The organism is Pseudomonas sp. Marseille-Q8238, assembly GCF_965111915.1.
In genome coordinates this window covers 1,257,907-1,369,201 of sequence record NZ_CBCOPI010000001.1, presented here as the reverse complement: position 1 = coordinate 1,369,201, position 111,295 = coordinate 1,257,907, and the positions used below count along the sequence as shown (strand labels likewise).

115 protein-coding genes (2 of these 115 running past the window's edge) are annotated in these 111,295 nt (G+C 61.5%); 64 read left to right on the top strand and 51 right to left on the bottom strand.

Translation table 11 applies throughout. The annotated features are described in order from the left end of the window. On the top strand, positions 1 to 1,402 hold the 3' portion of the coding sequence (locus tag ACWPW0_RS06235) for a PilZ domain-containing protein (protein WP_454254761.1). The gene continues 8 nt to the left of window position 1, outside the view; only the last 1,402 of its 1,410 coding nucleotides appear in the window; its start codon lies off the left edge, out of view; its stop codon occupies positions 1,400 to 1,402. Between the two features lie 108 nt (positions 1,403 to 1,510). Next, positions 1,511 to 1,903 carry a hypothetical protein gene (locus tag ACWPW0_RS06230; RefSeq protein WP_454254760.1) on the top strand — a complete coding sequence of 131 codons (393 nt, stop codon included), beginning with the start codon at positions 1,511 to 1,513 and terminating at the stop codon, positions 1,901 to 1,903. A 413-nt stretch (positions 1,904 to 2,316) separates the two neighbouring features. Here the strand turns inward: ACWPW0_RS06230 and ACWPW0_RS06225 are convergent, their stop codons facing one another. Beyond that, a complete protein-coding gene (locus tag ACWPW0_RS06225; protein ID WP_454254759.1) occupies positions 2,317 to 3,537 on the bottom strand; it encodes a YihY family inner membrane protein in 1,221 nt (406 codons plus the stop codon). A 92-nt stretch (positions 3,538 to 3,629) separates the two neighbouring features. Between ACWPW0_RS06225 and arsC the strand changes: the two genes are divergently transcribed. Genes arsC through ACWPW0_RS06205 form a run of 4 tightly spaced genes read left to right on the top strand, consistent with a single transcriptional unit; the run spans position 3,630 to position 5,698 of the window. Then, positions 3,630 to 3,983 (top strand): arsenate reductase (glutaredoxin), encoded by a 354-nt coding sequence (gene arsC / locus ACWPW0_RS06220; protein ID WP_447590008.1) that lies wholly within the window; start codon positions 3,630 to 3,632, stop codon positions 3,981 to 3,983. Next, positions 3,980 to 4,594: an NAD(P)H:quinone oxidoreductase gene (wrbA, locus tag ACWPW0_RS06215; RefSeq protein ID WP_447590006.1), complete on the top strand. Its 615-nt coding sequence runs from the start codon at positions 3,980 to 3,982 to the stop codon at positions 4,592 to 4,594. Before arsC ends, wrbA begins: the two co-directional genes overlap by 4 nt. After that, a complete protein-coding gene (locus ACWPW0_RS06210) occupies positions 4,587 to 4,997 on the top strand; it encodes a DUF2069 domain-containing protein (protein ID WP_454254758.1) in 411 nt (136 codons plus the stop codon). The genes wrbA and ACWPW0_RS06210 overlap by 8 nt, the downstream gene beginning before the upstream one ends. Then, positions 4,997 to 5,698, top strand: a complete 702-nt coding sequence (locus ACWPW0_RS06205; RefSeq protein ID WP_454254757.1) for an alpha/beta fold hydrolase — start codon at positions 4,997 to 4,999, stop codon at positions 5,696 to 5,698. Before ACWPW0_RS06210 ends, ACWPW0_RS06205 begins: the two co-directional genes overlap by 1 nt. Positions 5,699 to 5,709: 11 nt before the next feature. Here ACWPW0_RS06205 and hda read toward each other — a convergent pair whose 3' ends face one another. After that, complete coding sequence (hda, locus tag ACWPW0_RS06200) at positions 5,710 to 6,414, bottom strand: DnaA regulatory inactivator Hda (protein ID WP_447590000.1); 705 nt, start codon at positions 6,412 to 6,414, stop codon at positions 5,710 to 5,712. Between the two features lie 703 nt (positions 6,415 to 7,117). On the opposite strand from hda, the gene ACWPW0_RS06195 reads away from it, so the two are divergent. From ACWPW0_RS06195 to ACWPW0_RS06165, 7 genes are all read left to right on the top strand, one after another. Next, positions 7,118 to 7,354: a type II toxin-antitoxin system ParD family antitoxin gene (locus ACWPW0_RS06195; RefSeq protein ID WP_454254756.1), complete on the top strand. Its 237-nt coding sequence runs from the start codon at positions 7,118 to 7,120 to the stop codon at positions 7,352 to 7,354. Then, positions 7,351 to 7,698 (top strand): type II toxin-antitoxin system RelE/ParE family toxin, encoded by a 348-nt coding sequence (locus ACWPW0_RS06190; protein ID WP_454254755.1) that lies wholly within the window; start codon positions 7,351 to 7,353, stop codon positions 7,696 to 7,698. The genes ACWPW0_RS06195 and ACWPW0_RS06190 overlap by 4 nt, the downstream gene beginning before the upstream one ends. 221 nt (positions 7,699 to 7,919) lie before the next feature. After that, positions 7,920 to 8,558 (top strand): hypothetical protein, encoded by a 639-nt coding sequence (locus tag ACWPW0_RS06185; RefSeq protein WP_454254754.1) that lies wholly within the window; start codon positions 7,920 to 7,922, stop codon positions 8,556 to 8,558. A 179-nt stretch (positions 8,559 to 8,737) separates the two neighbouring features. Beyond that, entirely contained in the window at positions 8,738 to 9,181 is a 444-nt protein-coding gene (locus ACWPW0_RS06180; RefSeq protein ID WP_454254753.1) for a hypothetical protein, read from the top strand. 101 nt (positions 9,182 to 9,282) lie between these two features. Next, positions 9,283 to 10,044 (top strand): GIY-YIG nuclease family protein, encoded by a 762-nt coding sequence (locus ACWPW0_RS06175; RefSeq protein ID WP_454254752.1) that lies wholly within the window; start codon positions 9,283 to 9,285, stop codon positions 10,042 to 10,044. A gap of 200 nt (positions 10,045 to 10,244) precedes the next feature. Next, complete coding sequence (locus tag ACWPW0_RS06170; RefSeq protein ID WP_454254751.1) at positions 10,245 to 10,799, top strand: hypothetical protein; 555 nt, start codon at positions 10,245 to 10,247, stop codon at positions 10,797 to 10,799. Between the two features lie 76 nt (positions 10,800 to 10,875). Continuing rightward, positions 10,876 to 11,424 carry a hypothetical protein gene (locus tag ACWPW0_RS06165; RefSeq protein ID WP_454254750.1) on the top strand — a complete coding sequence of 183 codons (549 nt, stop codon included), beginning with the start codon at positions 10,876 to 10,878 and terminating at the stop codon, positions 11,422 to 11,424. A gap of 685 nt (positions 11,425 to 12,109) precedes the next feature. Here ACWPW0_RS06165 and ACWPW0_RS06160 read toward each other — a convergent pair. The 3 genes from ACWPW0_RS06160 to ACWPW0_RS06150 form a co-directional block, all read right to left on the bottom strand. Further along, the gene (locus ACWPW0_RS06160; RefSeq protein ID WP_454254749.1) at positions 12,110 to 13,180 is read right to left on the bottom strand and encodes an AI-2E family transporter; all 1,071 of its coding nucleotides are present in this window, start codon (positions 13,178 to 13,180) and stop codon (positions 12,110 to 12,112) included. 1 nt (position 13,181) lies between these two features. Beyond that, a complete protein-coding gene (locus ACWPW0_RS06155) occupies positions 13,182 to 13,730 on the bottom strand; it encodes a CDP-alcohol phosphatidyltransferase family protein (RefSeq protein WP_454254748.1) in 549 nt (182 codons plus the stop codon). 101 nt (positions 13,731 to 13,831) lie between these two features. Beyond that, entirely contained in the window at positions 13,832 to 14,857 is a 1,026-nt protein-coding gene (locus ACWPW0_RS06150) for a DUF2066 domain-containing protein (protein WP_454254747.1), read from the bottom strand. A 207-nt stretch (positions 14,858 to 15,064) separates the two neighbouring features. Between ACWPW0_RS06150 and purM the strand changes: the two genes are divergently transcribed. From purM to ACWPW0_RS06130, 4 genes are all read left to right on the top strand, one after another. Continuing rightward, positions 15,065 to 16,123, top strand: a complete 1,059-nt coding sequence (gene purM / locus ACWPW0_RS06145; RefSeq protein WP_447589972.1) for a phosphoribosylformylglycinamidine cyclo-ligase — start codon at positions 15,065 to 15,067, stop codon at positions 16,121 to 16,123. After that, positions 16,123 to 16,770 (top strand): phosphoribosylglycinamide formyltransferase, encoded by a 648-nt coding sequence (gene purN, locus ACWPW0_RS06140; RefSeq protein WP_447589970.1) that lies wholly within the window; start codon positions 16,123 to 16,125, stop codon positions 16,768 to 16,770. Before purM ends, purN begins: the two co-directional genes overlap by 1 nt. Before the next feature lie 25 nt (positions 16,771 to 16,795). Continuing rightward, entirely contained in the window at positions 16,796 to 17,512 is a 717-nt protein-coding gene (locus tag ACWPW0_RS06135; RefSeq protein ID WP_447589968.1) for a DUF3108 domain-containing protein, read from the top strand. 173 nt (positions 17,513 to 17,685) lie between these two features. After that, entirely contained in the window at positions 17,686 to 17,967 is a 282-nt protein-coding gene (locus ACWPW0_RS06130) for a Rho-binding antiterminator (RefSeq protein WP_454254746.1), read from the top strand. Between the two features lie 27 nt (positions 17,968 to 17,994). Here the strand turns inward: ACWPW0_RS06130 and ACWPW0_RS06125 are convergent, their stop codons facing one another. Then, complete coding sequence (locus ACWPW0_RS06125) at positions 17,995 to 18,534, bottom strand: DUF2058 domain-containing protein (protein ID WP_447589964.1); 540 nt, start codon at positions 18,532 to 18,534, stop codon at positions 17,995 to 17,997. Positions 18,535 to 18,682: 148 nt separating this feature from the next. Between ACWPW0_RS06125 and ACWPW0_RS06120 the strand changes: the two genes are divergently transcribed. Then, on the top strand, positions 18,683 to 19,618 hold the full coding sequence (locus ACWPW0_RS06120; protein ID WP_454254745.1) for an aspartyl/asparaginyl beta-hydroxylase domain-containing protein: 936 nt from the start codon (positions 18,683 to 18,685) through the stop codon (positions 19,616 to 19,618). Positions 19,619 to 19,709: 91 nt separating this feature from the next. Here ACWPW0_RS06120 and ACWPW0_RS06115 read toward each other — a convergent pair whose 3' ends face one another. The 5 genes from ACWPW0_RS06115 to cysM form a co-directional block, all read right to left on the bottom strand. Beyond that, the gene (locus tag ACWPW0_RS06115) at positions 19,710 to 20,603 is read right to left on the bottom strand and encodes a class I SAM-dependent methyltransferase (protein ID WP_454254744.1); all 894 of its coding nucleotides are present in this window, start codon (positions 20,601 to 20,603) and stop codon (positions 19,710 to 19,712) included. Between the two features lie 165 nt (positions 20,604 to 20,768). Next, on the bottom strand, positions 20,769 to 21,614 hold the full coding sequence (gene mazG, locus ACWPW0_RS06110; RefSeq protein ID WP_447589959.1) for a nucleoside triphosphate pyrophosphohydrolase: 846 nt from the start codon (positions 21,612 to 21,614) through the stop codon (positions 20,769 to 20,771). Between the two features lie 2 nt (positions 21,615 to 21,616). After that, complete coding sequence (gene relA, locus ACWPW0_RS06105) at positions 21,617 to 23,866, bottom strand: GTP diphosphokinase (protein ID WP_447589958.1); 2,250 nt, start codon at positions 23,864 to 23,866, stop codon at positions 21,617 to 21,619. An 83-nt stretch (positions 23,867 to 23,949) separates the two neighbouring features. Beyond that, positions 23,950 to 25,302 carry a 23S rRNA (uracil(1939)-C(5))-methyltransferase RlmD gene (gene rlmD, locus ACWPW0_RS06100; protein WP_454254743.1) on the bottom strand — a complete coding sequence of 451 codons (1,353 nt, stop codon included), beginning with the start codon at positions 25,300 to 25,302 and terminating at the stop codon, positions 23,950 to 23,952. 69 nt (positions 25,303 to 25,371) lie between these two features. Further along, positions 25,372 to 26,265: a cysteine synthase CysM gene (cysM, locus tag ACWPW0_RS06095; protein WP_454254742.1), complete on the bottom strand. Its 894-nt coding sequence runs from the start codon at positions 26,263 to 26,265 to the stop codon at positions 25,372 to 25,374. 271 nt (positions 26,266 to 26,536) lie between these two features. On the opposite strand from cysM, the gene ACWPW0_RS06090 reads away from it, so the two are divergent. The 3 genes from ACWPW0_RS06090 (at position 26,537) to ACWPW0_RS06080 (ending at position 29,159) form a co-directional block, all read left to right on the top strand. Next, a complete protein-coding gene (locus ACWPW0_RS06090) occupies positions 26,537 to 26,836 on the top strand; it encodes an ArsR/SmtB family transcription factor (RefSeq protein WP_447589952.1) in 300 nt (99 codons plus the stop codon). Positions 26,837 to 26,921: 85 nt separating this feature from the next. Next, the gene (locus ACWPW0_RS06085; RefSeq protein WP_447589950.1) at positions 26,922 to 28,088 is read left to right on the top strand and encodes an MFS transporter; all 1,167 of its coding nucleotides are present in this window, start codon (positions 26,922 to 26,924) and stop codon (positions 28,086 to 28,088) included. Between the two features lie 21 nt (positions 28,089 to 28,109). After that, positions 28,110 to 29,159, top strand: a complete 1,050-nt coding sequence (locus ACWPW0_RS06080) for an alkene reductase (RefSeq protein WP_454254741.1) — start codon at positions 28,110 to 28,112, stop codon at positions 29,157 to 29,159. Positions 29,160 to 29,476: 317 nt separating this feature from the next. Here the strand turns inward: ACWPW0_RS06080 and ACWPW0_RS06075 are convergent, their stop codons facing one another. Continuing rightward, a complete protein-coding gene (locus ACWPW0_RS06075; protein WP_447589947.1) occupies positions 29,477 to 30,310 on the bottom strand; it encodes an ATPase in 834 nt (277 codons plus the stop codon). A 263-nt stretch (positions 30,311 to 30,573) separates the two neighbouring features. Between ACWPW0_RS06075 and ACWPW0_RS06070 the strand changes: the two genes are divergently transcribed. Beyond that, on the top strand, positions 30,574 to 30,912 hold the full coding sequence (locus tag ACWPW0_RS06070; protein WP_447589945.1) for a hypothetical protein: 339 nt from the start codon (positions 30,574 to 30,576) through the stop codon (positions 30,910 to 30,912). Positions 30,913 to 31,071: 159 nt separating this feature from the next. Continuing rightward, positions 31,072 to 31,872 carry a SirB1 family protein gene (locus tag ACWPW0_RS06065; protein WP_447589943.1) on the top strand — a complete coding sequence of 267 codons (801 nt, stop codon included), beginning with the start codon at positions 31,072 to 31,074 and terminating at the stop codon, positions 31,870 to 31,872. Positions 31,873 to 31,954: 82 nt separating this feature from the next. Here ACWPW0_RS06065 and ACWPW0_RS06060 read toward each other — a convergent pair whose 3' ends face one another. The 6 genes from ACWPW0_RS06060 to ACWPW0_RS06035 all read right to left on the bottom strand — a co-directional run bounded on the left by ACWPW0_RS06060 (position 31,955) and on the right by ACWPW0_RS06035 (position 36,544). Next, positions 31,955 to 32,866 carry an SDR family oxidoreductase gene (locus ACWPW0_RS06060; protein ID WP_447589941.1) on the bottom strand — a complete coding sequence of 304 codons (912 nt, stop codon included), beginning with the start codon at positions 32,864 to 32,866 and terminating at the stop codon, positions 31,955 to 31,957. A gap of 351 nt (positions 32,867 to 33,217) precedes the next feature. After that, entirely contained in the window at positions 33,218 to 33,553 is a 336-nt protein-coding gene (locus tag ACWPW0_RS06055) for a hypothetical protein (protein WP_454254740.1), read from the bottom strand. Positions 33,554 to 33,622: 69 nt separating this feature from the next. After that, complete coding sequence (locus ACWPW0_RS06050) at positions 33,623 to 34,171, bottom strand: hypothetical protein (protein WP_454254739.1); 549 nt, start codon at positions 34,169 to 34,171, stop codon at positions 33,623 to 33,625. A 116-nt stretch (positions 34,172 to 34,287) separates the two neighbouring features. Continuing rightward, a complete protein-coding gene (locus ACWPW0_RS06045; RefSeq protein ID WP_454254738.1) occupies positions 34,288 to 35,190 on the bottom strand; it encodes an alpha/beta fold hydrolase in 903 nt (300 codons plus the stop codon). After that, complete coding sequence (locus ACWPW0_RS06040) at positions 35,190 to 35,972, bottom strand: class II aldolase/adducin family protein (RefSeq protein WP_447589933.1); 783 nt, start codon at positions 35,970 to 35,972, stop codon at positions 35,190 to 35,192. The genes ACWPW0_RS06045 and ACWPW0_RS06040 overlap by 1 nt, the downstream gene beginning before the upstream one ends. Positions 35,973 to 36,094: 122 nt before the next feature. Further along, on the bottom strand, positions 36,095 to 36,544 hold the full coding sequence (locus ACWPW0_RS06035; protein ID WP_454254737.1) for a flavodoxin: 450 nt from the start codon (positions 36,542 to 36,544) through the stop codon (positions 36,095 to 36,097). A 106-nt stretch (positions 36,545 to 36,650) separates the two neighbouring features. On the opposite strand from ACWPW0_RS06035, the gene ACWPW0_RS06030 reads away from it, so the two are divergent. From ACWPW0_RS06030 to ahpF, 4 genes are all read left to right on the top strand, one after another. Then, positions 36,651 to 37,103, top strand: a complete 453-nt coding sequence (locus ACWPW0_RS06030) for a PAS domain-containing protein (protein ID WP_454254736.1) — start codon at positions 36,651 to 36,653, stop codon at positions 37,101 to 37,103. Between the two features lie 69 nt (positions 37,104 to 37,172). Continuing rightward, complete coding sequence (locus tag ACWPW0_RS06025) at positions 37,173 to 37,781, top strand: hypothetical protein (RefSeq protein ID WP_447589928.1); 609 nt, start codon at positions 37,173 to 37,175, stop codon at positions 37,779 to 37,781. Positions 37,782 to 38,000: 219 nt separating this feature from the next. Next, positions 38,001 to 38,564 carry an alkyl hydroperoxide reductase subunit C gene (ahpC, locus tag ACWPW0_RS06020; protein ID WP_447589926.1) on the top strand — a complete coding sequence of 188 codons (564 nt, stop codon included), beginning with the start codon at positions 38,001 to 38,003 and terminating at the stop codon, positions 38,562 to 38,564. 145 nt (positions 38,565 to 38,709) lie between these two features. Then, complete coding sequence (ahpF, locus tag ACWPW0_RS06015) at positions 38,710 to 40,266, top strand: alkyl hydroperoxide reductase subunit F (protein ID WP_454254735.1); 1,557 nt, start codon at positions 38,710 to 38,712, stop codon at positions 40,264 to 40,266. Between the two features lie 102 nt (positions 40,267 to 40,368). Here ahpF and dgt read toward each other — a convergent pair whose 3' ends face one another. Both dgt and ACWPW0_RS06005 read right to left on the bottom strand, forming a co-directional pair. After that, positions 40,369 to 41,835 carry a dGTPase gene (dgt, locus tag ACWPW0_RS06010; RefSeq protein ID WP_447589923.1) on the bottom strand — a complete coding sequence of 489 codons (1,467 nt, stop codon included), beginning with the start codon at positions 41,833 to 41,835 and terminating at the stop codon, positions 40,369 to 40,371. A 54-nt stretch (positions 41,836 to 41,889) separates the two neighbouring features. Then, positions 41,890 to 42,774, bottom strand: coding sequence for an EamA family transporter (locus ACWPW0_RS06005; RefSeq protein WP_454254734.1), 885 nt, complete (start codon positions 42,772 to 42,774; stop codon positions 41,890 to 41,892). Positions 42,775 to 42,916: 142 nt separating this feature from the next. Here ACWPW0_RS06005 and ACWPW0_RS06000 point away from each other — a divergent pair, with 142 nt between their 5' ends. The 8 genes from ACWPW0_RS06000 (at position 42,917) to ACWPW0_RS05965 (ending at position 50,725) form a co-directional block, all read left to right on the top strand. After that, positions 42,917 to 43,138 (top strand): DUF3820 family protein, encoded by a 222-nt coding sequence (locus tag ACWPW0_RS06000; protein ID WP_447589919.1) that lies wholly within the window; start codon positions 42,917 to 42,919, stop codon positions 43,136 to 43,138. Positions 43,139 to 43,231: 93 nt separating this feature from the next. Then, on the top strand, positions 43,232 to 43,666 hold the full coding sequence (locus ACWPW0_RS05995) for a MarR family winged helix-turn-helix transcriptional regulator (protein ID WP_447589917.1): 435 nt from the start codon (positions 43,232 to 43,234) through the stop codon (positions 43,664 to 43,666). A gap of 8 nt (positions 43,667 to 43,674) precedes the next feature. Next, positions 43,675 to 45,738: an FUSC family protein gene (locus ACWPW0_RS05990; protein ID WP_454254733.1), complete on the top strand. Its 2,064-nt coding sequence runs from the start codon at positions 43,675 to 43,677 to the stop codon at positions 45,736 to 45,738. Then, a complete protein-coding gene (locus tag ACWPW0_RS05985) occupies positions 45,735 to 45,947 on the top strand; it encodes a DUF1656 domain-containing protein (RefSeq protein WP_447589914.1) in 213 nt (70 codons plus the stop codon). Before ACWPW0_RS05990 ends, ACWPW0_RS05985 begins: the two co-directional genes overlap by 4 nt. After that, on the top strand, positions 45,944 to 46,822 hold the full coding sequence (locus tag ACWPW0_RS05980; RefSeq protein ID WP_454254732.1) for an efflux RND transporter periplasmic adaptor subunit: 879 nt from the start codon (positions 45,944 to 45,946) through the stop codon (positions 46,820 to 46,822). The genes ACWPW0_RS05985 and ACWPW0_RS05980 overlap by 4 nt, the downstream gene beginning before the upstream one ends. Further along, entirely contained in the window at positions 46,819 to 48,273 is a 1,455-nt protein-coding gene (locus ACWPW0_RS05975) for an efflux transporter outer membrane subunit (RefSeq protein ID WP_447589910.1), read from the top strand. The genes ACWPW0_RS05980 and ACWPW0_RS05975 overlap by 4 nt, the downstream gene beginning before the upstream one ends. Positions 48,274 to 48,364: 91 nt before the next feature. After that, a complete protein-coding gene (locus ACWPW0_RS05970; protein ID WP_454254731.1) occupies positions 48,365 to 49,135 on the top strand; it encodes an SDR family oxidoreductase in 771 nt (256 codons plus the stop codon). A gap of 690 nt (positions 49,136 to 49,825) precedes the next feature. Further along, entirely contained in the window at positions 49,826 to 50,725 is a 900-nt protein-coding gene (locus tag ACWPW0_RS05965; protein ID WP_454254730.1) for a hypothetical protein, read from the top strand. Positions 50,726 to 51,004: 279 nt separating this feature from the next. On the opposite strand, the gene ACWPW0_RS05960 is transcribed toward ACWPW0_RS05965, so the two are convergent. From ACWPW0_RS05960 to ACWPW0_RS05945, 4 genes are read right to left on the bottom strand one after another with little or no spacing between them, the layout of a single operon-like run. Continuing rightward, a complete protein-coding gene (locus tag ACWPW0_RS05960) occupies positions 51,005 to 51,364 on the bottom strand; it encodes a hypothetical protein (protein ID WP_454254729.1) in 360 nt (119 codons plus the stop codon). Positions 51,365 to 51,400: 36 nt separating this feature from the next. Then, on the bottom strand, positions 51,401 to 52,081 hold the full coding sequence (locus ACWPW0_RS05955; protein WP_447589902.1) for a dual specificity protein phosphatase family protein: 681 nt from the start codon (positions 52,079 to 52,081) through the stop codon (positions 51,401 to 51,403). Further along, the gene (locus ACWPW0_RS05950; RefSeq protein ID WP_454254728.1) at positions 52,081 to 52,830 is read right to left on the bottom strand and encodes a phosphatase PAP2 family protein; all 750 of its coding nucleotides are present in this window, start codon (positions 52,828 to 52,830) and stop codon (positions 52,081 to 52,083) included. The genes ACWPW0_RS05955 and ACWPW0_RS05950 overlap by 1 nt, the downstream gene beginning before the upstream one ends. 48 nt (positions 52,831 to 52,878) lie before the next feature. After that, positions 52,879 to 54,843 (bottom strand): LTA synthase family protein, encoded by a 1,965-nt coding sequence (locus ACWPW0_RS05945; RefSeq protein WP_454254727.1) that lies wholly within the window; start codon positions 54,841 to 54,843, stop codon positions 52,879 to 52,881. A gap of 106 nt (positions 54,844 to 54,949) precedes the next feature. On the opposite strand from ACWPW0_RS05945, the gene ACWPW0_RS05940 reads away from it, so the two are divergent. The 4 genes from ACWPW0_RS05940 (at position 54,950) to ACWPW0_RS05925 (ending at position 58,378) form a co-directional block, all read left to right on the top strand. Further along, positions 54,950 to 55,633: a response regulator transcription factor gene (locus tag ACWPW0_RS05940; protein WP_447589897.1), complete on the top strand. Its 684-nt coding sequence runs from the start codon at positions 54,950 to 54,952 to the stop codon at positions 55,631 to 55,633. Beyond that, positions 55,623 to 56,891, top strand: coding sequence for a sensor histidine kinase (locus ACWPW0_RS05935; RefSeq protein ID WP_454254726.1), 1,269 nt, complete (start codon positions 55,623 to 55,625; stop codon positions 56,889 to 56,891). Before ACWPW0_RS05940 ends, ACWPW0_RS05935 begins: the two co-directional genes overlap by 11 nt. Before the next feature lie 81 nt (positions 56,892 to 56,972). Next, positions 56,973 to 57,665 carry a class I SAM-dependent methyltransferase gene (locus ACWPW0_RS05930; RefSeq protein WP_454254725.1) on the top strand — a complete coding sequence of 231 codons (693 nt, stop codon included), beginning with the start codon at positions 56,973 to 56,975 and terminating at the stop codon, positions 57,663 to 57,665. Positions 57,666 to 57,667: 2 nt separating this feature from the next. After that, on the top strand, positions 57,668 to 58,378 hold the full coding sequence (locus ACWPW0_RS05925; protein WP_447589891.1) for a lipopolysaccharide kinase InaA family protein: 711 nt from the start codon (positions 57,668 to 57,670) through the stop codon (positions 58,376 to 58,378). Positions 58,379 to 58,446: 68 nt separating this feature from the next. On the opposite strand, the gene ACWPW0_RS05920 is transcribed toward ACWPW0_RS05925, so the two are convergent. Then, complete coding sequence (locus ACWPW0_RS05920; RefSeq protein ID WP_447589889.1) at positions 58,447 to 58,977, bottom strand: hypothetical protein; 531 nt, start codon at positions 58,975 to 58,977, stop codon at positions 58,447 to 58,449. Positions 58,978 to 59,171: 194 nt separating this feature from the next. Here ACWPW0_RS05920 and ACWPW0_RS05915 point away from each other — a divergent pair, with 194 nt between their 5' ends. Then, complete coding sequence (locus ACWPW0_RS05915; protein ID WP_454254724.1) at positions 59,172 to 60,071, top strand: DMT family transporter; 900 nt, start codon at positions 59,172 to 59,174, stop codon at positions 60,069 to 60,071. A 163-nt stretch (positions 60,072 to 60,234) separates the two neighbouring features. Here the strand turns inward: ACWPW0_RS05915 and ACWPW0_RS05910 are convergent, their stop codons facing one another. From ACWPW0_RS05910 to ACWPW0_RS05900, 3 genes are all read right to left on the bottom strand, one after another. Next, positions 60,235 to 61,548, bottom strand: coding sequence for an NAD(P)/FAD-dependent oxidoreductase (locus ACWPW0_RS05910; RefSeq protein ID WP_447589886.1), 1,314 nt, complete (start codon positions 61,546 to 61,548; stop codon positions 60,235 to 60,237). A 93-nt stretch (positions 61,549 to 61,641) separates the two neighbouring features. Next, positions 61,642 to 63,027, bottom strand: a complete 1,386-nt coding sequence (locus ACWPW0_RS05905; RefSeq protein WP_454254723.1) for a glutamine synthetase family protein — start codon at positions 63,025 to 63,027, stop codon at positions 61,642 to 61,644. A 371-nt stretch (positions 63,028 to 63,398) separates the two neighbouring features. Further along, entirely contained in the window at positions 63,399 to 63,809 is a 411-nt protein-coding gene (locus ACWPW0_RS05900) for a MerR family transcriptional regulator (RefSeq protein WP_447589882.1), read from the bottom strand. 80 nt (positions 63,810 to 63,889) lie between these two features. Between ACWPW0_RS05900 and ACWPW0_RS05895 the strand changes: the two genes are divergently transcribed. Further along, positions 63,890 to 65,119: an NADH:flavin oxidoreductase/NADH oxidase family protein gene (locus ACWPW0_RS05895; RefSeq protein WP_454254722.1), complete on the top strand. Its 1,230-nt coding sequence runs from the start codon at positions 63,890 to 63,892 to the stop codon at positions 65,117 to 65,119. A 375-nt stretch (positions 65,120 to 65,494) separates the two neighbouring features. Here the strand turns inward: ACWPW0_RS05895 and ACWPW0_RS05890 are convergent, their stop codons facing one another. Next, complete coding sequence (locus ACWPW0_RS05890; RefSeq protein ID WP_454254721.1) at positions 65,495 to 66,424, bottom strand: LysR family transcriptional regulator; 930 nt, start codon at positions 66,422 to 66,424, stop codon at positions 65,495 to 65,497. A 115-nt stretch (positions 66,425 to 66,539) separates the two neighbouring features. Between ACWPW0_RS05890 and ACWPW0_RS05885 the strand changes: the two genes are divergently transcribed. Beyond that, positions 66,540 to 67,139, top strand: a complete 600-nt coding sequence (locus ACWPW0_RS05885; RefSeq protein ID WP_454254720.1) for a short chain dehydrogenase — start codon at positions 66,540 to 66,542, stop codon at positions 67,137 to 67,139. 51 nt (positions 67,140 to 67,190) lie between these two features. Here the strand turns inward: ACWPW0_RS05885 and ACWPW0_RS05880 are convergent, their stop codons facing one another. Beyond that, entirely contained in the window at positions 67,191 to 67,343 is a 153-nt protein-coding gene (locus tag ACWPW0_RS05880) for a hypothetical protein (RefSeq protein ID WP_447722245.1), read from the bottom strand. On the opposite strand from ACWPW0_RS05880, the gene ACWPW0_RS05875 reads away from it, so the two are divergent. Together ACWPW0_RS05875 and ACWPW0_RS05870 are read left to right on the top strand one after the other, a co-directional pair. Beyond that, on the top strand, positions 67,342 to 67,710 hold the full coding sequence (locus tag ACWPW0_RS05875; RefSeq protein WP_454254719.1) for an I78 family peptidase inhibitor: 369 nt from the start codon (positions 67,342 to 67,344) through the stop codon (positions 67,708 to 67,710). The two genes, ACWPW0_RS05880 and ACWPW0_RS05875, sit on opposite strands and share 2 nt — an antisense overlap. Continuing rightward, entirely contained in the window at positions 67,703 to 68,167 is a 465-nt protein-coding gene (locus ACWPW0_RS05870) for a hypothetical protein (RefSeq protein WP_454254718.1), read from the top strand. The genes ACWPW0_RS05875 and ACWPW0_RS05870 overlap by 8 nt, the downstream gene beginning before the upstream one ends. Here ACWPW0_RS05870 and ACWPW0_RS05865 read toward each other — a convergent pair. Then, the gene (locus ACWPW0_RS05865) at positions 68,143 to 68,463 is read right to left on the bottom strand and encodes a putative quinol monooxygenase (protein ID WP_454254717.1); all 321 of its coding nucleotides are present in this window, start codon (positions 68,461 to 68,463) and stop codon (positions 68,143 to 68,145) included. The genes ACWPW0_RS05870 and ACWPW0_RS05865 overlap by 25 nt on opposite strands. A 590-nt stretch (positions 68,464 to 69,053) precedes the next feature. Here ACWPW0_RS05865 and ACWPW0_RS05860 point away from each other — a divergent pair. Then, entirely contained in the window at positions 69,054 to 69,971 is a 918-nt protein-coding gene (locus tag ACWPW0_RS05860) for an AraC family transcriptional regulator N-terminal domain-containing protein (RefSeq protein ID WP_454254716.1), read from the top strand. Here ACWPW0_RS05860 and ACWPW0_RS05855 read toward each other — a convergent pair. From ACWPW0_RS05855 to ACWPW0_RS05835, 5 genes are all read right to left on the bottom strand, one after another. After that, on the bottom strand, positions 69,968 to 70,624 hold the full coding sequence (locus ACWPW0_RS05855; protein ID WP_454254715.1) for a DNA-3-methyladenine glycosylase family protein: 657 nt from the start codon (positions 70,622 to 70,624) through the stop codon (positions 69,968 to 69,970). The genes ACWPW0_RS05860 and ACWPW0_RS05855 overlap by 4 nt on opposite strands. Positions 70,625 to 70,734: 110 nt before the next feature. Then, complete coding sequence (gene glyA, locus ACWPW0_RS05850; RefSeq protein WP_454254714.1) at positions 70,735 to 72,021, bottom strand: serine hydroxymethyltransferase; 1,287 nt, start codon at positions 72,019 to 72,021, stop codon at positions 70,735 to 70,737. Positions 72,022 to 72,081: 60 nt separating this feature from the next. Then, entirely contained in the window at positions 72,082 to 73,266 is a 1,185-nt protein-coding gene (locus tag ACWPW0_RS05845; protein ID WP_454254713.1) for an acetylornithine/succinylornithine family transaminase, read from the bottom strand. 43 nt (positions 73,267 to 73,309) lie between these two features. Continuing rightward, on the bottom strand, positions 73,310 to 74,110 hold the full coding sequence (locus ACWPW0_RS05840) for a YggS family pyridoxal phosphate-dependent enzyme (RefSeq protein ID WP_454254712.1): 801 nt from the start codon (positions 74,108 to 74,110) through the stop codon (positions 73,310 to 73,312). Beyond that, a complete protein-coding gene (locus ACWPW0_RS05835; protein WP_454256697.1) occupies positions 74,110 to 75,366 on the bottom strand; it encodes a benzoate/H(+) symporter BenE family transporter in 1,257 nt (418 codons plus the stop codon). Before ACWPW0_RS05835 ends, ACWPW0_RS05840 begins: the two co-directional genes overlap by 1 nt. A 109-nt stretch (positions 75,367 to 75,475) precedes the next feature. Between ACWPW0_RS05835 and pdxR the strand changes: the two genes are divergently transcribed. After that, positions 75,476 to 76,960, top strand: a complete 1,485-nt coding sequence (gene pdxR / locus ACWPW0_RS05830) for a MocR-like pyridoxine biosynthesis transcription factor PdxR (RefSeq protein WP_454254711.1) — start codon at positions 75,476 to 75,478, stop codon at positions 76,958 to 76,960. Between the two features lie 318 nt (positions 76,961 to 77,278). On the opposite strand, the gene ACWPW0_RS05825 is transcribed toward pdxR, so the two are convergent. Continuing rightward, positions 77,279 to 78,163: a pseudouridine synthase gene (locus ACWPW0_RS05825; protein ID WP_454254710.1), complete on the bottom strand. Its 885-nt coding sequence runs from the start codon at positions 78,161 to 78,163 to the stop codon at positions 77,279 to 77,281. 153 nt (positions 78,164 to 78,316) lie between these two features. On the opposite strand from ACWPW0_RS05825, the gene ACWPW0_RS05820 reads away from it, so the two are divergent. Further along, complete coding sequence (locus tag ACWPW0_RS05820) at positions 78,317 to 79,015, top strand: aspartate/glutamate racemase family protein (RefSeq protein ID WP_454254709.1); 699 nt, start codon at positions 78,317 to 78,319, stop codon at positions 79,013 to 79,015. On the opposite strand, the gene ACWPW0_RS05815 is transcribed toward ACWPW0_RS05820, so the two are convergent. Next, positions 79,012 to 80,568, bottom strand: a complete 1,557-nt coding sequence (locus ACWPW0_RS05815) for a sensor domain-containing diguanylate cyclase (RefSeq protein WP_454254708.1) — start codon at positions 80,566 to 80,568, stop codon at positions 79,012 to 79,014. The two genes, ACWPW0_RS05820 and ACWPW0_RS05815, sit on opposite strands and share 4 nt — an antisense overlap. 214 nt (positions 80,569 to 80,782) lie before the next feature. On the opposite strand from ACWPW0_RS05815, the gene rloA3 reads away from it, so the two are divergent. The 4 genes from rloA3 to ACWPW0_RS05795 all read left to right on the top strand — a co-directional run bounded on the left by rloA3 (position 80,783) and on the right by ACWPW0_RS05795 (position 84,779). Next, positions 80,783 to 81,313 carry a retropepsin-like aspartic peptidase RloA3 gene (rloA3, locus tag ACWPW0_RS05810; protein ID WP_454254707.1) on the top strand — a complete coding sequence of 177 codons (531 nt, stop codon included), beginning with the start codon at positions 80,783 to 80,785 and terminating at the stop codon, positions 81,311 to 81,313. A gap of 181 nt (positions 81,314 to 81,494) precedes the next feature. Then, the gene (locus ACWPW0_RS05805) at positions 81,495 to 82,751 is read left to right on the top strand and encodes an NAD(P)/FAD-dependent oxidoreductase (RefSeq protein WP_454254706.1); all 1,257 of its coding nucleotides are present in this window, start codon (positions 81,495 to 81,497) and stop codon (positions 82,749 to 82,751) included. 263 nt (positions 82,752 to 83,014) lie between these two features. After that, positions 83,015 to 83,209, top strand: coding sequence for a hypothetical protein (locus ACWPW0_RS05800; RefSeq protein WP_447595556.1), 195 nt, complete (start codon positions 83,015 to 83,017; stop codon positions 83,207 to 83,209). Between the two features lie 97 nt (positions 83,210 to 83,306). Then, positions 83,307 to 84,779: an inorganic phosphate transporter gene (locus ACWPW0_RS05795; protein WP_447589849.1), complete on the top strand. Its 1,473-nt coding sequence runs from the start codon at positions 83,307 to 83,309 to the stop codon at positions 84,777 to 84,779. Positions 84,780 to 84,835: 56 nt separating this feature from the next. Here the strand turns inward: ACWPW0_RS05795 and ACWPW0_RS05790 are convergent, their stop codons facing one another. The 3 genes from ACWPW0_RS05790 to purU form a co-directional block, all read right to left on the bottom strand. Further along, positions 84,836 to 86,317 (bottom strand): helicase HerA-like domain-containing protein, encoded by a 1,482-nt coding sequence (locus ACWPW0_RS05790; protein ID WP_454254705.1) that lies wholly within the window; start codon positions 86,315 to 86,317, stop codon positions 84,836 to 84,838. A 316-nt stretch (positions 86,318 to 86,633) separates the two neighbouring features. Further along, the gene (locus ACWPW0_RS05785) at positions 86,634 to 86,819 is read right to left on the bottom strand and encodes a hypothetical protein (protein WP_454254704.1); all 186 of its coding nucleotides are present in this window, start codon (positions 86,817 to 86,819) and stop codon (positions 86,634 to 86,636) included. Positions 86,820 to 87,040: 221 nt separating this feature from the next. Further along, positions 87,041 to 87,892, bottom strand: a complete 852-nt coding sequence (gene purU / locus ACWPW0_RS05780) for a formyltetrahydrofolate deformylase (protein WP_447589843.1) — start codon at positions 87,890 to 87,892, stop codon at positions 87,041 to 87,043. Between the two features lie 325 nt (positions 87,893 to 88,217). On the opposite strand from purU, the gene mvaT reads away from it, so the two are divergent. Beyond that, a complete protein-coding gene (mvaT, locus tag ACWPW0_RS05775; protein ID WP_447589841.1) occupies positions 88,218 to 88,592 on the top strand; it encodes a histone-like nucleoid-structuring protein MvaT in 375 nt (124 codons plus the stop codon). A 67-nt stretch (positions 88,593 to 88,659) separates the two neighbouring features. On the opposite strand, the gene sbcB is transcribed toward mvaT, so the two are convergent. Continuing rightward, a complete protein-coding gene (gene sbcB, locus ACWPW0_RS05770) occupies positions 88,660 to 90,093 on the bottom strand; it encodes an exodeoxyribonuclease I (RefSeq protein WP_454254703.1) in 1,434 nt (477 codons plus the stop codon). Positions 90,094 to 90,324: 231 nt separating this feature from the next. On the opposite strand from sbcB, the gene ACWPW0_RS05765 reads away from it, so the two are divergent. From ACWPW0_RS05765 to ACWPW0_RS05735, 7 genes are all read left to right on the top strand, one after another. Then, the gene (locus ACWPW0_RS05765) at positions 90,325 to 91,089 is read left to right on the top strand and encodes a hypothetical protein (RefSeq protein ID WP_454254702.1); all 765 of its coding nucleotides are present in this window, start codon (positions 90,325 to 90,327) and stop codon (positions 91,087 to 91,089) included. 111 nt (positions 91,090 to 91,200) lie between these two features. Next, complete coding sequence (locus tag ACWPW0_RS05760; RefSeq protein ID WP_454254701.1) at positions 91,201 to 91,911, top strand: RDD family protein; 711 nt, start codon at positions 91,201 to 91,203, stop codon at positions 91,909 to 91,911. Further along, positions 91,908 to 92,888 carry a stage II sporulation protein M gene (locus ACWPW0_RS05755; RefSeq protein ID WP_454254700.1) on the top strand — a complete coding sequence of 327 codons (981 nt, stop codon included), beginning with the start codon at positions 91,908 to 91,910 and terminating at the stop codon, positions 92,886 to 92,888. The genes ACWPW0_RS05760 and ACWPW0_RS05755 overlap by 4 nt, the downstream gene beginning before the upstream one ends. Then, a complete protein-coding gene (locus ACWPW0_RS05750) occupies positions 92,875 to 94,464 on the top strand; it encodes a DUF4129 domain-containing protein (RefSeq protein ID WP_447589831.1) in 1,590 nt (529 codons plus the stop codon). The genes ACWPW0_RS05755 and ACWPW0_RS05750 overlap by 14 nt, the downstream gene beginning before the upstream one ends. Continuing rightward, complete coding sequence (locus tag ACWPW0_RS05745; protein ID WP_454254699.1) at positions 94,461 to 95,711, top strand: DUF4350 domain-containing protein; 1,251 nt, start codon at positions 94,461 to 94,463, stop codon at positions 95,709 to 95,711. Before ACWPW0_RS05750 ends, ACWPW0_RS05745 begins: the two co-directional genes overlap by 4 nt. Beyond that, the gene (locus tag ACWPW0_RS05740; RefSeq protein ID WP_447589828.1) at positions 95,708 to 96,799 is read left to right on the top strand and encodes an AAA family ATPase; all 1,092 of its coding nucleotides are present in this window, start codon (positions 95,708 to 95,710) and stop codon (positions 96,797 to 96,799) included. Before ACWPW0_RS05745 ends, ACWPW0_RS05740 begins: the two co-directional genes overlap by 4 nt. 37 nt (positions 96,800 to 96,836) lie before the next feature. Then, positions 96,837 to 98,168 (top strand): DUF58 domain-containing protein, encoded by a 1,332-nt coding sequence (locus tag ACWPW0_RS05735; protein WP_454254698.1) that lies wholly within the window; start codon positions 96,837 to 96,839, stop codon positions 98,166 to 98,168. Between the two features lie 185 nt (positions 98,169 to 98,353). Here the strand turns inward: ACWPW0_RS05735 and ACWPW0_RS05730 are convergent, their stop codons facing one another. Together ACWPW0_RS05730 and erdR are read right to left on the bottom strand one after the other, a co-directional pair. Next, positions 98,354 to 98,719 (bottom strand): diacylglycerol kinase, encoded by a 366-nt coding sequence (locus tag ACWPW0_RS05730; RefSeq protein ID WP_447589824.1) that lies wholly within the window; start codon positions 98,717 to 98,719, stop codon positions 98,354 to 98,356. Positions 98,720 to 98,785: 66 nt separating this feature from the next. Beyond that, on the bottom strand, positions 98,786 to 99,433 hold the full coding sequence (gene erdR, locus ACWPW0_RS05725) for a response regulator transcription factor ErdR (protein WP_447589822.1): 648 nt from the start codon (positions 99,431 to 99,433) through the stop codon (positions 98,786 to 98,788). 151 nt (positions 99,434 to 99,584) lie between these two features. Here erdR and ACWPW0_RS05720 point away from each other — a divergent pair, with 151 nt between their 5' ends. Further along, the gene (locus ACWPW0_RS05720) at positions 99,585 to 100,478 is read left to right on the top strand and encodes a DMT family transporter (protein ID WP_447589820.1); all 894 of its coding nucleotides are present in this window, start codon (positions 99,585 to 99,587) and stop codon (positions 100,476 to 100,478) included. A 19-nt stretch (positions 100,479 to 100,497) separates the two neighbouring features. Here the strand turns inward: ACWPW0_RS05720 and ACWPW0_RS05715 are convergent, their stop codons facing one another. Beyond that, the gene (locus tag ACWPW0_RS05715; protein WP_447589818.1) at positions 100,498 to 101,211 is read right to left on the bottom strand and encodes a tRNA-uridine aminocarboxypropyltransferase; all 714 of its coding nucleotides are present in this window, start codon (positions 101,209 to 101,211) and stop codon (positions 100,498 to 100,500) included. Positions 101,212 to 101,328: 117 nt separating this feature from the next. Here ACWPW0_RS05715 and ACWPW0_RS05710 point away from each other — a divergent pair, with 117 nt between their 5' ends. Together ACWPW0_RS05710 and ACWPW0_RS05705 are read left to right on the top strand one after the other, a co-directional pair. Continuing rightward, a complete protein-coding gene (locus ACWPW0_RS05710; protein ID WP_454254697.1) occupies positions 101,329 to 101,727 on the top strand; it encodes a quorum-sensing-regulated virulence factor family protein in 399 nt (132 codons plus the stop codon). 181 nt (positions 101,728 to 101,908) lie between these two features. Next, positions 101,909 to 102,988: an LOG family protein gene (locus tag ACWPW0_RS05705; RefSeq protein ID WP_454254696.1), complete on the top strand. Its 1,080-nt coding sequence runs from the start codon at positions 101,909 to 101,911 to the stop codon at positions 102,986 to 102,988. A 61-nt stretch (positions 102,989 to 103,049) separates the two neighbouring features. Here ACWPW0_RS05705 and recX read toward each other — a convergent pair whose 3' ends face one another. The 3 genes from recX to ACWPW0_RS05690 all read right to left on the bottom strand — a co-directional run bounded on the left by recX (position 103,050) and on the right by ACWPW0_RS05690 (position 105,165). Next, a complete protein-coding gene (recX, locus tag ACWPW0_RS05700; protein WP_454254695.1) occupies positions 103,050 to 103,511 on the bottom strand; it encodes a recombination regulator RecX in 462 nt (153 codons plus the stop codon). An 18-nt stretch (positions 103,512 to 103,529) separates the two neighbouring features. Then, positions 103,530 to 104,579, bottom strand: a complete 1,050-nt coding sequence (gene recA, locus ACWPW0_RS05695) for a recombinase RecA (protein WP_447589810.1) — start codon at positions 104,577 to 104,579, stop codon at positions 103,530 to 103,532. 91 nt (positions 104,580 to 104,670) lie between these two features. Beyond that, positions 104,671 to 105,165 carry a CinA family protein gene (locus ACWPW0_RS05690; protein ID WP_447589808.1) on the bottom strand — a complete coding sequence of 165 codons (495 nt, stop codon included), beginning with the start codon at positions 105,163 to 105,165 and terminating at the stop codon, positions 104,671 to 104,673. A 78-nt stretch (positions 105,166 to 105,243) separates the two neighbouring features. On the opposite strand from ACWPW0_RS05690, the gene mutS reads away from it, so the two are divergent. Together mutS and fdxA are read left to right on the top strand one after the other, a co-directional pair. Then, complete coding sequence (mutS, locus tag ACWPW0_RS05685) at positions 105,244 to 107,811, top strand: DNA mismatch repair protein MutS (RefSeq protein WP_454254694.1); 2,568 nt, start codon at positions 105,244 to 105,246, stop codon at positions 107,809 to 107,811. Positions 107,812 to 107,949: 138 nt separating this feature from the next. Then, positions 107,950 to 108,273 (top strand): ferredoxin FdxA, encoded by a 324-nt coding sequence (gene fdxA, locus ACWPW0_RS05680; protein ID WP_447589805.1) that lies wholly within the window; start codon positions 107,950 to 107,952, stop codon positions 108,271 to 108,273. Between the two features lie 441 nt (positions 108,274 to 108,714). Here fdxA and rpoS read toward each other — a convergent pair whose 3' ends face one another. From rpoS to ACWPW0_RS05665, 3 genes are all read right to left on the bottom strand, one after another. After that, positions 108,715 to 109,722 carry an RNA polymerase sigma factor RpoS gene (rpoS, locus tag ACWPW0_RS05675; RefSeq protein ID WP_454254693.1) on the bottom strand — a complete coding sequence of 336 codons (1,008 nt, stop codon included), beginning with the start codon at positions 109,720 to 109,722 and terminating at the stop codon, positions 108,715 to 108,717. Between the two features lie 196 nt (positions 109,723 to 109,918). Next, positions 109,919 to 110,767 carry a peptidoglycan DD-metalloendopeptidase family protein gene (locus ACWPW0_RS05670; RefSeq protein WP_454256696.1) on the bottom strand — a complete coding sequence of 283 codons (849 nt, stop codon included), beginning with the start codon at positions 110,765 to 110,767 and terminating at the stop codon, positions 109,919 to 109,921. Between the two features lie 152 nt (positions 110,768 to 110,919). Continuing rightward, positions 110,920 to 111,295, bottom strand: the 3' portion of a protein-coding gene (locus ACWPW0_RS05665) for a protein-L-isoaspartate(D-aspartate) O-methyltransferase (protein WP_454256695.1). The gene runs 260 nt beyond the window's last position; only the last 376 of its 636 coding nucleotides appear in the window; its start codon lies beyond the right edge, outside the window; it ends in the stop codon at positions 110,920 to 110,922.

Here is a 111,295-nt window from a genome sequence, read left to right as displayed (position 1 = left end):
GGATGCCCTGCGCCTGGAAGTACCAGATATCCACGATGGCGAGACGGCATCGCTTGTCGGGCTGAACGAACAACTGGCAAGTGCTCGCTCTCAATCGACGGATAACGCACTGCAACAAGTGCTAAGCCTGCTTTTTCACTTCAACCGAAGCGCCATGACCTTACTGGAAAGGCAGCGCGCTCTGCAAAGTTTCAGCGAAGAATACCGCCATTATGCAGTGACCTATCAGGAACACAGGGCGCCCTCGCCCCTGTTTCTGCACCTGTGCGCCGAATTGGCCGCCGGTTTCAAGCGCCTGCTCCTGCAGATACTTCAAGGCCACCAGCCTTCACGTCCACATTTGGCGTGGTGCCTGTACATGGCCGAGCACTTCGTTGCGCAAACCCTGATGCGTCACTACCAGACCTACCAGGAACCTCCACCTGGGCTTTGGCGAGACAGTCACTTGCTGTACTGGCTGGGCGAGCACCAGAACTGCCTTGATGAACACGTGGCAGCTGCTTTCCAGCCTGCACCGGCCAGCACCCTTCGCGGCTTGTATCAACAGACCCTGCTGCTGGCGATGAGCAACCCCTTCCACCTTGCCGACGGTGAGTGTCCACGCCTGTTCAGCGCGCTGACCCCGCTCGCGGAACTGGCACGCCTGATCCCCTGGGATGCAGAGGAAGACAACGAAAGCCCGATCATCGACCTCAGCCAGCCCCTGCCCTGCCTGCCGTATGAGCAAGCCGTCACCAGCGACCCCGACTGCCTGCGCCGCCTTGAGCTCGGCGCGCTGTTGATTGCCATGGATGACCCCGCGCCTTTGCAACGCGCAGAAGAACGCGAGCTGCTCGAGCGCGTCCAGCAGCACTGGCTCGGCAGACAGCAACGCCGCCATCCACGCGCAGACTTCAGCGCCGACTGCAATGTCGTGATCGGCTTGCCAACCATTCATGCCCAGCTATTGGAAAAACGCCCTTCGACCTGCTCAGCCCAGATGCTGGATGCCAGTCCTGGGGGAGCACGCCTACTGTGTAACGCTGATCAGGGCCATCAGTTGCCCGTTGGCCAACTGCTCCTGGTCTTGACCAGCAAAGGCACACCCAGCCTTGCACTAGTACGCTGGCGACACCTGAACAGCAATGGGCTTCACTTGGGCGTACGCTACCTGAAAGGCCTGCCACGGCCGGTCTGGTTACGGCGCGCACCCAGCTCACAGACACATCCCGCCGTCCTGCAAAGCACGCCGGAACCAGGCAACGGTTGGCACCACGGCCTTTGGCTGCCCTGCGGACAATTTGTCGAAGGGGAAAATCTCTGGCTTCAATTGGCCAACATCAATAACCAGGCGGTGCTGCCCCTGCCGGCAGCCAACCTCAGCACCTCGACCGTGGTAAGGCATCCTTTGCGCCTGGCCTGAATTTGCGAGCACGATCACGACCGATGGCGTCTGAACGCACAGTTTTCCCCGTACCTGCCACTTATGATGAGCAGCCAACACATTCACTAGAAAAACCGGAGCCCCTGCATGTCCCAAACAGCTGACAAGCTGATCGGCCCAGTCCCCTCCAGCATCGTCAACAGCGCCCGTTCCAGCGTCACTGCCTACGAAGGGCGCGTGGTCGAGTTCAATGTCGCCGCCTGGCTGCACTTGCCAGGGTTGGCCAACCTGCCTGTCTCGCTACTGGTCAGCTATCGGGATGGTGCCCAGCAACGGGAAGCGGCTGTCGACCATGGCAAGGTCAATGCCCACCATAAGGTCATGCTGTCCGGTATTGCCCGCCTGCCCATGAAGCTCAAGATCGAAGACATGCAAATACGTCTGCGCTCGGCTGTAGAGACCAAGACAGTCATCGTGGAAGAGTTGTTTGTTCAGGCCGTCGAGCAACAGAATAGTGACAGCCGCCAAGCGAGTGCCTGATTGCTCAACGAGGCTCCCAAACCGCGCTTAAAGCGCGGTTTTGCGTTAGGGCTTCAGGCCGTCTCGGCATCCGACTCAAGCGCGTCGGGACACTGCATAGCAAGGCTTTGTTCTCCAGCGCCTTCAGGCTGTGGCACCAGAGACTCCGGCCAACGCGCAAACGTCAGCCCTGTTATGCGATTCAGGCGCGCCAATGCATCCTCGGCATCGCGCTCGAGCAGGTGAATGACCTTACGCTCCCTACTGCTCATGACATCCTCGGAAAAATACTGGCACTCTGCCAGCTCAATTACCAAGAGATAGCCAAAAGCATGCCAGCTTGCCGAGGCTGAGAAATAAGGTCGTGAGAAGCGCGTCGAGGCAAAGCCTACCTGTTCAACGCCCTAATCTGACCTTTTTTGTCACCTAAGTGGTCAACTATTGCCGCGTAGCCAGTGGGCGAGGCTGCCGTCGAACAAGACCGCCTGTTCATCATTGAGCGCATTCAACGCCTGACGTAATCCGGGGTACCAGGCTTCATCGAGCTGCTCTGGCAATTGGCTCAGCCGAGGCAATGGCCAAGGGCTGCGACTGAGCAATTGATACAGGCTGAAATGTTCCAGATCACGACACAGCACCCAGCCTGCACCACCACTGACCCGACAGACCAGGTGCTCACGCTCAAGAAACTCGAGCACTTCCTCCCACTCATGCTCTTCCAGCGGCCAGCCTTCACGTTGCGCATCCACGTGACGAACCGCTAGCCCCTTTTGCTGCCGCCGGTGAAAGACCCGCAACACACCCAGCATGATCAGGACCTTGGGCAACGCTCGGCGACGCCATTGGCGTGAAGATGACAGGTTGCACACCAGTTCCGCGCCAAACAGCACGATCAGCCAGGAGACATAAATCCACAGGAGAAACAGCGGCACGGTGGCGAACGCGCCGTAGATCAGTTGATAGCCAGGGAACAGCCGGACGAACACACCAAACAGCGCCTTGGCTATCTCGAACAAGACCGCACCGAACAAACCGCCAATCAGAGCATGGCGTAAGGGCACGCGGGTATTCGGTACCGTGGCGTAGATCAGGGTGAAAGCCGCGACGCTGGACAGCAATGGTGCAAAACCGAGCAATGTCTTGGCGCCGATCAGTGCATTCGGGCCGGCAAGCAATGCCAGCGACGTGATGTATGTGCTCACCGCAAATCCAACGCCCAGCAGCAATGGCCCAAGACTGAGAATTGCCCAATACAGCAGGAACCTCTGAACCCCACGACGCGGCTGGCGTACTCGCCAGATCGTATTGAATGCCTTCTCGATGTTCAGCAGCATCATGAACGCCGTCACCGCCAGCAGCACCACGCCAACCCAGGTCAGCTTGCGCGCCTGCACAGTGAAGTCCCGCAGATACTCCTGCACCGTAGCGCCAGATGAAGGGACAAAGTTGCGGAAGATAAAACCTTGAATGTCTTCACCCATCCCCTGGAAGGCAGGAATCGCCGAGAGAATGACAAACGTCACTGTCATCATCGGCACCACCGCGAATAGGGTGGTATAGGTCAGCGCCCCCGCACTCTGCATGGCCCGATCAGCAAAGAAACGCTGCAGCAGAAAGCGCCAAAACTCCATAACGTCGACAAACCGCTGCCGCATGCCCTCTCCTTGAAGCTATGCAATACCTGCTGCGCCCGCAGGCGCCAAGGCGGGTAGAATAGCGCCCACCCTAGGCAAGATGCGACCCATCCATGACCGACCTGACTCTCTATCACAACCCTCGCTGCTCGAAGTCCCGCGGCGCTCTGGAGCTTCTTGAAACACGTGGCCTGCAGCCGCACGTGGTGCGCTATCTGGAAACCCCACCAACGGCCAGCGAACTGAGCAGCCTGCTTGGCAAACTCGGCATCCCTGCCCGCCAGCTGCTGCGCACCGGTGAAGACGACTATCGGGTGCTGAACCTGGCCGATAGCAGCCTCACCGAGGCACAACTCATTGATGCCATGGCCGCTCATCCCAAGCTGATCGAACGACCGATACTGATCGCAGGCGACAAGGCCGTGATAGGTCGTCCACCTGAGAAAGTCCTGGAGCTGCTGGCATGAGCACACCCTATATCCTGGTGCTCTATTACAGCCGCCACGGCTCCACCGCAGAAATGGCCAGGCAGATCGCCCGCGGTGTCGAACTGAGCGGCATGGAGGCGCGCCTGCGTACGGTCCCAGCCATCTCTGCAGAATGCGAAGCAGTGGCCCCGGCGGTGCCTGCCGAAGGCGCCCTCTACGCCAGCATCGAGGACCTGAAGAACTGTGCCGGCCTGGCACTTGGCAGCCCTACCCGCTTCGGCAACATGGCTGCACCCATGAAGTATTTCATCGATGGCACCAGCAGCCTGTGGCTCACTGGCGAACTGGTCGGCAAACCCGCAGGCGTGTTCACTGCCACGTCTAGCTTGCACGGCGGACAGGAAAGCACCTTGCTATCAATGATGCTGCCACTGCTGCACCACGGCATGCTCATCTGCGGCCTGCCCTACAGCGAAGGTGCCCTGCTGGAAACCCGTGGCGGTGGCACCCCCTATGGCCCGAGCCATCACGCCGGGGCCGACGGCAAGCGGGCGCTGGATGAACATGAAATCAGCCTATGCCGTGCACTGGGTCAGCGCCTGGCCAAGACTGCCCTGCAACTGACGCCCCCGGAGAACACGCGTGGCTAAGCAAGCAAAACCTCTTCCTTCACTCGACTGGCTACAGCCGCGCCTCAAGCTCAGTCGAGCACTCAGTCTGTTCAGTTTCATTGCTCTGATCATTCTTCTGCTGGTCTGGAATCTCGGTTTTGCCGACCTGCACGGTGCACGCACCTGGGTAGTGCTGTGCATCCAACTCGTTCCGCTGGCCCTGCTCGCACCCGGTCTCGTAATCGGCAGCGCCAGAGCCCATGCCTGGACCTGCTTCGTGATGAATATCTACTTCATCCAGGGGATTCTTGCCGCCATCGACCCCAGCCGCGCGCTGTTCGGCGCCCTGGAGACAGTCATCAGCTTCAGCCTGTTCTGCAGCGCCCTGGTCTATACACGCTGGCGCTTCCAGTACGACCGCAAGCTGCTCGGCGAAGCCTGATGCGCCTGGTCCTGCTGCCAGGCCTGAATGGCAGCGACCGACTGTTTGCCCCATTGCTGCCTTGCCTGGATAGTTTGCACATCGAATACTGCAGCCTCCCCGAGCAAGGTCAGCAAACCTACGCAGCGCTGACTGAAGCCCTGCTGCCGAAGCTGGGCAGCAGCCCCTATGTCCTTTTAGGGGAATCCTTTTCCGGACCATTGGCATACGCCATCGCACAGCACCAACCCCCAGGTCTGCGCGGCGTGATCCTGGCTGCCTCGTTTCTGCAACGACCGCATCCCCTGCTGGCATTAACGCCCTATCTACCGCTGCCGCGAAATCTTCTGCGTGCAGGACCACTACTCAGGCTGCTCTGCGTAAACGGTCAGGCCTCCCCAGAACTGCTCGCACTGCTGCGCGGGGAAATCAGTCAATTGCCGACTGCACTGATACGCCAACGCCTGCTGACGTTAAACCAGCTGCAAGCACCCAAGCAGCCGCTCACGCTGCCGGTACTGCATCTGCATGCGCGCCAGGACCGACTGATCACACGAAAAGCCGCTGCCAGCGTGCAACAGCATTGCCAGGACCTACGCCAGATCGACATCGATGGGCCACACTTCCTCCTGCAAAGCCAGCCTCAGGCAAGTGCAAAAGCGATCAGGGCGTTCATCGAGGAGCTGATTCAACAGGACTCTGCTGTGACTGAGCACGGCTAAACGGCACGCCACTACCAGCCGAGAGTCTCTTTCAGAAAGGGAATGGTCAGTTTACGCTGAGCTTGCAACGAAGCCTGATCGAGGCGCTCAAGCAACTCGAACAAGGCGCTCATGCTGCGTTCACCCCGGGTTAGGATAAATCGACCGACCTCATCGGTCAGGTGCAAGCCCCGACGTGAGGCCCGCAACTGCAGGGCGCGCAGCTTTTCCTCGTCCGACAAGGCATGCAGCTGGAAGACCAGCGCCAAGGTCAAGCGCGACTGCAGATCCGCCAGGCCCACCGGCAACTCACGCGGGGCAGCTGCGGCGGCCAGCAACAGACAACGGCCCGCATCACGCAAGCGATTGAACAGGTGGAAAAGTGCCTCTTCCCACTCCGCCCGACCGACCACCGCATCCAGATCATCGAGGCAAACCAGGCCGCACTGTTCCAGATTGTCGAGCAACGCCGGGCCATAATCGGCGACCTCCGCCAACGGCAGGTAAACCGCCGACTCACCACGCTGCTCGAACCGCAGGCACGCCGCCTGTAGCAGATGACTACGCCCAACGCCCTCGATGCCCCATAGATAGATCAGGTTTTCCGCCCACCCGGCATCCGCCTCACACATACGCTCGACATAGCCGAGTGCTGCTGCGTTGGCACCTGGATAATAGTTGGCGAAGGTGGCGTCATCGCGCAGACGCACACCAAGGGGCAGTTGAATCGGGATCATGCTGAGCTGAGCGGCTCGTCAAAGCCGGCTCCGGGTAGCTATAAAGGCTGGAAAGTTTATAGTCTTGGGCGCCGGGTGTCATTGAATGCTTAATCGTTCCATTTCAGTGACTTAGAGCCAGCCCGGCTCAACACCAACAATGTTACGCCGCGGCGGAATACCCGATCAGCATTCCATGCTCGACCTTGAGTAGATGCCCGTTGACGTTAAGAGTGAGGGGCGCTCGACTGACGATTTTCGCGCCACCGAGTAGTAGATGATCGATATGAGCGCGTAAGGCTACGAATTTCCGCTGTTCCTTCATCGGAAAGCTCTCCTAATTGAATGCGAGGCAAATGCTAACAAAAACAAATGGCATTTTGACACTATTCATTCGTAGAAGGCCGTAAAAAACCTCCCCATATCCGCTCATCGACTAGACGCGTTGCATCAAAGGCTCATCTACGAGGCGAGCCTACTCATGCTCTCTGAATAACTTCACTCTGGCGGAGAAGCAGCGCCATAGGTGTCTGATTGCTTGTAACCTTCGCAGGCACACGCCATTGTTGGACAACGCCCGTCTTTACTGGGCAGAGAAGCCCTTGGCAGCTCTGGTTCCGGGCTTTTTCGGCTAATGCTGGCCAGTAATTTCGACACTTGGTCGACACCCGGCATCAAGGGCCGTGCTAGGATATTTGGCAAAATTTGGCAAAGGTGGCACCCCATGAGCACCATGAACATCTCATTGCCTGATGCGCTCAAGACCTTCGTCGACGATCAGGTCAGCACACGCGGCTATGGCACCAGTAGCGAATATGTCCGGGAACTGATCCGCAAAGATCAGGATCGCCAGCACCTGCGTGGCCTTCTGCTGGCCGGTGCCGAGTCTGCGCCAACCGCTCCGGCTGATGCCGATTACTTCGAATCGCTCCGCTCGCAGGTGCGGAACACTCAAGGATGAAGCAAAAGCCAGTCATACCCCGAGCGCTGGCCACTCAAGATGTAGACGACGCCATTGCCTACTATCTGGACGAACAAGCCGACAAGGCAGCCTTGGGCTTTATCGACTCCCTGGAACGAGCCTACAAACAGATTGGCCGCCACCCCACCAGCGGATCGCCCCGCTACGCCCATGAGCTGGACCTGCCTCAACTACGCTCCTGGCCACTCCAGCGTTACCCCTACCTCGTCTTCTATGTCGAACACGCCGAACACATCGATGTATGGCGCATGCTGCATACCACGAGAGATATTCCCGCGTGGCTCCTAGGCACACCGGCCACTGACAGCATCAAAACCCTGTAAAAGCAAATTGACATCAGGCCGTTGCCTTAGCTTCTCCCTGTGATTACTCTCGGGGCAGCCAGCTCAACTGGCAAAGGGAATTGCGGTCTGGTGCATAAACTTCTGCCTCTTATGGCGACCCTGCTTTAGAGCCTTTGCTGCGCTCCGCAAAGAGTTTTATCCACCAGTCCCGCTCAGCAGGTTATACACCATTTGGTGTCTATTTATAGTTAGAGGCAAACATGCTCCGCAGCATACTAATCGCCCCCCTAATGCTCCTTGCAGCATCATTTACTTTCGCAGGGCTGGACTATATTCCCGACGTGACCCAAGAGAAATTTGAGGCTACGAATGGAGTTATAAACCATCTTATCCCATCCTCCGTAACCAACGGGCACACGTATTACCTAGCCGAATTTACTGCATACAACTCATTTCTAAATTCTTGGGCTTGGCGCATTTACAAAAATGACAAAAGCGCCACCTACATACTTAGAAGCTGGGAAATACACAAATCTCAAGACAGAAAAACAAAAACAGAAGAAAACGTCCTAGAGCGTGAGGTAACAGAAGATCTAGCCCAGAAAATTTACACGCTATGGACAAATTCAATACTTGACTCAAAATATACATTGGTTATGTATAGGGGGCTTGATGGGGCAACCTATAATTTCTCGACTTACCTCAGATCCATAGGGTGGATAGCTGGGGAAACCTGGAGCCCCTCGGAGGAGCTTCCTCCACGCTGGCTAGTTGAAATCGGAATAAACATCTACGAAGAGTCGCGCAAAGACACAGCCACTCCACTTAAAGTAACAGACAGCATAAACGAACTAAGCTCCAAACTGTCGCTATATAAATCATCAAACAGTAGACTCTAACAATGCGCTCAACTGTCGCTCACTTCGCTCGCTGGACAGCCAAAAGCTACGCTTTTGTCTGCCCGTTAGCTTAATCGTTATGCAAACCAAGCGAGGTCTTATCCAGATTGAGAGAGGGAGTTTTAAAGAAAGTTTTCCTTAGGGGCCAAACGGACACCTCCATATGTAAATGGCTCGCCATGCTTCCCTTGGAATTATATGTAGGAGAACATTTAGTTGAAATGCTGGCAAATACAGCATCATATAATCACGAAACAAACCAGCCTAGAATCGGAAGCGAAACAAACGGGTGGCGGAAACCTCTTTCAGATTTCATTCCTGCAACCTTGTTTAACAAATTTGCCAAAGCCGAAATACTTGAACTCTTGGAGGAAAAGTATTTAAAGCATTACGAACTAATAAAACAAAGCGCTCCTTATGCAGAGGGCGCACCTATAAAAGAACGCTTCGAACTCAATCACGGAAAGCTCTACTTGCTAACCGAGTTGAAACTTTCTTACAACACTATCTGGGTTATTCTAAATCTCACAATCGACCTAACTGTATATTTTATTACAAATGACATCGCTACAACTTTGCTTGCTGGCGCCTTAGTCGAGCTCTTACGTAGACTTAAATTATGAGACGCATAACAAGCGGTTCAAGTCGCTCGCTTCGCTCACTGGGACGGGCTAAAGCCCGCCCCTTAACCAAACGTTAGGCCACAATACGGACACCCACCTTCATGCTAACTCCCTCTCGTTATTGGCGTGTGGCCAAGTCTCTCAACGAACTTCAGAGCCCGCCCCAAACCGAGTTTGAGCTTCCATCCACTCTTACCGAACAGACTGCGCCTCCGAGGGTCCGGGACGGGTTGCTTTTAGCGGACTATGAATCAACAACCCAGACTGGACTTGTCCGATACTTGGGAATTATCCGTAGTTGCTCCAGTCGACGTATCCAGGTCGATTGGCTACCAACGCACACAGAGATATGGGTAGACACGCCAGCTGGCCGCGGTAACTGGAGTACGAAGCAAGGCTTTAAGTTCGCAGCGACAAAGGTTGCTGGCTACGGGCTACATCAACTCTTCGCGGATACATTCCCGGATCTTGAACCGCAGGAAAATTTGCCGAATGGAGCAGAGGCAATCTCAACCATTCGTCCACCCAGACAGCAGAAGGGTTCGGTAGCACGCGAACGATTAGACCCTATGGAGATCGTTGGAGAGCCGACTAGCTCACCGCGTGGAGGGTACATATACGTCCTTCAATCGGCTTACGGGTTCAAGGTCGGTCGAACGCGGAACATGCCTAGTCGGATGCGAGCATTCGGGGTCAAACTGCCGATTATGTACACGATCCCGCTTTGTGCTTGGTTCGACGACCACATCGAAGCCGAATCCGCCTATCACCGCATCTTTGCGGACAAGCACGTAAACGGCGAATGGTTCAATCTTGAAGAGCAGGATTTGTCCATAATTCGGAATCGTGAGTATCACATGTGAATTGTGCGCAGGTGAGTAAAAATTATTGGTGATGGAAAGGCCTAACGACTGCGTCAACCAGACCGTCTGCAAGCTGCACTTGCAGGGGCGCTCCGTACTGCGCTCTCCGCTGAGGCCTAACAACTGGTTCAAACCGTTCGCTTCGCTCACTGGGACGGGCTAAAGCCCGCCAAACGCTGGGCCCAAAGGGAGATTTTTCAGTGGGAAACATCTCATTTTTAACCGGATCTTCGTCCAATTCTCCTTCGTCTATTGGAGAATCCATTTATCAGCTTGAAAACTGCTCGGTACTGTTTTTGGCTGCATGGCAGAAGACTCCTCCGGATCTCGTGCGAGCTGCGCGCGTTAGTTCAGAAGCGATGGCGCATCTAGACCACATTGTTAACGTAATACTCAGAGCTAGAGATGATTCCAAAGCAGCAAGCACATATGCCGGGTCGCAGCTTGAAGCAGCCTTAAGGGGCCAGTGTGGTTTGTCGGTTGCACCTGTCACTAGGTCGCAGCAGCAAGCGCTTCCAGCTTCAGGTGCAGGCAATGGAATAATTCCGGGCGTTGGAGTTGCGTTAACTCTTGAGAAGCTACTGAACAAGATCAAGCACCGCCGGCCCAACGATGCAAACTTTCGCGTGGACCAAACTGGTCAGCACATTTTTGTAGTGGCAGTCGATAAGCCAAATCAGCAGCCAGATTCTATAGTTGAATTTACGGTCAAGCACTTCTGCGTTCAATGCTCCAACATTACTCAGTACATATGAGCATCCCGGCCCAACAAGGCGCTCCAGCGGACAGCTACGCCGCCGCTGAGCTTGGGCGTTAGGCCCAGGAGATAGAATGCCGTTAAATCACTCTTCTCAGTATGCAGAGCTCACCGACGAGCATTTCCAAGCTATCGGAAAGCTCACAGTTGAGTGGTCGAATATTGAATTTCTACTTGGAGAGTTACTTTCTCGTCTATTGGTTACACCGGCTTTCTTAGCACGCACCTACACTGATCATATATCCGGAGCAAAGCGTCAAGAAGCCATCAGAGAAGCTTACGAAATACATAGATATCGGTATGGGTATAAGCTGGTAAGCGAAGAGCAGATAAAACAAATCCAAACAATAAACAACCAGATAACACCTCTTAGATCCACCAGAAATAAATTCGCTCATTTCTGCTGGTCACGGAGCAATGACGAAGAGATTTTTGGCACAAATTTCTGTGGCGGCATTCCCGAAGGGAGCAAGCATAGAAAAAGCTTTGTTTCTTTCACAGTTACCGAACTAGCCGAATTCCACAAAAAAGCATATGCAATTGTAGATCTACTAACAGAAGCAGTCCAAAATCTCCCTGAAATGCAAGAGGAAGGTTTAACTAGCAAAGTCACCAAGCGTTAATTCGTCGGTGCAGCCCGAGCCTAACAAATGGTTCAAGTCGTTCGCTTCACTCACTCGGGAGGGGCTAAAGCCCGCCCCTTAACCAAACGTTAGGCATCTTGTTTAGTATCTTGTACGCAAAGGAAGGCAATGCTCAACTTCAGTAAATGGCTCCCTGTTTTTACAGTTTTCATTTCCGGTCTGTGCTTGGCAGGTTACATATCCATTGATACGTTAAATCTCAATGTACATCTGCTTGTCGTGCTTTTCTGGTTCGCATTTTTTGCTTATTCACAACTCTGTTTTTAGTTCGTAAAAATCGGTTGTGGCCAGCACTCGCATCATTTTGTACATTGGGCCTTCTGTGGCCAACAGCAGAGTCTGTAATGGCTTGGTCAGCATGGTGGTTCAATGGTTTTGGCCCGTAATCCGCGCCTAACAATTGGTTCAAAACGCTCGCTTCGCTCACTGGGACCGGCTAAAGCCCGCCATCTAACCAAACGTTACTCCTATCAGGCATCCGGTTCAGTGCACCTTGCGCGGTGGCTGAGCCAGCGTTCTGCCGCTTTTCTTGTGAGTGTTATCCCGCGCTTGGTGCTGCCAAGTTTGCATTCCCCGGATCACTTGCGCGACGCTGTGCGATTCAACCCGCAGGATGCTGTCGACACTTCATCGACACCAAGCCGGAAAATAAAAACCTCACAAATCAATCAGGTGGACTGGATGCACCGTAAGCGTCTGATTGTTTGTAAAAGTCATGCGCATGACGCAGCAACACCATGATGATTGCCGCGACCGGTAGTGCCAGCAGAATGCCGGTGAAACCAAACAGTTGGCCGCCGGCCAGGATCGCGAAGATCACGGCTACAGGGTGCAAGCCGATACGGTCACCAACCAGCAACGGCGTCAGCAACATACCTTCGAGCAACTGGCCGATTCCAAATACCACGGCAATACCCAACAGCGGATAAAGATCGACGCCGCCGTGCTGGAACAAGGCTGCAATCACTGCGGCGCCAAAGCCGACGATAAAGCCCATGTACGGCACGATGCTCGCCAGCCCGGCGAGCAGGCCAATCAGTAATCCCAGCTCAAGCCCTACCAACATCAAACCGCTGGAATAGATACCCGCCAGCGCCAGCATCACCAGCAACTGCCCACGAATAAACGCGCCAAGCACTTCGTGGCATTCGCTGACCAACTGCACTACCGCCCCTTCGCGACTACGCGGCAACAAACCACGCAGCTTGGCCATGATCAGGTCCCAATCACGCAGCAGGTAGAAGCTCACCACGGGGATCAACAGAAGGTTACCGACCCAGGCCACCAGCGCCAGGCTCGACGCCGTAGCTTGAGCAAGAACAACACCCACGATATTGGTGGTCTTACCCAGGTGTTCACTGAGCGCCGTCTTGATTTGGTCAAAACGCCAGAAGTCCTCACTCAGACCAAATTGGGCCTGCGCCCATGGCAGGGCCTGCAGTTGTGCCCAGTCGAGCATTTGCGGCAGCAATTGATAGAGGTGCACCAACTGCCGCCCCAGCATCGGGATAAGGATCAACAGCAAGATCAACAGCAGCAGGCTGAACAGCGCAAATACCAGCACGACGCCCCACGTACGCGACATCCAGCGCTCCAGACGATCGACCAGCGGATCCCCCAGGTAGGCCAGCAACATCGCGATCAGAAAGGGGGACAGGATCGGGGTCAGCAAATACAGCAGCCAACCGCCCAGAACCACACCTGCCAGCCACAGCCAGTGCCTCGAATCACTCATGTCAGGCGCTCCGCCTCTGTTCATTGAATTTACCCACCCACACCCACGCATAGTGCCCCGCGCTGGCCAACGCCAGGAGCAGAACGCCATAGATCAACAGCCAACGCACATCGGCAACGCCAGGCAGGATACTCAGTTCCAACAGTACCGCCAGCACCAGAACGATCTGCATCACCGTCGACAGTTTGCCCAACCCGCTTGGCTGGAACTGCAACGGGCCGAGTAGAAGACGATACAAGCCAGCACCGCTCACGATCAGCGCATCACGCAGCAATACGATCAGCGTCAGCCAGGCCGGCAGCACCTGAGTTGCCGTCAGGCACACATAGCTGGTGACCAGCAGCAACTTGTCGGCCAGGGGATCGAGAAGAGAGCCCAGTCGGCTGACCCAACCGAAACGACGTGCGATAAAGCCATCCAAAGCATCGGAAAAGCCTGCCACGGCGAACAGACAGAGCGCCTGCGCATGCCGCTCTGCCAGCAATAACAAAGCAATCGGCACAGTCAAAGCGAGACGCATCAGGGTCAAAGCGTTAGGTAAATGGTGCATGGCATTCCTTTGTCACGCGGCGCGGTCATCGATGATGAACGACCTGCTGCTCTATAGCCCTTCAGGCCCATGTCCCAGACGTGAAGGGAAAGAAACAGTCCTTACCAGCTAAAACGCAGCAGATTGTCTGGCATCGCTGGTGCGGAGTCCGGAGTGGGTGCGGCGGCATCCAACGGCGCCGCATTGGCAGGAATTTCACGCAGACCCGCCAGCCCCAATTGGGCGCGTAACTGCTCTGCGCTGGCATTGACCTGCCAGGTGACCTGGTCACCCTTGACCTGGCTCAGGCGTGCAGAAAAAGGCTCGAGAAGGCGCTCAAGCTCGGCATAACGCGCCAGATTGGCGCCCTGGACCTGCACCAGCAGGGCACTGGCCGCACCCGGCTTGACGACAAAACGAGGGGCCAGGCGCTGGCTCACCGCCAGCAGCACGGCATCGGCTGTGGCCTGCTCACTGTCGCCACTGCTCGTACCTTGCTCGCGGCTGTCACCCAGCCACAGGCGCCATTGGGCCTTCCACTTGCCATCCTCTTCATGGGCCTGCACCGCCAGGAGAGCATCCGCGGCATAGCGCTCGGAAGCCGCTCGCAAGTCATCCGGCTCGTTTTCAGACAGGTGTTCCGGGGTCGCGACCAATTGTTCTTGCAGGTCGGCCAGCGGCAGGCGCAGGGGCAAACCACGGTTCTGCGCCGCCTGCCACAACGGCGCGGCAGCCTCTTGTGCGTCGCCCAGCAGGCTGTTGCCCTCATTGTTGCTCTTCAACCACCAGACCAGAATCGACGGGCGATTGGCGCTCCACAAGGCCAGCCCCGCCCCGCGCAATTTGTTATCCGTGGTCAAGGGATCGAAATCGACCACCAGCGTATCGCCCTCATAGACGTACTGACTGACCAATTGCTGTGGGTCCTTGCGCACGCCTTCCAGGCCCGACGCCTGGATCGCCTTGCTGTCACCAGTCAGACGCAGCACCAGTGTTTCCAGCGCTTTACCCAAGGCCGTGCCACGCTCATCGGGTTGCTGGCTGGTCACAGGTTCACGCACTTGATAGAGGCCACTGACCGGTTCGGCAAGGGACGGCAGGCTGAGCAGCGCGCAACACAGGGCAAGCAGAGGGGCGGAAAGGCGCATGGTGGCTCTCGACAGCTGGGATGGCATGCGGGAAACCGCACGAGAAGGGTATACCTTAAACAGCCGCCGACCACCCGGCAACCGTCGCGGCCGGTGGCCGCTGGCGGGCAAGCCTGATAAAATCGCGCGCCTTCGCAGACCGGCACGTGCATGGACATTCGCCATGCCCGGTCGACCACCGCATTTCCCCCTTAAAGGCCTGAATCCATGAGCAAGCAACCCTCCATCAGCTACAAGGACGCCGGTGTAGACATCGACGCCGGTGAAGCCCTGGTCGAACGCATCAAAGGCGTAGCCAAGCGCACCGCACGTCCGGAAGTCATGGGCGGGCTGGGCGGATTCGGCGCGCTCTGCGAGATTCCGGCCGGTTACAAACAGCCCGTGCTGGTTTCCGGTACTGATGGCGTCGGCACGAAGCTGCGCCTGGCACTGAACCTCAACCAGCACGACAGCATCGGCCAGGACCTGGTCGCCATGTGCGTCAACGACCTGGTGGTATGCGGTGCCGAGCCGCTGTTCTTCCTCGATTACTACGCCACCGGCAAGCTCAATGTCGACGTGGCCGCCACCGTGGTCACCGGCATCGGTGCCGGTTGCGAACTGGCCGGCTGCGCGCTGGTCGGTGGTGAGACCGCCGAGATGCCGGGCATGTACGAAGGCGAAGACTACGACCTGGCCGGGTTCTGCGTCGGCGTGGTGGAAAAGGCCGAGATCATCGACGGTTCCAAGGTCGCTGCCGGTGATGCCCTGATCGCCCTGCCCTCCTCCGGCCCGCACTCCAATGGTTACTCGCTGATCCGCAAGATCATCGAAGTGGCCGGTGCCGACATCGAGAGCATCCAGCTCGATGGCAAACCGCTGAAAGACCTGCTGATGGCACCGACGCGCATCTACGTCAAACCGCTGCTCAAGCTGATCAAGGACACCGGCGCAGTCAAGGCCATGGCCCACATCACCGGCGGCGGCCTGCTCGACAACATCCCGCGCGTACTGCCGGAAGGCGCTCAGGCCGTGGTCGACGTGGCCAGTTGGACCCGCCCGGTCGTATTCGACTGGCTGCAGCAACAAGGTAATGTCGACGAGCACGAGATGCACCGCGTTCTCAACTGTGGCGTCGGCATGGTCATCTGCGTCGCCCAGGATCAAGTCGAAGCGACCCTGAGCAACCTCAAGGCCAGCGGCGAACAGCCCTGGGTGATCGGCCAGATCGGCGTCGCCGCCGAAGGCGCTGCCCAGGTCGTGCTGAACAACCTGAAAGCCCATTGATGGCTGACTGCAATGTCGTGGTGTTGATCTCCGGGTCTGGCAGCAATCTGCAGGCCCTGATCGACAGCAGCACCGCAGCGGACAACCCGACACGTATCCGCGCGGTGTTCTCCAACCGTGCTGACGCGTATGGCCTGCAGCGCGCACAGGCTGCCGGTATCGCCACCGAAGTGCTGGACCACAAACAGTTCGATGGACGCGAGTCCTTCGATGCAGCCCTGATCGACGCCATCGACGCCTACCAGCCCGACCTCGTGGTGCTGGCTGGCTTCATGCGCATCCTCACGCCAGGCTTCGTACGCCATTACGCGGGCCGCCTGCTGAACATTCATCCCTCGCTGCTGCCCAAGTACAAGGGCTTGCACACCCACCAGCGTGCGCTGGAGGCTGGCGATGACGAGCACGGCTGCAGCGTGCACTTCGTCACCGAGGAACTGGATGGCGGACCCCTGGCCGTACAGGCGGTGATCCCGGTACAGTCCACCGATACCCCGGACAGCCTGGCCCAGCGCGTGCACGAACAGGAACACCGGATCTACCCCTTGGCCGTGCGCTGGTTTGCCGAAGGCCGCTTGCGTCTGGGCGACAAGGGTGCGGAGCTGGACGGGCAACCCCTGCCGCCCACCGGGCAGCTGTTACGGAATTAGCACCTTACCTTTAGGAGATGTACCAATGCGTCGCGCCTTGTTGTTGCTCCTCGCTCTGTTCACCCTGCCACTCCAGGCGGCCGATCTCGCGCCTTTCTCGGCCAGCTACACCGCCGACTGGAAACAGCTGCCCATCAGTGGCACCGCCGGGCGCAGCCTCAAACAACTGGATAATGGGCGCTGGGAGCTGACCTTCGAAGCCGCCATGCTGGTGGCAAGCCTGAGCGAAGTCAGTACCTTCCGCGTCGAGAACGGCACTTTCCTGCCGCTGACCTATCGCTTCGACCGCAGCGGTCTGGGCAAGGCCAAGCAAATCGAGCAGGACTTCGACTGGACCGAGAAACAGGTATTGGGCAGTGACCGCGGCGAGCCGATCAGCCTGGTGCTCAACCGCGGCGTGCAGGACAAGTCGACCTACCAGCTGGTGCTGCAACACGACGTCGCCGCCGGCAAGAAAAGCATGAGCTATCAGGTCGTCGACGGTAACGAGATCGAAGTCTATGACTTTCGCGTGCTCGGCGAAGAACGCGTACGGACCCGCGCCGGCCTGATCGACGCGATCAAGGTCGAGCGCGTACGCGACCCAACGCAAAGCAGTCGCAAAACCATCCTGTGGTTCGCCAAAGACTGGGACTACTTGCTGGTCGCCCTGCATCAGGTGGAGAAAGACGGCAAGGAATACCAGATCATGCTGAAAAACGGCACGGTCAATGGTCGCACCGTCGAAGGCATCAAGGAGTAAGTGCTCCTGAATGAAGAAGCCGGGCATCGCCCGGCTTTTTTGTGTCCGGTTGAGTTTGAATGTCGGTCCGAGAGATGAAACTGCCCCGGACAGACCACAAGAGTATGCCGTGGTGTGCACAGCACAGCCTACTTGATGGTTCTGCAGCCGCTGAAAACTGGAGGTTCGAATACATGAACGAGCGCTATCAACCGCTGGCCTGCTCGCTCTATGACCACCTGGAGGTAGCCTGCCTGTATGGCTACCAACTGCGGGTGGAACTGCGCGATGGCAGCGAACTACAGGCTCAGGCGATTACCACCCGCAGCGTGAATAAGGAGGAGTTTCTGTTGTTACGCAATGCCTCGGGTGAACATCTGCTGCGCCTGGACCAGTTCTTGGCGATCACACCCCTGAACGAAGGCGCGCAATACGGCCGAATCGAACTGTCCTCATCCCCTCAGCAACCGTCATAAAAAAGCCGGGCAGCGCCCGGCTTTTTTTCACCACATCAGATCATCAGGGATCTGGTAGGCCGCATACGGATCATCGGCATCGGGTGCTTCCGTCTGCACATTGAGCTGCACCACGCGCTGCGGGTCGCGCTCCTGGATCTTCAATGCCGCTTCGCGCGGAATCACCTCGTAGCTGCCACCATGGCGAACGATGGCCAGCGAGCCGCGGCTGAGCTTGTCACGCATCAGGCTATTGACCGACAAGCGCTTGACCTTCTTGTCGTCGACGAAGTTGTAGTAGTCCTCGGTGGTCAGTTTGGGCAGGCGCGACGTCTCGATCAGTTGCTTGATCTGTGCTGATCGGGCCTTCTGCTCGGCCTTTTCCTGCTGCTGACGATTCAACTCCTGATCGCGCGCCAGCTTTTCAGCCTGGGCCTGCAAGGCGGCCTGACGCTGCGAGTCGTCGACTTCGACCTGGTTCTTCTTCTCCAGACGCTGCTGCTTCTGTTGCTGCTTGCTGGCCTGTTTGACCTGCTTTTCATTGACCAGGCCGGCTTTCAGCAACTGGTCACGCAATGACATGCTCATCGTTAACGAATCATCCGACATTCGAGGTGAGAGGTTCGTCGAAACGTGTTCGCCGAAGGTCGTCTATCCTCCGTTTTGCGTCACCAATACGCAAGACCCATGCCCCGAACGGAGCGCCAACGCTCCCTTCCATGCCAAGGAAGGCTCAATGACCGCAACATTCACCCTCAAGCTACTCGTCGTTTCCCTGTTCATCGGCAGCGTTATGTACATCCACCTGCGTGGACGTGCCCGCCTCCCCTTCCTGCGCCAACTGGTGAATTACTCGGCACTGTTCGCCCCCTACAACGCCTTGATGTACCTGTGTTCTGCGACACCATCGCGCCCCTATCTGGAACGTCATGAGTTTCCGCAACTGAACCTGCTACGCGACAACTGGCAAACCATTCGCGACGAAGCCATGCAGCTGTTCGACGAGGGCTACATTCGCGCGGCGCTGCATGATAACGAAGCCGGTTTCGGCTCGTTCTTCAAGAAAGGCTGGAAGCGCTTCTACCTGACCTGGTACGACGGCACGCTGCCTTCAGCCGAACGCCTATGTCCGAAAACGGTGGCCCTGCTGAAACAGGTGGACTGTGTGAAAGGTGCCATGTTCACCCTGCTTCCCGGCCCCGGCCACTTGAATCCGCACCGCGACCCGTTTGCCGGCTCACTGCGCTATCACCTGGGGCTCGTCACGCCCAACTCCGACGCCTGCCGCATTTATGTCGATGGACAACCCTACGCCTGGCGCGACGGCGAGGACGTGATGTTCGACGAAACCTACGTGCACTGGGTAAAGAACGAGACCGAGGTCACGCGGATAATCCTGTTCTGCGACGTAGAGCGTCCATTGCCCGAGCCGGTGCGTACGCTCAATCGCTGGATCAGCGGCGTGCTCGGCCGCGCGACCGCGCCACAGAACGTCGAAGGTGAGCGCGTAGGCGCCATCAACCGCGCCTATGGCGGCTTCAAGCGGCTCGGCAACGTCATGGGCGGGCAGGTAAAACGCTTGAAGCGGCATTCGCCACGGACCTACAAGGTCCTCAAACCGATTCTGGCCATCGCCTTGCTCGCTCTGCTCATCAGCTGGGTTGCTCTCTGAGAAGGCTCATTCACGCCTGACCATCGCAGCCAGGTCGGGTGCTCATCGACAGTTCATGAACCCGGGTGCGCACCCAGCCTGTCATCAAATGCTACTGGGTGCGCTCGGCCAGAAAGAAACGGAACGGACAGCCCGTTTCCTCTTCCCTCACCGTGAAGCCGACCTCGGCCAGCAACGCAGTGAAATCCTGGCGATGCCAGGCATCAGCAAAAGGCTCATGGGCACGCTGAGCCAAGGCGCGAAAATACAGACCGCGCCAACCGTAATGGCGCCAGAGCCAGCGATAGCCTTGCTGCCACTGCACCGGCGATGGCTCCAGTACAGCTAGACGGGCCCCGGGCCGGGTGATGCGGGCCAATTCCAGCAGAGCACGACGCAGATAATGCGGCGGGATTTCATGGAAGACGAAACACACGGCAACTGCATCGAACTGCCCATCGGCCAGCCCCGTGTTCTCAGCCACGCCCTGAATCCAGTTGATCCGCTCATGGGCGCGCGCTGCGTACTGCAGCAGATAGGGGGAAGGGTCGAGCCCCCACACGTCAGCAACTCCCGCATCACGCAGTGCAGCCGCCTGGCGGCCGGCACCGCAGCCCAGATCCAGGGCACACTGTGCACCGCGCAGCGCTGCCGCCACGCGCTGGCGCCCTTGAGTCAGGCTACCCAACATCACACGATCGAAGCCCTGCGCGTAGCCACGGCTGAACGATTTGGAATAGTTGCCATTGGGCAGGTTGTGGAACTCCTGCAATACATACTTGGGAATTAGCTCGCGCCCTGGCAGGTCTGCCGGTAGTTGCACAGGACGATGGGCACGGCCGAGCAGCGTGCGGGCCACGCGCTTCAGGTCGGGTAGATGGGTCCAGTCGATCCGGTCAGCCCAGGCGTCGGGCAACGCAACGGTCGCCCAATCGATCCCGCTGGACTCCCTGTGTGGATCGACCTGCGGTTCATCCTGGAACCGCAAGGATTGAGCAGTAGCCATTGTCGTATTCATTGCAGCCTGCAAATCGGTGTGCTCAGCCGGCAGCTCATAGCGCAGCCCGCCAGGACGCAACCTGCTTCCAGGCTCCGCCACTCCCCATGCACATAAAGATGAATGCTTGTGCGGCGTAAGAACCTACTCACGCTTTCGCGAAGAGGCTCTGAATCAACCGCTGCAGCCGGATGCCTGTTTTTCCTGCTTTTTGGCTTCACCCCAGAGGGCGTCCAACTGCTCCAACGTGCAATTCTCGATGGGCTTGCCTGCTGCACGCAAGGTTTGTTCGATGAAACGGAAGCGCCGTTCGAATTTTCCGTTGGCGCCGCGCAACGCGGCTTCGGCATCCACGTTGAGATGGCGCGCCAGATTGGTGACGACGAACAGCAGGTCGCCGATCTCTTCGGCGATTGCCTGCGGGTCGTTTTCGCTCATGGCCTCGAGGACCTCATCGAGTTCCTCGCGAACCTTGTCCACCACCGGCAGAGCTTCCGGCCAGTCGAAGCCAACCTGTGCCGCCCGCTTCTGCAGTTTGCCGGCACGGCTCAATGCTGGCAGAGCGCTCGGCACATCATCGAGCAACGATAACTGGTGAGGCTCCTCTGCCTGTTCGGCACGCTCCTCGGCCTTGATCGCCTCCCAACGCTGCTTGATCGCGCGCTCTTCGAGCCGAGGCATATCCACTGCGCCATACAGGTCGCCGTCCGGGAACACATGTGGATGACGGCGTACCAGTTTGCGGGTGATGCCATCGACCACCTCGGCGAACTCGAAGCGCCCTTCCTCCCTGGCCAACTGGCTGTAGTACACCACCTGGAACAACAGGTCCCCCAGCTCTCCCGGCAGGTGCGCGAAGTCCGCACGCTCGATGGCATCAGCGACCTCGTAGGCTTCCTCCAGGGTATGCGGCACGATGCTCGCATAGTCCTGCTGGAGATCCCATGGGCAGCCGTGCACGGGGTCACGCAGGCGCGCCATCAGGTGCAGCAGGTCGTCCAGCGAATAGCGCTCGGCCATCGTCAGTTGCCACCGCGGCTGCGGCGGGCCTCGATGATGTTCGGCAACTGGCTGATCCGCCCGAGCAAGCGACCCAACGCGTCCAGCCCCGGAATCTCGATGGTCAGCGACATCGACGCCGTGTTGTCTTCCTTGTTCGAACGGGTATTCACCGCCAGTACGTTGAGCCGCTCATTGAGCAGCAACTGCGACACATCGCGCAGTAGGCCGGAGCGGTCGTAGGCGCGAATGACGATGTCCACCGGGTAGGTTTGTACCGGCACCGGCCCCCAGCTGACCTGGATGATCCGCTCGGGCTCGCGCCCGGCCAGTTGCAGCACCGACGCGCAATCCTGGCGGTGAATGCTGACGCCGCGGCCCAGGGTGATGTAGCCAACGATCGGATCGCCCGGCAACGGCTGACAGCAGCCGGCCATCTGCGTGAGCAGGTTACCGACGCCCTGGATCTGGATATCGCCACGCTTGCCCGGCTTGTAGCCACTGCCGGCACGCCGGGGAATCAGTTCCAGCTGTTCGCTACCGCGCTCCGGCTCGACCAGTTGCTGGGCATGGTTGACCACATGGGCCAGGCGCAGGTCACCAGCGCCCAGTGCCGCGTGCATGTCTTCGGCAGTGCGCAGGTTGCACTTCTCGGCGAGCTTCTCGAAGTCCACCGCCGGCAATGCCAGGCGGTTGAGCTCGCGCTCAAGCATGGCCTTGCCGGCCGCGACGTTCTGGTCGCGCGCCTGCAACTTGAACCAGTGCACGATCTTCGCCCGCGCCCGCGAGGTGGTGATGTAGCCCAGGTTCTGGTTCAGCCAGTCGCGGCTCGGCGCGCCCTGCTTGGAGGTGATGATCTCCACCTGCTCGCCGGTCTGCAGGCTGTAGTTGAGCGGCACGATGCGCCCGTTGATCTTGGCGCCACGGCAGTTGTGGCCGATCTCGGTGTGCACGCGGTAGGCGAAGTCCAGCGGTGTGGAGCCCTTCGGCAGGTCGACGGCGTGACCATCCGGGGTGAACACGTAGACCCGGTCCGGCTCGATATCAACGCGCAATTGCTCGGCCAAACCACCGATGTCGCCCAGTTCCTCGTGCCACTCGAGCACCTGACGCAACCAGGAGATCTTCTCCTCGTAGTGATCGGAGTTGCCCTTGACGTCGGTGCCCTTGTACTTCCAGTGCGCACAGACGCCCAACTCGGCTTCTTCGTGCATGGCCTGGGTGCGGATCTGCACCTCCAGTACCTTGCCGTCCGGGCCGAGCACGGCGGTGTGCAGCGAGCGGTAGCCGTTTTCCTTGGGGTTGGCGATGTAGTCGTCAAATTCCTTGGGAATGTGCCGCCACAGGGTATGCACGATGCCCAGCGCGGTGTAGCAGTCGCGCATCTCCGGCACCAGCACACGCACTGCGCGCACATCATAGATCTGGCTGAACTGCAGGCCCTTGCGCTGCATCTTCCGCCAGATCGAATAGATGTGCTTGGCCCGGCCACTGAGGTCGGCCTTGATCCCGGTGGCCTCCAGTTCGGTACGCAACTGCTGCATCACATCGGCAATGTACTGCTCACGATCGAGGCGCCGCTCATGCAGCAGCTTGGCGATCTGCTTGTACTGCTCGGGCTCCAGGTAGCGGAAGGACAAATCCTCCAGCTCCCATTTGATATGACCGATGCCCAGGCGGTGAGCCAGCGGCGCATAGATGTCGAACACCTCGCGGGCCACACGGTGGCGTTTCTCGTCGTCGGCGTTCTTCACCGCGCGAATGGCGCAGGTTCGCTCGGCCAGCTTGATCAGTGCCACACGCACATCATCGACCATGGCCACCAGCATCTTGCGCAGGTTTTCCACCTGCGCTTGCGAGCCGAGCACTAGGGAGTCGCGCGGGTTCAAAGAAGCACTGATCGCCGCCATGCGCAGCACGCCCTCGATCAGTTTGGCCACCACCGGACCGAAGCGCTCCTGCACCGCCTTGAGGGTGGTCTTGCCCTCACGCACGGCACGGTAGATCACCGCCGCAACCAGTGAATCCTGGTCGAGCTTGAGCGCTGCGAGAATTTCTGCGATTTCCAGACCGGTCTGGAAGCTGGAGTTGCCTTCCGCCCACAGATTCTGCGCGGCGTTGGCCTGTTGCTCGGCATCGCGAGCGAACTCGCAGGCGGCTTTCAGCGCCTCGCGATCCAGGGCCGGGTCGACACTCAGGGCATGATCGAGCCATGCCTCCAGGTTGATGCTGCCATCAAGATTGATGGGCTGGTGCGCTCTCACCTGTACCATCTCTTCTACCTTTCCTGCGACACGAACAGGTCGTGCCGAATGATCGCCTGCCTTCTCCGGACAGGTCGGATTACGCGGGCTTCCTAGCCCGCCTCGAATAACGCCATCGCCTCGACATGCGCGGTCTGCGGAAACATGTCGAGAATTCCGGCCCGTTTCAGCCGGTAGCCCTGCCGTGCCAGCTCGGCCGCATCGCGCGCCAGGGTTGCCGGATTGCAGGACACATAAAGCAGCCGTCGGGCGCCCAGCACACCGACCTGCCGGACCACCTCGAACGCCCCGTCACGCGGGGGATCGAGCAGCACCGCATCGAATGCCTGCGCCGCCCAGCCTGCCTTGGCCAGCGGCTTCGACAGGTCTGCGTGGAAAAAGTGCAGATTGCCCAGTGCATTGTGCCGGGCGTTGTCTCGCGCCCGTTCGACCATCGCCTGCACGCCTTCCACCGCTACTACTTCGCGTACTACCTGGGCCAACGGCAGGGCAAAGTTGCCCAGGCCGCAAAACAGGTCCAGCACGCGTTCGTCAGTGTGCGGTGCCAGCCACTGCAATGCCTGTGCGACCATCGCCTCATTGACCCCGCCATTGACCTGGACGAAGTCACCGGGCCGGTACTGCAACTCCAGCCCCCAGTGCTCCAGGCGGTAGCCCAAGGGCTGCTCTGCCTGATCGGCCTGCGGCTCACCCGCCCCCTGCAGCCAGAGTTGCGCGGCATGGGTCGCGCAGAAACTGCGCAGCCGGGCCAGGTCAGCTTCGCTCAAGGGTGTGGTATGCCGTAACAACAGTGCGCTTTGCGTGCCGTGGAACAACTCGACATGCCCGACGGCCTGTGGTTTGTCCAGGCCACTCAGCAATGCCGGTAACGCCCGCAGCAACGGTTGCAAGGGCTGTACCAGCACCGGGCAATCATCGATGGCAACGATGTCCTGGCTGGACATAGCACGGAAACCCACCTCCAGGCGCTGCCCCTTGGCATCCCAGCGCACGGCGATACGGGCGCGGCGGCGATAGCCGAGTTCGGGGCCGACCAGGGGAGGTGCCCACTCCTCGGGCTCTAGGCTGGCAAAGCGCTGCAACTGATCGGCCAGCGTGCGCTGTTTCAGGGCAAGTTGTTCGTCGTGAGGCAGGTGTTGCAGGGAACAGCCACCACAGCGGCCGGCATGCGCGCAGGGCGCGGCACGGCGCAGTGCGGCAGCGGTAAAGATACGTTCCGTGCGGGCCTCGACCACCTGGCTGCGTGCACCCAGCACACGCACCTCGACGTCTTCGCCCGGCAAGGCGCCGGCCACGAACCAGCTGCGCCCGTCGAGAAAGGCAATGCCCCGGCCATCGTGGGCCAGACGCTCGATCACGAGCCTCTGCTTCTTGCCCACTGGCACCTGTGCCTTGCGCTCACCACCACTGGGTTGAAAGCGCAGGCCAGGACTGCGTTTGGCCATTATCGATACCTGCCCATCGTAAAAAATATCGGCGCCGCACTGCCGCGCCGTGAATACCGCACCGCCGTATCAGCGGGGCTCGTCGTAGATCCCGGTAGAAAGGTAGCGGTCACCACGGTCGCAGATGATAGCGACCATCACCGCGTTCTCAACCTCTTGCGACAAACGCAGCATGGCGGCCACCGAACCACCGGACGAAACACCACAGAAGATGCCTTCCTCACGTGCCAGGCGCCGCATCACCCGTTCGGCCTCCTCCTGGCTCATATCGACCACGCGATCAACGCGGCTTGAGTCGAAGATCTTCGGCAGGTATTCCTCTGGCCAGCGGCGGATACCAGGAATGGCCGCGCCTTCCATCGGTTGCAGGCCAATGATCTGCACCGCCGGATTCTGCTCCTTGAGATAGCGCGACATGCCCATGATGGTGCCGGTGGTGCCCATGGAGCTGACCAGGTGCGTGACCTGGCCCTGAGTCTGGCGCCAGATTTCCGGGCCGGTTCCCACGTAATGCGCTTCGGGGTTGTCACCATTGGCGAACTGGTCCAGCACTTTGCCCTGCCCATCGGCCTGCATCTGCAGCGCCAGGTCACGGGCGCCTTCCATGGTGTCCACCAGAATCAGCTCGGCGCCATAGGCCGTCATCGCCGCCTTGCGCTCGGCCGTGGAGTTGTCCGGCATGATCAGGACCATCTTGTAGCCCTTGATCGCCGCCGCCATGGCCAGGGCGATTCCGGTATTGCCGGAGGTTGCCTCGATCAACACATCACCGGGCTGTATGTCCCCACGCAATTCGGCACGGGTGATCATCGACAGCGCTGGCCGATCCTTCACCGAGCCAGCCGGGTTGTTACCTTCCAGCTTGACCAGCAACGTATTGGACGTATTGCCAGGCAAGCGTTGCAGGCGGACCAGCGGGGTGTTGCCGATGCAGTCGGCGATAGTGGGGTATTGCACGCTCATGGCACTTCGCAATCCGGGCTCTGAAGGGGGCGCTTATGATACCGACAAACCGGCATCCACCATATCGCGTCAGCGACTCAGCTTATGCCTTAAAGCTATATGTATAGCGTGGTCGGTTTTATTGAACCCAAGCACCGAGGCGCCGTCTTGGCACACGAATAGAACCGCCTGATCGAGTTCGACAAAAGGACTTGGGCGACGCTTGTATATCGCAAAAACACAATATATAGTTCGCCCCATCGCGATATACAGTTGCACCGAGTTTACTGCCATGACTGTCGACATCGACGAAATCCTCAAGGCACTGGCCCATCCGGTCAGGCGCGAAATGCTCACCTGGCTGAAGGAGCCGGAGCAGCATTTCGCCGCGCAGGAACACCCGCTGGAATTCGGCGTGTGCGCCGGCATGTTCGAACGCTGTGGTCTTTCCCAGTCGAGCGTGTCGGCCCACCTTGCCAACCTGCAGCGAGCTGGGCTGATCAGCAGTCGCAAGATCGGCCAATGGAGCTTTTTCAAGCGTAACGATGAGGTCATCCAGGCCTTCATCGACCAGCTCGGCGAAAAAATCTAAGAACTCATCCAGATGCCACTGCCTCCAACCTCACATGAGGGGAGGCATGGGCAACCCAGAACCGTATTTCCCAAGGAGCAGGCGCATGCCTCTGTCGCTTCTCGTACTCGCTTTGTCCGCGTTTGCCATCGGCACCACGGAATTCGTCATCATGGGTCTGCTGCCAGATGTCGCCAACGACCTCGGCGTCAGCATTCCCGGTGCCGGCTGGCTGGTGACCGGTTACGCACTGGGCGTCGCCATTGGCGCCCCCTTCATGGCCATGGCGACCTCCAACTGGCCACGCAAGGCCGCCCTCCTCGCCCTGATGAGCATTTTCATTCTTGGCAACCTGTTGTGCGCACTGGCCACCGACTATGAACTGCTGATGGTCGCCCGCGTGGTCACCGCACTCTGCCACGGTGCCTTCTTCGGTATCGGTTCGGTGGTTGCCGCCAGCCTGGTCCCGGAGAATCGACGCGCCTCGGCCGTCGCCCTGATGTTCACCGGCCTGACCCTGGCCAACGTGCTTGGCGTGCCGGCTGGCACGGCCCTCGGCCAGTACGCCGGCTGGCGCTCGACCTTCTGGGCCGTGACCGTGATCGGTGTGATTGCGCTGATCGGCCTGTGGCGCGTTCTGCCCAAAGACACCAACCAGCCCAAGGCCAACCTGCGCAAAGAGCTGGCAGCCCTGCGTGGCATCGGTTTCTGGCTGGCACTGAGCACAACGGTGCTGTTCGCCGCCTCGATGTTCACCCTGTTCACCTACATTGCCCCGCTGCTGGGTGACATCACCGGCGTATCGCCGCGTGGCGTGACCTGGACCCTGCTGCTGATCGGTCTCGGCCTGACCGTCGGCAACATCCTCGGCGGCAAACTGGCCGACTGGCGCCTGACAACAACACTGGCCGGCGTTTTCGCCAGTCTGGCCGTGCTCAGCACGCTGTTCAGCTGGACCAGTCAGTCACTGATCCCGGCAGAAGTCACCCTGTTCCTCTGGGCCATCGCCGCCTTCGCCGCCGTGCCTGCCCTGCAGATCAATGTGATGAGCTTCGGCCAGGGCGCCCCGAACCTGGTATCGACCCTGAACATCGGTGCCTTCAACCTCGGCAACGCCATTGGCGCTTGGGTAGGGGGCGTGGTCATCAGCCAGGGCCTGGGCCTGACCCGTGTTCCGCTGGCCGCTGCGGTGATCGCCGTACTGGCCCTGATCGCAACCTTTTTGACCGTTTCCCTGACCCGTGGCAGCGCACCTGTCGCCGCCCTCGACTGATTTCCCACCGGAGGTTTCACCATGCCTACGCTTTTCGACCCCATCAAGATCGGTGACCTGGACCTGCCAAACCGGATCATCATGGCCCCGCTGACCCGCTGCCGTGCCGAACCTGGCCGGGTTCCCGGCGCCCTGATCGCCGAATACTACGTACAGCGCGCCTCTGCCGGGCTGATCATCAGCGAAGCCACATCGGTCACGCCGATGGGCGTTGGTTATCCTGACACGCCCGGTATCTGGTCCGAAGACCAGGTGCGTGGCTGGCTCAACGTGACCCGCGCCGTGCATGCCAACGGCGGACGTATCGTCCTGCAGCTCTGGCATGTGGGGCGCATCTCCGACCCGCTGTACCTCGACGGAGAAACCCCGGTCGCACCGAGCGCCATCAAGCCAGCCGGACACGTCAGCCTGGTGCGGCCGCTGAAGGACTTCGAAACGCCGCGCGCCCTGGAAACCGAAGAGATCGCCGACATCATCGAGGCCTACCGCCACGGCGCGGAAAACGCCAAGGCCGCCGGTTTCGATGGCGTGGAACTGCACGCTGCCAATGGCTACCTGATCGACCAGTTCCTGCAGGACAGCACCAACCAGCGCACCGATCAATACGGTGGTTCCCTGGAGAACCGTGCTCGACTGCTGCTGGAAGTGACCGACGTACTGATCGACGTCTGGGGTGCGGGCCGTGTTGGCGTACACCTGGCGCCACGTGCCGATGCTCATGACATGGGTGATTCGGACCGCGCCACTACCTTCGGTTACGTTGCCCGCGAGCTGGGCAAGCGCGGTATCGCCTTTATCTGCGCCCGAGAAAAAAGCGCGGATGACAGCCTGACGCCGCAACTGAAGCAGGAGTTTGGCGGCGTATTCATCGCCAACGAACGCTTCACCAAGGAGCAGGCCAACGAATGGCTGGCCGAGGGCAAGGCCGATGCCGTGGCCTTCGGTATTCCGTTTATTGCCAACCCGGACCTGCCGCAACGGCTGGCCAGCGATGCCCCGCTCAATGAACCACGCCCCGAGCTGTTCTATGGCAAGGGCCCGGTCGGTTACATCGACTACCCGCGCCTGTAATGAGGCCGTTACGGATGTTCGACGTTTGCGTTTCATGACGCGCCGATTGGTGGGCTGAAGCCCACCCTACGTAGGGTTTAGGCCCTGTAGGGTGGGCCGGGCGGCGCTCCGCTTCAGCCCACCAGCGGCGGTGTCCGCAACTGCCTCGATCCAGCCCTCCCTGTCGAAACGTCGACAGGCCAAGAAAAACGCCGCGACTCCCATTGGGATCGCGGCGTTTTTGCCTTGTCTGGCCCTAATCCAGAAGATCGTGAACAGGTTCTTAAATGAACAGCATTAGCGCACGAGCGGGGCGTTCTTTTTGCCGTGCCGACTGATCAGCGGGCGTTGAGCTGCTGCTGCAGATTCTGCACCTGGGCTTGTAATGCGCTGATGTTGCGCGTGACCTGCCCACGGAATGCATCGAACTCGCTGTTGTTCTGCGCCGCTGCGGGAGCCGGACGGTTATCCAGCTCGCTGCGCAGCACCAGCAGGTCCTGCTCGAGGCGGCTGATGGCCTGACTCGGGTTGCCCTGCTTCTTCAGCGCAGCGATATCGCTACCCAGGGTTTTCAACTGTTCCTCGAACTTGCCGGTAGCCGTTTGCGCTGCTTTCTGCTCGCTGGCCAATTTATCCAGCTTGCCATCGAACTGGCTGGTGGCGCCCTGCTGGGTTTTCAGGTCAGCAGCCAGTTGCTCGATCCGTTTATCTTGAGTGCTCTGGGCAACGGCAGCGCCTTGCTGCTGCTTGCTCAGCCCAGCCAGTTTGTCCTCCAGTTGTTTGACACGCAGCTTCAACTGCTCGCTGCCGCTGGTAACACTGGACTCGGTGGCCACCACCTTGCCGGAGATATCCTGAATGCGGCCTGCGGCCTCTTCGCTGATGCGCGCGAAACTCTCCTGAGTGGCAACCAGTTGCTGCTCCATCAGGGAAATCTGCTGGAAACTCCACCAGCCCACCCCACCCAACGCGATGGTCAGTGCCCCGACCAGCGCCCACAACGCCCCCGTGCTGCCACCCGAGCGAGGCGCGGGTGCCGGCACAGCAGTGCCACGCCCTGCATAGGCTGGCGCATAGTCGGGAGATGGAGGCACGGCGAAGTCATCACGGTCGCGCGCGTCCGTGGTCATGCTGGGAATATGGTCCAATTCGTCGCGAGCATCGTTACGCATGGGTCGACCTTCAGGGAAAACACGAAAACGGGAACAGTCTGGAATCTGGTGCGGCAGTATACCTACTTACACCGCCGACCTTCAGCGCCGCGCCAGACAGGTGCAAGACGCACCAGCACCGCGCAGGCCTGCCCTCATTGACCGGAGAAGCGCCGCACAGTTCGCGGCCTGCAGCTCTTGGTACGCCGATTGCTAAATCCCTCATGACGCGCTGTCAGTGGGGTACTGCAGAGCGACCTTGCATCAGCAAAGGGGGGAAGCACATGGAACTGAACAAAGCCGTACTGGATTGCATGCAGGCGCTACGCCGTCGTCTACGGGAGGAGTTTTCCGTGGACATTCGCCTCAGCCAACCGGACGCCGTGGAAGCCATGCTACTGGCCTGCATGCGCTCCAGCGACAAGGACACCCGCCAACTGGGCATCCAGCTCGCCGAGTTGAGCGATGTCGAGAACGACGCGGCACCGGGCACGCCCCGCCAGCAATACCGCGGGCATGTTCTAGCCAATGAAAGTGTCGTGCCCCTGGTGACCACCCGTACTACCGAGGAACCGCGAGGCACCGTGGTACGCATGTATCGGGGCCAGCGTGTCTATGCCTGAACCGGCATGACCAGCCGGCCGTCGAACATGTAGGCGAGACAGGCAAAGCTGTTTTCACCAAGCATTGCCAATACAGGTCGTTTTCCAACGGCCTGCTAGACGTGGCTGACGGGGCGCGCTAAAAGCTAGGCAGACAGCTCGTCGCCACCGGAGACGCCCATGACGTCACGCCCAGCCTGGCTGGTCAGCCTGGAGAGTTCGCCACCTGCCCTGTTCGAAGCAGCGTTATGGGTTGCCCACGAGCATGACCCTCAGTTGCAGCCCGCGGCGGTCCTGCGCGATGTGGCCAACCTGCGCCAGCAGGTAGCCGCCGGCCTGCCCGCGATGCCGCCTGCTGAGTTGGCCCAGCCCCTGTTGCGCCGCCTCAACGATCTGGACTTCCATCAGGACGACGACCTGCCCCTGCGTCCACAGGCCGCCCTGCTGCACAAGGTGATGCAACGACGCCGCGGGCAGCCCCTGTCGCTGGCCCTGATCGCCCTGGAGCTGGCCCGGCAACTGGGCATTCCGCTGCAGGCGGTGAATTTCCCCGGCCACCTGCTGCTGCGGGTGCCAGGTGCCGATCACCTGCTCGACCCCTGCAGTGGCCGCCGCCTGTACACCCGTGACTGCCGCGAGTTGCTCAATCGAGTGACCGGCAACAGCGAGCTGAATGCCAACCACCTGCAAACCTGTGACGCCCGCGCGCTGCTACTTCGACTCTCGCGCAACCTCTGCCACCTGCATGGCGGTGCCGGCGATGCACTGGCCGCCCTCAAGGACGCCGAGCGCATCGTGCAGCTGGCGACGCCGAATGTCGCCGATCACCTATTGCGCGCCGACCTATACCGCCAGCTGGATTGCCCACAGGCCGAGCGTTTCGATCTGGAGCGGGCACTGCTGCTGTGCGATGACGAAGCACAGCGCATGCAACTGAGTCAGCGCCTGCACGAACTCGGCAAAGCGCCTGCACTGCACTGAACAACCGATGCATCCAAGACCGCCCTGCTAATCGCAGGCATGAAAAAGGCCGACGAATCGGCCTTTTTCATGAAGGGCTGAATCAGCCCGTGTACTTCTGCAGGTTGGCCATCATTTCACGCAGGGCCGTGACGTTGTCATCCGGGTGCACCGCGCCGTCGAAATCGCCGATCTGCTTCCAGTTGGCCGCCACATCTTCCGGGCTGAAGCCGGCACGCGGATCGAATCCGGCACCCAGGCTGCGCTCCCAACGCACTTTGCCAACCCAGCCACCCCCTACTTCATACAGACCGGAGGTGTCTTTGCACTGCTCGCTACCCAGGTAAACCACCAGCGGGCTCACCAACTCGGGCTTGAGCTGCTCGAATACTTGCGGCGGGATCAGGCCTTCGGTCATGCGTGTACCACCAGTGGGGGCGATGGCGTTGACCAGGATGTTGTTCTTGCGCCCTTCGATAGCCAGGGTACGGGTCAGGCCGTACAGACCAAGCTTGGCCATGCCGTAGTTGCTCTGGCCGAAGTTGCCGTAGATACCCGATGTGGAGGCAGTGAAGATCACCCGGCCATAGCTCTGCTCGCGCAGGTGTTCCCAGGCGGCACGGGTCACCTTGTAGGCGCCCTCGACGTGGACCTTGTAGACCAGGTCCCAGTCAGCGTCTTCCATCTTGTGGAAGGACTTGTCCCGCAGAATGCCGGCATTGTTGACCACGACGTCGATGCGACCGAAAGCGTCCAGCGCGTTCTGTACGATCTTGTCACCGTCGGTCACCGAATCATGGTTGGCCACCGCGGTACCACCAGCCGCCTGGATTTCGGCAACCACCTTGTCGGCCGCCGACGCATTGGCGCCCTCACCGTGAGTACTGCCGCCCAGATCGTTGACGATAACGCGCGCGCCATGTTTGGCGAACAGCAGCGCGTGAGCTCGGCCAAGACCACCACCAGCACCGGTGACGATGACCACTTTGTCTTCGAAACGAACGGCATCACTCATGGGTCGGGCTCCTTGATCAATAAGGGAAAGTCGCGAGTTTCCGGCAGACAGCCGCCATTAACAAGAAATCGTGGCAGGCTGAATGTCACGCAATAAGACGACGGGATGGTCAGATTACGACGCTCTGTTCCATTACCGCCATCCTGCCTTTAGAACCTGTTTCGGGTCTCGCGAGCTAGAGCAAAACAAGGGCTAGGCGCCCCCGCGAAAACAGCTGAGGAACGCACTGGGCCCGCATTCGGGTTTACAGGCTGTCAATGAGCATTCCGTCGGGGACGCCCAGTCCGGGCAGGCGATCCAGGACGTTTTCAACCCAGTTCGGCCGACGCGCAGCAGATCCGAGACAGGTTCTTACGGGTTGCTACCAGCCCCGCCACTGCCACCCGGCAGCGCAGAAGGGCCATTGTTCGGCCTTGGCGTCATGACGCCCCCGTTGGGTCGATCGCGATTGTCATAGGTGCCGCGATCCTCACCCGTGCCCCTGTCGGAATCATTCGGGTTCGGCGTGGGCGTGCCTGGCGAATAGGTGCCGTTGGCGTCGCCCGGCTCGTTGCCATTGGTCGACGGCATACTCGGCGGTGTAGGGGATGTCGGACCGGTCGAGCCATCGCCGGCCGCCATGAGCGCAGAGGAGAAGCTGGCCAGCAGGCCACTGAGTAACAGCGCAGGAATCGTCTTGTTGTTCATGGGAAATGACCTCCATAGGGTTACCCAACAGACGACTGCCCGCCTTATCCCCCCGTTCGACTCAATGGATCAACGGTCTGCTGCCTGCCCGGGACAAATGCCTGGAACTGCAGCAGGTGCCTGCAGCGGTGAAAACCGGTAGGTGCGGTCGCGATCCGGAGCGCCACTGGCAATGATCAGAAACATGCCGAAACTGGTGGAGTGTTCATCGACGTGCAGCATGCCATGCGGGTCCGGGCGCAACTGAAGCGCGCGCCGCTGGGTGCCCCACACCAGCGGTGGCAGCCCATCGAAGGTGCTCTGCTTGTTGTGGAAACGCTGCCCATCCCAACTGCCGTCCAGCGACAGGTGCTGCACGCATCGACCAGCCTGGTAGAGGCTGGCCTGCATCTGGTGTTCGTCCACGACCTGCAGATGCACCGCATCGCCGACCTCGCCCGCGATACCGATCGGCATCAGCAATTGCCACAACGATTGCGGGTAGTCAGCCTGTTGCGCATCGACCTGATACCAGCCGTCGAATAGCGCTGCCGAGCCCGCAGTGCGTTCATCGATGGTGCCGCAACCGCCCACGAGAGACACGGCCAGGCCAAGAACAAGAGAAAGGAATATGCGCATGACGGTCCCTGTGCCGAATCACCTGCGCAGGGTACGCCGCGCGCCACAAAGGCGTACAGGCTCACGTCGGCGGATACACGGCCTCTGGCGGCACGAAACCGCCAGAGCCAGCGACCTCAACCGTTCGCGACGTTACGTGGACTGAGCGCCTGACGAAACGCCAGGTAGTGGGCCAGCACCTGGTCAGGTGCCTCGGTCTGTGGATAGTGGCCGATGCCTTCGAGCAGCACCGTATCCGGGTTGGCGATCAGCTCGCGATAACGCGTCACCATGTGCGCGCCGGAAATCGGGTCGACCGCGCCATCGATCACTCGAAGCGGGACACCGCCTTTCTGCATGGCTGTCACCCAACGCTCACGCTGCTCGCGTCGTTCGGGCATGTAGCGAATCAGGCGATGCATCACCGCAGGGCCCTGGTTATGCGCCATGAGGGTCCAGAAAGCATCCACTTCGCTGTCACTGGCGCGTGTATTGGCGCCAAATACCTTGTCCAGATTGGCCTTGAGCTTGGCGCGCGAGAACAGCCGCCCCAGCAATGGCCCGACAGGGCTCAGCAACAACTTCTGCATCAGTACCGGGTGGTGGGTTTCCGGGAACAACCCACCATTGAGGAACACGCAACTGGCCAGGTGGATGCGTCCCTCATGGTGCCTGGCCAGCAGTTCCTGGGCCACGCTGTCGCCATAATCGTGGGCCAGCACATGCACCGGTCCTTCGACCCGCAAATGGGTCAGCAGCGCCTGCTGCAGATCCGCCTGCTCCAGCAGGCTGTAGGCATGTCCGCGCGGCTTGGCGGAAAAGCCGAAGCCGAGCATGTCGCAGGCGATCACCCGGTACCGCTGGGCCAACGGCTGCCACAGGTAATGCCAGTCCCAGCTCGCCGTCGGGAAACCATGCAGCAATAGCAGCGGCTCGGCATCCACCGCACCCGCCGTCCAGTAGCGAATGGCATGGCCATTGAACGTGAAGCCCTTGCCCTGCGCCCGCCAATCGGCCAGGGAGATACCCGCGAGCGCCATTAGTTGGCGTAGCCTGGCATCTGCTGGTCGAGCTTGCGCAGCAGGGCCGGCCACGGCAGCGCGCCCCCCATGCCCTGCGGGCTGCGCATGACACCGGCAATCATGGCCTTGGCACCGTCGAGAACCTGCTGCGGAATGTGGATCAGCTCACCGCCGCCACTCTGGGCCATGATCTGTATCTCGCAGGCACGCTGCAGGATGAACATCATCAGGAAGGCATCGGCGATGCTGCCACCCGCAGTGAGCAGGCCGTGGTTGGGCAGGATCATGAAATTCTTGTCACCCAGGTCGGCCTGCAGCCGGGCTTTTTCATCATGATTCAGGGCTACCCCCTCGTAACCGTGATAGGCCAGGCTGGACAGCACGAACAGCGACTGCTGGGACAACGGCAGCAGCCCCTGCTTCTGCGCCGCCACGGCGATACCGGCGGTGGTGTGGATGTGCAGCACGCAGGCTGCATCGTGACGTACTTCGTGCACGGCGCTGTGGATGGTGTAGCCAGCCGGGTTGATATCGAACGGGCTGTCCATCAGCTTCTTGCCGGCCAGGTCGATCTTCACCAGGCTCGAGGCCGTGATCTCGTGGAACATCAGGCCATACGGATTGATCAGGAACTCATCGGTGCCGGGAATCTTCGCCGAGATATGGGTGAAGATCAGGTCATCCCAACCGTACAGGGCGATCAGGCGATAGCAGGCGGCCAGGTCGACGCGGGTCTGCCATTCGGCAGCGGAAACCTGATCGCGCACGTTGATTTCGGGAAAGGCTTGAGCAGCGGTCATGACGAAATCCTCGGTTTGTTGTTATGCCCCGCAGCATAGCGGGCACCACGGCACAGACCAGTCGCCTTGCGAGCCAGCTTAGTGACCGTGCCGGTCACCTCCGCTTGCCCTTCCCTTCAGGGTTAACAACGCAGTGCAGTAATCAGCTCCGCCAACCACGGCTGGGCATCATCTTCCGGGGTCACGCTTTCGCTGGCGTCCAGGCGCAGCATCGGCAACGCCTCGCGCATGCCCAATTCGGCGAACAGCTCGTGCATCAGTTCGCCACCACCACAGAATGTGTCATAGCTGGAGTCCCCCAGGGCGATGACCGCCGAAGGCAGGCCGCTCCAGGCGGGAAACCGGTCACGAAGCTGGTAGTAGAGGTCCTGCAGATTGCCCGGCAGCTCTCCCATGCCAGTGGTCGAGGTAATGGCCAGCACGGCCTGTGGCTCGAACGCCAGCACCTCTTCAAGGCTGGCGCCAGCCTTGTGCCAGGCCTCGAAACCAGCCGATTCGAGCAGTTGTGCAGCGCCGTGGGCGACCTCTTCGGCAGCGCCGTAGACCGAGCCGGACAGGATGGCGACTTTCATACAGGAACTCCGCAACACATTGAAAATGGCTCTCATTATGCAGCAAGTGGACAGCCCTTCGGGATGACATAGAATGCAACGAGTCCACGCTCGCAGAAGCCGAACCATGATCAATGCCACATTGCTGCAACTGGTGATCGACGCCTCCAATGACGGCATCGTGGTCGCCGAACAGGAAGGCGACGACAACATCCTGATTTATGCCAACGCGGCCTTCGAGCAGCTGACCGGTTATACCAGCGATGAAATCCTCTATCAGGATTGCCGCTTCCTCCAGGGTGATGACCGCAACCAGCCCGCGCTGCAAGTCATTCGCGATGCCGTGCGCAACCAGCGCCCCTGCCGACAGGTCATCCGCAATTACCGCAAAGATGGCAGCGCGTTCTGGAATGAGCTGTCGATTACCCCGGTGTTCAATGAAGGCGACCAGCTCACCTACTTCATCGGCATCCAGAAGGATGTCAGTGAGGAAGTAGCCGCCAAGCAACGGGTAACGGAACTTGAAGGTGAAGTTAACCGTCTGATAGCTGAACTCGCAGCTTTGAAGTCGGCCCACTGACCTCCAACCCCGCGTCAAGACGCACTTATCGCTTGCGACACTCCACACCCCCGACTGAGGGCGGTTCCCATGTCCGAGCACTCAGCTCTTTCCAGCGAAGAACTGGATTTCATCCAGCGTGTTTTCAACACGCCTACGCCAGGCAAGCGCCTGCAGACACCGACCTTTAGGGTCGATGGCGGTGCTCGCGCCAACACGATGCTCAGTGACCTTGGCGAAAATGCCCAACTCAGCCTGGAAGCGCACTTCGACGGTTACTGGATGAGCTTCCCCCTGCAACTCGTGGAAGACGAGATGCACAACCTGCAGATGGAACTGGGCGCACCGAGTATCTACGAAGAAGGCGACGTGCTACGCCCATTGCGCCTGCATCTGGATGAGTCGATGCCGCTGCTCGACGAAGAAGGCATCCCGAGCGGCCTGCACGTCGAAGAGGTTTCTCCGGGCGGCCTGCTGGTAACCGGTAACACCGCCATGCCGCGCCGCTTTGAGCTCTGGCTGCCATTGCCCGGTCACAAGCCGATGGCCATCAAGGGACGCCTGCTGCGCATGGTGGGTAAACGCCGAGCCGTCTATGCCCTGAAACTGCGCCACCCCGAGCATGCCGAACGGCTACGGCAGTTCATCTTCGACCAGTACCGCCAGCAGCATCCACAACTGCACCTGGGCAACGACTGAATTACCGTCACATCTGGCAGACACCCTCCCCAGATAGTCTGGAAGGGTTAGACTTGTCCATTCGAGGGCGCCCGCCAGGCTCAAGCATCGGCTCTAGCGTCACTCGCCGAGCATAGGCCAAAGCAATCACAGCCATGCCCTCAATCAATTAAGAAAATTGAGCGCATGCCGTTAGTATGGCCCCTATCGAATTTTCAACCCACGTGAAGGAGTTCACTGATGTCTCTAATCAACACTCAAGTCCAGCCGTTCAAAGCCAACGCTTTCCACAACGGCAAGTTCATCGAAGTCACCGAAGAAAGCCTGAAAGGCAAGTGGTCGGTCCTGATCTTCATGCCGGCAGCCTTCACTTTCAACTGCCCGACCGAGATCGAAGACGCGGCCAACAACTACGCCGAGTTCCAGAAAGCCGGTGCTGAAGTGTACATCGTCACTACCGACACCCACTTCTCGCACAAGGTCTGGCACGAGACTTCCCCGGCTGTCGGCAAGGCTCAGTTCCCGCTGATCGGTGACCCGACTCACCAACTGACCAACGCCTTCGGCGTGCACATCCCGGAAGAAGGCCTGGCGCTGCGCGGCACGTTCGTGATCAACCCGGAAGGCCTGATCAAGACCGTGGAAATCCACTCCAACGAAATCGCTCGCGACGTCTCCGAGACCCTGCGCAAGCTGAAAGCGGCTCAGTACACCGCCGCTCACCCGGGCGAAGTCTGCCCGGCCAAGTGGAAAGAAGGCGAGAAGACTCTGGCTCCGTCCCTGGACCTGGTCGGCAAGATCTAAAAATGGCTACGGGGTTGCTGCACTAGGCCCCTCCTCCATTTTCGCCTGCCGGAGTCTTACCAGACTTCCAAAGGTGCCCGAACGCCCGGGCGCGATCCGCCCGGGCGTTTTTTCATCCGAATTTTCGTAAAAGGAATCCGCCGTCATGTTGGACGCCAATCTGAAAACCCAGTTGAAGGCCTACCTCGAGAAGGTCACCCAGCCGTTCGAGATCGTCGCGTCCCTCGATGACAGCGCGAAATCCGAAGAGCTGCTTGGTCTGCTCAACGATATCGTCAGCCTGAGCGACAAAATCGCTCTGCGTACCGATGGCAACGATGGCCGCAAGCCATCGTTTGCCCTCAATCGCCCGAACGGGAATATCAGCCTGCGTTTCGCCGGCCTCCCGATGGGACACGAATTCACTTCGCTGGTGCTGGCCCTGCTGCAGGTCGGCGGTCACCCATCGAAAGCCGCCGCCGATGTGATCGAGCAGATCAAGAACATCGAGGGCGAATTCAACTTCGAGACCTACTTCTCGCTGTCCTGCCAGAACTGCCCGGACGTGGTCCAGGCGCTGAACCTGATGGCCGTGCTCAACCCGAACATCCGCCACGTCGCCATCGACGGCGCGCTGTTCCAGGATGAAGTCGAGCAGCGCCAGATCATGTCGGTGCCGAGCATCTACCTCAACGGTGAACTGTTCGGCCAGGGCCGCATGGACGTCGAGCAGATTCTCGCCAAGATCGATACCGGCGCCGCGGCCCGCGACGCCGAGAAGCTCAATGCCAAGGACGCCTTCGACGTGCTGGTCATCGGCGGCGGCCCGGCCGGTGCTGCTGCCGCCATCTACGCGGCCCGCAAAGGCATTCGCACGGGTGTCGCCGCCGAGCGCTTCGGCGGGCAGGTATTGGACACCATGGCCATCGAGAACTTCATCTCGGTGCAGGAAACCGAAGGCCCGAAACTGGCCCGCGCGCTCGAAGAGCACGTCCGTCAGTACGAGGTCGACATCATGAACCTGCAACGCGCCAGCGCGCTGATCCCGGCCAGTGCCGTCGGCGGCCTGCACGAAGTCAAGTTCGAGAGCGGTGCCAGCCTCAAGGCCAAGACCGTGATTCTTTCCACCGGCGCACGCTGGAGAGAGATGAACGTGCCGGGCGAGCAGGAATACCGCAACAAGGGCGTGGCCTACTGCCCGCACTGCGATGGTCCGCTGTTCAAGGGCAAGCGTGTGGCGGTGATCGGCGGCGGCAACTCCGGCGTGGAAGCAGCCATCGACCTGGCCGGCATCGTCAGCCATGTCACCCTGCTGGAGTTCGACAGCAAGCTGCGCGCCGACGCGGTGCTGCAGAAGAAGCTGCACAGCCTGCCGAACGTCACCGTGATCACCAGCGCGCTGACCAGCGAGGTCAAGGGCGATGGGCAGAAGGTCAATGGCCTGGTCTACAAGGACCGCACCAACGACGCCTTCGTCAACCTGGAACTGGAAGGCATTTTCGTGCAAATCGGCCTGCTGCCCAACTCCGACTGGCTCAAAGGCAGCGTGGAGCTGTCGGACCGAGGCGAGATCATCGTCGATGCGCGTGGCGAGACTTCGCTGCCGGGCATCTTCGCTGCGGGCGACGTGACCACCGTGCCGTACAAGCAGATCGTCATCGCTGTCGGCGAAGGTGCCAAGGCCTCGCTGAGCGCCTTCGATCACCTGATCCGTCACAACTGATCGATACGCCGTAACGAAAAAGCCGGGCTCGCAAGAGACCCGGCTTTTTCATGCCTGCATGCAGGGTGCGCCGCGCGCCCGATACACCTGCATGCCCGCATCTTATTGAGCAGTCAGCACCCGGTACTCGTCCTCGGCCAACTGGTCGGTCAGGCCGCTGACGAAGTCCAGCAGCAACCGCGTGCGGTGGTAGAACTCCCATGACTCGGCGTGTTCGCCTTCGTCACGCTTGCACGCCTGCTCATAGGCAGCCAGCAAGTGCGTAGGCAGGCGCCGGGCCAGCATCCGTAGGTCGGCCCGCCCCCGCCCCTTCAATACCGCTGCGAAGTCATCGTCGCTCAGTTCGAGCAGCGCACCATAGGCCTCCAGCAATCCCTGCAGGATACGCAGGCCTCGCAATTGGAGAGTTTCCACCTCGCGATGGCAGTACACGTGCTCGGCGCCCACCGTCTTGAAGGTCTGCACCACCGCGCAAGCCGGGCTGTCGTCCTCCAGCAATGCACGGTCAAGGGTGCCGGCGTGCACGGCATCGAGCTGCTCGACGAATTGCCGTGCGGCATGCCGGACCAGTGGATGAATCAGGTTCACCCGCAAGCGAATGAAGAACTGGCCGACTTTATCCACCGGCTCGTCACGTGCCCGCTGCTGGGCATCCTCGAGCAGTTCATCGAAACTGCGCTGCCGGTGGTCGATCACCGTATCCAGGGGTTTGAAACGGCAGAAGGTGTCACGCAGCAGCGTGACCAACTGTTCCAGATCGAGGATGCCCTTGACCACCGCGTCTTCCAGATCAGCCAGGCAGTAGGAAATGTCGTCCGCTGCCTCCATCACATAGACCAGCGGATAACGGGTCTGCGGCTGCATGCCCACGGCCTGCCACAGCTCGTGAACGAAACCTTCCTCGCTCAGGTAGAAGCCGGGTTTCTTGCGCAGATAAGCGCCCGTGCTGCCCTTGAGCGGACGCGGCTGATACGCCGCACGCACGTACTTGAGCATGCACGCGGTCTGGCTGTAGGTCAGGTTCATGTCGTGCAGGCGATGCACCAGGCGAATGGCCTGGGCGTTGCCCTCGAAGGTCTTGAGGTCAGCGAGCATGCGCTGGCGCAGCTCGCCATCACCGTGCGGCACCGCGCCATCGAACAGCCGGTCGAGGTGGCGGGCGCACCAATCCCCGATGGCGAACTCACCGAAGTGGCCGAACGGCGGATTACCGATGTCGTGGGTCAGGCAGGCCATTTCCACCAGGGATTCCAGCGCCCGTTCCAGGCCATCGAGCCCCTGTTCGGCAGCGCGTGGACCGAGCTGCTGGAACAGCGTACGAATGATGTGCCGACCGACCTGCTGCACTTCCAGCGAATGGGTCAGGCGGCTGCGCACCGCCGCGTTGCGCTCCAGCGGGAATACCTGGGTCTTCTGCTGCAGACGCCGCACCGCCGCCGAGTTGACGATACGACCACGGTCGCTCTCCAGCCGCTCACCCAGTTCGAGCAGCCAGTCGGCGCCACCCGGTGCAGGCGCCACACCCGTCTCACGGGCGCGGCGCAGGGAAATCTTCGCCTTGAAATCCAACGCATTCGCTCCTTGCCAATTGGTCCGCAGCCTACCGCGTTGGCCGGGCCTCGGCTAGGCGGGTTGCAGGCCCCGCAGGCGCTGCCAGAGCTTGCTACCGAACACATTGACCAACAGGCCGAGCATCACCAGCAACGCGCCCAGCCATTGCAGGCCGCTCAGGCGCTCGCCCAGCAGCCAGGCCGACGAGCTCAACCCCACCACCGGCACCAGCAACGAGAACGGCGCCACCTGCCCCGCCGGGTAGCGCGACAGCAGGCGGCTCCACAGACCATAGCCGAGCAGCGTGGCGATTATTGCCAGGTACAGCAGGACGAAGATCGAGCTGGGGCCGATGTTGAGCAGGGCATGTTCGATGCGTTGCGGCCCTTCCAGCCACAGCGACAGCAGGAAGAAGGGAACCAGCGGAATCAGGCTGCCCCAGATCACCAGGCCCATCAGGTTGATCTTGCCGAACTTGCGCGTGAGCACGTTACCCATCGCCCACATGGACGCGGCGACCAGGGTCAGCACAATGCCCAGCAACGAAGTGGAATGGCCATTTTGCAGGCCGATCAACAACAGCCCGCCACCGGCGATCAGCAGACCCAGCACACTGGCACCGCGCATGCGCTCGCCGAGGAACAGCGCGGCGAAGGCCAGGGTGAAGAATGCCTGCGACTGCAACACCAGCGAGGCCAACCCGGCCGGCATGCCGTTGGCCATGGCCTGGAAAAGAAAGACGAACTGGCCGAGGGAAATGGTCGCGCCATAGGCGATCAACCAGCGCCACGGCAGATCGGGCCGGCGCACGAAAAACACCGGCAACGCCGCCAGGGCGAAACGCAGGGCGCCAAGCAGCATGGGCGGCAGGTCATCGAGGCCGACGCGGATCACCACGAAGTTCAGGCCCCAGGCGACGATCACCACCAGCGCCAGCAGCAGATCCTTGGGCGACATCACGGCACTCCGCTACAGCAGGGAAAGAATGCGATTAAAACGCACCGCGCGCCCGGCGCAGACATACAGCTGCCAGCAACAGTAGCCGTACAGTGGTGCCCTCGGGTTATCCTGCACGCCTCACCTTCGCACCCAGCACGCCATGAATCCCGAAGACCTCCTGCTCCTGGTGACCCGCACCATGCCATTCGGCAAGTACAAGGATCGCCTGATCGCCGACCTGCCCGGCCATTACCTGAACTGGTTCGCCCGCGAGGGTTTCCCCAAAGGCGAAATCGGCCGGCTACTCGCCTTGATGCAGGAAATCGATCACAACGGTCTCAAGCCCCTGCTCGATCCCCTGCGGAAAACGCGTAACCACTGATCGCCCGAACACCTGCCAAACAGAAATGGCGCTTGAACCCATTTGGGCCGAATGATTAGATAGCACCCTAATAGATAGCCTACATTCTTTTATATGCCTATCGAATCGCTTCACCAGCAAGTCAGCAGTCGTCTGGTCATAAGCGGCAGGAACTGGCGCAAGATCTGCCAGCAGGTCCTGTCCCGTTTCGGCATCAGTGAGGCCTGCTGCATGCCCCTGCTGATCACCGCGCGCCTCGGCGATGGCGTACGCCAGGTGCAACTGGCCCAGGCCGTCGGCATCGAGGGTGCCTCCCTGGTGCGTCCCCTCGACCAACTGTGCGCCGCCGGCCTGATCGAACGCAGCGAAGATGCCGGCGACCGCCGCGCCAAGGTGATCACCCTCACTCCGGCCGGCAGGGCCCTCTGCGCCACCCTCGAAGCCGAGCTGGTCGAGTTGCGCCGCAAGGTCCTGCAGGACCTGCCGGAGGCGGACCTGGCTGCCGCCTTGCGTGTGTTCCAGGCCTTCGACCAGTTCAGCGTGCAGTGATAGCGCCCATGATCACCCTGCCTCCGGCCCGCGACTGGTTCTACTCGATCAAGGTCTTCGCCGCATCGATGCTGGCGCTGTACATCGCCCTGTACATGCAACTGCCACGTCCCTACTGGGCCATGGCCACGGTGTACATCGTCGCCAACCCCTTCGTCGGCCCCACCAGTTCCAAGGCGCTGTACCGGGCGCTGGGCACCCTGCTGGGCGCAGCCGCCGCCGTGTTCTTCGTGCCCTTGCTGTCGCAGGCGCCGCTGCTGTTGAGCCTGGTCGTCGCGGTGTGGACCGGCAGCATGCTGTTCCTCTCCATGCATGTGCGCACCGCCGACAACTATGCGCTGATGCTCGCCGGCTACACCATGCCAATGATCGCCCTGCCGGTGGTGGACAACCCACAGGCGGTGTTCGACCTCGGCTGGTCACGCTTTCTGGAAATCACCCTGGGCATCATCTGCGCCAGCGTGGTCGGCAGCCTGTTCTGGCCCAGCCGCCTGGCGCCGGTGCTGGCCGACAACACCCGCCGCTGGTTTGGCGATGCCCGTGACTACTGCGCCCTGCGCCTGCAACGGCGCCAGGACGAACAGAACCTGGCGCGTTTGCGCAGCGCCATGATCACCACGTTCAACGGCCTGGAACTGATGATCGGTCAGTTGCCCCATGAAGGTGCCCATCCCCGTGTGGTCCGCGATGCCCGCGAGCTGCGTGAACGCATGGCCCTGCTGCTGCCGGTGGTGGACAGCCTGCACGACAGTTTGCAGGTGCTGTATGAACAGGCGCCCCGCCTCGCCACACAGCTCTCCGGCAACCTGCAGCAGAGCCTGGACTGGCTGCAGGATGCGCCCGACAGCCCACGCCGGGAGACGCTGCGCGCGGCCCTCGACGACCTGCAACCGGGCCTGGAACGACTGACCGACCCGCAGCAAACCCTGCTGGCCAACGCCCTCTATCGCCTGCGTCAGTGGCTCGATCTGTGGCAGGACTGCCGCAGCCTGCAACAGCGCCTGGTGGCCGACGACCACAGCCCCTGGACTGCGGCCTACCGCCACTGGCACCTGGGCAACGCCGCGCGCTTCCATGACCGAGGACTGATGCTCTACACCGCGGGCTACATCATTCTCGGCATCTTCGTCGCCGCACAACTGTGGATCTGGCTGGGCTGGCCCGACGGCGCCAGCGCCGTGGTGCTGGCCGCCGTGGCCTGCTGCTTCTTCGCCACCCTCGACGAGCCGGCGGTACAGATCAAACGCTTCTTCATCTGGACCACCTTCAGCGTGGTGCTGGCCAGCCTCTACCTGTTCCTGATCCTGCCCAACGTGCATGACTTCCCGTTGCTAGTGCTGGCCTTCGCCGGGCCGTTCATCTGCGTCGGCACGCTCACCGTGCAACCGCGTTTCTACCTGCCCACGTTGCTGATCGCCGTCAACACGGCCACCTTCATGAGCATCCAGGGCGCCTACGAGGCGAACTTCCTGGTGTTCATCAACAGCAACCTGGCCGGGCCCATCGGCCTGCTCTTTGCGCTCCTCTGGACCCTGATATTCCGTCCCTTCGGCGCTGACCTCATGGCCCGCCGCATGACCCGCTCCAGTTGGCGGGACCTGGCCGAGATGAGCCATGCCGATAACCTGATCGACCAGCGTCGCCTGGCCGGGCGTCTGCTCGACCGCTTCACCCAGCACATCCCGCGCCTCAACCTCAGCGGCCAGGACAGCAGCAGTGCCGAGCGCGAACTGCGCATCGCCTACAACCTGCTGGACATCAAGGCCCAGCTCAGCCGCCTGCCACACAGAGCGCAACGCCCGCTGCAACTGGTGCTGCGCGGCGTGGGCCGGCACTTTCGCCGCCAACTGAGTGCTGGCCGCAGCTGTACGGTGGCACCGTCGCTGCTGGCGCTGATCGACCGCGCCCGCCAGGCAGTGGCCGAGGTCGCCCCGCAACATGGCGAAGCGGCACTGGCCACCCTGCACGCCCTCGGCGGCCTGGCTATCGTCCTGCGCCCCGGCGGCACCAGCGTGCCGGCACATCAGGAACACCACCCTCATCCCCACGGCCTGGACGGAGCTGCCCTGTGATCGGCGACCTCAATGTTTTCGGCGTCTTCCTGCCCACCGCTCTGGTGCTGATGCTGCTCGCCTACCTGCTCTACCTGCCGCTGCAGCGCCTGCTCAACACCCTGCACGTCTATCGCCTGGTCTGGCACCGCGCGCTGTTCAACATCGCCTTGTACGCCGCCCTGCTGGGCCTTCTCGACCACTTCAGCCGCCTCCTGATGCACACATGAAAACACTGACGCTCTCCGCCGCACGCCTGCTCGTCACCCTGGTCGCCGTGATCATCGCCGCCGTGCTGATCTGGCAAATGGTGACCTACTACCTGTTCGCACCCTGGACCCGAGACGGGCATATCCGGGTGGACGTGATCCAGCTCGCGCCGGATGTCTCCGGCTTGATCGAACGTGTCGAGGTCCACGACAACCAGCCGGTCAGCAAAGGCCAGGTGCTGTTCGTCATCGATCAGGAACGCTTCCAGGTTGCCCTCAAGCAGGCGGCAGCCGTGCGCGATGCACGCAAGGAAAGCCTCGCCCAGGCCCGCCGTGAAGAAGCGCGTAATCGCGCCCTGGGCCAGTTGGTGGCCCGCGAGGTCGTAGAGGAAAGCCAGTCCAACGTGCTGCGCGCCAGTGCCGCGCTGGCCGAGGCCGAGGCCGCTGTCGACGGCGCCCAGCTCAACCTCACCCGCTCGGTGATCAAGAGCCCGGTGGACGGCTACCTCAACGACCGCGCGCCACGGGTGGGCGAGTTCGTCAGCGCCGGGCACAACGTGTTGTCGGTGGTGGACAAGGACTCCTTCCACCTCGACGGCTATTTCGAGGAAACCAAGCTGGAACAGATCCATATCGGCCAACGCGTGGATATCCGCGTGATGGGCAGCGACCTGCGCCTGAACGGCCGCGTGCAGAGCATCGCCGCCGCCATCGAAGACCGCGACCGCACCAGCGGCAGCAACCTGCTGCCCAACGTCAACCCAGCCTTCAGTTGGGTGCGCCTGGCCCAGCGCGTGCCTGTACGCGTTGCGTTCGACGAAGTACCGGAGAACTTCCGCATGGTGGCCGGGCGCACCGCCACCGTATCGATCGTCGACGAGCCGAAACAGCCATGAGAACCCGCCTGCTGGTCACCCTCGCCGCCCTGAGCCTGACTGCCTGCCAGGTGGTCGGCCCCGACTACAGCGTGCCCAAGGATGCGGCGATCAATCGGGCCGACGCCCAGGGCGACTTCCCCGAGCGGGATGCCAACACCCTTTCCGCGCCGGTACCCGCCGACTGGTGGCGCCTGTACCACGACCCGGCATTGGAGCGCCTGGTCCAGCAGGCCCTGGCGGCCAATACCGACCTACGCGTGGCCGCCGCCAACCTCGGTCGCTCCCGTGCCCAGCTCAGCGAAGCGCAGGACCGTGGCGGTTTCGAGGAAAGCGTCAGCGCCGATCTGCAACGCACCCAGGTGGCCGGGCAGCAGTTTCTGCTGATGGAAAAGGTGCCGGTGGTCAACTTCGCCAACCTCAGTGCCAACCTGTCCTATCAGTTCGACCTGTTCGGCAAGCTCGAACGCGGCGTGCAGGCCGCGCATGCCGATGCCGATGCGGCCCAGGCCGCCGCCGACCTGGCGCGAATCAACGTGGTCGCCCAGGTGGTCGGTGCCTACGCCCAGGTCTGCGCCGCCAACGAGGAACGTGAAGTCGCCCTGCACTCACTGGACCTGCAGCGCCAGAGCCTGGCCCTGACCGAACAGATGCGCGCCGCAGGGCGTGGCAACGAAACCGACGTGACACGCTCGCAAACCCAGTTCAAATCCCTGCGCGCCGAACTGCCGCGCTTCACCGCCGCCCGCCAAACCGGCCTCTATCAGCTGGCCATGCTCACCGCCCAGCCTGCCAACACCCTGCCCCGAGAGGTCAGCGACTGCAGCCACCTGCCCGGCCTGAACCAGCCCCTGCCGGTAGGCGATGGCGCCGCGCTGCTCAAACGCCGGCCGGATGTGCGTCAGGCCGAACGCCAACTGGCCGCTGCCACTGCTCGTATCGGTGTAGCCACTGGCGAGCTGTACCCGGATATCAGCCTCGGCGCTTCCACCGGGCTGATCGGTATTCTCGATGACATTGGCGAGGCCTCCACCCAGCACTGGGGCTTTGGTCCGCTGATCCAGTGGCACATCCCCAGCACCGGCGCCCGCGCCCGCGTGCAACAGGCCGAAGCAGCCACCCAGGCTGCGCTCGCGCGCTTCGATGGTGTGGTGCTCAATGCCCTGCGCGAAACCCAGACGGCGCTCGCTCAATACCAGGCAGCCCTGCAACAACGCGACGCCCTGGAGGATGCCGCCCGCTCCGCACAACTCGCCGCCGACCAGACCCATGCCTTCTACCAGGCAGGCCGCGAATCCTTCCTCGATGAGTTGCAGGCACAACGCACCTACAGCAGCGTGCGCGAACAACTGGCTACTGCCGAAAGCCGTGTCGCGCAAACCCAGATCGCCCTGTTCATGGCCCTGGGCGGCGGCTGGCAGCACGCTGACACCCCGCAACCGATTGCCAACCACACACCCCACGGCAACTGATGCCACGGTATTTGCGCGCCCTATAGCGGGCGCTCAGGCAGGCCGGAGCGATTAGGGTAGGCGCCTGCCCGTCTGTTCAGGAGTTCCGCCCATGCATCCCTACTTCAACCTGCAAGGCCGTACCGCACTCGTTACCGGCGGCACGCGTGGCATTGGCCGCATGATCGCCCAGGGTTTTCTCGAGGCCGGCGCCCGCGTGTTCATCTGTGCCCGTGATGCCCAGGCCTGCACCGAGGTAGCCGCCGAGCTCTCGGCATATGGCGAATGCATTGGCCTGGCTGCGGACCTGTCCAGCGAGGAAGGCGCCAAGGCGCTGGCCGAGCACCTGGCGCAACGCACCGGGCAACTGGACATCCTGGTCAACAACGCCGGTACGACCTGGGGCGCGCCCCTGGAGAGCTACCCGGTCAAGGGCTGGGAAAAGGTCATGCAGCTCAACGTGACTTCGGTGTTCAGTTGCATCCAGCAGTTGCTGCCGCTGCTGAAAAAAGCCGGCAGCGCACAGAACCCGGCCAGGGTGATCAACATCGGTTCGGTGGCTGGCATCAGCGCCTTTGGTGAGCAGGCCTATGCCTATGGCCCGAGCAAGGCAGCGCTGCACCAGCTGTCGCGCATCCTGGCCAAGGAGCTGGTCAGCGACCATATCAACGTCAACGCGATCGCGCCGGGACGCTTTCCCAGCAAGATGACCAAACATATCGCCCAGGATGAAGCCGCCATGGCGGCGGACACCGCGCACATCCCGATGAAGCGCTGGGGCCGCGAGGAAGAAATGGCCGCACTGGCCATCAGCCTGGCCAGTGCCGCAGGGGCCTACATGACGGGCGCGATCATTCCCATCGACGGCGGCTTTACCCTCTGATGGATAGGCCGGGGGCAGGTGACCCTTCAGGCTGCATTCACCCGTCTCCGCGCTAGGGAGTGGTGGTGCGTGCGGCGCCCCCTAGCTGAGGCTGCCCTTACTCCACCTCGGATTCATCCGGGTCGCGTGGCTGTTCGCCGTCATCGCGGTCCGGATCGACCGGCTCGGGATCATGCTGCGGCTCGGGACGTTCGCGCTGGCTCTGCAGGGTCATGGGGCACCTCCTGACGGGCTGGACATCGTTCTCGTTCGAACGGCCGTCATGGCCAGTCGTTCAACATCTTTCAGCGCAGCCCCTTGGGTTCGCTGGCGTTTCCATATGCAGGGTCGGATCGAGCAATCGCAGACGTTCGACTTTGCGTTTCATGAGGCGTCGACTGGTGGGCTGAAGCGGCTCGCCGCCCGGCCCACCTTACAGAGCCTATTCCTGCACAGGGTGGGTCGGACGGCGATCCGCTTACGTCCACCGATTAAGTTCACCTCTCAAAGAAGCCCGCTCGCGAGTTGGATTGGAAATACAGGCCCATCCGGCTCAACGAGTTAAGGCCAATCATCAACAAACCCTCGCCTACGTAGCGGCACAAATTCCATGAACCTTACGCAACAGCCCTCTCACTAATGCTGGGAGGGATGGCGAACTAGCGTCCCCTGGAGCCGTGCGTTTCCACAATCCAAGCAAGGGATATGACAATGATTACGACCTCTGATGTTGCTTCAACTGCCCTGGATGAATCAGCCAATACCTCAGGTGTTTCCTGGGGGGCGATCTTCGCGGGTGCCGCTGCTGCGGCGGCGCTGTCGCTGATCCTCATCCTGCTCGGCTTCGGCCTAGGCTTTTCCGCCGTCTCGCCCTGGAGCCATGAGGGCATCAGCGCAGAAGGACTGGGTATTTCCACCATCGTCTGGCTCGCCTTTACCCAGTTGGTTGCAGCGGGGCTGGGCGGTTACATCGCCGGTCGCCTGCGAGTCAAATGGAGTGCGCTGCACAGCGATGAAGTGTTCTTCCGCGACACGGCCCATGGCTTTCTTGCCTGGGCGGTGGCCACGCTGCTGACCGCGACCCTGGTGGTCAGCTCGGTGAGCGGCATCGTCGGTGCTGGCGTACAGGCCGGTGCCCAAGTGGCCTCCGGTGCTGCGCCTGCTGCGGTGGCGGCTACCGATAGCGACCAGTACGGCTATTTCATCGACACCCTGTTCCGTGATGATCGCCCGGCACCGGTCAGCGATGACGCGGCGCATGCCGTGGTCGCACGCATCCTGGTGCGTACCGTGGATAACGATGGGCAATTGGCCGAGGCGGATCGCGCCTATCTCGCGCAACTGGTGGCCCAGCGCACCGACCTGTCGGCAACCGAAGCCCAGGCCCGTGTCGACCAGGTGTATGCCCAGGTTCGCAAAAGCGTCGACGACGCCAAGCAGGCCGCCGATAGCGCACGCAAGGCCGCTGCCCACGCCACGCTGTGGATGTTCGTGGCCCTGCTGATCGGTGCCTTCGTCGGTAGCTTTGCCGCCACACTGGGTGGCCGTAGCCGTGACAACGCCGTGGTGGTCACCAACGACTATCGCACCCGTACCGCTCCCCTTCGCTGAAAACAAGGAGAACAACCATGCGCTCACTTCTACTGTGGTTCCTCGGTATCCCGATCCCACTCATCATCCTGATCGCCATTCTCACCTGATGGCCCTGAGAGCCTGTTTACGATCTTCTGGATTAGAGCCAGACAAGGCAAAAACGCCCGAGGAAGCGCAGTTTACAAATGGTAAATGAGCATTCCGAGGGCGTTTTTAACGCCGTATGGCCGCGAGCCAGGAGATCGTGAACAGGCTCTGAGGCCTGGGCGCTTTCCCCCACGGGAAGCGCCCAGGTGCTCACTGGCGATGTTGCGTCAGGGCCTTGCCCATGGCCTGGTCCACATGCTGACGCCATTGCCGATCACGCCTGCTGTCCTCGCTCATTGCCCGTAGTACGGCACTTTCCTCGCTCGCCTGGCACTGCCTGAAACCGTCATCCCAGCCTCCGGCATAACGCGCATCGCTCAGGTAGCGCGGCACATCCTTGCGGAACCGTTCCAGCGCCCCCGCCGCCTGCCGGCCACTGCTGCACCCGGCCTCGAAACCATCGGCAAACGCTGGCGGATACCCTTCTGCAAGCATGCGCTCGTGGGTCGTCTGGCAAGCGGCGAGTCCTGCGCTGGCCAACACGAAAATCAACGACACCCAAGGTTTCATGGTTAACCTCTGCGCAGCGGCATGCATCGGCACAACTCATTCATTCAGCACATTGACCAGGCGCGCCTTCACCGCACACAGCGCCCACGGGCTGGTACTGCAGGCGCCACTGTCCAGGGCGGCCTGCAAACGCTTCAGGTCGACCTCCTGCACATAGCGCTCGGCATCATCCATGCGTTCGACTCCGCCAAAACCGCCATTGCGCATCTCGTCCAAGGCCTGCGCCTTGCTCCAGCCCTGGTAGACGATGCGGTACATCGCCGCGATCAGGCCGGTGCGGTTCTGCCCATGCTTGCAGTGGATCAGCACCGGCCCCTGGGCTTGCGCCTGACGGATGCTGCGCAGCACCTGCAGCACATCGGCATCGTCGATGCGGTCCGTGCGCAACGGCAGGTGTACCTGATGGACCTGTGGATCGTTCAACCACTGTGCATCAGTGCGCTGGTAGAAATTGATCACCGTGGTGATACCCAGTTGCGCGAGCCGGGGCTGATCCGCCTCGCCCGGCAAGGCACTGCGATACAGCCCCGGCTGCATGCGGTAGAGGTTGAAGCGGGTGTCGACGGCTTGCGCCCAGAGCGGATGCGGCTGCCCGGCGGCCAGGGGCTCCGGGGCGGAGATGGCGCCCCAACTGAAGGTGCCGGGAAACACCAGCAACGTGGCCAGCAGCCCGAGGCAGGCCAGCGCCAGCTTGCAGTAGCTCAACAGGCGCTGCATCACTCGCGCCCTCCTGCCAGAACCGCCAGTGGCTGAGCCACGGCTTCCGCTTGCGGACTGCGGTAGAGCAACCAGCGGTAGCTGAGCGCGCAGATCATCCAGTCGATCAGCAGCGTCCAGACGTTGTGCGAAAGAAAGTGCGCGCCCTGCAGCATGCGTCCAACGGAAAACACCGTGCCCAACCCCAGCGCCACGACCAGGGCAACGCGCGCCAGACGCGGACGCCGGTCACGCAAGACGAAGAAGAACGCCAGCAACGAGAACCCCGCCGAGGCATGACCGCCCGGCCAGCAACGACCCGGTTTGTCGGTCGGCGCCCGTTCACTGAGCAGCGAACTGAAGGTTTCCTCGCCGCCAAACTGGGTCAGGCTCCACGGGCACTGCACGGCGGTCAGGGCCTTGAGCGGAGTGACCATACTGGTGGACAACCCCAGTGCCAGTACCACGTAGCCCAGCTCGCGACGCCAACGGCGCAACCAGGGCGAGAGCAGGCTGAGCAGAAAGCCGACGATGAACAGCACACCCAGACCGATCAACGCCTGCTTGGCGCGGTCATGCAGGATGTCCTCCAACCAGAAGCTGCTCTTGCCAATGAAGCCCTGCCCAGGCTCATAGGCCAGGCCGGCCAGGGCGAAATCCAGCGGCGCGGGATCGACCAGCAGCAACAGCGCCATCAGCGCCAGGGGAATGCCCAGGACCAGGCGAAAATCCATGAACCGCGAAACGCGACGTTCAGCAGTGACAGCCATGACGAACTCCAGCAGGGGCGCCGCACCACGCAGCACCCCGAAAACGATTCAAGGTTGGTGAGTGGCTACGTGTTCGCCGACCGCCGTGGGCGCCTGCCAGGCCAGCAGCCCGTGCTTGAAGGCATGGCTGGCGCCCTGGTAGTAGGCGATATCGCGGCGAATCAGGTCCTGCACATCGCTGCTCTGCGACTCGTGGCTGAGCCCCAGGGCATCCTCGTGCAGGCGCATCAATCGCCGTGGGCTGAGGATCGCCAGGTCCTGCCCATCGAACAGGCCCAGGTGCTGGTAGTTGCCGATCAGCGCACGCCCTGGCGCCGCGTCCTCACGCAGCACATTGCGGCCGAAGAAGGTCGAGGTGTAGCTGAAGTTGAGCAACCCGAGCAGCGTCGGCGCCACGTCGATCTGGCTGGTCAGGCTGGAAACCTCGCGCGGCACAATGAAGCCCGGCGCGTAGACGAACAGCGGAATGCGGTAGTTCGCCACCGGCAGGTCTTCCTTGCCGGCACTGCCCGCCGTGTGGTCGGCGACGAAAATGAACACCGTGTTGTTGAACCAGGGTTTCTTGCGCGCCTGGGCGAGGAACTGGCCAATCGCATAATCGGTGTATTTCACCGCACCTTCGCGACCCTGCCCCGAGGGGATGTCAATACGCCCATCCGGGTAGGTATAGGGCCGGTGGTTGGAGGTGGTCATCAACTGCAGGAAGAACGGCTTGCCGGCGGCGTGATCGGCATCGGCCACTTTCAGGGTCTGGGCGTACAGGTCCTCATCGGACATGCCCCAGGCGTTCTGGAATGCCATGTCTGCCTCGGCCACGCTGCTCTGGTCGACGATGCGATAACCGTTGCCGCCGAAGAAGGCATTCATGTTGTCGAAGTAGCCGCGCCCACCGTAGATGAACACGCTGTCATAGCCCTGGGCATCGAACTGCTGACCGAGGCTGCCATAGCCTGACTCACGGCCGATGCGCTTGACGATGGAGCGCCCCGGGGTCGGCGGCATCGACAGGGTGATGGCCTCCAGGCCACGGTCGGTACGCGTGCCGGTGGCGTAGAAGTTGTTGAAGAACAGGCTCTTGCTGCGCAGGTCGTCCAGGTTCGGCGTGAGGCCGCGGGGATCGCCAAAGCTGCCGAGGTATTTGGCGCTCAGGCTCTCGATGGTCACCAGCACGACGTTGCGCCGCTGCGGCTGGCCAGGATTGTCGATGACGCGACGCACATCCAGCGGGTCGCTGCCGATGAAGCGCGCATTGGGCTCGGCCAGTTCCTCGCGCAGCAACACGCCCACCTGCTCGTTGGACAGGGTCTGATAGAACTGCCGGTAGTCCAGCTCGTTGTTGCGGAACGCAGCGAAAAACTGGAACGGCCCATTGCTGGCCAGCTCATTCTCGTACGCATTGCCACCCGCCTCACGCGGAAAGCCCTGACCAATCACCACGCTCGACAGCACAGCCATTGCCGCCATACCGGCCAGAGCCAGACCCGCCTTGGCCTTGGGCAGCAGCGGAGCGGCCAGGGCAGAGGCGACCACCCGACGCAGCGCGAAGCTGATGCCGATGGCCACCAGCGCCAGCACCGCCAGCAACGGGTAGATCGGGTAGGACTCGAGGATGTTGTTGATCACCTCCTCGGAGTACACCAGGTAATCCACCGCGATGAAGTTGAAACGCACGCCGAACTCGTCCCAGAACAGCCATTCGGCGACGGCGACGAACAGCATGACGAACAGGCTGACGCTGAGCAGCGCATTGAGGAACAGGCCATGTCCCCGGCTACGCCACACCCGTGCGGGACACAGCAGCAGGTAGAGGGTCAGCGGGATGGCGGCGTAGAGCAGGAAGCTCAGGTCGTAGATCAACCCCACGCCATACACCTGCAATACACCCAGCAGGCCGACGTCGGCATCCGCCCAGTGGGTCGCCAGCAACAGGCTGCGCGTGAGGGCAAAAACAGCCAGCCAACTGAGTACCACGATCGACAGGTAGCGCAGTTGGGCATAACGAAAATGTGGCATCGTATGATCCTTGTTGGACGAACGAGCCGCAGTGTGTCGACGCCCGCGTGAGGCGCTCGTCAACAGTGTGTGAAGAAATCGTCAATTGCCGTGAAGAGACCGTTACATGCGCATCCTGATCATCGAAGACAACCGTGACCTGCTCGCCAACGTGATGGATTACCTGAAGCTCAAGGGCTACACCGCCGATTGCGCCCAGGACGGCCTGAGCGGCCTGCACCTGGCGAGTACAGAGCACTATGACCTGATCGTGCTCGACATCATGCTGCCCGGTCTCGACGGTTATCAGGTCTGCCGGCGCCTGCGCGAAGAGGGTCGCAACAGCGTGCCGATCCTCATGCTCACCGCGCGCGATGCCCTGGATGATCGCCTGCAGGGGCTGAACGCCGGCGCCGATGACTACCTGATCAAGCCCTTCGCCCTGTCCGAGCTGGTTGCGCGGATCGAGGCGATCCTGCGGCGCACCCAGGGCAACCGTAAACGCCTGCTGCAGGTCGCCGACCTCACCTACGACCTCGACACCCTGCTCATCACCCGCGCCGGCCAGCCACTACGGCTCAACCCACTGGCAATGAAACTGCTGGCCGTGCTGATGCAGAAGAGCCCGGCGGTGGTGCGTCGCGAAGTGCTGGAAGAAGCCCTGTGGGGCGATGACTGCCCCGACAGCGACAGCCTGCGCAGCCATGTGCACCAGTTGCGCCAGGTCATCGACAAGCCCTTCGCCACCCCCTTGCTGCATACCCAGCATGGCCTCGGCTATCGCCTGGCGGAGGAGCACGATGCTGTCTAAGCAGCCCTTCATGCGCCGGATCGTCATCGCCTTCGTGTTGATGACGACCCTGGTCAGTGGCGCCTTCTCGCTGAGCATCGTGGCCATCGTGCACCTGATCGAAGAGCACCTGGTGTCCGAGGAAATGGAGCGCGAACTGGATGTGGTGCTGCATCAGGACCTGAAGAACAACCAGGCGCCACGCCTCGATTCCAGCACGCGGTTCTATGCCTCGAATATTGATGCCTATGCCATCCCGCCGCAGTACGCCAACCTCGACGAAGGCTTCACCGAAGTGGTCGAAGGGGACGAGGCGTACTACGTCTACACCCAGATCATCAATGACCAGCGCTACCTGCTGGTACAGGAACAACACGAGTTCGAGAAGCGCGAACAGGCACTGTTCAACGTGGTGCTGGCGTGCTTCCTGCTCTCGGTAATCGGCTCACTCGGGCTTGGCTGGGTCATGGCGAAAAAGGTCATGACTCCCGTCAGCAAGCTGGCCCAGCAGGTGCGCCATCGCGACCAGTTGCTGGACCTGGCGCCGCCCCTGGCCCCGGAATACCCGGATGACGAAGTCGGCCAACTGGCCGCCGCCTTCGACGGCACGCTGGGCCGCCTGCGCCAGTCGCTGGAACGCGAGCGATTGTTCACCAGTGATGTCAGCCATGAACTGCGTACGCCCCTGATGATCATCGCCAACTCCTGCGAGCTGCTCGACGAGGCCGAATTGCCGGCCCTGCAGAAGGACCAACTGGGCCGTATCGAACGCGCCAGCAAGGACATGCACGACCTGGTGCACACCTTCCTGCAACTGGCGCGCAACAAGGATTACCAGACCTTTTCCGCCAGCAGCAGCCTGCGCCAGGTGGCCGAGGAACAGATTGAAACCTGGGGGCCCTTGCTGCGCGAGAAGGGTCTCGACTTCCAGGTGGTTAACGAGGGTGATGATGACGGTCTGTACAACCCCACGCTGCTGCGCACGGTGATGGCCAATCTGCTGCGCAATGCCCTGCATTACACGGAACAGGGCTTCGTCCGGCTGACCCTGAAACCGGCAGGCTTCAGCGTGGAAAACAGCGGTACGGAGATACCCGAGCAGCAGCACGAGCAGATCTTTCAGCCTTTCGTGCGGGGCGAACAGGCGCGGGGCGAAGGCCTCGGGCTGGGCCTGTCCATCGTCAAGCGCATCTGCGTCCATCAGGGCTGGCAGATCAGCCTGCACAACCTGCCCGACACAGGCAGTTGCTTCAGCGTGTCATTGAAAGGAGTCGCTTGACGTTTTCTTCACGTTCCTTTGACGCGCTGATGATCCGCCCCACCCTAACGTGGCGAGCAACTCCATTCGAGGAAGCTCGCCATGTCCAAGTCCCCCGTTATCGATCTCGAGTTCTCACACAAGTACGACCACGAGCACGCCGTCGACTACCTGCACAAGCACCAGGACGGCCTGGCCCGGCGCCTGTCCCACTGGCGTGACATACAGGTGGCACGCTCGGCCCTGAAACTGGTCGACGACCCGAACCTGGTGCTGGACCTGCCCTGTGGCGCAGGGCGGTTCTGGCCGATGCTCACCGAGCATCCCAACCGGGTGATCATCGCCGCCGACAACTCCGCCGACATGCTGGCCACCGCACGCGCCGGCCAGCCCGCCGACGTGGTGGCACGCGTGCGCACCTTCCAGACCTCGGCCTTCGACATCGACCTCGGTGCCAATGCGGTGGACTGCATCTTCTGCATTCGCCTGCTGCACCACATCGAGTCCGCCGAACACCGCCAGGTAATCCTGCGCGAATTCCACCGGGTGACCCGCGACAGTGTGATCCTGTCGTTGTGGGTCGACGGCAACTACAAGGCCTGGAAACGCCGGCGCCTGGAGCAATACCGTGCCGAACATGGCCATCCGGGACAGAACCAGAACCGCTTCGTGGTGCCACGCACGGTCATCGAAGCTGAATTCGAACAGGCGGGGTTCCGCATCGTCAGCCATCAGGACTTCCTGCCCGGCTACGCCATGTGGCGGACCTATGTCCTGCGCAAGCAGGAGGCCTGAGCATGGGTATCCTGACCAGCGCCATTCCCGCCCAGACCGGCCCGAGCCAGTTCGATCGCTGGTGGCAAAGCGCGGGCTACTGGGTCGAACCGGCCAACCAGCGCCGAGGTGGTGAGAGCGGTGTGCAACTGTTGCACCAGCACAACGCCGGGCGCCCGCCGCTGTACTGCAAACGCCAGACCGGGCACCTCTACCGCAGCCTGCTGCATCCGTTCGGACGGCCGACCATCCTGCGCGAACTCCAGGCCTACCGTGCCTTTGCCCGGCTCGGTATCCGGGTACCCCGCCTGGTCTATGGCGCTGCCCGGCGCCAGGGCGAGCAGTGGCAAGCATTGCTCGTTACCGAAGCCTTGCAGGGTTTCGTCAGTCTGGAGCAGTGGTATGCCACCGGGCCGCAAAAACCGGAGCTGAACCGAATGATCATGCAGGAACTGGCCACCACCCTGGCCCGCCTGCACCTAAGCGGCTGGCAGCACGGCTGCTGTTATCCCAAGCATGTCTTCGTCAACATCGTGACCGGCGGCGACCCCGAACCGCGTATCGAGATCGCCCTGCTTGATCTGGAGAAAAGCCGCCGTCGCTGGCTGACGCTCCGGGCCTCCCGGCACGACCTGCGCCAGCTCTACCGGCATCGCGGGCCGCAACCCGATGGGGACTGGCAGTACTTCCAGCAGGCCTACGCCGAGGCCCTGGCCAGCCCTTTCGGTGCATGAAGGCACGCGCGTGGAGTACGCCGTGCGCACCTGGGATATCGTGGGGTTGCACGGTGGGTCACCAGCGCTCAGTCTTCCGCCTGCGCCTTCAGTGCCTCATAGGCCGGTGCGGCGTAGATCCCGACAGCCACCGCCAGCTCCATCACCCGCGCCAGGTCGCTGGTGTAGACCAGCACCGACTGCAACTCATCGTCCAGTGGTTCGCTGATATCCAGCAGGACATAACCGCCCTTCTCCTTGTACAAGGCCGACAGCTGAACCTGAATACGGTTGAGCGCCTTCAGCGGCTCGACCTTGGCCAGTTGCTTGGCCTTGAGGGTGAAGGCCACCTCCGGCCCGAACGAATCGACGACCTGCTGGAACAGCGCATCGTAGGTATCGGCCTGGAACAGCACGGTTTCCGGCAGGCTGCCGATCACCACCCATTCGCCCAGGGGAATGGGGAAGGTGTCGTCGTAATTGATGTCCGGGTTGGCGGCGAGGAACGCCTGCGGGTCGGCATAGGCCTGCGCAGCTTCGTCGGCGACGCGGGCAATCTCCTCCTCGGTCATGCAGCCGGAGCTGATCAGGGTAATGAGTTCGAGGAGCTGGGCTTTCATCGGGGTGGTCCTGAGAGGCGTTACGGGGCGCCTAGGATAGCGCAGCTGCCACGTCCTGGCCCGACGCCTGCACGCGGCATCGGTCTGGGTGGCATGAGTTCTTGACCAGAACCGCCCAACTACCGCTACAGTCACGGCGCACGGCCGCATGCCTGGCCAGACCCACACAGCCCGTCGAATCAGAAGGAACCCAGATGCAGTCGGCCAGATTCCCCGTGAAGGGCGCGCTATGGATGGTAGCCAGCCTGCTCTCGTTCGTTGGCATGGCGGTCGCCTCCCGCGAGCTGGCGGCATTCCTGTCGACCTTCCAGACCCTGTTCTTCCGCTCCCTGGTCGGGCTGATCATCCTGTTGCCCGTGATCTACCAGCAGCGCGCCCGGCTGCGCCAAGCGCTGGACCTGCCCCTGCAGCTCGCGCGAAACGCGGTGCACTTTTGCGGACAGTACGCCTGGACGCTGGGCGTCGCCTCACTGCCATTGGTGAAGGTGTTCGCCCTGGAGTTCACCACGCCGATCTGGGTTTCCCTGCTGGCGTTCCTGTTCCTCAAGGAGCGTCTGTCCCTGGCTCGCAGCCTCGCTGCCGTGGGCGGTTTCGTCGGGGTGCTGGTGGTGCTCAGGCCGGGGCTGGATGGGCTCGAGCCGGCCGCGCTTGTCGTGCTGCTGGCAGCCGTGTGCTACGCCGCGTCGATCATCCAGGTCAAGCAGCTGACCCTGACCAGCACGCCGATACTCATCGTGATCTGGATGGTGGTGCTGCAACTGCCGCTGGGCTTCGCCCTGTCACTGCCGCAGTGGCGCACGCCGCCCCTGGAGTGCCTGCCCTGGATCGTGCTGCTGGGATTCACCGGCTTGAGTGCGCACTTTGCGATGGCCAAGGCACTCACCGTCATGGACGCCTCGGTGGCCATCCCCATCGACTTCTTCCGGGTGCCGCTGATTGCGCTGGTCGGCTACCTGCTCTACAGCGAGCGCCTGGAGGCCTGGGTCTTCGTTGGCGCACTGATCATCTTCGCCTCCAACTACCTGGCGCTGCGGCTCGAGCAGAGGCGCCAGGTTCTGTACGAAAAGTCGCCTAGCTCAAGTAAGGCAAGGTGACGGTTCGACAGGGATGGCCGGATTGAGGCAACTGCGCACCTTCGACCTTGGCGTTTCATGACGCAGTGATGGGTGGGCTGAAGCCCACCCTACAGCGTCGTACTCCCGCGTAGGGTGGGCCGGCTTTAGCCCACCAAACGGCGCGTCACACCGAGCAAAGCAATCAGCGCAGGCGCTCGAGCATCTGGTAGTACCACATGCCGACCGACAGCATCGGGTTGCCGAAGATGTCACCCAGCGGCACCTTGATGTGCTTGCAACTGGCAAAGGTGTCGAACTGGCCGAGGGTGCCGGTCAGGGCGTTGGCCATGATCTCGCCCATGATGTGGGTGGTGGCGATGCCGTGGCCGGAATAGCCCTGGCAGTACCAGACGTTGTCCGACAGCTTGCCCAGCTGCGGAATGCGGTTCATCACGATGCCCATGGCGCAGCTCCACTGGAAGTCGATCTTCACGCCCTTGAGCTGCGGGAAGGTGCGCTCGATGCACGGGCGCAACTCGCCGGCGATGTCACGCGAGTCGCGTCCCGAGTAGTTGGCGCCACCGCCGAACAACAGGCGGCCGTCAGCGGTGAGGCGGTAGTAATCGAGGACGAAGCGGCAGTCGTACACCGCCAGGTCCTGCGGGTTGATTGCCTTGGCCAGATCGCCCAGCGGCTCGGTGGTGACGATGCCGCCCATGGCTGGGAAGATCATGCCCTTGAGCTGCTTGCGTTCGAGCTTGTGGTAGACGTCGCCGGCCAGCAGCACCTGCTTGGCGTCGATACGGCCCTGGGCAGTGATCACCGCCGGGTTGGCGCCATGGATGATATCCAGCACTTCGGAGTGCTCGAAGATCAGCGCACCCAGGCTCTCGGCCGCACGCGCCTCGCCAATGCACAGGTTGAGCGGATGCAGGTGCATGTTGCGGGTGTTCTTCACCGCGCCCAGGTACAGGTCGCTGCCCAGGTGCTCGCGCATGGCGGCGGCATCCAGCAGGCTGACCTCATCGCCCATGCCACGACGCTGGGCTTCCTCGTAGGCACTGCGCAGTTCGTCCAGATGGCTGGGCTTCATCGCCGCGTGCAGGTGGCCATGCTTGAGGTCGCAGTCGATGCCGTATTTCTCGACACGGCCCTTGATGATCTCGTGACCGCGCCAGCGCAGGTGCCAGATGAAATCATCCACCTCGGCACCGATCTTCTTGCGCATCTGCGTGCGCATGGCTTCGTCTCCGGACAGGCTGCCGGTGACCTGACCACCGTTACGCCCGGTGGCGCCCCAGCCGATCTTGTGGGTCTCGACGATGGCCACCTTGAGGCCACGTTCGGCCAGTTCAACCGCCGTGGCTACGCCAGTGAAGCCGCCACCGATGATCACCACGTCGACACTGACCTGGCCCTGCAGGGTCGGGTAGTCGGTTTCCTGGTTGAGGGTCGCCGTGTAGTAGGACGCGGTACGTTCAGCGGCGGGAACCACGGTCTGATTTGCTGCATTCATCGTGCGTATCTCTTGTCGTTGGGCAGCCTGGCTGCCGTAAATGCTAGGAGGGGCACACCGCCTGTACGGCCACATGCACCCGACGAATCGTGCTCAGGCGTGGGTCAGGTACCAGCGCCAGTCCTGCTCACCCACCTCGCCCATGAATTGACGATACTCGGCGCGTTTGATCGCCAGGTACACCTGAAGGAATTCCTGGCCCAATGCATCGCGGGCCCAACTGGACTTTTCCAGGGCCTGCAGCGACGTCAGCCAATCCGTGGGCAGCAGGGTTTTGGCCTGGGCATAGCCGTTGCCGGCAGTGGGCTCGCCTGGATCGATCCGCTCGCGAATGCCACGGTGGATACCGGCAAGAATCGCCGCCGCCGCCAGATAAGGGTTGGCATCGGCGCCGCAGATGCGGTGCTCGATATGCCGGGTGTTGGCCGGCCCGCCAGGTACACGCAGGCTGACGGTGCGGTTGTCCACGCCCCAGGTCGGTGCCAGCGGCGCATAGCTGTTGGCCTGGAAGCGCCGGTAGGAGTTGGCATTGGGGCAGAACAGCAACAACGAATCGAGCAGCGATTCGAGCATGCCGCCCACCGCCTGGCGCAGCAGTGACGTGCCGGCGCCTATGCCCTGGCGCAGCTCGTCCAGCTCGCTGGCGAACAGGTTGCGGCCCTCGCCATCGGCCAGGCTGACGTGCATGTGCATGCCGGTGCCGGCGATATCGTCGAACGGCTTGGCCATGAAGCAGGCCTGCATGCCGTGCTTATTGGCGACGGCCTTGACCAGTCGCTTGTAGCGCACGGCCTGATCCATCGCCATCAGGGCATCGCCATGCTCCAGGGTGATTTCCACCTGGCCTGGCGCGTATTCGGAGATCGCCGTACGCGCTGGAATGCCCTGCAGCTTGCAGGCGGCGTACAGGTCTGCCAGGAACGGTTCGATCTGCTCCAGTTCGCGCAGGCCATAGACCTGGGTACTACGCGGGCGCTGGCCATCGGCATCACGCGCCGGCTGCGGCCGGCCATTGGCATCGCGTTGCTGGTCGAGCAAGTAGAACTCCAGCTCACAGGCCATCACCGGGTGGTAGCCGTCAGCCTTGAGCTGGTCGATCACCTTGACCAGCAGGTGGCGTGGGTCCGCCACGCTGGCCGGCATGCCCTCGGTGGGGTGCATGCTGACCTGCAACGCAGCGGTGGGAATCTTGCGCCAGGGCAGGCGCACCAGGCTGCCGGCCAGTGGATAGGCGCGGCAATCGATATCACCAACATCCCAAACCAGTCCGGAATTTTCCACATCCTCGCCGTGCATGTTCAGCCCAAGAATCGTGCTCGGCAGCGGTCGACCGCTTGCATAAACAGCCAGCAACTCTTCGCGGTGCAGCAGCTTGCCGCGTGGCACACCGTTGGCGTCGAGGATGAACAACTCGACCATCTCGATATCGGGATTCAGGTCCAGGAAAGACCTGGCGTCCTCTACAGGGGCGAAATTCATGGTGTTCTCGCTTGGCGGCCCACACAGGCCGCATTGTCTGCTGCACGGCCCTCCATCGTCACTCCAGACGGGCAAGGCAAGGCAGACAACTGTTTCGAAAGGCAGGCCGCAAACAGGATGCAGCCGCCTGGCTCATTCAGTGGGCGAGCGTGGTATCCGGCGGGCGAGCATGGCGGCAGTGCCACAGGGCCCAAAAGGCCAGGAGCACGTTGCGCGAGGAGGATGAGTCGCCAACGCAGAGCCGCATCCTTGGGGGGAAGGTGTCAGCGGACTCTCGGGGGGAGGGCATTGGTGAGCTCATGGTTTTGAAGACTCGCACGGCATTCAGGAAGGGTTAAATTCGATTTTTTATACGTTCAGATAATGAACGGCTAAACATTTCGCCCGCGAATCTGTGCCAGCACCTGCTCGGCGTTTTCCGTACAGGCAACACCTTCCGGTCGATTATTCAGGCTGTCGATGACGGCCAGCAGCTTCATCCTGTTCTGCGCCAGGCGCGCCTGCATGGCCTCGATCTCCCCCACCTTGCGCTGCAGGCTGGCGAGCAAGGACTCATGCGACCAGCCCCGCTGACCGGCATCCGGCAGCATGCTGCGGATTTCCTCGAGGCTGAACCCGGCCTGCTGCGCAGAGGCGACGATATCCAGCGTCTGCACCACCTGCTCCGGGTAATCGCGGTAGCCGTTGGCCTGCCGTTGCGCGGTAATCAGCCCGCTGCTCTCGTAGAAACGAATACGCGAAGGCGCCAGGCCACTGCGTTTGGCCAGCTCACCGATTTTCATGAAAGCCTCCCAGGGTGTATTGACATTAAAGTTAACTTTAACCTTAGGCTCATGCTGTCAGCCACCACCGGATCGCCATCATGCCCCTGTTCCAACCGCTGCAACTGCCCAACGGCAGCGTTATCCCCAATCGCATTGCCAAGGCCGCCATGGAGGAAAACCTCGCGGACGCCACGCAGGGGCCATCGATAGAACTGATGCGCCTGTACCAGGCCTGGGCCGAAGGCGGCGCCGGCCTGTTGCTGACCGGTAACGTGATGATCGACCGGCGCGCCATGACCGGGCCTGGCGGTGTGGTGCTGGAAGATGATCGGCAACTGGAGAAATTCCGCCAGTGGGCGCGTATCGGCCGGGCTCAGGGCGCGCAATTCTGGATGCAGATCAACCACCCTGGCCGGCAGATGCAGGCCAACCTGGGCCAGCAGACCGTGGCGCCTTCGGCCATCGCCCTGGAACTGGGCGGGCTGTCGAAGATGTTCCCGCTGCCCAAGGCACTCGACGAAACGGAAATCAGCGAGCTGATCCAGCGTTTCGTACGCACCGCGCAACTGGCCGAGCAGGCCGGTTTCAGTGGTGTGCAGATCCACGCCGCCCACGGTTACCTGCTCAGCCAGTTTCTTTCGCCCCTGAGCAATACCCGCACGGATCGCTGGGGCGGCAGCCTGGAGAACCGGGCTCGCCTGCTGCTGGATGTGGTCAAGGCGGTACGCGCGGCAGTTGCCACGGACTTCTGCGTGGCGGTCAAACTCAACTCGGCCGATTTCCAGCGCGGTGGCTTCGAAGCCGCCGACGCACAGCGCGTGGTGCAGATGCTCAATGAACAGGCCGTGGACTTGGTCGAGCTGTCCGGCGGCAGCTACGAAGCCCCGGCGATGCAGGGTGAAGCCCGCGACGGTCGTACCCTGGCACGCGAAGCCTATTTCCTCGACTTCGCCAGCCAGGTCGCGGCCATCGCCCGGATGCCGGTGATGGTCACTGGCGGTATCCGTCGTCGGGCGGTCGTCGAACAGGTGCTCGCCAGTGGCGTGGCCATGGCTGGTATCGCCACGGCCCTGGCCATCGAGCCGGCCCTGCCAAACCAGTGGCGACACGGTCAGGACAGCAACCCCGAACTGGCGCCAATCACCTGGAAGCACAAGCCACTGGCCTCGCTGGCCAACATGGCGCGGGTCAAGTACCAGATGCGCCGCATGGCCCGAGGCGCCACGCCTGACCCACAGGTCTCCCCCTTGCGCGCGTTGCTCTGCGAGCAGTGGAAAACCCTGCGCCGCACGCGCCAGTACAAACGCTGGATGGGGCAGCAGGCCTAGGTTCTGTACGAACAGTCGGCGAGCGCAGGTCAGGCGAGTGCCGCACTGAAGTGCGTTAGCCGCACGCGGCTTGCCGAACCCGTTTTAAACGCAGCATTACCGAGCGCAGGCACTTTCCGTACAGAGCCGAGGGTCTGGTGCCGTTTCAGCAAGGATGACCGGATCGAGGCAATTGCGGACACCGCAGCTGGTGGGCTGAAGCCCACCCTACGCGGGGGCGCAACTCTGTAGGGTGGGCTTTAGCCCACCAACCGGCGCGTCATGAAACGCAAAGCTCGAACGTCCACAACTGCCTCAAAGAAGTCCATTCGAAGGGCTGGACTGGACGTATATTTCCATCCAATTCAATGAGTTGAAGCGAAACGGGAACATACCCTAGGTCCGTATCGGACTACTATCGAGTCCATCGAGCACCTGCCGGCTGCGCTCGAACCAACCCAGCAGGTAATCGGCCAGGGCCTGGGTGCGGCGCGGCAACGTGCCCTGCCAGGGATGAACGAGAAACACCGGCGTGCTGCGCGTCTGGTAGTCGCGCAGCAGCCAGAGCAGCCGACCATCGGCCAGCTCGTTCTGCACCATGTAGGACGGCAGGCGGGCGATGCCGGCACCACTCAGCGCCGCCTTCTTCAACAGGCTGTAGTGGTTGCTCGCCAACCCGCCACGCACCTGCACCCGCTCCAACTGGTGCTGGCGGTGGTACAACCACTCCTCGAAGCCACTGTAGTGGGTATTGAGCAGGCACTGGTGTGTGGCCAGTTCCGCAGGAGTCAGCGGCGTGCCTCGCTCGTTCAGGTAGGCCGGTGCCGCGCAGGTCACTTCCTGCAAGGCGAACAGCGGCTTGGCCACCAGGCGTTCGTCGAGTTGCTGGCCGGAGCGGATGCCCAGGTCGAATCCCTCGGCGACCAGATCCCGGTAGTTGTTGGACAGATCCAGCTCGACCCGCACCTGCGGGTGCTGACGGACGAAATCCACCAGCAGCGCATCGAAGAAGGTTTCCCCCAACGACACGGGAACGGTCAGCCGCACGCTGCCCGTGACCTCCTCCTGCAGGCTCTGTACCGCCTGTCGCGCGCGCAACCCCTGAACCTGCAACGCCTGCGCCTCGGGCAACAAGGCGGCGCCTGCGGCAGTCAGGTGAAGGCGGCGTGTGGTGCGGTGCAGCAACACACTGCCCAGGCAGCGCTCCAACTGGCTGATGCGCTTGGACAACTGCCCCTTGCTGCAACCCAGCCGCTCGGCGGCTGCGGTAAAGCTGCCGGCATCGAGCAGCACGGCGAATGCCACCAGGTCTTCCAGGTCGCTCATGTCGGCACCCAATTGTTTCCCAATGAGAACCAAAGGTTTCACATTGCCTGGATTATTGGCAACAACCGTCCGCCTAGACTGAGGTCGTCACTTCAATCACCCCGAGGACATAGCCATGAAGATCATCCTGATCGGCGCCAGCGGCACCATCGGTAAAGCCGTCGAACACGAACTGCGCGAGCGCCACGAGATCATCCGCGCCGGCCGCAACAGTGGCGACCTGCAAGTGGACATTACCGATACCGCCTCGATCCGCCGCCTGTTCGAACAGACCGGCCCGTTTGACGCACTCATCAGCACTGCCGGCAACGTGCACTTCGGTGCGCTGGAAGAGCTGGACGACAGCCACTACGCCATTGGCCTCAAGGACAAACTGATGGGCCAGGTGAACCTGGTGCTGATCGGCCGCGAGTTCGCCAACAATGGTGCCTCCTTCACCCTGACCTCCGGGGTACTCAGCGAAGACCCGATTCGCCACGGCAGCTCGGCCAGCATGGTCAATGCCGCGCTCGATGGTTTCGTGCGCGGCGCGGCCATCGAACTGCCTCGCGGCCTGCGCATCAACAGCGTGAGCCCGACCGTGCTCCAGGAGTCGCTGCCAGGCTACGCGCCCTACTTCCGCGGTTTCAAAGCCGTACCGGCCGCCACCGTGGCGCTCGCCTATGCCAAGAGCGCGGAAGGTCACCAGACCGGTCAGGTCTATAAGGTTCTGTAAACGCGTGCCCCTGATCGGCCTCTGGGCGAACCCTGCTCCCCTGAGGCCGGACTACCTGAACGCTGAAACCAGACGAAACCAAAAAATCCCGATCGACGACGGCGCAAGAGCGCCCGTACGACTGCCCATCAGGCGGCTTTCAGTGTTCAATGGCAGCAACGGCTGAATCACCACGCCGTTCTTCATCGAATAAGGAATCGCCATGACCGGCAATGCTTACATCTTCCCTGCCCTGTTCGCCCTGGCCCTGCTCACGGGTTGCAGCAGCACCCCCGAAAAAGCCCCCGCCACTGCAACCGCCCCGGCAGACCAAGCCGCTGCCGAGGTTGACGACACCCTGCTGAGCCGGCCGACAGCCAAATTCGATGACCGCTGCGACGCCGATGGCGTGCAAAACCTGGTTGGCAAAACAGTCACCGTGCAACTCGCCCAGAAGGCCCGTGACGATGCCCGCGCCAGCTACCTGCGCGTCACCACACCGAACCAGGCCGTGACCATGGACTACAACGCTCAACGCCTGAACATCGATACCAGCGATGCGGGTGTAATTCTGCGTATCAACTGTGGCTAATGGCCTGCGCGCCCTCGGCTGCGTGCTGCTGCTCACCAGCCTGAGCCAGCCCGCAGCCGCATTGGGCCGGGAAGTCAGCTATGGCGAAGCCCGCGACCAGTTCGGCAGCCTGCAGGAACTGCAACGCTGTGGGGACTGGCAAATCGGTGAGCGCAGCGGGGAGTTCCGGTTGTTGCGTTTCTCGCTGTATGGCCAGAACCTGCTGTTCGTCGACCGTATCGAGATCAACGCCAGCGGCACGGCCTTCCAGATTGTCGAGGGTTTCGGCTTCGTCGAGTTCAACAATGACCATGCCGAACAGTCGTTGAGCGACCTGCACTGCAGCAGTGACGGCAAGGCGACACTTGACCTGAGCGGTACCGCCGTCAGCGGCCATGATGATCAGGTCCTGCACTTTCGCGTGGAAGTGGATGCTGTCAGTGGCACCTATCGCTACAGCGCGACCCCGGACGAATAGGACTCCAGAGCACCCGGGTTTTCGCTGTGCAGTGCCAGGTGACGCACCAGCCCCCCGGCCAGCAACTGCCCGAGCACTTGCACATGCGGTTGCTGCAGATGAGCCATCAGCGCCTGTTCGCTGGCCCACTCCCCTCGCAACATCCAGGTATCGTGCCCGTCATTACATTGCAGCTCGTAACCGAGACATCCCTCATCGGCGCGGCTGCAACGAACCAGTTCGGCGAGACAGGGCCCAACGGCTTCGCTGCACCCGAAGTTGGCCTGGATTCGAGCAAGGCTGATTGCATGAGTCATGCGTGTTCCTCCTTTGAATACGAGCAAACAGGCTCTGTGTATGTTTCGACATGGATGGCCGGATCGAGGCAATTTCGGGCATCAGAGTTGGTGGGCTAAAGCCCACCCTACAAAAGCCGGGCCCTGCGTAGGGTGGGCTTCAGCCCACCAATCGGCGCTCATGAAACGCAAAAGTCGATTGTCCGCCGTTGCCTCAAAGAAGCCTGCTTGAAATGAGTTACAGCGAAACGTGACAGCCGCTAGCATCCGCCACGAGGTCGGGTCTTGCGGCCAGTAAGCACTAACGCGTGGTTTACCCCCTCAACAACGAGAGACAGGATGAAAGAAAAGCGCGACCAGGTATTAGTCGATTGCTGCAGGAGATTTGCCTGATCCTGCAAAAAAGCAGCACTGGTCAAATACCTTGCTCACTCCGCGCGCATCCTTCATCCGCTTGCACTGTGGCAGTGCATCAGCTCCTTATTAAGCGCAATGCCGAGTACGCGACAACTAGCACGATTCTGCACCGTGATTGCCCAATCCTGCCCAGTGCGAAGACGCCAACAAGGGGCTGACGTATCCTTCGGCAACGTTTGCAGCGAGGTCACAGCATGCCCACTCCGTCGACTACCACGGCCGATATCGAAAGCCAGCACCGCACCCTGGCCGAACTGATCAGCCGCATCACCCAGGAAGATGGCATGCACCAGACGGCAATCAGCCAACTGGCCTTGTTTCGCACCAGCATGCCCTCTCCCATGGGGCATCACGACCTGTGTCAGCCAGCGCTATGCCTGATCGCGCAAGGACAAAAAGTCGTGGACCTGGATGAGGTGCGTTTCATCTACGACCCACTGCATTATCTGGTGGCCTCAGTGGCCCTGCCGGTGACGAGCCAGGTCACCGTGGCCTCGCCTACCGAGCCCTACCTCAGCCTGCGCCTGAACATCGACCCCGCCGAAATCAGCAGCCTGATCGCCGAAGCCGGCCCCATGGCCGTCACCAACAGCAATAGCCGCGGGGTCTACGTGGACCGTCTCGATGCGCCCCTGCTCGACGCCGTGTTGCGCCTGATCAGGCTGCTCGATACCCCACGCGATATCGCCATGCTCGCGCCGTTGATCCGCCGGGAAATCATCTACCGCCTCCTGCGCAGTCCCAGCGGGCAGATCCTGCGCGACATCACCAATACCGACAGCCTGACCCACCGGGTCACCCGCGCCATCGACTGGCTCAACCAGAACTACCAGGCACCCCTGCGCATCGAAGACCTCGCCCGAGTCGCCAACCTCAGCCCATCGGCCCTGCATCATCGGTTCAAGGCCGTCACCGCCATGAGCCCGCTGCAATACCAGAAACAACTGCGCCTGCAGGAAGCCCGCCGCCTGATGCTCTGCGAAAACCTGGAGGTCGCCGCGGCCGGTTATCGCGTCGGCTACGAAAGCCCTTCGCAGTTCAGCCGCGAATACAGCCGCCTGTTCGGCGCACCACCGCTGCGTGACCTGGCCCGCCTGCGCAATACGGGCTAGCGCCCCGGTTTACGGTAGTGCGGCAATGCCGGCACCCGCCACAGGTACCAGGCCGCCACCGTACGAAACGGGCTCCAGGCCTCGGCCATCGCCTGCAACTGTTTAGGCGTCGGCGCCCGTTCGAGCGCCTTGATGAAGCGATAGCCTTCACGCACGCCGAAATCATCCACGGGCAGAATATCCGGGCGCTGCAAGGTGTAGATCAGCAGCATCTCCACGGTCCAGCGACCGATCCCCCTCAGGCTGGTCAGGCGCGCCACCAGCGCCTCGTCATCCAGCGTTTGCGCCTCGTCCAGGGAAGGCACCAGGCCGCTGATGACCCCAGCGGCGATGGCATGCAGGGTCTCGATCTTGCGCCCGGAAAAGCCGCAGGCGCGCAGGGTGTCGGGCGCAATCAGCAGCACCTGCTCGGCACCAGGAAAGGGCTGCCCCGGAAACAGCGCCAGCAGGCGAGCGAGCATCGCATCGCCGGCTCGCACATGCAGTTGCTGATAGGCCACGGCCCGTATCAATGCCTCGTAAGGCTCACGCGCCGGCTTGGCCTCATGCAGACAGGGGCCGACCTGCTCGATCAGCCGGGCCATATCTGCATCCACTGCGGCCAGGTGGCTGACGGCCACCTGATAATCCCTCCCGCTGACACCTGTATTCATGGGGCAACTTTGTCATCTATGGGCAGCGAGTAGCCTAACCGTTAGTGGACGCTGAGGAACCCCAAAACGCGCTTTCAATTTCGCCATCCTGCAGGCAACCATTCAGGCACTTACATGACAGATGCCGAAGCAGGTAGCCGCGCGTACACGGGATAAGCGCGACACAAGGTCACCACCTGCTCACGCACCCGGCTTGCCACCTCGTCGCTTGCAGCAGTGGTCATGGCATCCAGCACGTCGCACAGCCACCCGGCCAGTTTTTCGCATTCGGCCACGCCAAAGCCGCGCGTGGTCACGGCCGGCGTGCCGATGCGCAGCCCCGAGGTGACGAAGGGGGAGCGCGGATCATTGGGTACCGAGTTCTTGTTGGTGGTGATGTATGCCCTGCTCAGGGCCGCATCGGCATCCTTGCCGGTATAGGGTTTGTCCGACAGGTCGATCAGCATCAGGTGATTGTCCGTACCGCCCGACACAATGTTGTAGCCTCGCTGCTGAATCACACCCGCCATGGCACGGGCGTTGATCACCACTTGCCGCTGATAGGTCTTGAACTCGGGGGTGAGCGCCTCCTTGAAAGCCACGGCCTTGGCGGCGACCACGTGCATCAGCGGGCCACCCTGGATGCCGGGGAATACGGCGGAATCGAGTTTCTTGTAGAAATCCTCGCCCTGCCCCTTGGCCAGGATGATGCCACCACGCGGCCCGCGTAGCGTCTTGTGGGTGGTGCTGGTGACCACATGGGCATGCGGCAGCGGATTCGGGTATTCGCCCGCAGCCACCAGGCCGGCCACGTGGGCCATGTCGACCCAGAAGATTGCGCCCACCTTGTCGGCAATGGCGCGCATCCGTGCCCAGTCCTTGTAACGGGAATAGGCGGAGAAACCACCGATGAGCATCCTCGGGCGAGTCTCCAGGGCAATGCGCTCCATCTCGTCGTAGTCGAGCAAGCCCGTTTCCGTATCGAGTCCATAGGGCACGATCCTGTAGTGCCGACCGGAGAAGTTCGCCGGGTTGCCGTGGGTCAGGTGCCCACCCTGCGCAAGGTGCATGCCCATCACGGTATCACCGGGGCTGGTCAGCGCCAGGAACACCGCGGCATTGGCCTGGGCGCCCGCGTGGGGCTGGACGTTGGCGTAGTCACAGTCGAACAGGGCCTTGGCCCGCTCGATCGCCAGACGCTCGGCCACGTCCACGTTGTTGCAGCCGCTGTAGTAGCGCCTGCCGGGATAACCCTCGGCGTACTTGTTGGTGAACACCGAGCTTTGTATGGCCATCACCTGCGGGCTGGCGTAGTTCTCGGAAGCGATCAGCTCGACGTGATCTTCCTGACGGTGCTCCTCGCTCTGGACGGCATCGGCCAGTTCGGGGTCGAACTCGGAGAGGGGAATGTACTGCATGGAGGTATCGTCCTGTGGTCCGTGATACGTGATTCTGAGGGGGTGATGGGGAAGGTTCCGTCAGTCAGCGTTCGACGCCAGCAAGCGCGTGACACGCACCACGATGTCGTCGATCTGCGCGTCATCGCAGATCAAGGGCGGCAGCAAGCGGATGGTGGTGTCGCGGGTCACGGTGATGAGCAGGCGCTGCTCTGCCAGTGCCTGGCCGACCAGTTCCTTGCAGGGCCTGTTCAGCTCGATGCCGACCATCAGGCCCTGACCACGGATGGCAACGACATCCGGGTGCTCGCCAAGCGCCTCCTGCAGCCCGGCAAGCAGACGGGCACCGAGTACGGCGGCACGCTCCGGCAGCTTGTCGCGGGCCATGATGTCGAGGACCGAACAGGCCACACGGCACGCCAGCGGGTTGCCGCCGAAGGTCGAGCCATGCTGGCCGGGCGAGAACAGGTCGGCGGCGGGCCCTCGCGCCAGACAGGCGCCGATGGGAAGGCCGTTGCCCAATGCCTTGGCCAGGGTCATGACATCGGGGGTGATACCCGCATGCTGATGACCGAACCAGGTGCCCGTGCGGCCCATGCCGGCCTGGATTTCGTCGAGCATCAACAGCCAGCCGTGCTGATCGCACAGGGTTCGCAGCGCCCGCAGGTAGTCGGCGCTGGCGACGCGGATGCCGCCCTCACCCTGTACCGGTTCGATCAGGATGGCAACGATGTCGGGAACCTGCTCGGCCATGCGCCGCACCGCGTCGATATCGTCGTAGGGCACCCGCAGGAAGCCTGGCATCAGCGGCTCGAAGCCCTGTTGTTTCGCGGGGTTGCCCGAGGCCGAAAGGGTTGCCAGGGTGCGGCCATGGAAGCCGTTCTCCATCACCAGGATCTTCGGCTGCGCCACCTGCCTGCGCTGGCCGTGCAGCCTTGCCAGCTTGAGCGCGGCCTCATTGGCCTCGGCGCCGGAATTGCAGAAGAAGGCCGTGCGCATGCCGGTCAATGCGCACAGGCGCTCGCCCAGACGCTCCTGCCAGTCGATGCGAAAGACGTTGGAGGTATGCAGCAACATCCCGGCCTGCTCGGCGATCACGGCGGCGATCTCGGGATGGGCATGGCCAAGGCTGGTTACCGCGACGCCGGCAATGGCGTCCAGGTACTCCACACCCTGTTCATCCCACAGGCGAGCGCCGCTGCCACGCACGAAGGAAACAGGCTGGCGGGCATAAGCCCGCATCAGGTGGCTAACGGTGGGTTGCATGGCTGGGTCCTCGAGTCTGCTGCAGATAAGGGTATTGTCTGGGTTACGGTTTTTCGCCAGCAGGCCAGTAGTGGCTGTCCGGCAAGGCGCGTGCGCCGAAAATGGCCTGCCCGACGCGAACCACCGTGGCGCCCTCCTCGATGGCGATTTCGAAATCGCCGGACATGCCCATGGACAGTTCATCCAGGCCGATGCCCGCCGGCGCGCCTTGGCGCAATCGATCGCGCAGCCCACGCAGCAGGATGAAGCACTGGCGCACCCGCTCGGCCTCGCTGGAGAACAGCGCCAGCGTCATCAACCCGCGTACCCGCAGCGCGGAAAACGCCGGCAGCTCCTTGACGAAGGCCGCGACGTCCTCCGGCGGCAAGCCGTACTTGCTGGCCTCGCCCGAGGTATTGACCTGTACGAACACATCCAGCGACCGGCCTTCAACCTGCAAGCGCCGATCCAGTGCCTCGGCCACGCGCAGGCTGTCCAGCGCCTGGAACTCGCTCGCAAATCGCGCCACCAGCTTGACCTTGTTGGTCTGTAGGTGGCCGATGACGGACCATTGCAGATCGCCGAGGTCCGCCATCGCCTCCCACTTCTGGTAGGCCTCCTGCACCTTGTTCTCGCCCAGTAACCGACAGCCCGCCGCGTAGGCCAGGCGCAGGCTCGCCTCCGGCTTGGTCTTGCTGACCGGCAGCAGCCGCACGCATGCCGGATCGCGCCCGGCACGACGACAGGCCGCGTCGATACGGGCCTGCACCGCAGCCAGATTGCGTCGAAAATCCTCGACCGTCATGGCCTGGGGATAACGGCCGTGCTGTTCATGCCGGGTCTGTGTAACGGAGATGTCTTGCATCAGTTGGTCGCTCCTTCTCTGGTTGCAGACGTGGAGTCAGGCTGAATCACCTGTTGCGGTTTAGCCCGCCGCGGCCATCGACCATTGAGCAGCGCATAGGCCACCAGGCCGATCAGCAGCCCCCAGAAGGCGCCGCCGATACCCAGCAGGTTGATGTTGGCCGCAGCAGCCAGAAACGTGATCAACGAAGCTTCGCGAGCCTTCGCGTCGGCCATGGCACTGGCAAGGCTGCCGCCTATCGTGCCCAGCAGAGCCAGCCCCGCCAGAGTGGTGATGAAAGTCGCCGGAAAGGCCATGAAGACGGCGGCCAGCGTTACCCCGAATACCCCGACGAGGATGTAGAAGACGCCTGCGGCGATGCCGGCGAGCCAGCGTTTGGCAGGATCTTCGTGAGCCTCCCTGCCGGTGCAGATGGCCGCGGTGATGGCGGCAATGTTGAAGGCATGTGAGCCAAACGGTGCCATCAGCAACGACCCCAGCCCGGTGATGGTCACGATGGGGTTGGCGCTGCTCTTGAAGCCATCGTTGCGCAACACCAGCATGCCGGGCATGTACTGTCCGGTCAGCGTGATCAGGAACAGTGGCAACGCGACGCTCAGCAGCGCATTGAGCGAGAATGCCGGCTGGGTGAAGACGGGAGCGGCGAGCCGCAACTCCAGCCCGGACAGGTCGACCCGCCCTTGCCACAGCAGGAAAGCCAGCCCCAGCACCAGCAAGCCCACTACCGCATAACGGGCACTGAAGCGTTTGAGCACCACATAGGCCACGATAAGTAGTGCGGTCAGCAAGGGGTCGATGCTCATCCCGCCGAACGCGTTGATGCCGAATTGCAGCAGGATGCCCGCCAGTAGCCCGGAGGCCACGCCTGCGGGGATGAGCCGGATGACACGTTCGAACCAGCCCGACAACCCGAGCACCACAAAGGCGGCCGCAGAGATCAGGTAGGCGCCCACCGCCTCCGCATAGGGCGTGGTCGCCAGGGCCGTGACGAGGAACGCGGCAGCCGGTGTGGACCAGGCGGTAATGATCGGCTCGCGGCTGATCCAGCTCAGCACGATGCCGGTCACACCGACCCCAATCGAAATCGACCAGACCCACGACGCCGTCAATTCCGGGCCGAGGCCCGCCACCCTGGCCGCCTGGAACACCAGGATGAAGGTGCCGCCATAATTGACGATGACCGCGATCAGACCTGCCACGATGGGATGGATGAAATCGCCCCACTGAACGGGCGAATGTGAGTTGGCGGATGACATGCTTTGAGGCGCCCCTGGAAACGATTCGATCGAGGTAATCGAGAAGCCGCTTTGTAGCGCTAAAATGGATGGTTGTTCCCCACCATTTTTACCAATGGATACCAGCCAATTGTTCAAGCATGCCCAACTCGAATCGGTTAAAGCCTGGGTCGGCGACCCGGCGCATGGCGCCCTGCCCCTGCATGCACGTATCCAGCGGGCCATCCGTCAGTTGATCCTCGAGGGCGCCCTGGGCGTCGGCAAGCCATTGCCCGCCTCCCGCGCGCTGGCGCAATCACTGGGCGTCTCGCGCGACACCGTCGAGGCGGCGTACAGCCAATTGCATGCCGAAGGTTTTATCGAACGCCGCGTGGGCAGTGGCAGCTTCGTGTCCAAGCGCACGCAGCGCGTGCCCAGACGCAGCCCCGCCCGCGCCACCGGGCCGGCGCAGGCACCGCTACGCCTGAGCCAGCGCGGGTCGGCCATGTTCGCAGGCGGCGGCGTACGCGACTTCCTCGCGCCTCGGCCGTTCGCCCCCGGCGTGCCGGAGACCCGCAGTTTTCCACTGCAAACCTGGGAGCGACTGGGGCGGCAGGTGCTCAAGGAGCATGGCACGCAGGCCCTGCTGCACAGCCCGCCACAGGGCATGGAACCCTTGCGGCGGGCCATTGCGGACTACGTCAACCTTGAACGCGGCGGGCGGGCAACACCGGAGCGGGTGCTGGTCCTGACCAGTTCCCAGCAGGCCCTGACTCTGTGCGCCAGCGTGCTGCTCGATGCCGGCGATCACATTTTCATCGAGGACCCCGTGTATCACGGCGCGCGCAAGGCGTTCGACGCCGCCGGCCTGGTGTGCCTGCCGGTGCCACTGGATGCCGATGGCATGCAGGTGGACCAGCTGCGCCACGCCACGCAGCAGGCCAAGGCTGTATTCCTGACCCCCTCGCACCAATTCCCCAGCGGGACCACACTGGCGCTGGACAGGCGCCTGGCCGTCATCGAATGGGCCCGCCAGCAGCAGGCCTGGATCATCGAGGATGACTACGACAGCGAGTTCCACTACGCCGGAAAACCCACGGCCTGCGTGCAGGGGCTCGACCCGTACGAGCGGACCCTGTACATCGGCACCTTCAGCAAATCGCTGTTTCCCGGCTTGCGCATCGGCTACCTGGTCTTGCCGCCCCCGCTGGTCGCGCCCATGACCATCGCGCGCACCCTGCTGGACGGCCACAGTGCGCCGATTGCGCAATTGACCCTGGCGCGCTTCATGGAAGGCGGCCACTTCGGCGCACACGTGCGCGCCATGCGCAGTGTCTATGCCGAGCGGCGCGACGTACTGGCCCGGCTGGTGCACGAGCACCTGAGCGACTTCGTCGAGGCACGGGTGCCCCACGGAGGCATGCAGATGCCCTGCGTCCTGATCGGCGAGATAGCCGAACAGGCAGTTCTTGACGCCGCACGCCGGGAAGGTATCGACCTGCTGGGGCTGACGGGGCTGCATGCGGCCACGCCGTGCGAAGCAGGCTTTCTCATGGGCTTCGCCGCCTACACGCCGGAGGAGCTGGAGATCGCGATCAGAAAGCTGGCCGCCGTGTTTCGTCGGCTGAGTCGTTGATGAGGTTTCGTGCCAGGAGCATGAAAGGGCGGCATCAGATACCAATCAATACGACAACACACCAGGGATGTTGACGTTCCGCTTAGCTCATTGAGCCGGATGGAAATCCATTTCCATATCCGGCCATCGGAGCGAGCCTCTTTGAGGCAATGGCGGACAATCGGCCTTTGCGTTTCATGAGGCGCCTATTGGTGGGCTGAAGTCCACCCTACGCAGGGCCCGGCTTTTGTAGGGTGGGCTTTAGCCCACCAACTCTAATGCCCGAAATTGCCTCGATCCGGCCATCCATGTCGAAACGCCAACAGTCCCTAAGCGACCTCAGTGCGCAGGCCAGTCGAGCGTCAGGCCACTCTCGAACGTGCGCACCTGCCCAGTCAGCGGATCGACAAACGCCAACGCCTGGGCCAGCAGCTTGAGCGGGCGGCTGTAGTCATCCGCCTCGTCGCGCTCGTCACGCAACGCCGGGTAAAAAGTGTCGTTGCAGATACCCGCGCCCAGCGCCGCCATGTGCACCCGCAACTGGTGCTTTTTGCCGGTCACGGGGAACAGGCGGTAGCGCCACCACTCGCCATTGCGCTCGATCACCTCGATGCGCGTCTCGGTATTGGCCTCACCCGGCCCTTCCTGCATGCGGAAAAATGGCTCGCTGGCGACCAGGCGAGTCGCCCGCTGCACAGGGAAATCCAGGTGCGGCAGCGCCGGGGCAATGGCTTCGTAGCGTTTGTCGATCTTCCGCTCGCGAAACAGCGCCTGATAGGCACCACGACTGCTCGGGTTGGCGGAGAACAGCACCAGCCCGGCCGTATGCCGGTCGATGCGATGCAGCGGCACCAGATGCGGATTGCCCAGGCGCCGGGTCAGGCGAGCCTGCAGGGTTTCCTCGACGTATTCACCCGCCGGCATCACCGAGAGGAAGTGCGGCTTGTCCGCCACCACCAGATGCTCGTCGACATGCAGTACCTGTTCGACAAAGGGGATCGGTGTCTCCGCCAGCACTTCTCGGAAGTACTGGATACGCAGGCCCTGGCGATAGCCATGCAGCGGCCCGACAGGCAAACCGTCGGCATCCAGCACGCGGCCACGCGCCATGCGGTCCAGCCAGGTGTCCCGGCTGATGGCCGGAAAATGCGCGCACAGGCACTCCAGCACGGTCGTCCAGGCGCCGGCTGGCAGGTGCAGGGTACTGGGGCGAATGCTGGACATGGGCCACTCATGGAAAGACAAAGGCGGCCATTATTCCGCAGATGGCCGACAAAAAGCGCTACTGGCCGAACGGTACAGTCACACGACCTGACTGTACCTTTCCCCATAAGCGGCCTTGCCGCACCATGCAGCCATTGCGCGGAGAGCATCATCATGAAGACCATCGGCCTGATCGGCGGCATGAGCTGGGAGTCGACCATTCCCTATTACCGGCAGATCAATGAACAGGTAAAAACCCGCCTGGGTGGCCTGCATTCGGCACGCATCATTCTGTTCAGCGTCGACTTCCAGGAAGTGCAGCGCCTGCAACACGCCGACCGCTGGGACGAGGCTGGCGCCCTGCTGGCCGATGCCGCGCACAGGCTGCAAGTGGCTGGCGCCGACCTGCTGGTGCTGTGCACCAACACCATGCACAAGGTGGCGCCAATCATCGAGCAGGCAGTGCGCATCCCGCTATTGCACATTGCCGACCCGACCGCCGCCGCCATCAAGGCCGCCGGCCTCGGCAAGGTTGGCCTGCTGGGCACGCGCTTCACCATGGAGCAGGCGTTCTACCGCGAACGCCTGGAGCAGTTGCATGGCATCGAGGTGCTCATGCCGCCAGCGGCCCAGCGCCAGGAGGTGCATCGGGTGATCTATGAAGAGCTGTGCCTGGGCCAGGTTCGACCGGCATCGCGCCAGGTCTATTGCGCAGTGATCGATGAACTGGTCGCCTGCGGCGCCGACGCCATCATCCTCGGCTGTACCGAGATTGCCTTGCTGGTCAGCCAGCAGGACACCTCTGCGCCGCTGTTCGATACCACCCGATTGCATGCCCAAGCCGCCACGGACTGGGCCCTTGGCGCCAGCTAGCCGGCGACGGGCGCGCCAGCCGCGTACAGCACCACCCGATTGCGCCCCGCCGCCTTGGCGGCATACAAGGCCTTGTCCGCCTCCTCCACCAGGCCCTGGGCGGTCGCCGCACATTGCCCCGGTGAACAGGTCCGCACACCCGCACTGACGCTCAGCGTATTCCAGGGACAACCGGTATGGGGAATCGCCAGCGCCTCGACCGCCGCGCGCACCTGCTCGGCGACCTGCAAGGCACCTTCGGCATCGGTTTCCGGCAACAACAGGCAGAACTCCTCACCGCCATAACGCGCCGCCAGATCAGCCGAACGCTTCTGCCCACTGCGTATCGCTTCCGCGACGGCGCGTAGGCATTCGTCCCCTGCGGAATGGCCATAGATATCGTTGTACTGTTTGAAATAATCGACATCGAACAGAATCAACGACAGCGGCCGCTGGTAACGCGCGGCCCGGGAAAATTCGTCCTCCAACGCACGGGCAAAGCGGCGCCGGTTGGCCAGGCGCGTCAACTCGTCCTCCAGAGCCTGTTTCTCCAGCCGCTGGTTGAAGGCGCGCAGCGCATCACGGGTGGCCAGCAACTCGGCTTCGGTTTTCTGTCCACGCTTGATCAGGTGGATCAGATAGAAACCGAACAGGCCGAGGATCAACGCCAGCAGGAGCACGACAAGGAACTGGGCAATGGCGTCCCGACGCCAGTCCGCCAGGATGTCATCCTTGCCCAGCGCAGCAATCACCACCAGCGGATACCCCTGGATCTGCCGATAGCTGTACAGGCGCAAGGTGCCATCGATGATCGACGGCAGCACGGCGGTGCCGGTCGGGCTTTTCGGCAGCAACTCACTGAAGATCACCCCGCTGGCCAGACTGCTGCCAATGGCGCGTTCCACATACGGGCTGCGCACCACGATAAGCCCGTTATTGAGCGCCAGGGTGATGCTGCCATGGCTGCGGATATCGAAGGAGGCATAGAAACGCTGGAAGTAGTCGATGGAAATCGTCGCCAGTGCTACCCCGGCAAAACCGCCCTGCTCATCCTGCAAACGCCGCGACACGGGGATTACCCACTCGCCCGTGGTGCGGCTGCGTACCGGCAAGCCCACGTGCGGGCCGTAATCGTCAGGATGCTCGCGATGAAAGATGAAGTACTCGCGGTCGGCGTTATTGGCGTCAGCGGGCACCGTACCGAACGAGCTCACCCGCCATTCTCCATTGGGGCCATAGACGAACAACCCATGCAGCTCGGCCAACTCGTGCACATGCCGCTGCAACAAAGGTTGCAGGCGCTGCAGGTGTGCTGGGGTAGCGGCGTCATTCTGCAGCCGCTCGACCATATCGATAAGAATCGTATCAGCCTTCTTCAGGCTATCGGTTGCCTGCCGGGCCAGTGCTGCGGCCAGGTTCGAGGTCTCGACCTCTGCGCCATGCAGCCTTACTTCCCGTGCTTTCCAGATCAGCCAGGCATCGGTGGTCACCAGTGACAGGCACACCAGCACCACGAACATTCGCGCCAATGGCAGGACCGCTGGCTTGAGCAACCAACACCACCATGTGGTCACGCGCTTCCTAGAATCAACCATGCGCCATGGGTACCCGAATCTCATCCTGCGTCGAATATCGCGCCGCCAGACGCAGTAGCCTGGCCATACATAGCGACGTTAGCAGAGATGCAGCTTCACGGCGCACAAAGACGAACGTTTGTCCCGGCTTCGTTGACAAACCCTTCACGGGATAGCCGATACCCTGAATCAAACATTCCATCTGGAGCCACTCATGACATCACTGATTGCCAAACCCTGCACCCTGATTGCGCTGGCACTGCTGTGCGCCATGCCGGCCCTGGCCACTACGCAGGCCAACAACGTTGTCGGCTGGGTCGAGGATGGCCTGATCCAACCCGACGGCATCCCGGTGAAAGTGAAGATGGACACCGGCGCCCTGACTTCATCATTGCATGCCGAGGGCATCGAACGTTTCGAGAAGAATGGCGATAAGTGGGTACGTTTCACCGTCGAGGTCAAGAACAGCAAAACCGGCAAGCGGGTCAGCCAGGTCTTCGAGCGGCAGATCGAACGCAACGTCAAGGTACGCGGCGCTGGCGGTGAGGAACGCCGCCCGGTGGTGGACATGCAGATCTGCATCGGCAACAAGACCTATACCGAGCCGTTCACCCTGAGCGACCGCGGCCTGATGAATTACCCCGTGCTGATCGGCCGCCGAACTCTGGCCCAGCTCGGCCTGGTGGATGTCTCCCGCACCTTCACGACAAAACCGACCTGCAGCAAGGAAACTGCTGCCCGCTGAGCAGCCCTGGAAACAGTTGCAGCGTGCTACGCACACTGATTGGCATGTTCGGTAGGGACGCCGACCCGGCAGATGCATACACTAGGCCCCACTTGGCCCGGCAGATGCATACAACCGGCGCCCTGCCAGCCGGCCAATCAATGAACGGCTGTGCCGCTAGCCATTTTCCAAGAGGTAATCCATGACTGACGCTGCAACCGATACGGCCATCATCATTGGCGCTGGCCATGCTGGCGGCGAACTCGCCACCAGCCTGCGCAACGAGGGCTGGGCCGGACGAATCCTGCTGATCGGTGAAGAAGTGCACCTGCCCTATCACCGCCCGCCCTTGTCCAAGGCATTTCTGGCCAATGCTGGCGCTGCCACAAGCCTGCTGATCAAGCCTCAGGCCGCCTACGACCGGGCCAATGTGGAAATCCTCAGCGGCGTGCGGGTCGAACAGATCGACCGGGCCAGCAAGCGCCTGCTCCTGGCCGATGGTCGCGCGCTGCCCTACAGCAAGCTGGTGATCGCCACCGGGGGACGACCACGGCCACTTGCCGTGCCGCAGGCAACCGCCGCAGAAAGCTGTGACAACTTCCACTATGTGCGCACCCTCGATCATGGCGAACGCATGCGCGCGCAGTTCGAAGCCGGACGTAATCTGGTGGTGATCGGTGGCGGCTACATTGGTCTGGAGGTGGCTGCCTCGGCCGTGCAACAAGGGCTCAAGGTCACCGTGCTGGAAGCCCTGCCTCGCGTACTGCAACGGGTCACGGCCAGCGAGCTGTCCGCCTACTACGAACGCAAGCACCGCGAGGCCGGTGTGGATATTCGCACCGGTGTGCAGGTGGCCGATGTCGAGATCGACCCGGCGACCAATCGCGTCAGTGCCGTACTGTGCAACGATGGCACACGTCTCCCGGCCGACCTGGTCGTGGTCGGAATCGGCCTGCTGCCCAATACCGAACTGGCATCGGCCGCCGGCCTGGACGTCGACAACGGCATTCTGGTCGACGAGTACGCGCAAACCTCGGACCCGGACATCTATGCCGCGGGGGATTGCACCAATCACCCCAATGCCCTGCTCGGTTACCGCCTGCGTCTGGAGTCGGTGCCCAACGCCCTGGAACAATCGCGTGTAGCAGCAGCCGCCATCAATGGCAAGCCCAAGGCCTATGCCTCGGTGCCCTGGTTCTGGTCCGACCAGTACGAGCTGAAGCTGAAGATGGTTGGCCTGTCGCAAGGTTACGAACAACTGGTGCTGCGCGGCACGCCAGAGAGCGACAGTTTTTCCGCCTTTTATCTCAAGGGCGGCAAAGTCATCGCAGCCGACACGGTCAATCGCCCGCAGGACTTCATCGCTGCCAAGCGCCTGGTCGCCGAAGGCCTGATCATCACACCCGAGCAATTGGCCGACGACAGTATCGCCCTCAAGGAATTGCTGCCTGCCGCCTGACAGGGTCACGGTCATGAAGCCAAGACAAGGACGTCGCGGCACATAGATGTTTCATGCACTGTGACGGTGCACAGCACATTCTATGTGAACGATATGAGAACAGCCTTTGTCATAGCCGTTAACACGCCCGCGAAACCGAGTGGCTAATATCTGGCAATGACCTTGCTGCACGATATAATCCCTCGTATCGCGGCACAGCCCGCGAGTATCCGTCCTCACCCCTACTGGGAGCAGGCGGATTTATGGATAAATCAGGTACTCACGTGACGAAAGACGAACTGCGCGCAGAACTAGAGCGCCAGGCGCAACGTTACAAGGATGTATACGGCGGAGAAGTTGTAACCTACGCCGCTCAACCGGACCCCGAGCGCAAGCCCTGGCGAAAACGCCCAAGCCTTATCGATCAGGCATTCCAGCAGGAATTGCAGAAGATCGAGCAAAGCCGCGAAACAGATTGAAGACAACTGACCGCCACTGGCATTGCGTCTAGACTGCCGAGACGGGGTGTTATCTGGCATAATCGCCGCCCCTTCATGAGTCGGTCACCTAACCTTCATGTTCGAATTATTCAGCGGGCTTGATGCCTGGCTGGCGCTGAGCCTGGTGCTCGCCCTGGCATTCGTGCTCTCCTTCGAATTCATCAATGGCTTCCACGATACGGCCAATGCGGTGGCGACGGTGATTTACACCAAAGCCATGCCAGCGCATCTGGCCGTCATTCTGTCCGGCATATTCAACTTCCTCGGCGTGCTCCTGGGCGGCGTCGGCGTGGCCTATGCCATCGTGCACCTGTTGCCCGTCGAGCTGCTGATCAATGTGAACACGGCCCACGGCCTGATCATGGTTTTCTCGCTGCTCGCCGCAGCGATCACCTGGAATCTGGGCACCTGGTATTTCGGCATTCCGGCCTCCAGCTCGCACACCCTGATCGGCTCCATCCTGGGTGTCGGCCTGGCCAATGCATTGCTGACCAATGTCGACCTGAGCGACGGCGTCAATTGGCAGAAGGCCATTGATATCGGCATTTCCCTGCTGCTTTCGCCGATTGCCGGCTTCGTCGTCGCCGCCCTGATTTTGCTGGCGCTCAAGCGCTGGCGACCCGCATCGAAGATGCACAGCACCGCGGAAAGCCGCAAGGAAATCAAAGGCAAGAAGCACCCCCCCTTCTGGAACCGCCTGGTTCTGGTGCTTTCGGCCATGGCTGTGAGCTTCGTGCACGGCTCCAATGATGGGCAGAAAGGTATTGGCCTGATCATGCTGGTCCTGATCGGCATCGTGCCCGCCAAGTTCGTGCTGGACCTGAACAGCACCACCTACCAGATCGACCGTACCCGTGATGCCGCCATTCACCTCAACGACTTCTATCAGCGCAATGCACCCACGCTGACCGAATACCTGGCCCTCGGCAAACCTGGCAACACCGAACTGCCCAAGCAGTTCCGCTGCGATCCGCAACTTACCGAACCGACCATTACCGCCCTGCTCAGCACGCTGGAAGGCGTGAAGGACTATCGTGCGCTGAGCGAGACCCAACGCATCGATGCCCGCCGCTACCTACTGTGCCTGGACGACTCGGCGAAGAAGGTCAGCAAACTGCAAGACCTGCCAGCACGTGAAAGGGCCGACCTCGACAAGCTGCGCAAAGACCTGACCGCCACCACCGAGTACTCGCCATTCTGGGTGATCCTCGCCGTTGCACTGGCGCTGGGTATCGGCACCATGGTGGGCTGGAAACGCGTGGTCCTGACCGTTGGCGAGAAGATCGGCAAGCAGGGCATGACCTACGCACAGGGCATGAGTGCGCAGATCACCGCAGCCTGCGCCATTGGCATGGCCAACGTCTTCAGCCTGCCAGTCTCCACCACGCACGTCCTGTCATCTGGCGTGGCCGGCACCATGGTCGCCAACAGAACCGGCCTGCAAAGCAGCACCGTAACCAACATCCTGCTGGCCTGGGTGCTCACGTTGCCGGCGTCCATGGGCCTGGCTGCTGGCCTGTTCTGCCTGGCATCGTTCCTGTTCGGCTGATTGCTCAGCTCAAGAAAAAGGCGCCTCACGGCGCCTTTTTTATTTCAACTCACGCACTAGCGGCGCTTGCTACCACCCAGTAGCGACCCTAGCAGCCCGCGCACGATCTGGTTGGTCGCCTGACGCACGAAGGTCTTCATTGCCTGGTTGGCAAGATTGCCAATCACCGCACCAGCAGCATCACCCAATCCCGGCTCAGGCTTGACTGCCTTACCCTTGGGCGGGGCCGGCACGGTGGCGGGCGTTGCGGATGCCCGTTCCATGAGAATCTCGTAGGCCGACTCCCGGTCTATGGGCTTGTCATACCGGCCAGCTTGAGGCGACGTGCGTATCAGCTCGGCGCGCTCGGCATCATTCAGCGGGCCGATGCGTGATTGCGGCGGGGCGATCGCTACTCGCTGCACCATCGCTGGCGTGCCCTTCTCCTCCAGGGTGCCGACCAGGGCCTCGCCGATTCCCAGCTCGGTAAGCACCGACAGGCAATCGAATGCCGGATTGGGACGGAAACCATTGGCCACGGCACGCAGAGCCTTCTGTTCCTTGGTAGTGAAAGCACGCAGACCGTGTTGAATACGCAAGCCCAACTGGGCCAATACGTCATCTGGCAAATCGCTCGGTGACTGGGTCACAAAATACACCCCGACGCCTTTCGAACGGATCAACCGCACCACCTGCTCCAGACGTGCCTGCAAGGCTTTCGGCGTATCGGCAAACAGCAGATGAGCCTCATCGAAGAACAGTGCCAGCACCGGTTTGTCCGCATCGCCACGCTCAGGTAGCTGCTCGAACAACTCGGCCAACAGCCAGAGCAGGAAGGTCGCATACACCTTGGGCGACTCATGCACCAGGCGACTGGCGTCGAGCAGGTGAATACGTCCGCGGCCATCGGCATTCGGACGCAGGATGTCCTCCAACTGCAGGGCGGGCTCGCCAAACAGCTCCTCGGCGCCCTGCTGCTCCAGGGTGGCCAGACGTCGCAACAGGGCCTGGGCAGATGCGCCGGCGAACAATGCGCGATCCTCACCCAACAGCTCCGGGTGATCCTTGAGGTGATTGAGCAGCGCCTTGAGATCCTTCATGTCGAGCAGCAGCAGGCCTTCTCGATCTGCCACCTGGAAGGCGGCATACTGCGCGGCCTGCTGGCTATCGGTCAGTGCCAGCAGGTTGCCCAGCAGCAGCGGCCCCATTTCACTGAGCGTGGTACGCAGGGGATGCCCACTCTTGCCGGCAATGTCCCACAGCGTGACCGGGTATGCCTGCGGATGATGATTCAGCCAGGGCATGCCGGCGATGCGTTCGGCCACCTTGCCCTGCGGATTACCGACGGCGCCCAGGCCACACAGATCCCCCTTCACGTCGGCGGCAAAAACCGCCACGCCCGCATCGCTGAACAACTCGGCCAGATGCTGCAAGGTCACAGTCTTGCCAGTCCCCGTGGCGCCCGCAATCAGTCCATGGCGATTGGTCAGGCGCAATGCCTGGGCGATGGGCTGAGCCTGCGAGTCAGCCCCGAGAATGAACGTATCAGTTGCCGGCATCTTGCCTTCCTTCTGTCTAAGCCCTGATTGCAGAGCCACAGCCCAGCTCTGCTGACCAAGACTGCTGCCAGAATCGCCAAGGCGCAAGTGACCCTAGTCGGGAATCTCAAACTCAAGAGCCTGATTCAGGCTGATAGCGGAAATTCGGCTACAGGACTGACAAGGCATGATCTTGCCCACCAGCAAGCACTTCGCTGCCAGCAAGTACTGTTAAGAGCCCAATAAAGCAAATGCAGGAACGAGTGCATTACACAGGGCGCGCCATGCGCACCACCAAACGACAGTAACGGCCTCATAAAGCGCCTCGGCGTAATCCTTACTTACGCGGAGGTTTCTCCGGAGCCTTGACCTCATCCTGCTGTACGCGTTCCCAGAGCTCGGCAGCTCCCGGAAACTCGGTACCATCCTCATCCGTCAGCGCTTCCGGGTCGTAGCGCTGAACACAACCTTCACCCACCGTAGCAGGTGGAGTGGCCGTGCCTGGTCGACGTGGATCAGTCATGGGTTACCTCACTAAGGTTCTGCACGAGAAGTGCCTACGCTCGGTGATATGGCGTTAAAACAGGCTCAGCAAGCCGCTGCGGCTAACGCCCTTCAGTGCGGTCCAAAGGGCGTCATGCTCATTTACAGCACGTAAACGCTGCTTCTTCGCCTGTGTTTGCCTTGCCTGACCTTCGCTCGCCGACTTTTCGTACAGAACCTAGCGCCGCAGGAGCGCGCAGATCAGTCGAATACCACCGTCTTGTTATCGTGGATCAGCACCCGGTCTTCCAGGTGGAAGCGCAGACCACGAGCCAACACCATCTTCTCCACGTCCTTGCCCAGACGCACCATCGTCTCGATGCTGTCGCGGTGACTGACGCGTACTACATCCTGTTCGATGATCGGGCCGGCATCGAGTTCCTGCGTCACATAGTGACAGGTTGCCCCAATCAGCTTCACACCACGCAAGGAGGCTTGGTGATAAGGCTTGGCGCCCACGAAGGACGGCAGGAAGCTATGGTGGATATTGATTACCCGGCCCATGAAGTCTTCACACAACTGCGGGGGCAGGATTTGCATGTAACGCGCCAGCACCACCGCATCGGCCTCATGTTCACTGACCAGACGCGCCACTTCGGCAAAGGCCGGGGCCTTGTCCTGCGGATCGACCGGAACATGATGGAAAGCAATGCCATGCCACTCGACCATGCTACGCAGGTCGTTGTGGTTGGAAATCACGCAAGGGATCTCGCAATCCAGTTCACCGCTGTGCCAACGGTGCAGCAGATCGGCCAGGCAGTGCGATTCACGACTGGCCATCAGCACCACACGCTTCTTCTGCTCCGAGTCGGTCACTCGCCATTCCATGGAGAACTCACGGGCGATGGGGCCGAATGCCTGACGGAACCCATCCAGATCGAAAGGCAGGGAATCCGCGCGAATCTCATGGCGCATGAAGAACCAGCCACTGTGGTTGTCCGAGTGATGACTGGCTTCGGTGATCCAACCGTTGTAGGTGGCGAGGAAATTACTGACTTTGGCAACGATGCCAACGCGGTCCGGGCAGGCGATGACCAGACGAAAAGTGCGCATGCTGAAAACTCCGGAAACTTCGCAGGGCGGCCATTCTAGCCAGAGAGCGGGAAAAGTTCAGCACTAAAGCGCTCGAACAGCGCGAGGGGAGCGCATGCACCTTGAAGTGAGAAGTTGCTCTTTTTATAAGGATATAGCCGTGACCCGCACAGGGGAGGCCATTTAACCCGCACAGTATTGCGAATAGATGAATTGTGTTTTCCACACTAAATACATTTACAGATAATGCCGACAAAACTTTTCAAACATGTTTACTTGTGCCAAGTGCCTGACTACTATTACCAACACTTGCCCACACATCCATCTATTCATCAAGGTATAGCTCATGTCCCTGATCAACGAATACCGCGCTACAGAAGAAGCCATCAAAGAACTTCAAGAGCGCCTGAAAAATCTGTCGCAAGATGACAAGCTGAAAAAAGAACTGGAATTCGAAGGCAAACTGCGCACCCTGATGGGCGAATACCAGAAGTCCCTGCGTGACATCATTGCCCTGCTTGACCCTGAAGCCAAATCCAAAACCGTTCGTACTACCAAGGCAACTACCGGTAGCAAGCGCGCGCGCAAGGTCAAGCAATACAAGAACCCGAACACCGGTGAAGTGATTGAAACCAAAGGCGGCAACCACAAAACGCTGAAAGAGTGGAAAGCCAAATGGGGCGCTGACACCGTTGAGAGCTGGGCGACCCTGCTCGGTTAATCGGTGGCAGTAAAATAAAAGCCGGCACTCGCCGGCTTTTTATTGTCTTGTATTTGATCTTATGGCGTTACAACGAATAGGTAGCCCGCGCCCGAGCAACATACTCCTGCCAAGCCTGTAAAACACCGCGCCCCGCTGCATCGGCCTGCGCCAACTCGGCCTCCAGTGCCTGCTCGAAAGCCTGCACCGTATTAGGTGCCCCCAGCCCTGCATTACTCAAGCGCTCCTGACAGAATGCATGCCAGCGCGCCTGCTCTTCAGGTTGCAATGATTCAGCGAAATTGCGAGCACGGTAGCGAAAGAGCAATTCCGGCAAGCGTTCATCGGCGAACATCCAGTTTCCCCGCGCCAACTCGGCGGGACTCGACTGCCTCACCTGCTCACATAAACGCCTATCCCGATCACCAATAAAGCCGGCATAAAGTTGCTGTTCAGGGTCTGCCTGCTCATCGAAATCATCCTCACCGTATAGCGCAGCCAACTTGTCTTGCCAGGCCGACCTGGTTTCGCGCAACAACTCGGCACGGTCACGCGCCTCGTCCATATTCAACTGCAAACGTTCAATATCCTGAACACGCAAGACCGAAAGTGGCGCCAATACCGGGCAGCGATTGATGTGCAGCAACTTGAGCGGCACTGGCAACTCCCCTTCTGCCAGTTGCTCGCGACGCCGGTAAAGTCGCTCACGCAACGCAACCGCATCCAACTGCAATAGCGGCTCAGGATCAGCGTGCAAGTCACAAACGATCAACGCATTGCGATTACGCGGGTGCCAGGCCAGGGGCAATACCTGAGCCAGATAATGGCGGCTGCCAGCGAATCGCCCGGATACATGCACCAGCGGCTGCAGCAGCCGAATCTGATCCATCACCTTGTGCTTGCTACGCAACTGGAAGAGGTACTCATATAGCTTGGGCTGTCGATCACGCACCAGTCGCGCCAATGCAATGGTGGCACGCACATCGGACAGCGCATCGTGTGCCTGCCCATGCTCGATCCCATTGGCTGCCGTCAGACGCTCCAACTTGAGGGAGACTCGCCCTTCTTCGTCACGTGGCCATTCGATACCTTCGGGACGCAACGCATAAGCGGTGCGCACCAGATCGATAAGATCCCAACGGCTATTCCCCCCTTGCCACTCCCGGGCATACGGGTCAAAGAAATTACGGTAGAGGCTGTAGCGAGTAACCTCGTCATCGAAGCGCAGGCTGTTGTAGCCCGCACCGCAGGTTCCCGGTTGCGACAGCTCTGCATGCACTCGCGTCATGAACTCGGCTTCACACAGGCCTTTTTCGGCAAGTATCTGCGGTGTAATACCGGTAATCCGGCAGGCAGCCGGATGCGGCAGGATGTCATCGCTCAGTTGACAATAGATGTTCAGTGGCTCGCCAATCTCGTTGAGCTGCTCATCGGTGCGAATACCGGCAACCTGCAGCGGCCGATCGCAGCGTGGATTGATGCCAGTGGTTTCGTAGTCGTACCAGAAAATGCTTGGGCTCACGGCGCAGTCCTGAAATGAAGGCTGCCGCAGTTTAGCAGGCTGGAAAAACACACTGCCCCGACACACGCAAGCATTCGCTCCCAAGACGTCAACCCAGGTCATCCCACTGCGTGAAGTGAACCAAAGCATGACCTGGCTCACTCCTGCCCCTCGCCCGTGCTTGCCGCCTGCAGCGCTCAGCCGATAGCATGGCGCGTTCGGCCATTCGCCTCGCCACAAGGACTGTCACCCATGAGTGAATCCATCACCCCCAATCCCTACGCCGCCCCCAACAGCAATCTGCAGGAAGTGGTCAGCAACCAGCAGGCCCCGAGCATCGCGGAAGCCCTCAACCGTGGTTATGACTTCACTCTGGGCGGGGTGATCGACGATGCCTGGCAGCGCGTCAAGGGGACCAAAGGAATCATCATTGGTGGCTTCCTCATTTTCTACGTGATCATGTTCATGGTCACCGGCATTCTCGGCCTGCTCCTGGGTCTGCTCGGTATAGGCACCGACGGCGGCATGCTGAGCATGTTCGTCAGCCAGATACTCGTTTCCGTAGCCGGTTCGGCAGCGACCTACCCGTTCCTGGCTGGCCTGAATATGGTGGGTATTCGCCGGGCTGCTGATCAGCCGGTGACATTCAACGAGGTATTCAACCACTTTGGCCGCTTCGTCCCGCTGCTGATTACCGGCCTGCTGATGATGGTGCTGGTCTATGTCGGTCTACTGCTGTTCGTCCTCCCTGGTATCTACCTGAGCGTGGCCTATATGCTGGCCATTCCGCTGGTCGTGGAGCGCGGTCTGTCCCCCTGGGAAGCGCTGGAAACTTCGCGCAAGGCCATTACCCAACACTGGTTCAAGGTCTTCTTCCTGTTCCTGGTCCTGGGCCTGATTCTCGCGGTCAGTATCATTCCGCTGGGCATCGGCCTGATCTGGACACTGCCGCTGTTCATCATTGCCATCGGCGTGCTGTACCGGACCATTTTCGGCGTATTGCCAGTCGCCAACTGACCTTTTGCCTTCGGGCCGCACCGCGGCCCGATTGCATTTCTGCCCTGCTGCTGACTAGCATCAGGCTTTCCTCGATGCAGTTGAGCGATGCACTCCAGTCCACTATCTGCCATGCATGACCTTCCCCGCGCCGGACAACGGCTGCTGGATACCCGTCATCACGTGGAAACCCCGGAAGGCATCGACCTGGTCCTGCGCCCAGCCGGCGTGCTGCCGCGCATTCTGGCGTTCCTCATCGACCTGCTGATCCGTGGGGCCATCCTGCTGGTGGCTTTCATCGTCCTGGCGATTCTCGGCCAGTTCGGCATCGGCCTGGCGAGCATCCTGTATTTCCTCATCGACTGGTGGTACATGGTCCTGTTCGAAGTGCTCAACCAGGGCCGCTCGCCAGGCAAACAGGCACTTGGGCTTCGCGTCGTACATGACGATGGCACCCCGGTCGGCTGGGGCGCCTCATTGACACGCAACCTGCTGCGTTTCGTCGACCTGCTACCCGTCGGCTACTGCCTGGGCCTAGTCAGTTGCCTGAGCAACCCCGCATTCAAACGCCTCGGCGATCTGGCCGCCGGAACGCTGGTGGTATACCGCGACGAAAGCAGCAAGCGCCCGGCGATTCCGGAGGGCGATGCCGAGCGCGCACCCTTCCGCCTTGAGCTCGATGAACAACGCGCCCTGCTCGGTTTCGTCGAACGACAAGGCGGCCTGTCCGCCGCCCGGCGTACCGAGCTGGCAAGTATCCTGGCCGCCCCGCTGGAGGTCCCGCCTGAACAAGCCGAAGCCCGCCTCAATGGCATCGCGCGCGGCCTGATGGGGTCCGCATGAAGCAGCACCTGTTCGAACAACGCCATGCTGCCGACTGGCAACGCTTCACCACACAATTGGAAGCACTGGAACGCGGCAAGGCCGAAGCCGCCTCCTGCGAAAGCTTCGCAGCCGACTACCGTCATCTGTGCCAACACCTGGCACTTGCCGAAGAGCGCGGCTACAGCAGCCACCTGATCGACCAGCTACAGCAGTTGGCCATGCGCGGTCATCAGCAGTTCTACCGTCACCGCAGCCATCTTGGCGCGCAGATGATCAGCTTCATTCTCACGGGGTTTCCCCAACTGATTCGTCGGGAATGGCGGGTGGTATCGATTGCCAGCCTGGTGTTCTTCGGCAGCCTAATCGTCATGGGCCTGCTCACCTGGCGCTTCCCGGATCTCATCTACAGCCTGCTCGACCCGTCGCAGGTCAGCAACATGGAACACATGTATGACCCGGATGCCCGTCGCATCGGCCGTTTCAACGAACGCGACGCCGGCGATGACTGGATGATGTTCGGCTTCTACATCATGAACAACATCGGCATAGGTTTTCAGACCTTCGCCAGCGGCCTACTGTTCGGCCTCGGCAGTCTGTTCTTCCTGCTGTTCAACGGCCTGATGATCGGCGCAGTCGCCGGTCACCTCACGCGCATTGGCTACAACGAGACTTTCTGGTCATTCGTCATTGGTCATGGCGCCTTTGAGCTGACGGCCATCGCCTTTGCCGGTGCCGCCGGGCTCAAGCTGGGCTGGGCCCTGCTTGCACCGGGTCGCCTGCGCCGCAGCGAGGCCTTGCGCCAGGCCGCCAGGCACGCCATTCAACTGGTTGCCGGGGTCATCCTGTTTCTGGTCATCGCCGCCTTCATCGAAGCCTTCTGGTCATCCATGACCTACACCACGCCCACCGTCAAATACCTGGTGGGTGCCGGATTATGGACGCTGGTCATCGCCTATTTCGTTTTTGCCGGACGCCATCGCCATGCGCCTGACTGACGCCAGCGTCGCCATCCGCCCGCGCAGCGCCTGGGAGGCAGTCGACCTTGGTGTGCTGCTCGCGCAACGTCATGCCGGCCTGCTGATGGCCAGTTGGGCGGCCCTGACGTTACCGGTCTTCGCCCTGATCACCCTGCTGCTATGGCGCTATCCAACCCTGGCCGCCCTGCTGTTCTGGTGGTTGAAGCCTGCCTGGGAACGCTTGCCACTGTACATCCTCTCCCGTGCGCTGTTTGGCGATGTGCCCACGTTCAAGCAGGCATTCAAGGCCTTGCCGGGATTGCTCAAGCCCCAACTGTTCGCCAGCCTGACCTGGCGGCGCTTCAGCCCGACACGCAGTTTCGATCTGCCCGTACTTCAGCTCGAAGGCCTGCAGGGCGACGCGCGCAGCAAGCGCCTGGTGGTGTTGGGCCAGAGCAACAGCAGCGGCGCTACCTGGCTGACCCTGCTCGGCATTCACCTGGAAGGCATATTCTGGTTCGGCCTGCTGGGGCTGTTTTACCTCATGCTGCCGCAACAGATCGAGGTCGACTGGAACTGGCAAAGCCTGCTGCAGTCTAGCCAGGGCGACTGGCTGTGGATGGAACACCTGTCCAACCTGCTCTATGCCCTGGTTCTGGTGTTCTGGGAGCCGATCTATGTCGCCTGCGGCTTTACCCTCTACCTCAATCGCCGCACTGCACTGGAAGCCTGGGACATCGAACTGGTGTTCCGTCGTCTGCGCCAGCGCCTGACCGGCAGCGCCTATGCCCTGCTGCTGGCATGCGCCCTGTTCACCCTTATCCCGAGCGACAAGACCTGGGCCGCCGACGCGGCGACCAGCAGTTGCCCAGTACCGGTCCAGGACCCCAACGGCCCGGAAGCCGAACGTCTGCTCAAGCAGCCGCTGAACAGTACTGCCGCGCAAGCCAGCATCGGCCAACTGCTTGATGAACCACCCTTCGAGAACCGCGAAACCGTGACACGCTGGCGCTTCGCCGACGAGCCCAAGAAGAAGGAAGAGCCCACGCCTAAGGACGAGAAGAGTGAAGGTGCCGGCAAGCTGCTTGAGAAACTGATCGACTACTTCAAGCACCTCAGCCTGGTCGCCCAGGTCTTCGAAGTCATCTTGTGGACGCTGGTGATCAGCCTGATCGTCCTGCTGGTGTGGCGCTACCGCGAATGGCTGCAGACCTTCGCCAGCCGCCTCGGCTTGCCGCAGCGCCGTATCGTACGGACCATGCCCAGCCAGTTGTTCGGCCTGGAAGTGGCGCCGGAAAGCCTGCCAGAGGATGTTGCCAGCACGGTTGAGCGGCTGTGGGCCGAGCAACCACGCGAAGCCCTGGGCTTGCTCTATCGCGCCCTACTCAGCCGGTTGCTGCATGATTTCCGCCTGCCCCTGAAAGGCTCGCACACCGAAGGCGAAGTGCTGCAACTGGTGCAGCGCCTCGACCAGGAAGAACTGAGCCGCTTCAGCGCGGTATTGACACGCCACTGGCAAAACCTCGCCTACGGCCATCGCCTGCCCCCGGACAACCTCAAGCGCGGCTTGTGTGAAGGCTGGCGACGCTTGTTCGGCCAGAGAGTGGCCGCATGAAGCGCATCAGCCTGCTGCTCATCGGCGGTGCCCTGCTGGTCGGCCTGACGCTGCTGGGCAGCCATCTGGCGGGCAAGCTGCAGCCCTACGAGAAGACCATCAAGCATGGGCCGGCACCGGAAGTGGCGGCCAACCCCTATCTGGCTGCCGAACTGTTTCTGCGCAAGCAGGGCATCAGCGTGCAACGGGCCGACGGCCTCTCGGTGCTGCGTGAGCTGCCGCCCGCCGGCCAGACCCTGATGCTGCTCGGTGGCCGTGCCGACATGACGCCTCCCCAGGCCAAACGCGTGCTGGACTGGACAGCCAAGGGTGGCCACCTGCTGATCGTGGCGGAAAGCCTCTGGGACGAGGAGCGTGGCAAAAGCGATGACCTGCTTCTCGATACGCTGGGCATCCAGCAATCCCTCAGCGACGAGCTGGACGCCACGGACAGTGAGGCAGAAGAAGAAACACTCGAACAGGATGACGAGCACGATACACCGCTCGAACAGCCATCGACCAAGGACAAAGAACAGGATGTTGAAGAAGAAACCGAGCCGTATCCGGAACTGACCAAGCTCTACCTGGAGAACGAAGAAGCGCCGGCTTACGTCGACTTCGACACCGACTACCACCTCTACGACGCCAAGAACCGTGCCCATGCCTGGGCCAATAGCGCCAATGCCACGCACATGATGCAGCTCTACCATGGCGATGGCCTGGTGACGGTGCTCACCGATGCCTGGATCTGGCAGAACGACGACATCGGCAACTACGACAACGCCTGGCTGCTCTGGTACCTCAGCCAGGACAGCGCCGTGACCCTGATCTACAGCACTGATCGAGACAACCTGTTCAGTCAGCTCCTGGAAAACTACCCGCTTGCGCTGGCAACCCTGGCGTTGCTGATCATTCTCGGCCTGTGGCATGTCGGTCTGCGCCACGGCTCTCTGCTGGCACGCCCCAGCCATGCCCGCCGTCAGTTGGAAGAACACCTGCGCGGCAGCGCTGACTTCCTCTTGCGCCGTGTAGGCCAGCAGCATCTGCTGCAGAACCTGCAACGTGACATTCAGCGTCGTGCCCGGCACCGTCACCCAGGTTTCGAGCGCCTCGCCATTGCCGAGCAATGGCGCGTACTCAGCCGCCTGACCCGTTTACCTTCCAGCGCCATCAGCCAGGCCATGCGCCCCATCCCTGCGCAACGCCTGTCCGCTGCCGACTTCACCCGTCAGGTCGCCAACCTGCAAACCCTCAGGAATGCCCTATGAGCGAATACACGCCGGACCCGCAAATTCCTTCGACGGATACCCCCGAGGTGCCAGCCAGCCCCACGGCTGCCGTCACGCCCACTGAATCCCCGGCTCCTGCGCCAGTGGCAGCAACGCCTCCGGCGAGCAGCCAGCGCCAGCGGGCCAGCCAGATGCTGCAGGCCCTGCGCAGCGAGCTGCAAAAGGCACTGATAGGCCAACAGGCGGTAGTCGACGATGTACTGACCGCGCTGATCGCCGGTGGCCACGTGCTGATCGAAGGTGTACCCGGCCTGGGCAAGACCCTGCTGGTACGCGCATTGGCACGCTGCTTCGGTGGCGAGTTCTCGCGCATCCAGTTCACTCCGGACCTGATGCCCAGCGACGTCACCGGCCATGCCGTGTACGACATGCAGAGCGAGCAGTTCAAGCTGCGCAAAGGCCCGGTGTTCACCAACCTGTTGCTGGCCGACGAAATCAACCGCGCCCCCGCCAAGACCCAGGCCGCACTGCTGGAAGTGATGCAGGAGCGCCAGGTAACACTGGAAGGCCGTCCCCTCGCCGTGCCCTTGCCATTCATGGTGCTTGCCACGCAGAACCCGATCGAGCAGGAAGGCACCTACCCACTGCCGGAAGCCGAGCTCGACCGCTTCATGCTCAAGCTGCGCATGGATTACCCACAAGCCGACGAGGAACTCAACCTGGTACGCCAGGTGACCCGCTCCGCCAAGGCCGACATGCTCGACGTGGCGCCCCTGCGCACGCTGCTGCAGGCCAAGGACGTGCTGGCCCTGCAGAAGATCGCCAGCGACCTGCCCATCGACGAACAGGTTCTCGACTATGCCGTGCGCCTGGCCCGTGCCACACGCACCTGGCCTGGCCTAGCCATCGGTGCAGGCCCCCGTGCATCCATTGCCCTGGTGCGCGGCGGGCGCGCCCGTGGCCTGCTGCGTGGCGGCGACTTCGTCGTGCCGGACGACATCAAGGGCTGCGCGCTGGCAGTGCTGCGCCATCGCGTACGCCTGTCGCCAGAGCTGGATATCGAAGGGCTGTCGGTCGATCAGGTGCTCCAGCAACTGCTCGATCAGGTTCCGGCGCCGCGCCTGTGATGCCGGCTTCCGCCCCCATACGAGGCCTGCATCCGGCATGAAACCCTCGCGCATCCTGCTCGCCCTGCTCGGCACTCTGCTGGTGCTCGCCATTGTGTTTGGCACCTTGCCGCTGCTGCGGATCAGCCTGCCGGCAACCCTGCCCGTGCTGGGTTGGAGCCTGCTGCTGGCCGTGCTCTTGCTGGCCGCAATCGATGCCCTGTGGTTGCGCCGCCTGCCATCGCCACGCGTGGAGCGCGAACTGCCTGGCAACCTGCCTCTGGGGCGCTGGAGCGAGGTCCGCCTGACCCTGCACCATGACTACAACCATGCCATGCAGGTCGAGCTGTTCGACCATGTGCCCGAGCGCATGGATTTCGACTACCTGCCGCAGCACGTCGAGCTGCGCCCCGGGGAGCAAACCCAGTGCGGCTACCGCGTGCGCCCGCTGCTGCGTGGTCATTTCCACTTCAGCCGCTGTGAAGTCAACCTGCCCAGCCCGCTACGTCTGTGGCAGGGGCGCCGGTATGTCGACCTTCCCGGCGAAACCCGCGTCTACCCAGACTTCGCCCGCCTGTATGGTGCCCAGTTGATGGCCGTGGACGACTGGCTCAGCCAGATGGGCGTACGCCAACGCCCACGCCGTGGCCTTGGCCTGGAATTCCACCAGCTGCGCGAGTTTCGTGAGGGCGACACGCTACGCCAGATCGACTGGAAAGCCACCGCCCGCAAGCGCACCCCCATCGCCCGTGAGTATCAGGACGAACGTGACCAGCAGATCGTCTTCCTGCTCGATTGCGGTCGACGCATGCGTAGCCAGGATGGCGACCTGTCGCACTTCGATCACGCCCTCAATGCCTGCCTGCTGCTCAGTTACGTCGCCCTGCGCCAGGGCGATGCCGTGGGCCTATCGACCTTTGCCGGCAACCGTGATCAGTATGTCGCCCCGGTCAAGGGCCAGGCCCAGATCAGTACCTTGCTCAACGCGGTGTATGCCCTGGATAGCACCCGCCGTCCCGCCGACTACGCCGCTGCCATCAATGGCCTGCTCGCGCGCCAGCGCCGCCGTGCCCTGGTGGTACTGGTAACCAACCTGCGTGATGAAGACGATGAGGAACTGCTCGGGGCCGTCAAACGCCTGAGCCGCCAGCACCGGGTATTGATCGCCAGCCTGCGCGAGGAAGTGCTCGACCAACTGCGCCAGGCCCCTGTCGACAATTACGAACAGGCCCTGGCCTATTGCGGCACCGTTGGCTACCTGAATGCCCGAGCCGGCCTGCACGAGCGCCTGCTGGCCCATGGCATCCCGGTACTCGATGCACGGCCGGGCGAACTCGGCCCGGAGTTGGTCAGTCGCTATCTGGCCTGGAAAAAGGCCGGCGTGCTGTAGCGTTCAGCGCAGACTGCCTGATCTTGGAGCCTGTTCACGATCTGCTGAATTAAGGCCAGGCAAGGCAAAAATGGCTGAGGAGCGAACGGGGTCCACATTCGGATTTACAGCATTCCGACCGGGCGGGCGCTCCAGGGCATTTTTAACGCGGCATGGCCGACAGTCAGGAGATCGTAAGCAGGCTCTTAGCCAATCAGGATGACAGCCCAGACCAGGGCAATCAGGCTCAGGGAAACGAACTGGGCCGCACTGCCCATGTCCTTGGCGTTCTTCGACAACGGGTGGCGGTCCAGGGAGATACGGTCGATCGCCGCCTCCACCGCCGAATTGAACAGCTCGACGATCAACGACAACAACCCGACGGCAATCATCAGCGCCCGCTCCACCGGGCTCACGTCCAGCCAGAACGCCAGCGGTATCAACACCACATTGAGCAGAACAAGCTGACGGAATGCCGCCTCGCCGGCGAATGCCGCGCGCAGGCCGTCCAGCGAATAGCCAGCGGCATTGAAGATACGTTTCAGGCCGGTCTGGCCCTTGAATGGTGACATGCGATGACTACCCGAAGATGAAAGGGCACCAGCATGCCTGCGGCACCGTCAAAAAGCTGTGAAGGACTAGCCTGGAATCGATTCCATCTGCTGCAGCAGCAGCGCTGCCTGAGTCCGCGTACGCACGCCCAGTTTGCGGAAGATCGCGGTCACGTGAGCCTTGATGGTGGCCTCGGAAACACTCAGTTCATAGGCGATCTGCTTGTTCAGCAGCCCTTCGCAGACCATGGTCAGCACGCGGAACTGCTGGGGCGTCAGGCTGGCCAACCCGGCGCTCGCCGCCTTGGCCTCTGCCGATACGCTGACCACCTCTGAGGTTTGCGGCGGCCACCAGACATCACCGTCGAGCACTTGGCGCACAGCCTGCTGAATGGTTTCCAGAGAGCTGGACTTGGGGATAAAGCCACTGGCGCCGAACTCACGCGAACGTGCCACCACTGCTGCCTCTTCCTGAGCCGAGACCATGACCACCGGCACCTGAGGGTATTGCCCGCGCAACAGCACCAGGCCGGAAAAGCCATAGGCGCCCGGCATGTTCAGGTCGAGCAGCACCAGGTCCCAGTCGCCCTTTTCCCCCAGACGCGCTTCGAGTTCGGCAATGCTGGCCGCCTCGACCAGGCGTACATCCGGCCCCAGCCCCAGATTCAGGGCCTGGTGCATGGCGCTGCGAAACAGCGGGTGATCGTCAGCGATGAGGATTTCGTAAGCGGCCATAGCGTTCCCTGTTCTTGTTGTGGGCCGGAGCAGACGGCCTAGATCGGACTCGGCGCGCCTGGGAAGCGGCGCCAAGCATGCCCAGCCTGGCCGGGGTGGTCAAGTTTCCTGCTTTCGGGCAAAGTCGCCGGCTTTCCTGCCGAGAATGATCATGCACCGCCAAGCCCTGCGCGCCGACCTGTTGATGCTCCTGACCGCCATGATCTGGGGTTCGTCCTTTGTTGCGCAACGTCTCGGCATGGATGCCATCGGCCCCTTTCTTTATACCGGCCTGCGTTTCGCACTGGCGACCGTGGTACTCCTCCCGCTGGTCGTCCTGTTGAGCCGCCGTGCAGGAGGCAAGGCCCCCCAACCGATCAACCGCGGCTTGCTGCTCGGCGGCACGGTCATGGGTCTGGCCCTGGCACTGGGTATCAACCTGCAACAGGTCGGCCTGCTCTTCACCAGCGTGACCAATTCAGGCTTCATCACCGGCCTCTATGTGATCGTGGTTCCACTGCTCGGCCTGTTCCTTGGCCACAAGACCGGCCTGGGTATCTGGCTTGGTGCGGGTCTAGCCGTCGTGGGCATGGTCCTGCTCAGTGTGGGTGAAGGTTTCCATGTCGCCTCCGGGGACTGGCTGCAACTGGCGGGGGCATTCGTCTGGGGCGCGCACGTGTTGTTGGTCAGCTTCTTCGCCAGCCGCCACGATCCGCTGCGCCTGGCACTGTTGCAGTTCGCCGTCTGCGCGGTAGTCAGCCTGGCACTGGCCATCGCCCTGGAGAAGATCGAGCTGGCGGCCATTGTGACTGCGGGGCCGGCACTGTTGTATGGCGGCCTTCTGGGGGTCGCCGTTGGCTTCACCCTGCAGGTCATTGCCCAGAAGCATGCCATTGCCTCGCACGCGGCCATCATCCTGTCACTGGAGGCGGTATTCGCCGCCATTGCCGGCGCCATCTTCCTTAGCGAAGCCCTGGCACTGAAAGGCTATATCGGCTGTGCCCTGATGTTCTCCGGCATGTTGCTCGCCCAGCTATGGCCGAAGAAGGCCGAACGCCCGGCCTGAATGGCCGAGGGAACGGGTCCTATCCAAGAAAGGGCTTGAGCGCCTGGTGGGTGGGGCTGCTCTCATCCACCGGCCAGTGATGCTTGGCCCCCAGGTAACGCTCACTGAACAGATCCAGCCAGGCATCCAGGGCCTGTGCCGCCCGCTGGTCACCGGCCAGTTCAAGACACAATGCCGCGACTTCCGCGGTGCACAGGTGCTCATCACGCTTGGAACGACGCAAACGGTAACGTGACAACTGCTCCGGCTGCAGGCTGAGTACCGGCAACTGATCGAGATACGGGCTCTTGCGAAACATCTTGCGTGCCTCGCTCCAGGTCGCGTCGAGCAGGATGAACAACGGCCGCTTCCCGGACGCCTGCGGCAGCTCGGTGATTACCCGCTCGGGCGCCACATATTCGCCGGGGAACACCACGCATGGCTGCCATTGCGGGTCCTGCAGCAGCTCGATCAGTTTGCTGTCGACCGCCGTACGCTGCCAGCCAAAGGCATGGGTATCGGCAATCAGGTCGGCGATCAGCCAACCCGTATTGCTCGGCTTCAGCGCCTCCACGTCATACATCACCAGGCACATGCCCGAACGCGCGTCGACACGCGGTTGCCAGGCACACAGGCAATGGCTGAACAGCACCCGGCACTGCGGACAGCGGGGAGCCCGCGAGCCACGCGCAACAAAGGGCTTCAGACTGCGAGCCAGGCGTTCAGCGCGCAAACGGGAAACGGCATGACTCATTGGCGATCTTCATGGCAAGGAATAAAGAGGGCCGGAAGTCTAGAGTAAGATGCCAGTCAACTGAACCCGCCCTCTGTCGGCCGGTCGAAGGATTCAGCCTTTTCCAGGAGATTATCCATGCCCCGCCTCGTCACCCTGCTCGTACTCAGCCTGATCCTCCCAGCAGCCCATGCAGCCTCCCTGAAAGACTATGAGCTGACCCAAACACTGGAAAAGGTCGCGCGTGAGAGCAGTGTCGGGACACCGCGCGCCATCAACGAAGACCTGCTTGACCAAGGCTACACGGTCAATGGCAACGAACTGATCAATCACCTCAGCGTACGCCCGGCCCATGCCGCGCAGATGCGTGGCAATCCCGATGCCGTACGGGCACAGCTGGGAAATAGCGTGTGCAACAACACCGGCTACCGCAAACTGCTCGCGCAAGGTGCCGTCCTGAGTTACGAGTTCACGGAATACAAGAGCAATCGCTCGGTAACCACCGAGAAGTTCAGCAAAGCCGACTGCGGTCTCTGACCACCAACAGCTGGCAAGGAGCGCAGGGCCGCTCAACAGCCAGCGGTTGCCGCTCACCAGACTCCTCCGCTGTTACCTCAAGGCTCGATGAGCCCCTCAAAGTGTCACGCCCCGTCCATACTTTGAACGGGCGCACGGCTTCATGGCACAACCAGCCGCCCTGGAAAAAGGAGATGTATCCATGCCTTATGAACCGGACGACTACCTGTCTCGGCATGTGCAAACCAGTGCTATCGACCTGACCGGCAAATTGACGGAGATCACTGCACTCGCGGTTCCTCCCGCCAGCCCGAATCGTGCCCTGTACCAGGAAATGCTCACCACCGTCATACGCATGGCCCAGGCAGACCGTAACCGCTGGGATGCCAAGATCATGCTGCAGACCCTGCGTGAAATGGAACATGCCTTCAGCGTCCTCGAACAGTTCAAACGTCGCCGCAAAGTGACGGTATTCGGCTCGGCGCGTACTCTTCCGGACAACCCCACCTATTTGCTGGCACGCGAACTGGGGCAGACCCTGGCCAATCTTGGCCTGATGGTCATCACCGGGGCTGGCGGCGGCATCATGGCCGCAGCGCATGAAGGCGCAGGACGCGACAATAGCCTAGGCTTCAACATCACCCTGCCTTTCGAGCAGAGCGCCAACGCCACCATGCATGACAGCGACAACCTGCTGTCCTTCCACTTCTTCTTTCTGCGCAAGCTGTTCTTCGTCAAGGAAGCCGATGCTCTGGTGCTCTGCCCTGGCGGCTTCGGTACGCTGGATGAAGCGCTGGAAGTGCTAACCCTGGTGCAAACAGGCAAGAGCCCGCTGGTACCCATCGTTCTGCTCGATGAGCCCGGTAGCCAGTACTGGGAAGAAGCCCTTCGCTACATTCGTGAGCAACTGCTCGAGCGTCGCTACATTCTGCCCAGCGACATGCAACTGGTCCGACTGGTACACAGTGCCGAAGAGGCCGGGCAGGAAATCGCCCGTTTCTATCGCAACTTCCACTCAACACGCTGGCTCAAGGGCACCTTCCTCATCCGCATGAACCATCCGTTGAATGATGCTGCGATGAAAACCCTGGACAGTGAATTCAGCGACCTGTGCCTGAATGGGGGCTACCAGCAGCAGCCTGGCAGCGATGTGGAAAACGACGAGCCTGAGTTCAATGAACTGACACGCCTGGCCTTTGCCTTCAATGCCCGCGATCACGGCCGCTTGCGCGAGCTGGTGGACTACATCAACCTGCCGCAGAACTGGACACCGAACGCCTGAGCCACAGCTATTCGCTGCCGATAAAAGAAGCCCGGAGACTCAGCTCCGGGCAAAGGGGAATTCAATCGAGATCGGCACCACGTAGCAGGCGGCCAATCTGGTCCAGGGCAAATCCTCGATAACTGAGAAAACGCCCCTGCTGAGCCCGCTCTTTCATATCGGCAGGCTGGCTACCGAACCTGCGCTGCCACAGCTCACGCAACTGGGCATTCCAATCGACATTTGCCTCGCTCAGCGCCTGCTCGATATCCGCACGGGCCAGGCCGCGCTGGCTCAGTTCTTCACGAATCCGTAGTGGCCCATAACCAGAGCGTGCCCGACTGCTGACAAAGCTGTGCAGGTAACGCGCCTCGGAAAGCAGGCCATCCTCGGTCAAACGGTCAAGCGCAGCGTCAATCAACTCAACCGGTGCGCCGCGCTTGCGCAGCTTGCGCGTCAGTTCGACACGACCGTGCTCACGGCGTGCCAGCAAGTCCATCGCAGCACGGCGTACAGCAGCGGGTGTATCGAGAATGACAGGCACCGGACACTAACCTATGGATCAGGCGTCAAGGTCGGCCAGATCGTCGGCCTCGGCGGTTGCCCCGGCGCGAGCAGGTGTCACGGGAACCAGCAGCTTCTCGCGAATGATCTTCTCGATGGCGCTGCCCACTTCCGGGTTATCCTCCAGGTACTTGGCCGAGTTGGCCTTGCCCTGACCGATCTTGTTGCCCTGGTAGCTGTACCAGGCACCGGACTTCTCCAACAACCCCAACTGGACGCCCAGGTCGATGACCTCGCCAGTGCGGTAGATACCCTTGCCGTAGAGAATCTGGAACTCAGCCTGGCGGAATGGTGGAGCAACCTTGTTCTTGACGACCTTGACCCGGGTTTCGCTGCCGACCACTTCGTCGCCTTCCTTCACGGCACCTGTACGACGGATATCCAGTCGGACGGAAGCATAGAATTTCAGGGCGTTACCACCCGTGGTGGTTTCCGGGCTACCGAACATCACGCCGATCTTCATACGGATCTGGTTGATGAAGATCACCAGGCAGTTGGCATTCTTGATGTTGCCGGTAATCTTGCGCAGAGCCTGGCTCATTAGACGGGCTTGTAGGCCGACGTGCATGTCGCCCATTTCGCCTTCGATCTCGGCCTTGGGCACCAGGGCCGCCACGGAGTCGACGATAATGACGTCGACCGCGTTGGAACGGACCAGCATGTCGGTGATTTCCAGCGCCTGTTCACCGGTATCTGGCTGCGATACCAGCAGGTCGTCGACATTCACGCCCAGCTTGCCGGCGTAGTCAGGGTCCAGCGCATGCTCGGCATCGACGAAGGCACAGGTCGCACCCAACTTCTGCGCTTCAGCGATCACGGAAAGAGTCAGTGTGGTTTTACCCGAGGACTCCGGCCCGTAGATCTCGACGATCCGGCCTTTTGGCAGACCACCAATACCCAGCGCGATGTCGAGGCCCAGCGAGCCGGTGGAAATGGCCGGAATGGCTTGGCGATCCTGATCGCCCATGCGCATGACAGCGCCTTTGCCGAACTGCTTCTCGATCTGGCCCAGAGCCGCCGCCAAAGCACGCTTCTTGTTGTCGTCCATTTCCATCCTCACGTATCAAGAGGGCCTAGCGCCCACCAACAACTGTATAAGTAGACAGTAGTATTTCACAAGGCAAGTCGCCCGCCTACCCCTATTGCGGATTTTCTCCTGCCGCCAGTCGGAGCAGCCCCTGCAAGGCGCACTCGACGGTACTGCGCCGCACCTGATCGCGATCACCAGAGAACTGTTTGCGCAGGCTGACCAGCCGCTGGCCGTCGCCCCAGGCCAGCCACACCGTACCGACCGGCTTCTCTGGCGAGCCCCCTCCAGGGCCTGCCACACCGCTCACCGCTACGGCAAAGCGTGCATCACTGAGAGCCTGGGCGCCACGGACCATCGCTTCCACCACCTCCCGACTGACCGCGCCGACCGTGATGAATAGCTCGGAAGGCACCCCCAGTTGTTTCGTCTTCTGCGCATTGGAGTAGGTGACATAGCCTGCCTCGAACCAGGCAGAGCTGCCCGGGACCCGGGTGACGGCCTCGGCGATACCGCCCCCCGTGCAGGATTCAGCCGTGCAGACATGAGCACCAAGGGGCAGCAGTTGTTCACCCAGCCGTGCGGCCAGGGCAGTAAGGGAATCCATATGTTCTCCGGGGTGAAGCGGGCCAAAGGGATACCGTACACTACGCGCTTTTGCGATTTAACCCGGACAGCCAGAACGATGAGTGATCTTTCCGCCCACACCCCGATGATGCAGCAGTATTGGAAACTGAAGAATCAGCATCCGGACCAGCTGATGTTCTATCGCATGGGCGACTTCTACGAGATCTTCTACGAGGACGCGAAAAAAGCAGCGGCGCTTCTCGATATCACCCTGACGGCCCGTGGCCAGTCCGCCGGGCAGGCCATTCCGATGTGCGGCATTCCGCACCACTCCGCCGAAGGCTACCTGGCCAAGTTGGTCAAGCTGGGCGAATCGGTGGTGATCTGCGAACAGATCGGCGACCCGGCCACCAGCAAGGGGCCGGTCGAACGCCAGGTGGTGCGCATCATCACGCCGGGTACCATCAGCGATGAGGCCCTGCTCGACGAGCGCCGCGACAACCTGCTCGCCGCCGTACTGGGCGATGAGCGCCTGTTCGGCCTCGCCACTCTGGACATCACCAGCGGCCGCTTCACCGTGCAGGAACTCAAGGGTTGGGAAAACCTGCTGGCCGAGTTGGAACGTTTGAGCCCGGCTGAACTACTGATTCCCGATGACTGGCCACAAGGCCTGCCGGTGGAGAAACGTCGCGGCACACGTCGCCGGGCGCCGTGGGATTTCGAGCGCGACACTGCCCGCAAGAGCCTGTGCCAACAATTCGCTACCCAGGACCTGAAAGGCTTTGGCTGTGAAAACCTGACCCTGGCCATCGGCGCCGCCGGCTGCCTGCTGGCTTACGCCAAGGAAACCCAGCGCACCGCCCTGCCGCACTTGCGCAGCCTGCGCCATGAGCGACTCGATGACACCGTCATCCTCGACGGCGCCAGCCGCCGCAACCTGGAGCTGGACGTCAACCTCGCCGGCGGGCGCGACAACACCCTGCAGTCGGTGGTCGACCGCTGCCAGACCGCCATGGGCAGCCGCCTGCTGACCCGCTGGCTGAATCGCCCGCTGCGTGATCGCGACGTGCTGGAAGGTCGCCAGGACTCCATCACCTGCCTGCTCGATCATTACCGCTTCGAGCTGATCCAACCACAGCTCAAGGAAATCGGCGATGTCGAACGCATTCTGGCGCGCATCGGCCTGCGCAATGCCCGCCCGCGCGACCTGGCTCGACTGCGTGACGCCCTGACCGCCCTGCCCGAGTTGCAAAACGGCATGGCCCAGTTGGAAGTCGCTCACCTGAAAGACCTGGCACTGAGCATTCGCACCTATCCGGAACTCGCGGAGCTGCTGCAGCGCGCCATCATCGACAACCCGCCCGCGGTAATCCGCGATGGTGGCGTGTTGAAGACAGGCTACGACGCCGAACTGGACGAGCTGCAATCGCTGAGCGAGAACGCCGGTCAGTATCTGATGGATCTGGAAACCCGGGAAAAAGCCCGCACCGGCCTGGCCAACCTCAAAGTCGGCTACAACCGTGTGCACGGCTACTTCATTGAACTGCCGAGCAAACAGGCCGAGCAGGCACCCGCCGACTACATCCGCCGTCAGACGCTGAAGGGTGCGGAGCGCTTTATCACGCCCGAGTTGAAAACCTTCGAAGACAAGGCGCTCTCCGCCAAGAGCCGTGCCCTGGCCCGAGAGAAGCTGCTGTATGACGAGTTGCTCGAGCAACTGATCGGTCATCTGGCGCCCCTGCAGGACACCGCCGCCGCTCTGGCCGAGCTGGATGTACTGAGCAACCTGGCAGAGCGTGCCCTGACGCTCGACTTCAATCGCCCACGTTTCGTCGAAACGCCCTGCCTGACCATCGACCAGGGACGCCACCCGGTGGTCGAGCAAGTCCTCACCACCCCGTTCGTCGCCAACGACCTGCGCCTCGACGATGCCACACGCATGCTGGTCATTACCGGTCCGAACATGGGTGGTAAATCGACCTACATGCGGCAAACCGCGCTGATCGTTCTGCTCGCGCATATAGGTAGCTTCGTCCCCGCTGCGAGCTGCGAGCTGTCTCTGGTCGATCGTATCTTCACGCGGATCGGCTCCAGCGACGACCTCGCGGGAGGACGCTCGACCTTCATGGTGGAAATGAGCGAGACCGCGAACATCCTGCACAACGCCAGCGACCGCAGCCTGGTGCTGATGGATGAAGTCGGACGCGGTACTAGCACCTTCGACGGCCTGTCGCTGGCCTGGTCGGCTGCCGAGCAGTTGGCCAACCTGCGCGCCTGGACCTTGTTCGCCACCCACTATTTCGAACTGACCGTCCTCCCTGAAAGCGAGCCGGTGGTCGCCAACGTGCACCTCAGTGCTACCGAGCACAACGAACGCATCGTCTTCCTGCACCACGTGCTGCCTGGCCCGGCGAGCCAGAGCTATGGTCTCGCGGTAGCCCAGTTGGCCGGGGTGCCGGCACCGGTCATCGCCCGTGCACGGGAACATCTGGCGCGCCTGGAAACCACCAGCATGCCCCATGAGGCGCCACGCAGCTCGCCGGGCCAGCCGCCAGCGCCCATGCAGAACGATCTGTTTGCCAGCTTGCCGCATCCGGTACTGGAAGAACTGGGTAAGCTCGATCCGGACAACCTGACGCCACGTGCCGCGCTAGAGCTGTTATATGCATGGAAGACACGAATCTGACAGCACGCCTCGCAAGCTGGTAGAATCCGCGCGCTTTTAAGATTGTCCGGTATCCTAGCCTGAGCCGAGACTGTCACTTTCCGCGCCGCAGAACCTCTTAGAATGGGCACGGCCGCTGTCTGAGGAGAGAATCAGAACATGACTTTCGTCGTCACCGACAACTGCATCAAGTGCAAATACACCGACTGCGTGGAAGTTTGTCCGGTGGACTGCTTTTACGAAGGCCCGAACTTTCTGGTGATTCACCCGGACGAGTGCATCGACTGCGCCCTGTGCGAGCCAGAATGCCCGGCCCAGGCCATCTTCTCCGAAGACGAAGTCCCGGACGATATGCAGGAGTTCATTGCGCTCAACACCGAGCTGGCAGACGTCTGGCCGAACATTACCGAGCGCAAGGATGCCCTGCCTGACGCCGAAGAATGGGATGGTGTGAAGGACAAGCTGCAGCACCTTGAGCGCTGATACAAGCGCCACATAAAAAGGCCCGCTCACTGCGGGCCTTTTGCTATGCGGTACTTTTTCACGGGCAAAAAAAAGGGGCGGTTATTAGCCGCCCACTCTTTTTTCCCTACTCCCTCTCTTTCCTACTCATCATCCTGATGAACTGCATCCTGCAGTGGTCCTGACTATCGTCCGTGACAGCCTGCGCCTATCCCTTGGCACAGCTTCATAGTAGCTATTCGACAGCCTTAAACAACTTGTCGAGAACGGATGAAAAGAGCTGTCAGCGATCTCCAATAATTTTAAAAATCATAAAAATCAAATACTTAAGATAATACAAGCCGCAACCTAGACGATGGAATGCAGGCTTTTCCTGAAATCGCCTACATGCCGTGTAAGCAATCACTTACATGGCGCCCAGAAAAAAACCCGGCCATGGCCGGGTTTTCTTCACTTACGCAATCATTGGAACAAGGCATCACTCGATAAACCATTCTTTTCTAATATTTCCCGGAGACGCTTGAGCGCTTCGACCTGAATCTGGCGCACCCTCTCTCGGGTCAGGCCAATTTCCTGGCCGACTTCTTCCAGCGTACAACTTTCATGTCCTCGCAAACCAAAGCGGCGCACGACCACCTCGCGTTGTTTTTCGGTCAACTCCGACAACCACTGATCGATGCTCTGGGAAAGGTCATCGTCCTGCAGCAACTCGCAAGGATCGGTGGGCTTTTCATCCGTGAGGGTGTCGAGCAGGGTCTTATCAGAGTCAGGCCCGAGAGAAACATCGACCGACGTCACCCGCTCGTTGAGGCCCAGCATGCGCTTGACCTCCCCCACCGGTTTCTCCAGCAGATTGGCGATTTCTTCGGCTGACGGTTCGTGATCAAGCTTCTGCGTCAATTCCCGCGCAGCCCGGAGATAGACGTTGAGTTCCTTGACCACATGAATGGGCAACCGGATCGTACGGGTCTGATTCATGATCGCCCGTTCGATGGTTTGACGGATCCACCAGGTGGCGTAGGTCGAGAAGCGGAACCCGCGCTCCGGGTCGAACTTTTCCACGGCCCTAATCAGCCCGAGATTACCTTCCTCGATCAAATCCAGGAGGGAAAGCCCCCGATTCACATAGCGCCGGGCGATCTTCACCACCAGACGCAAGTTGCTTTCGATCATCCGTTTGCGGCCCGCAGGATCGCCCTTCTGCGCCAGACGCGCAAAGTGCACTTCTTCCTGAGGGGTGAGTAATGGCGAGAAGCCGATTTCGTTGAGGTAGAGCTGAGTGGCGTCTAGCGCCCGGGTGTAGTCGATGTACTTGTGTTGCTTTAATGCGGTGGTCGACTGTCTGGATTTGGCGCTGGAGCGCTGTGGCTCGGTATCCTCACTGAGCCCATCTTCCAGGACGATGCCGGGCTCCATGAGAAGCACGTCATCATCGACGTCAAACTCCGGCGCTTCTTTAGTGAATGCCATTGTTGTTGTCCTTTACTTGAGTTCGACAACAAGCTCTGGCGACGCCCCTTCCAGCTCTACCAAAGGAGATCCAGCTCCTCAAGCCCGTCTATGACAGACCTGTTGCCTTCACTGCACCCTGGAACAACAAGCAGGAACAAATCCTTGGCAACACCTGAGCCCGTTCTTCCCATGTTCGGGACAGGTTGGCAGCGACTCAGCGACGAGGCAGATACTGCAGTGGATCCACAGGTTTACCTTGGAGGCGAATCTCGAAATGGAGCTTCACCCGGTCGGTCCCCGTGGAACCCATCTCGGCAATACTTTGCCCGACTTTGACTTGCTGACCTTCCCGTACCAGCAACCTGCGGTTGTGGCCGTAGGCGCTTACATAGGTATCACTGTGCTTGATGATGACCAGTTCGCCGTAGCCCCGTAATCCACTTCCGGCGTACACAACGGTGCCATCAGACGCAGCTAAAACAGGCTGTCCCAATTCGGCAGCGATATCAATGCCTTTATTCAAACTACCGTTTGAGGAGAATTTCCCGATCAGAACGCCATTGGCGGGCCATGCCCAGCCCTTTACCGAACGCGCTGCGGGCGGCACCTGGACAGGCGGAGCAGTGACCACGGGCGGTTTGTTGGCAGGCGCTGTCTGCCCGGAAGAAGTCTGTACGGGAGGCCGCGTGGCCGGTGGCGGAGTCGTTGTCGGTGCCGACGAAATGACAGGCGGTACACCAGCGGCACCGCCCGGTACATCGAAACGAATTGCCTGCCCCGGACGGATTACGTAGGGCGGTGGAATATTGTTACGGGCAGCCAGCGCCTTCCAATCCCAGCCGAAACGGAACGCGACCGAATAGAGCGTATCGCCCCGTTGAATCAGGTAACTGCCGCTGGTAACCGGCTGACGCTGTGGCGTAGCCCGGGCACCGGCATGCGTACGATCGACGACTTGTACACCACCGGGTGGGGAGCTGGCACACCCCGCCAGCAACGCGGCAATAAACAAAGTGCTGAGGCCGAAAAGACCAGCAAAGCGATCCTGCTGCTGTGTGGCTATGAGTCTCAACCCGTGCTCCCTGTGCCGGTTGTTCTTGAAGAATAGGCGCTATTGTGCCGGATTTATCCGTCGGAGCCAGCCGTTTACGCCTGCGCCTGCCTCGCTATTGCGGCTGACGAGGCATCAATAGGACCGCATTATCCGTGACATGCTCAGGCCAATGGCCCATTGAGCAGCGGGACAAAGCGCACCGCATCGAGCACGCGACGGGAATAACCGTCCTCTTCACGGACGATCAGCAGCAGCTCCTGAACATCGCCCGCGCCGACCGGAATCACCAGCCGTCCGCCCGGAGCCAGTTGCTCCAAGAGCGCCTGTGGCACTTCAGCCGCCGCAGCAGTGACGATAATGCCATTGTAGGGCGCCAGCGCCGGCCAGCCTTCCCAACCATCGCCCCAGCGAAACACAACATTGCGCAGTTTGAGTTCGGTCAGCCGCTCCTTGGCCCGGTCCTGCAGCCCCTGGATACGCTCCACGGAAAACACCCGCTCAACCAGTTGCGCCAGCACGGCGGTCTGGTAGCCGGAG

Coding starts and splice junctions, on each gene's coding strand:
- ACWPW0_RS05745 (WP_454254699.1), top strand. CDS start 94,461: ATGAAGCGCATCAGCCTGCTGCTCATCGGCGGTGCCCTGCTGGTCGGC.
- ACWPW0_RS06130 (WP_454254746.1), top strand. CDS start 17,686: ATGAACGAGCGCTATCAACCGCTGGCCTGCTCGCTCTATGACCACCTG.
- ACWPW0_RS05970 (WP_454254731.1), top strand. CDS start 48,365: ATGCATCCCTACTTCAACCTGCAAGGCCGTACCGCACTCGTTACCGGC.
- ACWPW0_RS05840 (WP_454254712.1), bottom strand. CDS start 74,110: ATGCAAGACATCTCCGTTACACAGACCCGGCATGAACAGCACGGCCGT.
- ACWPW0_RS06190 (WP_454254755.1), top strand. CDS start 7,351: ATGAAGCAAAAGCCAGTCATACCCCGAGCGCTGGCCACTCAAGATGTA.
- ACWPW0_RS05900 (WP_447589882.1), bottom strand. CDS start 63,809: ATGAAAATCGGTGAGCTGGCCAAACGCAGTGGCCTGGCGCCTTCGCGT.
- ACWPW0_RS05890 (WP_454254721.1), bottom strand. CDS start 66,424: ATGAGCGACCTGGAAGACCTGGTGGCATTCGCCGTGCTGCTCGATGCC.
- ACWPW0_RS05915 (WP_454254724.1), top strand. CDS start 59,172: ATGCAGTCGGCCAGATTCCCCGTGAAGGGCGCGCTATGGATGGTAGCC.
- ahpC (WP_447589926.1), top strand. CDS start 38,001: ATGTCTCTAATCAACACTCAAGTCCAGCCGTTCAAAGCCAACGCTTTC.
- ACWPW0_RS05690 (WP_447589808.1), bottom strand. CDS start 105,165: ATGGATTCCCTTACTGCCCTGGCCGCACGGCTGGGTGAACAACTGCTG.
- ACWPW0_RS05925 (WP_447589891.1), top strand. CDS start 57,668: ATGGGTATCCTGACCAGCGCCATTCCCGCCCAGACCGGCCCGAGCCAG.
- ACWPW0_RS05825 (WP_454254710.1), bottom strand. CDS start 78,163: ATGTCCAGCATTCGCCCCAGTACCCTGCACCTGCCAGCCGGCGCCTGG.
- arsC (WP_447590008.1), top strand. CDS start 3,630: ATGACCGACCTGACTCTCTATCACAACCCTCGCTGCTCGAAGTCCCGC.
- ACWPW0_RS05895 (WP_454254722.1), top strand. CDS start 63,890: ATGCCCCTGTTCCAACCGCTGCAACTGCCCAACGGCAGCGTTATCCCC.
- mutS (WP_454254694.1), top strand. CDS start 105,244: ATGAGTGATCTTTCCGCCCACACCCCGATGATGCAGCAGTATTGGAAA.
- ACWPW0_RS06025 (WP_447589928.1), top strand. CDS start 37,173: ATGTCCGAGCACTCAGCTCTTTCCAGCGAAGAACTGGATTTCATCCAG.
- ACWPW0_RS06180 (WP_454254753.1), top strand. CDS start 8,738: ATGCTTCCCTTGGAATTATATGTAGGAGAACATTTAGTTGAAATGCTG.
- ACWPW0_RS05945 (WP_454254727.1), bottom strand. CDS start 54,843: ATGCCACATTTTCGTTATGCCCAACTGCGCTACCTGTCGATCGTGGTA.
- ACWPW0_RS06005 (WP_454254734.1), bottom strand. CDS start 42,774: ATGTCGCCCAAGGATCTGCTGCTGGCGCTGGTGGTGATCGTCGCCTGG.
- ACWPW0_RS05765 (WP_454254702.1), top strand. CDS start 90,325: ATGAGTGAATCCATCACCCCCAATCCCTACGCCGCCCCCAACAGCAAT.
- ACWPW0_RS06230 (WP_454254760.1), top strand. CDS start 1,511: ATGTCCCAAACAGCTGACAAGCTGATCGGCCCAGTCCCCTCCAGCATC.
- ACWPW0_RS06195 (WP_454254756.1), top strand. CDS start 7,118: ATGAGCACCATGAACATCTCATTGCCTGATGCGCTCAAGACCTTCGTC.
- ACWPW0_RS05885 (WP_454254720.1), top strand. CDS start 66,540: ATGAAGATCATCCTGATCGGCGCCAGCGGCACCATCGGTAAAGCCGTC.
- ACWPW0_RS06040 (WP_447589933.1), bottom strand. CDS start 35,972: ATGACCGCTGCTCAAGCCTTTCCCGAAATCAACGTGCGCGATCAGGTT.
- ACWPW0_RS06135 (WP_447589968.1), top strand. CDS start 16,796: ATGCGTCGCGCCTTGTTGTTGCTCCTCGCTCTGTTCACCCTGCCACTC.
- ACWPW0_RS05960 (WP_454254729.1), bottom strand. CDS start 51,364: ATGAAACCTTGGGTGTCGTTGATTTTCGTGTTGGCCAGCGCAGGACTC.
- purN (WP_447589970.1), top strand. CDS start 16,123: ATGGCTGACTGCAATGTCGTGGTGTTGATCTCCGGGTCTGGCAGCAAT.
- ahpF (WP_454254735.1), top strand. CDS start 38,710: ATGTTGGACGCCAATCTGAAAACCCAGTTGAAGGCCTACCTCGAGAAG.
- ACWPW0_RS06225 (WP_454254759.1), bottom strand. CDS start 3,537: ATGCGGCAGCGGTTTGTCGACGTTATGGAGTTTTGGCGCTTTCTGCTG.
- ACWPW0_RS05920 (WP_447589889.1), bottom strand. CDS start 58,977: ATGAAAGCCCAGCTCCTCGAACTCATTACCCTGATCAGCTCCGGCTGC.
- ACWPW0_RS05715 (WP_447589818.1), bottom strand. CDS start 101,211: ATGAGTCATGCCGTTTCCCGTTTGCGCGCTGAACGCCTGGCTCGCAGT.
- ACWPW0_RS06030 (WP_454254736.1), top strand. CDS start 36,651: ATGATCAATGCCACATTGCTGCAACTGGTGATCGACGCCTCCAATGAC.
- ACWPW0_RS06070 (WP_447589945.1), top strand. CDS start 30,574: ATGGAACTGAACAAAGCCGTACTGGATTGCATGCAGGCGCTACGCCGT.
- mvaT (WP_447589841.1), top strand. CDS start 88,218: ATGTCCCTGATCAACGAATACCGCGCTACAGAAGAAGCCATCAAAGAA.
- ACWPW0_RS05930 (WP_454254725.1), top strand. CDS start 56,973: ATGTCCAAGTCCCCCGTTATCGATCTCGAGTTCTCACACAAGTACGAC.
- ACWPW0_RS05990 (WP_454254733.1), top strand. CDS start 43,675: ATGATCACCCTGCCTCCGGCCCGCGACTGGTTCTACTCGATCAAGGTC.
- ACWPW0_RS06000 (WP_447589919.1), top strand. CDS start 42,917: ATGAATCCCGAAGACCTCCTGCTCCTGGTGACCCGCACCATGCCATTC.
- ACWPW0_RS05710 (WP_454254697.1), top strand. CDS start 101,329: ATGCCCCGCCTCGTCACCCTGCTCGTACTCAGCCTGATCCTCCCAGCA.
- ACWPW0_RS05705 (WP_454254696.1), top strand. CDS start 101,909: ATGCCTTATGAACCGGACGACTACCTGTCTCGGCATGTGCAAACCAGT.
- ACWPW0_RS05785 (WP_454254704.1), bottom strand. CDS start 86,819: ATGACTGATCCACGTCGACCAGGCACGGCCACTCCACCTGCTACGGTG.
- ACWPW0_RS05790 (WP_454254705.1), bottom strand. CDS start 86,317: ATGCCGGCAACTGATACGTTCATTCTCGGGGCTGACTCGCAGGCTCAG.
- ACWPW0_RS06045 (WP_454254738.1), bottom strand. CDS start 35,190: ATGGCGCTCGCGGGTATCTCCCTGGCCGATTGGCGGGCGCAGGGCAAG.
- ACWPW0_RS05805 (WP_454254706.1), top strand. CDS start 81,495: ATGACTGACGCTGCAACCGATACGGCCATCATCATTGGCGCTGGCCAT.
- ACWPW0_RS06055 (WP_454254740.1), bottom strand. CDS start 33,553: ATGAACAACAAGACGATTCCTGCGCTGTTACTCAGTGGCCTGCTGGCC.
- ACWPW0_RS05865 (WP_454254717.1), bottom strand. CDS start 68,463: ATGACTCATGCAATCAGCCTTGCTCGAATCCAGGCCAACTTCGGGTGC.
- ACWPW0_RS05730 (WP_447589824.1), bottom strand. CDS start 98,719: ATGTCACCATTCAAGGGCCAGACCGGCCTGAAACGTATCTTCAATGCC.
- mazG (WP_447589959.1), bottom strand. CDS start 21,614: ATGGCCGAGCGCTATTCGCTGGACGACCTGCTGCACCTGATGGCGCGC.
- ACWPW0_RS05905 (WP_454254723.1), bottom strand. CDS start 63,027: ATGAATTTCGCCCCTGTAGAGGACGCCAGGTCTTTCCTGGACCTGAAT.
- ACWPW0_RS05940 (WP_447589897.1), top strand. CDS start 54,950: ATGCGCATCCTGATCATCGAAGACAACCGTGACCTGCTCGCCAACGTG.
- glyA (WP_454254714.1), bottom strand. CDS start 72,021: ATGCAGTACATTCCCCTCTCCGAGTTCGACCCCGAACTGGCCGATGCC.
- ACWPW0_RS05950 (WP_454254728.1), bottom strand. CDS start 52,830: ATGGCTGTCACTGCTGAACGTCGCGTTTCGCGGTTCATGGATTTTCGC.
- ACWPW0_RS05975 (WP_447589910.1), top strand. CDS start 46,819: ATGAGAACCCGCCTGCTGGTCACCCTCGCCGCCCTGAGCCTGACTGCC.
- ACWPW0_RS05880 (WP_447722245.1), bottom strand. CDS start 67,343: ATGGCGATTCCTTATTCGATGAAGAACGGCGTGGTGATTCAGCCGTTG.
- ACWPW0_RS06120 (WP_454254745.1), top strand. CDS start 18,683: ATGACCGCAACATTCACCCTCAAGCTACTCGTCGTTTCCCTGTTCATC.
- ACWPW0_RS05760 (WP_454254701.1), top strand. CDS start 91,201: ATGCATGACCTTCCCCGCGCCGGACAACGGCTGCTGGATACCCGTCAT.
- ACWPW0_RS06050 (WP_454254739.1), bottom strand. CDS start 34,171: ATGCGCATATTCCTTTCTCTTGTTCTTGGCCTGGCCGTGTCTCTCGTG.
- hda (WP_447590000.1), bottom strand. CDS start 6,414: ATGATCCCGATTCAACTGCCCCTTGGTGTGCGTCTGCGCGATGACGCC.
- rloA3 (WP_454254707.1), top strand. CDS start 80,783: ATGACATCACTGATTGCCAAACCCTGCACCCTGATTGCGCTGGCACTG.
- ACWPW0_RS06075 (WP_447589947.1), bottom strand. CDS start 30,310: ATGCGTAACGATGCTCGCGACGAATTGGACCATATTCCCAGCATGACC.
- ACWPW0_RS06080 (WP_454254741.1), top strand. CDS start 28,110: ATGCCTACGCTTTTCGACCCCATCAAGATCGGTGACCTGGACCTGCCA.
- ACWPW0_RS06165 (WP_454254750.1), top strand. CDS start 10,876: ATGCCGTTAAATCACTCTTCTCAGTATGCAGAGCTCACCGACGAGCAT.
- purU (WP_447589843.1), bottom strand. CDS start 87,892: ATGCGCACTTTTCGTCTGGTCATCGCCTGCCCGGACCGCGTTGGCATC.
- ACWPW0_RS05965 (WP_454254730.1), top strand. CDS start 49,826: ATGATTACGACCTCTGATGTTGCTTCAACTGCCCTGGATGAATCAGCC.
- ACWPW0_RS06085 (WP_447589950.1), top strand. CDS start 26,922: ATGCCTCTGTCGCTTCTCGTACTCGCTTTGTCCGCGTTTGCCATCGGC.
- ACWPW0_RS06125 (WP_447589964.1), bottom strand. CDS start 18,534: ATGAGCATGTCATTGCGTGACCAGTTGCTGAAAGCCGGCCTGGTCAAT.
- ACWPW0_RS05935 (WP_454254726.1), top strand. CDS start 55,623: ATGCTGTCTAAGCAGCCCTTCATGCGCCGGATCGTCATCGCCTTCGTG.
- recA (WP_447589810.1), bottom strand. CDS start 104,579: ATGGACGACAACAAGAAGCGTGCTTTGGCGGCGGCTCTGGGCCAGATC.
- ACWPW0_RS05845 (WP_454254713.1), bottom strand. CDS start 73,266: ATGCAACCCACCGTTAGCCACCTGATGCGGGCTTATGCCCGCCAGCCT.
- ACWPW0_RS06205 (WP_454254757.1), top strand. CDS start 4,997: ATGCGCCTGGTCCTGCTGCCAGGCCTGAATGGCAGCGACCGACTGTTT.
- fdxA (WP_447589805.1), top strand. CDS start 107,950: ATGACTTTCGTCGTCACCGACAACTGCATCAAGTGCAAATACACCGAC.
- ACWPW0_RS06155 (WP_454254748.1), bottom strand. CDS start 13,730: ATGCACCATTTACCTAACGCTTTGACCCTGATGCGTCTCGCTTTGACT.
- ACWPW0_RS05755 (WP_454254700.1), top strand. CDS start 91,908: ATGAAGCAGCACCTGTTCGAACAACGCCATGCTGCCGACTGGCAACGC.
- ACWPW0_RS06090 (WP_447589952.1), top strand. CDS start 26,537: ATGACTGTCGACATCGACGAAATCCTCAAGGCACTGGCCCATCCGGTC.
- ACWPW0_RS05910 (WP_447589886.1), bottom strand. CDS start 61,548: ATGAATGCAGCAAATCAGACCGTGGTTCCCGCCGCTGAACGTACCGCG.
- ACWPW0_RS05740 (WP_447589828.1), top strand. CDS start 95,708: ATGAGCGAATACACGCCGGACCCGCAAATTCCTTCGACGGATACCCCC.
- rlmD (WP_454254743.1), bottom strand. CDS start 25,302: ATGGCCAAACGCAGTCCTGGCCTGCGCTTTCAACCCAGTGGTGGTGAG.
- purM (WP_447589972.1), top strand. CDS start 15,065: ATGAGCAAGCAACCCTCCATCAGCTACAAGGACGCCGGTGTAGACATC.
- ACWPW0_RS05735 (WP_454254698.1), top strand. CDS start 96,837: ATGAAACCCTCGCGCATCCTGCTCGCCCTGCTCGGCACTCTGCTGGTG.
- ACWPW0_RS06060 (WP_447589941.1), bottom strand. CDS start 32,866: ATGAGTGATGCCGTTCGTTTCGAAGACAAAGTGGTCATCGTCACCGGT.
- ACWPW0_RS05855 (WP_454254715.1), bottom strand. CDS start 70,624: ATGAATACAGGTGTCAGCGGGAGGGATTATCAGGTGGCCGTCAGCCAC.
- ACWPW0_RS05860 (WP_454254716.1), top strand. CDS start 69,054: ATGCCCACTCCGTCGACTACCACGGCCGATATCGAAAGCCAGCACCGC.
- wrbA (WP_447590006.1), top strand. CDS start 3,980: ATGAGCACACCCTATATCCTGGTGCTCTATTACAGCCGCCACGGCTCC.
- ACWPW0_RS05995 (WP_447589917.1), top strand. CDS start 43,232: ATGCCTATCGAATCGCTTCACCAGCAAGTCAGCAGTCGTCTGGTCATA.
- cysM (WP_454254742.1), bottom strand. CDS start 26,265: ATGAGCGTGCAATACCCCACTATCGCCGACTGCATCGGCAACACCCCG.
- ACWPW0_RS06115 (WP_454254744.1), bottom strand. CDS start 20,603: ATGGCTACTGCTCAATCCTTGCGGTTCCAGGATGAACCGCAGGTCGAT.
- rpoS (WP_454254693.1), bottom strand. CDS start 109,722: ATGGCATTCACTAAAGAAGCGCCGGAGTTTGACGTCGATGATGACGTG.
- ACWPW0_RS05820 (WP_454254709.1), top strand. CDS start 78,317: ATGAAGACCATCGGCCTGATCGGCGGCATGAGCTGGGAGTCGACCATT.
- ACWPW0_RS05980 (WP_454254732.1), top strand. CDS start 45,944: ATGAAAACACTGACGCTCTCCGCCGCACGCCTGCTCGTCACCCTGGTC.
- ACWPW0_RS06185 (WP_454254754.1), top strand. CDS start 7,920: ATGCTCCGCAGCATACTAATCGCCCCCCTAATGCTCCTTGCAGCATCA.
- ACWPW0_RS06035 (WP_454254737.1), bottom strand. CDS start 36,544: ATGAAAGTCGCCATCCTGTCCGGCTCGGTCTACGGCGCTGCCGAAGAG.
- ACWPW0_RS05875 (WP_454254719.1), top strand. CDS start 67,342: ATGACCGGCAATGCTTACATCTTCCCTGCCCTGTTCGCCCTGGCCCTG.
- ACWPW0_RS05795 (WP_447589849.1), top strand. CDS start 83,307: ATGTTCGAATTATTCAGCGGGCTTGATGCCTGGCTGGCGCTGAGCCTG.
- ACWPW0_RS06175 (WP_454254752.1), top strand. CDS start 9,283: ATGCTAACTCCCTCTCGTTATTGGCGTGTGGCCAAGTCTCTCAACGAA.
- ACWPW0_RS05750 (WP_447589831.1), top strand. CDS start 92,875: ATGCGCCTGACTGACGCCAGCGTCGCCATCCGCCCGCGCAGCGCCTGG.
- ACWPW0_RS05835 (WP_454256697.1), bottom strand. CDS start 75,366: ATGTCATCCGCCAACTCACATTCGCCCGTTCAGTGGGGCGATTTCATC.
- erdR (WP_447589822.1), bottom strand. CDS start 99,433: ATGGCCGCTTACGAAATCCTCATCGCTGACGATCACCCGCTGTTTCGC.
- ACWPW0_RS06065 (WP_447589943.1), top strand. CDS start 31,072: ATGACGTCACGCCCAGCCTGGCTGGTCAGCCTGGAGAGTTCGCCACCT.
- relA (WP_447589958.1), bottom strand. CDS start 23,866: ATGGTACAGGTGAGAGCGCACCAGCCCATCAATCTTGATGGCAGCATC.
- ACWPW0_RS06150 (WP_454254747.1), bottom strand. CDS start 14,857: ATGCGCCTTTCCGCCCCTCTGCTTGCCCTGTGTTGCGCGCTGCTCAGC.
- ACWPW0_RS05720 (WP_447589820.1), top strand. CDS start 99,585: ATGCACCGCCAAGCCCTGCGCGCCGACCTGTTGATGCTCCTGACCGCC.
- ACWPW0_RS05955 (WP_447589902.1), bottom strand. CDS start 52,081: ATGCAGCGCCTGTTGAGCTACTGCAAGCTGGCGCTGGCCTGCCTCGGG.
- ACWPW0_RS06160 (WP_454254749.1), bottom strand. CDS start 13,180: ATGAGTGATTCGAGGCACTGGCTGTGGCTGGCAGGTGTGGTTCTGGGC.